Raw genomic sequence first — 113,840 nt, forward strand, 5'->3', positions numbered from 1 at the left:
GTTGTTGTTTTGTCTGTGACGGGCGTTCTGGCGTGTGCTCTCCCGCTGCGCGCTGTTCCCGGCGGCGCGGCCCGGCCGCGCGCGCCATCGGGGGGGGGCCGCCGCGGCCCCCACGGCGCTGGGTGTGCCCAAGCGCGACCGGTACGTGGTCGTCGTCATCGCCCAGGACTCCCAGGATCCCGCCTCACCCGCCGACCCGGGCCCCGCTCTGGAGGCGCTCGGTCTGTGGTCGTTCTGGCGGCCGCGCGCAGGCAGCGTCGCAGGGCTGGTGAGGTGCGGGACGGTCGATCCCGCCCTGATCGCCGGCGCGCTGGGCCGGCAGGAGGGATGCAGGGCCGGGGTCTCCCCGCGCTTCGAGGAGCTGGCTCTGGCCGATCAAGGGCTGCGCCTCGCACTCCGCGCGCTGGCCACGCTTCCGCCGGGCACCGGTCAGGTGGCCGATCTCGACGAGCGTCTGGTGCATGCCGCCCTCGGCGCGGAACCTGAGATCGCGGACCGTCTGGTGATGCGCTATCTGGAGGGTGTGCTGCACAGCGGGAACGAGCGTCCGGAGCTGCTGGACACGCTGCGCACGTGGCTCGACTCGGGCTGCTCGGCCTCGCTCACCGCCGCGCAGCTCTTCTGCCACCGCAACACGGTGCTCAATCGCATCGGCCGGGTCGCGGAACTGACCGGCTGGCCGCCGGAGTCGGGCGAGGCGCGGCTGGGATGGGCGTTGGCCTTGCGCGCGTTGGAGCTCGCCCGCTGACGCGGCCGCCGCCCAGCGGACGGACACCGATGCTGGGCCCTTGCACATGGTCCCCGGTGAGGTGAGGGCAGAAGCTGTTGCGGCCGGCCGTCCCCGTTCACCTGCGCAAGGGAACGGCCAGGCAGCGCCCGCGTGCCCGCCCGAGAAGTGGAGAACACCTCATGATGAAGCGCCTGCGCGCCGTACTGACCGCCACCGCCCTGTGCGGGGGAGCGCTCGGAGCACCGGCGATGACGCCGTCCGCCGCGGCCGCCGACGGCCGCCCGCTCACGTACGTGGCACTCGGCGACTCCTACGCGGCAGCTCCGCTCGTGCGCCCCACCGACGTATCGAACCTGCGGTGCATGCGGTCACTGGCGGACTATCCGCACGTCGCAGCCCGGGCGCTGGGCGCCGCCCTGACCGACGTCAGCTGCTCGGGCGCCACCGCCGACCACCTGAGCAGCTCTCAGTTCACGGGCACCGTGCCCCAGTACAACGCGCTCTCCAAAGACACCGACGTCGTCAGCATCACCATCGGCGGCAACGACACCACCATGTTCCAACTGGCGCTCAGCTGCGTGAACGTACTCCCTGAGCCCCTCGGCGCGAGCTGCGCGCGCACCAACACTGACGGCGGCACGGACAAGGTCGCGGCGGCCATCGACGCCTGGGCGCCCACGTTCGGCACTGTCCTGGACGCCATCCACGCGAAGGCGCCCCATGCCGAGGTGTACGTCGTCGGATACGGGAACTACCTTCGCTCCGGCGGGTGTTACCCCGCCCAGCCGTTCTGGGGCGAGGACGCGGACTACGTCCAGGGCAAGGTCGACCACCTGGGTGGCGTCCTCGAGCAGGCGGCAGCGCGGCACGGCGCCACGTTCGTGGACACCAAGGCCTTGGGCGTCGGCCACGACGCGTGTGCAGCACCGGCGGACCGCTATATGGAGGGTGCGGTCTCCACCCGCGACGCGTTCCCGCTGCACCCCAACGCCGATGGCTCCCAGGTCATCGGCAGGGCCCTGGCCGCATCCGTACAGGAGCATTCCGGGGCGGATCTCCGCTGAGCGGCGGTTACTTGGTCACGATCTGCTCCGAGTCCATGGCGGGGTCGATGAGGACCTTGCCGTGCGACTCGGGGTCGGCGAGCGCCGAGAAGGCGTGCGCGGCGCCCGCGAGCCCCACGCTCCCGGTGACGAGGTGGGAGGCGTCGAGCGTGCCGTCGGCGAGTGCGTGAAGGGTGTCGCGGAATTCCAGCGGGGTGTAGCCCACGACGAACCTCAGGTCGAGTTCCTTGTTGACGGCGAGCGAGGGCCGGATGCTGTCGGAGCCCATACAGACCCCGACGACGACCACACGCGCGTGCATCGGTGCTGCTGCCAGGATGCCGTCGAGCATGCCGGGGGTGCCGACGCACTCGAAGACCACCGGGCGCTTCGGGCGGGTCGCACCCACCTTGTCCAAGGCGCGCCAGGTGGTCCACCAGGGCACCGGGAGACGGCTCATGCTTTCGATGGCGTCGATTCCGGCGTTGTACATGTCGGGCATCGTGGCCGTGAAATTCTGGTCGGTGCCCCCGGGCGCCCAGGGTGAATCGGTGTCGGGATCGACCACGATGTCGGCCCCACAGCTCTTCGCGAGCGCCCGCCGGCCCGCCGAGTAGTCGCTCGCGATCACGGTGGTCACGCCGCGCGCCTTGAGTACGGCGATGACGGCGAGCCCCACGGGGCCGCAGCCCAGGACGATCGCGGTGTCCTTGCGCGTCACCTCGCCGCGGCCGACGGTACGGCGTGCCAGGCCACCGCCATGGGCTCGGTGAGCACGGCGAGATCGGGGCCGAGGCCGTTGGGGACGGGAAGGGTGAGCGACTCCTGGACGACGACCTGTTCCGCGTACCCGCCGGGAGCATCGGCTGACAGACCGATGCCGTCGACCTGGCGGCCGCGGCGGAGCAGGGGGATGCTGACCACCGGTGTGCCGGGCTTGAGCCTGCCCGAGGTCCAGGGTCCGTGTTCGACGACCTCGCCGTAGATCTCGTGCCCCATGACCACGCGCTGTCCGGAGCGCATGTAGCGCGGGTAGCCGCAGAGTTCGAGCGTGTCGGCGAGCTCGTCGCCGTGCAGGCGGGTGTGGAGGTCCGAGCCGCAGATCCCGCACCGCTTTACATCGAGCAGCAGTTGACCTGCCTTGGGGCACGGTGCCGCCAGTTCGACCAGTTCCAGGCGGCCTTGGAAGAGGCTCGCGGCCTTCATGAGGCGTCCACCGTCGTGGCCGGCCGCTGCCGCTCGGATCCGGGGGAGGGTCTCGGGGTCAGGTGATAGGCCGCCGGCTTCCAGCGGACGGCCCGGCGGCGGAAGATGAAGGTCCAGTCGGGATAGATGGTGGCGTTGCGGCCGTTCGCGTCACGGTAGAACGACTGGCAGCCGCCCGTCTCCCACACCGTCGTGGCCAGTCTGCGGTCCAGTTCGTCGTTGTACGTGTCGTGGATCCGCTGGTCGACCTCGATGGTGCCCGCGCCGGCGAGGTCGAGGGCCCGGACGGCGTTCTTCACGTGTTCGGCCTGGGCCTCGATCATGTAGACCATGGAGCTGTGTCCCAGACCGGAGTTGGGGCCGAGGAACATGAAGAAGTTCGGAAAGCGTGGAACGGACACGCCGAGGTAGGCCCGCGGCGAACCTGCCCACGCGTCGCTCATCAGCACCCCGTCGCGCCCTCGCACTTTGTCCGCGAAGGGAATGTCGGTGACGCGGAATCCGGTGCCGAAGATGATGGTGTCGACGTCGTGTTCGCCACCGGCCGAGTCGATCACGCTGTGCTCGCGTATCTCGCGCAGTGCCTGGGGGACGAGCTCCACCTGAGGTTTCTGCAGCGCGGGATACCAGGTGTTGGAGGGCACGATCCGCTTGCATCCCAGGGTGAAGTCCGGGGTGAGGGCCCGGCGGAGTGCTGGGTCCTTCACTTGGCGTTCCAGATGCTTGCGGGCGACGTTCTGGAGCACGCGCATCAGCTTCGGGCGCTTGGCGAAGCCGAGGACCAGCAGCTCTTTGGAGACGTACACCTTGCCCCGCTCGATTCTCTGGCGCAGCGGGCGCGACCGGAACCGGGCGCGTTCGGCATCGGTGATGGGCCTCTTGTCGTGGGGCATGACCCAGGGGGCGCTGCGCTGGAAGACGTACAGCTTTCCGGTGCGGTCGGCGATTTCGGGTACGTACTGGATCGCGGATGCGCCGGTGCCGATCGAGGCGACCCGCTCTCCGGTCAGGTCGTGGTCGTGGTCCCACTGCGACGAGTGCATGATCTTGCCCTGGAAGCGGTCGATTCCGGGGACGTCGGGGAGCTTGGGCTCGGTGAGCGGGCCCATAGCGCTGACGAGGACCTGCGCCGTCCAGGGCCCGTTGTCCGTCGTGACGTGCCAGAGCTGGTCGTCCTCGTCCCAGCGGGCCTCTTCGACCTCGACCCCGGTGTGCAGGTGGGGGCGCAGCCCGAAGCGGTCCAGGCAGCGCCGCAGATACGCCTGGATCTCGGGCTGCGGCGAATAGGTGGAGGTCCACTCGGGGTTGGGGGCGAAAGAGAAGGAGTAGAGGTGGGAGGGGACGTCGCAGCGGCATCCGGGATAGGTGTTGGAGCGCCACACCCCGCCGACGTCGGATCCGCGTTCCAGGATGCGGAAGTCGGTGAACCGCGATTGGCGCAGGGCGCGGCCGAGGGCGATTCCGGAGAAGCCGCTGCCGATGATGAGGACTTGAGTGTGCTGTGCCACCAGGAGTTCTCTTTCCGTGTGCGGGGTGCGGGGCGGCGCGTCAGACCGGCTGGGTGAGCCGGCTCATCTCCAGGTCCACGGCCCGCTGGTGTGCTTCGGCGTCCTCACGCGCCCGGCGCGGACTCCACCGGCCCTGCATGGCGAAGACGAACGGCAGGAACAGGATCTGCCCGCCCATGCAGACCAGCCACCAGTTGCGCCATTGTTCGGGCCCCTCGTCGGAGGCCTTCTTGACCTCCGCGCCGTGCTCCTGGAGCACCTTGAGCTGAGGTTGCGCCTTCTGGACGAGGCCCAGATCGGCCGGTCCCACTTCCTTCAACACTCTGGCCCCCAGCTCGGGAGGGGTCTTGCCCGCCGGGTACTTGGCGAGTTCGGCGAACAGCTCGGGGTGGGCATTGACCACGGCGAGGGCCGGGCCGGCCTGTGCCTGCGCGACCTGGACCTCATGGCCGTGCTCGACGATCGGAGTCACAGAGGTCACCGCGACAGGTACGAACGCGGCGGACACGGCGACGACCACGCGCAGGATCCAGCCCCACACGGCCAGCCCCGTCGCAGTGGCCGCGGGGTTGTGCCGCTCGACGGTCTCGGTGTACGCCGCCATCCAGGGTGCGTAGGTGAGTCCGCTGAAGAGGCCGAGGGCGACGAAGAGCCAGGCGAACGTGTAGTACCCCGTCTCCGGTCGGGTGGCAAGCGAGGCGAACACAGCGGTGCAGGCCACGGATCCGACGCCGCCCACGATCATGAGGGGCTTGCGTACGCGCAACCGGTCGGAGAGGACTCCGGCCCCGATCAGGGCGAAGGCACTCGCCGCCCAGTACCAGTTGCCGAGGGCGTTGGCGCGCTGCTCGCTGTAGCCGTAGAGAGCCGAGTAGTAGATCACGAGGTTGCCGACCGCGGCGTAGTAGAAGAGCAGGTAGACGCTGATGGCGAAGGCCGGGCCCAGAATGCGGGGGCGCAGCATCTGCCGCCAGTGGCCGGTGGTCTGCGACTCGGGGGCGATACCCCGGGCGCGGGCTTCGATCAGAGCGCGGTCGTGCATGCTGACCATGATCTGGTCGCGCAGTCGCGGAGAGAGTTCCCGCAGCCCGAAGAGGGCGACGACGAAAGCGATGAGCGCTGCCACGCCGGCGTAGCGCAGTTCGTCCTGCCAGCCGGAGGTGTCCAGCGTCGCGCTGGTCACGGTGGTGACGACGAGGCTGCCGAGGATGGGCCCCATGGTCCAGGAGCCCATGGCGGTGGCCCGGCCGAGCTGGGGCGAGAAGTCACGGATGAGCGCCGGCGTCGCGACGAGGACGATGCCCTCGATGAAGTACAGGGCGCAGAAGAGCACCAGGTACGCCGTCTTGTTCGGCGCACTGGGGAGGAACAGGACCAGGACGGCGGCCAGAAGCACGCCGTAGACGACCATGTTGGCGCGACCCCACCGGTCCGCGAGGCCCGCGATCAGGGAGGCGAAGGCGCCGACGGCGTTCCCCGCGACCGACAGCATGATGAAGTATCCGAAGGTCATGCCGTAGTGGGCCATGATCGATGTGGCGACGGCGTACTGGATGTAGAGCAGGTAGTAGAGCACCACAGTGGTGAGGACGACGATCCCCAAGTACGTGTAGCGGCGCGCGGGTTCGGGGTACGTGCGCAGGTCGCGGTTCCAGAGCCGGGAGAGCACCCCTGGTGAGGGGTCGTCCAGGACGGGGGAGGTGACGGACATGCGGCGGCTCCTGTGGGTTGAGGTGTGCCCGGCCGGCGAGGGGGATCTCGGGGTCCGCAGGGCAGGGAGAAGCACATCGATCGCCGTTCCCTGAGTGGGTCCGTCTGGCGCCGCGGTGCACCGGGGGACCGCAGGGAGAGCGGTGTGGCAAGCAGTATGTGAGCGGGTCCGGCGGGTGCACAAGATTCAGGAACGCACGAGTTCCAGATTCTTTTCCGGCCGTTCGCCGCTCCAGTGACTAGGGTCTGAGCGGTGGACCCGGGAGCAGTGCGCGAGCGGGTTCGCGTCCGGGAAGGGGAACGGGTTGACTGAGCATGCGGCGGCCGAGCGCGTACGGGGCGAGACGTACGGCGGGCAATCCCGCGAGGCGCGCGCTGCCGAACGGCGTGAACGCCTGATCGGGGCCGGCCTGGAACTCTTCGCCGCGCGCGCCTTCGACGACGTCACCGTGGCCGATGTCTGTGCGCGCGCGAAGGTGTCGAAGCGCTACTTCTACGAACACTTCGCCGACCGCGAGAGCTTGCTGCTCGTGGTGCACCGCGAGCAGAACGAGTGGCTGCTGGCCGGTGTGGCCGCGGCGGCGCCGCAGGAGCCCGCCGATCTCGACGCGCTGATGCGGCCGATGATGACGGCGCTGGTGCACCTGCTCGCCGATCACCCGGACTCGGCGAGGGTCATCTACATCAACGCACCCCGCATGGAGCTCAGGCGCCGTGGACTGCTGCGCCAGGATGCCGAGGTGTTCGGCCGGCTCATCCACCGGACCGTGCCCGCCCCCGCCGATCGGATGCGCCACGACCGGATGCTGCTGGGGCTGGTGGCCGGAGTGACCGAGGTGCTGATCGACTGGCTGGAGCAGGGCATGACGGGCGATCCCGATGTCCTGGCCGACCACCTCACCGGATTCGCGCTCGCGCTCCTGGCCGGCACCGGGTGAGACCGCGCCGCCTGGCCGGATACGGTCCGGCCAGGCGGCGACGGGTCAGCCCAGGCTCCACTGCTGGTTGGCGCCTGCGTTGCAGTTCCACAGCTCCAGAGCGACTCCGTTGACGTTCCCTGCGGGTTTGTCGCCTCCCGTGACGTCGAGGCACAGCCCCGATTGGGTGCCGGTGACCGTTCCGTTGGGGTTGAGCCGCCACTGCTGGTTGGCACCGCCGTTGCAGGTCCACAGTTGGATCGCGGTGCCTGGGGCGGTCCGGTTGTCGTTGGCGTCGAGGCACTGCGAGCCGTTGTACAGGCGCAGTTCGCCGGCGGCGGTCAGTGTCACGGCCTGGTTGGCTCCGCCGTGGCAGTCCCAGATCTCGATCTTGGTGCCGGGCGTCGTCGCACCGCCGGCCGCGTCGAGGCAGCGCTGCGAGGATGCGCTGATCAGCGGGTGGGTCGTACCCGTGCTGCTGCCGGTGCCTGCCGAGACGCGGTACATCACCGTGCCGTGCGCGGGTACCGATGCGCTGATCGCGCCGGTGGTCGAAGAGACCGCCTTGGACCACAGGTTGGCGAGCCGGTACGACGATGCTGCCGGGAGTCCGGCCGCGGCTGCCGTGGTGCTGACGGTGGCGGGGGAGCCGTTCTCATTGGTGAGGGTGATCGAGCGGTCGCCGTTGGACAGCTGCCTGGACATCACGACCAGGCCGCCGGAGGACGAGACGACGGTGCCCTGCTTGCCCAGGGAGTCCTGGTCGACGGCGATGACATCGGTGTTCCTCAGGATGGTCAGCGTCGCCGGGCTCGCGGAGCGGATGTCGCTGCCGATGAGCAGGGGGGATGCCATCTGCGCCCAGAGGCTGAAGTGCGTGCGGTATTCGGTGTCGGTCATGCCGCCGTTGCCGACCTCCAGCATGTCCGGGTCGTTCCAGGCGCCGGGTTTGGCGTACGGGGCGAGTGGCTGGTTCTCGTGCGCCTTGCCGATCATGCTGGACCAGTTGTCGCTGATATCACCGGTGGTGCGCCAGGAATTGCCGATGGGCGGGGCCCAGTTCCAGGGCTGGTTCGAGCCCCACTCACAGATGCTGTAGAGGATCGGGCGGCCGGTGGCCTTGAGTGCGTCGCCCATCGTCTTGTACCGGGTCTGCGCATCGGCCCCGGTGTTGTTGCAGTTGTCGTACTTCAGGTAGTCCACGCCCCAGGAGGCCCAGAGGGTGGCGTCCTGCTTCTCGTGCCCGAGGCCGCCGGGGAAGCCGTTGCTCGCGCAGGTCTTGGTGCCCGCGCTGGAGTACAGGCCGAACTTCAGGCCTTTGGAGTGGACGTAGTCCGCGACCGCCTTGATGCCGTTCGGGAAGCGCACCGGGTCGGGGACCAGGTTGCCCGAGGCGTCCCGCGAGGGCAGCGCCCAGCAGTCGTCGAGGTTGACGTAGGTGTAACCGGCGGCTTTGAGGCCCTTGGAGACGAAGATGTCGGCGATGCCCTTGACCATCGCCTCGTTGAACTGCGAGCCGCAGCCCGTGGTGTTCCAGTTGTTGAAGCCCATCTGCGGGGTCCGGGCCAGCCCGTTCTCCAGAGCGGCGGCCTGCGGCGCGGAGGCCACGGAGGCCAATGCGGCCGTGCCGGTCAGACCGCCGACAGTGAGTGCGAGTGAAGCGGCCGAAACCGCGAAGCGCTGTCTGAAACTGTGCCGATCGTTAGGCATGTGCGGCTCCTTGGGGGGTGGTTGGCGCACAATTCAACAAGGCCGAACGAAAACAACCGCATCAGACTCTCGCCGCACTCAAGTGTCAAGGGGGTGCGCTAGAGATCGCGTGACGTGGCCTGGATCTGCTGGAGTTGGGCCGCTTCCACATCGATCGCGTTCTGGATGCGGTTGAGCGCGCGGGAGCTGTACGCACCGGATGCGCGGGCCTTGAGCACATGTGCCGTCTCCGCATCCAGCAGCCGCAGGCTCAGCTGCAGGTACTGGTGGTCACGCACGTCGGTGTCGGGCGTCCGCTCACGGCTGGGCCGGCTCTTGTCATGGGCGAGGAGACGGTTGTTCGCACGGATGTGGGCGACGACCCTGGGGTCGTACGGGGTGCCGTCGGCAGTGGTCGTGCCCGGGTCGTCGAGGACGGCGACGACCGTCTCCCGGAGCTCGGTGAGCAGATGCGTGAAGTCGTCGCGCAGGCGCTCGGGATCGTCGGCGGGGATCTTCACCCTGCGGATGACCCAGGGCAGGCTCAGCCCCTGGAGCAACAGTGTCGTGGCGGCGACGACGAAGGCGATCAGGATCAACTGCGGCCTGAGCGGGGTGTCCTGGGGCAATGTCTGGGCGGCGGCGAGGGTGATCGCACCGCGCATCCCGGACCAGGCCAGGACCACACCGCCGCGCCAGCCGAGGGTCTCGTTGAGGGAGAAATCCAGATTGGCCGACACTCGCGTGATCCGGCGCTCGACCCGCTCCATCCACTTCTCGCTCCGAGGCCCTTGGGGGCTGCGGGCCGTCAGTTCTCCGGATTGGAGATCGTCCCGCATCTGCTCGACCCGCGGCTTGGCATCGGCGGCGCGGCGCTGTTCGCGGCGGCTGGAGGCGATGAGGGGGACGACGTACACCATCCGCAGGACCACGGCAGTCGCGGCAGCAAGCAGGCCGATGCCCAGCGTGCGCGCAAAGCTGGGGCCGGTATCGCCCACCTCGTCCACCAGGGTCTTCACGCTCAGACCCATCAGCAGGAACATTCCGTTCTCGAGGAGGAAGGACAGGGTGCGCCAGTTCGTCGCCTCGGCAAGGCGGTCCTGGGCCCGGAGGCGCCGTGGACTCTCATGGCCGGTGACGATTCCGGCCACGACGACCGCCAGCACCCCGGAGGCGTCGAACTCCTCGGCCGGCAGGTAGGCGATGAAGGGGACGACGAAGGAGATGGCCGTGTTCAGCACCGGATCCTTGAACAGGGCCCGCACCCGCACATTGAGCAGCCCCACCACCAGGCCGACGGCGATGGCCACGACCACGGCGTAGACGAACTTCCCGGCGACCGACCACACCGACACGGTGCCGGCGAACGCGGCGACAGCGGACCGCAGGAGCACCAGGGCGGAAGCGTCATTGACCAGCCCCTCTCCCTCCAGGAGGGTCAACAAGCGGTGGGGGAGGCCGAGTTTGCGGCCGACCGCGGTGGCGGCGACCGCATCGGTGGGGCTGATGACGGCACCGAGCGCGAAGGCCGCGGGCCAGCCGATGCTCGGGAGCAGCCAGTGGAACAACCAGCCGGTGCCGAGCGTGGTCACCACGACCAGCACCACGGCCAGGGACGTGATTGGTCTGATGTTGCGGCGGAAGTCCACCACCGGCATGGTGACGGCGGCGGAGTAGAGCAGTGGCGGCAGCACTCCGGCGAGAATCCACTCGGGTTCCACGTCCGGATGCGGCACACCGGGCACAAAACTCAGGCCGATCCCGACGATGACCAGGCTCAACGGCGCTGCCAGACCGAGGCGTTCGGAGAACGCGGCGACAGCGACGAGGCTGATGACGCCGACGACTGCGATGAGGGTCAGTTCCATTCCGAGGGGACAGCCTTCCGGTGAGCGGCAGAGGGCTCCGCCGGTCATCTTGGGGCCCCACGGCCTTGGTGACCATGGATTCGCAGCGTAGTGGAAGGAGCGGCCGTCCAAAGGGGGGCACGGACTGGTGCCGGCGACCAAGGCGGGGAGCGTCGGGCCCCCCGTACCCACGAGCACCTCGATGGCGGAGTGTTACGTTCGCGCCATCGGACGACTGGGGACGCGTGTGGTGACGGAAGCAGGGGAGCCGCGGCCGGCATCGCGGGCGCGGGTGCGCAGGCAGCCGCAGCAGGCGCGCAGCCGGGCCCGGGTCGAGGCCATTCTCGCCGCGGCCGACCGGATCATGTCCCAGGAGGGATACGAGTCGCTGACGATGCGGCGGATCGCCGAGGAGGCGGGCACGCCGGTCGGCAGCATCTACCAGTTCTACCCGGACAAGAGCGCCGTCGTGGACGCGCTGGGCCAGCGGTATCTGGAGGGCTTCAAGACCGCCATCGACGAGCTGGTGGAGCGCGCCGTCGCGAGCGAACTGACTGATCTGGTCGGCACGATGGTCGATGTCTACGCCGAGCTCATCCGCTCCCAGCCGGGCGGTATCGCGCTGTGGGCCGGGCGGCATCTCAGCCCCGAGCTCGCTCGGGCCGACGAGGCGACCAACACGCTCGTCGCCGAGGGCATGCAGCGCATCGTGGAGCACCTGACCGGCGGGCCCGGCGGTGCGCGGGCGCAACGGGCGACGCGGATGGTGGTGTGGGCCGCCAACGCCGTCCTGCACGAGGTGTTCAAGAGCGACGGCGAGCCGGACCTGGAGACGGTGGACGAGCTCAAGCGGATGCTCAACGCCTACTGGGCGGACCTGCGCAGCCGGCTGACGGCCGCCCAGGGGTAACGTCGAGCCATAGAACATGAACGAGGGTTCATGTTATGTTGCGGCCCCCTCGGACGATGCGCCGCGCCCGCCAACAGCCGCTTCCAGGGCTGCCGTTGGCGTGGTGCGCGCATCAGTGAATGAAGGCAGGCAACAGTGACCACGAGCTCCACCGATGCCACCTGGCCTCCGCGGCTCCCGGCCGACTTCACCTGGGGCGTCTCGACCGCCGCGTACCAGATCGAGGGCGCGGCCGACGAGGACGGCAAGGGCGCGTCGATCTGGGACACCTTCGTACGGCGCCCCGGAGCCGTACGCGACGGCCACACCGGCGACGTGGCCTGCGACCACTACCACCGGTTCGACGAGGACATCGCGCTGATGGGCCGGCTCGGGCTCGACGCCTATCGCTTCTCCCTCTCCTGGCCGCGCATCGTGCCGACGGGCGCGGGCAAGGTCGAGCCGCGCGGACTGGACTTCTACGACCGGCTGGTCGACGCGCTGCTCGACGCGGGGATCGAGCCCACACCCACCCTCTTCCACTGGGACCTGCCGCAATCCCTGGAGGACCAGGGCGGATGGCTGAACCGCGATACCGCAGAGCACTTCGCCCAGTACGCGGCCGTGGTCGCGGAGCGGCTCGGTGACCGCGTCAAGCGGTGGATCACCTTGAACGAGCCCTTCGTGCACATGTCGTTCGGCTACGGCTTCGGTGTCCACGCGCCGGGCCGCGCCCTGTTGCTGGACGCCCTGCCCGCCGCGCACCACCAGCTCCTCGGCCACGGCCTCGCGACCGCCGCCCTGCGGAACACCGTTCCCGGTGCTCAGATACTGATCTCCAACAACTGCACGCCCGTCCGTCTGCGTTCCGACGCCCGGTCGGACGAGGACTCGGCGGCGGCCTCCGCCTACGACGCCCTGCACAACCGCCTCTTCAACGACCCGTTGCTGCTCGGCAGTTACCCCGACCTGTCGGCCTACGGCATGCCTGACCCGAGCTGGGCAGGCGTGGTGCGCGACGGCGACCTCGCCACCATCGCCGCACCGCTGGACGGCCTCGGCGTCAACTACTACAACCCCACCTGGATCACCGCACCGGCCGATCCGGCCGCCGGACTTCCCTTCGACCTGGCCGAGCCCGAAGAGCCGTACGAGCGGACCGCGTTCGGCTGGCCGGTGGTCCCCGACGGGCTCACGGCGGTCCTCACCGGCCTCAAGGCCCGCTACGGCGACGCCCTGCCACCGGTGTGGATCACCGAGAACGGTTGCTCCCAGCCGGCCGGGCTGCAGGACCAGGCACGTATCGACTACCTCTCCGGCCACATCACGGCGCTCGCGCGCGCCATGGCCCAAGGGGTGGACGTACGCGGATACTTCACCTGGTCGCTGCTCGACAACTTCGAATGGGCCGAGGGCTATCACCAGCGTTTCGGACTGGTCGAGGTCGACTTCGCCACTCAACAGCGCACGCCCCGGGCGAGCTTCGCGTGGTATCGCGACCTGATCGCCGCCCAGCGGTCCTGAGCGACGGAGTCATCATGGCCCACGCCCCTGCGGAGGATGCCGAGGACGCTGCCGCCTTCACGTCCGCCTTCGCCGAGCCCACGGTCCCGGTCGAGGCCGGCTGGACACTGCACCTCTCGCTGGCCACGCTCGCCGTCTTCATGGCGTTCATGACACCCATCCAGATCCTGCTGCCACTCCAGTTGGAGCACATCGACCCGCACGGCAAGAACGATGCGCTCTCGCTCGTCACCGGCCTCGGCGCGCTCGTGGCGGTGCTCGCCAACCCGCTTGCCGGCGCTTGGTCGGACCGGACCACGAGCAGGTTCGGCCGCCGCCGCCCCTGGATTCTCGGCGGCGCTCTCGCCGGGGCCGCAGGCCTGATGGTCACCGCCTCCCAGCACACCGTCACGGGGGTCGCCGTCGGCTGGTGCCTCGCGCAGGCGGGACTGAACGCGATGCTGGCCGGGGTCACCACCCCGATCGCCGACCGGGTGCCGCTCGCCCAGCGCGCTCAAGTCTCCGGCTGGACCGGCCTCATGCAGGCCTTCGGCCTGGTCGTGGGTGCGCTGATCACCACACTGCTGATCACCGGCGTCGGCTCCGGCTACGGCACCCTCGCCGCGCTCACCGTCGCACTCGCCCTCCCCTTCGTACTGCGTCACACCGAACCGCCCCTGCCCCGGGCGCTGCGCCCAGCCTTCGACGCCCGCACCTTCGCGCGCTCGCTGTGGGTGAGCCCCCGCCGGAATCCCGACTTCGGCTGGGCATGGCTCACGCGGTTCCTGATCAACTTGGGGAACGCGCTCGGCACGCTCTACCTGTTCTACTTCCTCGCGGACGCCGTCGACTACGACGACCCCGGCACCGGCGTACTGATCCTCACGGTCGTCTACACCTTCTGCGCCGCACTGACGGCCGTCCCCGCCGGTGTACTGTCCGACCGCCTCGGACGCCGCAAGGTCTTCGTGGTCCTCTGTGCGCTGGTCATGACCGCTGCCGCACTGCTGCTCGCGATGGTCCACACCTGGCCGTCCGCCCTCGTCGCCGCGGCCGTACTGGGCGCGGGCTACGGCATCTACCTCGCCGTCGACCAGGCCCTGGTGACCCAAGTCCTGCCCGAGGCGGCCGACCGGGCCAAAGACCTCGGTGTCATCAACATCGCCAACTCCGGCCCCCAGGTGCTCGCCCCCGCGCTCGCCTCGCCGATCATCACCCACCTCGGCGGCTACACCGGCCTGTACGCCACTGCGGCCCTGGTGATCCTCATCGGCGGCGTCCTCGTCAACCGCATCCGCGGTGTGGCCTGACGGTGACGGGACCTCAACCGGCGGCAGCAGGGCGCAAGTCCGCCAAACCTGAGAAATATTCATCTTTGCCGTCCCGGACTGTTGACTCCGCCGGTCGTGGTCGCAATTCTGAATACCCGTCAGTAACTGGCATGTCCACGCCAACCAAGGTGAGTGATGACCATGGTTCACCCCCCACGCCGCAGGCTCAGATCCTTCACGGTGGCATCCCTGCTTCTCGCCGTGATGGCCCTGGTGCTCGGCCCGATGCCCAGCTCGGCGGCGGACACCAACTGGTGGACCCCGACCGCGCGGCCCACGCCCGACGCACAGGTCGACGTCACGGGTGAGCCCTTCAAGGGCACCGACGCCCAGGGCCGCGTCAGGGGCTTCGTCGACGCCCACGACCACATCATGGCCAACGAGGGATTCGGCGGCCGGCTGATCTGCGGCAAGCCGTTCTCGGAGCAGGGCGTGGCCGACGCGCTCAAGGACTGTCCCGAGCACTACCCCGACGGCTCGCTCGCCGTCTTCGACATGATCACCAAGGGGGGTGACGGCAGGCACGACCCCGTCGGGTGGCCCACCTTCAAGGACTGGCCCGCCCACGACTCGCTGACCCACCAGCAGAACTACTACGCCGGCATCGAGCGGGCCTGGCGCAGCGGCCAGCGGATCCTGGTCAACGACCTCGTCACCAACGGCGTGATCTGCTCGGTCTACCCCTTCAAGGACCGCAGCTGCGACGAGATGACCGCCATCCGGCTCGAGGCGAAGAAGTCGTACGACATGCAGGCCTTCATCGACAAGATGTACGGCGGCCCGGGCAAGGGCTGGTTCCGGATCGTCACCAGCAGTACCCAGGCCCGCGAGGTCATCGGACAGGGCAAGCTGGCCGTCGTCCTGGGCGTCGAGACCTCCGAGCCGTTCGGCTGCAAGCAGATCCTGGACATCGCGCAGTGCGACAAGGGCGACATCGACCGCGGCCTGGACGAACTGCACCGACTGGGCGTGAGCAGCATGTTCCTGTGCCACAAGTTCGACAACGCCCTGTGCGGCGTGCGCTACGACTCCGGCACCCTCGGGACAGCGATCAACGTGGGCCAGTTCCTGTCGACCGGCACCTTCTGGAAGACGGAGACCTGCCGCGGCCCGCAGCATGACAACCCCATCGGGAACGCGGCGGCGGCGCAGGCCGAGAAGCTGCTGCCGGCAGGGGTGTCCGTACCCCGGTACGCCTCGGACGCGCAGTGCAACACCCGGGGGCTGACCGACCTGGGCGCGTACGCGGTGCGAGGGATGATGAAACGCAACATGATGCTCGAGGTCGACCACATGAGCGTCAAGGCCGCGGACCAGGCCTTCGACGTCCTTGAATCCGAGTCGTACCCGGGTGTCATCTCCTCGCACAGCTGGATGGACCTGGGCTGGACCGAACGGCTGTACCAGCTCGGCGGGTTCAGTGCCCAGTACATGAGCGGCTCCGAGGCGTTCAGCGCCGAAGCCGAGCGGACGGACGCGCTGCGCGAGAAGTACAAGGTCGGCTACGGCTTCGGCACCGACATGAACGGCGTCGGCGGCTGGCCGGCCCCGCGGGGCAAGGACGCCGCCAACCCGGTCACGTACCCCTTCCGCAGCGCCGACGGCGGCTCGTTGATCGGCAAACAGACCACGGGCGAGCGCACCTGGGACTTCAACACCGACGGCGGCGCGCACTACGGAATGGTCCCCGACTGGATCGAGGACATCCGCAACGTCGGCGGCCAGGGCGTCGTGGACGACCTCTTCGCCGGCGCCGAGTCCTACCTCCGCACCTGGGGCAACGCCGAGAAGCACACCCCCGGGCAGAACCTGGCCGCGGGCGCCACTGCCTCGGCGTCCTCGTCGGAATGGTGGAACCCGGCCGTCAGCTTCGCCCCCGGAAAGGCCGTCGACGGCGACTACGGCACCCGCTGGGCCAGCGAGTGGAGCACCGGCCAGTGGCTGAAGATCGACCTCGGATCCACACATCAGGTCAAGCGCGTCACCCTCGACTGGGAGGAGGCGTTCGCGAAGTCGTACCGCGTCGAGCTGTCGGAGGACGGGGCGAACTGGAAGACGGCCTGGTCCACGGCCGCCGGTGACGGAGGCCTGGACACGGCGCGGTTCGCCGCGATTCCAGCGCGCTACGTACGGATCCAGGGCCTGGAGCGCGGCACCAAGTGGGGCTACTCCCTGCAGGAAGCAGGCGTCTACTCCGACTGACGACACCATCACCGGCCCCGCCTCGTGCCGCGCGACCCCCTCAGGGGGCCGAGCGTCCAAGGCGCGCCGCGGTGGTCCCTCGGCGGACCTGGACCGGCACGGATTCACGCTCTCCGCGCGGAGCGGGACCGTGCCAGTCCAGGATGAGGACGGTGGCGTCGTCCTTGAGATCGCCCCGGCAGGCGTTCAGAACCGATGTCGTCAGGGCGCGAACGGCTTCCCTGGGGTGCGAAGTCCGGGTGTCGTGTACGAGCGCGGGCAGATCGAGGGCCGCGGCCGCGCGTTCCTGCATGCCGTCGGTGAGCAGGACCAGGCGGTCACCGGGATGCAGTTGAAGTTCCTGGAGTTGATACGAGGTGGGTGCCGCCACACCGAACGGCAGGTTGACGGCGAGTTTGACCTCCTCCGTCTCGGCAGCGCCTTCCCTGTGGCGCAGAGGCCAGGGGTGTCCCGCGTTGACCAGTTCACACGTGCCCGTATCGAGTCTGACGCAGAGCAGCTGTCCGGTGGCGAGCCCGCGGCTGTGGGTCAACAAGGCCTCGTGCGCGCTCAGGGCCTGATGGACAGGGTCGCAACCAGTGCGCCGGGCGCCGCGCAGCGCACTCGTGACCAACGTAGCCAGCAGGGCGGAGTCGGTGTCGTGGCCCATAGCATCGGTGATCGACAGGTGCAGCGTGTCCCGGTCGAGCGTGTAGTCGTAGGTGTCACCACCGATGTCGTCGGCGGGGACCAGCCCTGCGGCGAGGGTGAATTGTGGGGCCTCGCAACAGGAGGCCGAGGGCAGCAGCTGGTGTTGGATCTCCGCGGCCAGGCTGGTCCGGGTGGTGCGCCTTCCTGCGTGGTACAGGTCGGTGAAACGGCGGTCCGTGACGATGATGTAGGCCAGCGCATGCGCTGCGGCGCTGATCTGTCCGAGCACGGCGTCGTCCGCGTACTGCAACGTCACCTCCAGCACACCGATGCAGTCACCGCGATTGGTCACCGGTGAGATCACGCACCGACCGCCCTGGCCGTCCGAAGTCACATGCTGGCGCTGGCTGCGCAGAACGGTGTCGTAGACGCTGTCCGGCAGGTCGATCTGTTCGGCGGGGCCCGCCCTCTCCTCCTCGGCGGGCGCGCTCAGGCGCAGCAGCCGTTGCCCCAGCAGATCGACGAAAAGGAACGACACACTTTCCGCTCCGAAGCGCTTGCGCAGATCGTGCGCGATCACGTCGACGGATTCCCCCGGCGGCGCGGCCTCGGCGGCAGCCAGAAGCTCGCCCAGTTCCAGATCTCTGACATCCATGGCAACCTCCCTTTGTCTGTCGCCACTTGTGCCCCGGATTTTGCCGGACTCACGGATGACCTTCATCACGCCAGGTCACAGCGGTCGCGGTAGCCCCGCTGACCGGGGCAGGGAGCGGCTACCCCGACCGGGCCGGGACATGTGTGCCCCCCTGGGCGGCGAAGCGGGGGCCATGGGGCCAGGGGCGACCGCAGCGGAGAACGATGCCAGGATGCGGGCATGAAAGCACCCGAGGTGCCGCCCGGCACACGACTGCTCGTCGTCGACGACGAGCCGGCCATCCTGGACGTCCTCGCCACCTCGCTGCAGTTCCTCGGATACGAGGTTTCGCAGGCGGCAACCGGCAGGGCCGCCCTGGCGGCGGTACGGGAGCATGCGCCGCGCCTCGTGCTGCTCGATGTGATGCTGCCCGATATCGACGGTTTCGAGGTGGTACGCCGGTTGCGGCAGGCCGGGGCGACCACCCCGGTGATCTTCCTGACCGCCCGCGAGAGCGGGCAGGACGTCGTCGGCGGACTGGACCTGGGCGCCGACGACTACATCACCAAGCCCTTCCGGCTGGCCGAGGTCGCCGCCCGGGTGCGTGCCGTACTGCGCAGGGGCGAGAGCCGCGCCGACTCCCATCTCCTCGTCTGCGGTGACGTGGAGTTGGACACCGAGACCTACGAGGTGCACCGCGGTGGCGTGCGCGTGGACCTCTCGCCCACCGAATACCGGCTGCTCCATCACCTGCTGCTGAACAGGAACCGTGTCCTGACGCACGAGCAACTCCTGCAGCACGTCTGGGACTTCGGCGAGGGCGACCACGGAGTACTGAAGACCTACATCTCCTACCTGCGGCGCAAACTCGATGGACCGGGCCCGGGCATGATCGAGACCCGACGCGGCGTCGGCTACATCATCCGCGAGCGGGGAACCCCGTGAAATCCGTCGGTTCCCTGCGCCGCTCCCTGCGACCTCGTTCGCTGCGCGGCCAGCTCCTGCTCGCGCTGCTGATCCTGGCCGCCACGGCCCTGTTGGCCCTGGACACCGTCGTCTACGGGGCGCTGAGCAACGACCTCACCCATCGGACCGACGTCACCCTGCGCGCGGTGCGCCAGCGTGTGGCGCAGCAACTGGAGCAGACGGGGCCGGGAGGAATACTCGGCACCGACGTGCGGCTTCTCGGAGCCTCGGAGTTCTATCTCCAACTGCGACGGCCGGACGGCAGCGTGCGGGACCTGGTGCCCGGACTGCGGGACCCGGGCAATGCCGCGCCGCAGCTTCCGGGATCGCTGGCCGGGGCCCATGGCACCGACCCGGTCACGGTGGGTCCGGCGGTGCCGGGCGGCCCCGACTACCGATTGCTGGTGCAGCGGATCCCCGGCCGCGGCACGCTGATCGCGGCCGTGCCCCTGGACCAGGTGCAGGGAACGTTGCGCAAGGTGCTGATCGTCGAGGCAGCGGCGACGGTCGGTGTGCTGGCACTCCTCGCGGGTTCGGGACTGTGGCTCCTGCGCCGCGGCCTGCGCCCGCTGGAGTCGATGGCCAGGGATGCGGACGCCATCGCTTTCGGAGACCGGGCCGGCCGTGTCGCGCCGGCCGACGACACCACGGAGGTCGGCCGCCTTGGCCTGGCGCTGAACACCATGCTGGCCGCGGAGCGCACCACGCAGGACCGGCTGCGCCGGTTCGTCGCGGATGCCTCGCACGAACTGCGCACGCCCGTCACCGCGGTGCTCGGGTACGCGGACCTGCACCACCAGGGTGCCCTCACCGTCCCCGAGCAGCGGGAGCGTGTGATGAGCGGCATCACCAGCGAGGCGCTGCGTATGAAGCGACTCGTCGACGACCTCCTGCTGCTCGCCCGCCTCGACAGTGCTCCGGTCCGTGGCCTGCATGCCGTGGATCTCGGCGTGACCGTACGCGACGCGGTGTCGGCCGGACGTGTCGTGGCCCCGCACCACCCTCTCAGCGTGCGGGTGGAGGGCAGCGCCATGGTGCACGGCGACGCCGAGCAACTGCGGCGGGTGGTCGACAACCTGCTGGCGAACGTACGCAACCACACGCCGTCCGGGACCGCCGCCCAGGTGACGGTGCGCGCCGCCGGCCCCGCCGAGCCGTACGCGGTCGTCATGGTCGCCGACGAGGGTCCGGGGATCCCCGACGAAGCCCTGCCGCGCGTTTTCGACCGCTTCTATCGCGGCGACCCGGCGCACAGCGGGGACGGCAGCGGCCTCGGGCTGGCCATAGTCGCCGCGGTCGCGCGGGCGCACACCGGTGATGTGCAGGTCGCCAGCACCCCCGGGGGAACCTGTGTGTCCGTCCGGCTCCCGATGATGTCCTGACGTCCGTCGGCCGTGGCCGGGATCAGTCCGCCAGGGCTGCGGCGGTGCACTCCTTCGAACCCTTGCAGTCCACCATTTTCTTCGCGAGCGCCGCGAGCTGCTTCTTCGTGTCCGAGGACAGCTGTGCGTAGGTGTTGTGCAGCATGTCCGGGTCCTTGCTGCGGTCGTAGTACTCGTGGGAGCCGTTCTTGTACTCGACATAGGTGTACCGGGCGGTGCGCAGCGCCTCGTAGCTGGGTGGATTGCCGCTGCCCTTGCCGGGCTTGTCGGGATCCTGCGCGGAGGTGTTGGGTCCGTGATGCTCCACCAGCGCGGTCCGCGGCCAGTCCTTCGGAGTCTCCCCCTTCAACAGGGGCACCAGGCTGCGGCCGTCGGCCGCAGCATCGGGCGTGCCGCCGCTCAACTCGGTGAAGGTGGGGGCGATGTCGATGTTCGAGGCGATCGCCGCGGTCTTCGAGCCCCGTGCGATGCCCGGTCCGGTGACGATCAGCGGCACGTTCACGTCCGTGTCGAAGGCCGTCTGCTTGCCCGGCATCAGGCGGTACTGGCCCATGTGGAAGCCGTTGTCGGAGGCGAACGCGAAGACGGTGTTGTCGTAGACGCCCTCCGTCTTCAGCTTCTCCTGGAGGTCACCGATCATCCGGTCCACGGCCTGCACGGTGCGCACGCGCTTGCGATACGTGACGGTGATCTTCTTGATCTGCTGAGGGGTGAAGGCCTTCTTGTCCTGGAGCCACTGAGGCGCGTCCGTGGGCGTCTTGTCGAAGGCCGGCGGCCGTGGCAGCTTCAAGTGCTGGAACTTGTCCTCGTCCTGAGGGGCAGGGGTGGCCGGACCATGCGGCGCGAAGGTGGAGATGTCGAGCACGAAGGGCTTCTTCTCCTTCACCGAGTTCTCGATGAAATCCTGGCCCCTTTTGTTCACGACGTCGGTCAAATAGTCCTTCGGGTCGTGCCCGTAGTCGACTGTCTTTCCATTCTGGTTGAGCGTGTAGTCGTACTCCTTGTAGCCGTTTCCGGCCACATCCCACTCGTCCCAGCCCGGGGGGACATAGTTCTTCTCCCCGTTCACGGTCATGTCCGGCTCATAGCCGTTCAGGTACTTGCCCATCATCGCCGTGCGATAGCCCTGCTGCTTGAGCGCGGTGGCGAAGGTCTTGTCCTCGTTTCCCTTCCCGTGGAAGGTCTCGAATCCGCCGTCCGGCGGCGTATTGGTGAACACCCCTGTGTTGTGCGGAAACTTCCCGGTGAAAATGGAAGAACGCGACGGGCAGCACAGTGAGTCCGTCACCGTGTAATGGGAGAAGGACATGCCGTTCTCCTGCATGGCCTTGACGTGCGGCATGTAGTTCACCAGGTCCGACGACAGGTCGTCGGTCAGCACCCACACGACGTTGGGATGCCCGGACGAGCCGGAGCTCTGTGCGGACCCGCTTTCCCCGGTCGCGTTCGCCGCCCCGTCATGGTCGCCGTTGCACGCGACCAGGCCGGCCGCGAGGGCGGCAGCGGCCGACCACAACAGAACTTGCCTGCGGACACCTGCGATGGTCAACGGTTCTCCTCCTGGCTGCGTGACGTACGACTCCGGACGTCCGACTGTGCAGCAACAGGGTGGGAGAACGGTGTGAACAAGGCGAGCAGCGCATGGGAATGACGGCTGGAGGCCGCACCGCTCCTGCGCGAGGCGCTATCGGGCGAGAACGGCGCGCACGTGTTTGCCACCATGGGCGGAGGGAAGGACGGCGACTTTACGGGAGAGGAATCGGACCAGGGGCCAACCGAAGCCGCCCCCGCATCCGTTGAGATCCGGCGAACGCTCGCGCGGCGGTGCGTGGCTGGGATCCCGTACGGTGATCTCCAGCGTGGTCCGGTCCGCGGCCAGGTACAGCGCGGTGATACCGCCTGCGTGCCGCAGTGCGTTCGTGACCAGCTCGGAGACCACGAGTACCGCGTTGTCGGCCGATTCCGGGGTCGGGGCGGGCGACAGCTCGGAGAAGAACTCCCGCATGTCCTCCCGTGCCTGGGCGGCCGAGGCGGGGCAGGTGGTTCGCTGAGCGCGCTCGGTACGCCGATCCACCATGACGTGTGACTCACCCATGTGCTGAACCCCATCCAGGAGAAACCTTGGTCCGATGAACCGTGCGCCTGCCCGCATCGGCCGGGGTCTAACTCCGCCACAAGAGGCACCGCGGCGCAGCGGGAGGCGCCCGACGGGTGGGTGGCAAGGTCAGGCGCCTTCTCCCGCAGCTCCAGAAGAAGCCCGGCGAGATGCCTTGACGCGCATGGCATTCCGCCTGAAACTCCAATCGCACGCGTCCTGAGAGCGCTCTCAGAATCTTGCGCATGTCATGCCCACATCCGCTGTTCCCCACCAGCGAAAGGCAGCATCCGCCCATGGTCACCTCCACACCGTCCTTCCCCCGCACCGGGAGCCCCGGCTCCGGTCCTCGCACCGGCCTGGGCCGTTGGCGCCGGCACGGGCCGCTGGCCGTGCTCAGCGCCCTGCTGCTCCTCATCACCGGCGTCACCGGCCTTGTACTGTCCGGAGGTTCGGCGTCGGCAGCCGTCCCCGGAGCGCCCGCCGGATGGACCACCATGTTCAGCGACGACTTCAACGGAGCCGCGGGTACGGGCCTGGACCGGTCGAACTGGCTGTACGACATCGGCACCAACTACCCCGGCGGCGCGGGCAATTGGGGCACCGGCGAGATCGAGTCGGCCACCGACTCGACACAGAACGTGTACCAGGACGGCTCCGGCCACATGGTGATCAAGGCGATCCGCGACGGCTCCGGCCACTGGACCTCGGGCCGGGTCGAGACCCAGCGCACGGACTTCGGAGCCCCGGCCGGCGGCCAGGTCCAGATCAGTGCCTCGATCCAGCAGCCCAACCCGGCCAGTGGACTTGGCTATTGGCCCGCCTTCTGGGCCATGGGTGCCGCCGCACGTCCGGTCGGCGCGACCAACTGGCCCAGCATCGGCGAGATCGACATCATGGAGGACGTCAACGCGCTGAGCAAGCACTCCACCACCTTCCACTGCGGTGCGTGGGCGGGGGAGTGCCACGACCCCGACGGCATCACCAGCGACCTCCAGCCGTGCTCAGGCTGCCAGACCGGTTTTCACACGTACTCCGCGGTCATCGACCGCACCAACACCGCAGCGGAGCAGCTCCGTTTCTACCTCGACGGCAATGTGACGTACACCGTCAATGAGAACCAGGTCTCCGTCGCCACCTGGCAGGCCGCCATCGACCACGGCTTCTTCGCCATCTTCGACCTCGCGATAGCCGGTTCCTACCCCGACAAGGTCTGCGCCTGCTCCTCGGCGGCGCAAGCGGGCAACATCACCTCGGGCGCCGCCATGAGTGTCGACTGGTTCGCCGTCTACCAGAAGGCCGCGGACGGCACGACGACAGGCGGCACCACCTCCGGCGGCACGACGACCGGCGGTACGACCTCCGGCGGGACGACGACGGGCGGCACGACGACGGGCGGCAGCACGGGCGGCTCCACCACCACGCCCGACTACAGCACGAGCGTGACCTCCACCAGCGCCACCCAGGCCCGTATCTCCTTCACCCCGACCACCCCCGCCGCCTACGTGGACGTCCACTACCTGGTCAACGGCGCGGGCCAGCAGAATTTCCGGATGACCAACAGCGGCGGCACCTGGACCCAGACCGTGGGCGGACTGTCGACCGGCACGGTCCTCACGTACTGGTTCACCTACGAGAAGAGCGGCCCCCAGTACGACTCCCCGCACTACACCTACACCAAGACCGGCTGACGCCGACCGACCTCCGGCAGGGGTCGTCCGGACACCGTGTCCGGACGACCCCTGCCGCGCTTCGGAACGTGGACGTCTAGAAGAAGCCCAGTTTCTTCGGCGAGTAGGAAACGAGAAGGTTCTTCGTCTGCTGGTAGTGGTCGAGCATCATCTTGTGGTTCTCGCGGCCGATCCCCGACTGCTTGTAGCCGCCGAACGCCGCGTGCGCGGGATATGCGTGATAGCAGTTTGTCCAGACCCGGCCGGCCTGGATCGCCCGGCCCGCGCGATACGCCGTGTTCATGTCCCGCGTCCACACGCCCGCGCCCAGCCCGTAGAGCGTGTCGTTGGCCGTCCTGATCGCGTCGTCGAAGTCCGTGAACGACGTCACCGCGACGACCGGGCCGAAGATCTCCTCCTGGAAGACCCGCATCTTGTTGTCGCCCTCGAAGATCGTGGGCTGGACGTAGTAGCCACCGGCCAACTCGCCGTCGTACGAGATCCGCTGACCGCCCGTCAGGATCTTCGCGCCCTCCTGCTGGCCGATGTCCAGGTACGAGAGGATCTTCTGGAGCTGGTCGTTGGAGGCCTGGGCGCCGATCATCGTGTCGGTGTCCAGGGGGTGGCCGGGCAGGATCGTCTCGGTGCGCGCGATGCCCGCTTCGAGGAATTCGCTGTAGTGGCCGCGCTGGATCAGGGCCCGCGAGGGACAGGTGCAGACCTCCCCCTGGTTGAGCGCGAACATCGTGAAGCCTTCAAGGGCCTTGTCGCGGAAGTCGTCGTCCGCCGACCAGACGTCGTCGAAGAAGATGTTCGGTGACTTGCCGCCGAGTTCGAGGGTGACCGGCTTGATGTTCTCCGAGGCGTACTGCATGATCAGCCGCCCCGTGGTGGTCTCGCCGGTGAAGGCGATCTTCGCGACCCGCGCGCTGGAGGCCAGCGGCTTGCCCGCCTCGACGCCGAAGCCGTTGACGATGTTCACGACGCCGGGCGGCAGCAGATCGGCGATCAGGCTCATCAGGACGTGGATCGAAGCCGGCGTCTGCTCCGCCGGTTTGAGGACCACCGCGTTGCCCGCCGCCAGCGCGGGGGCCAGCTTCCAGACCGCCATCAGGATCGGGAAGTTCCAGGGGATGATCTGGCCGACCACACCGAGCGGCTCGTGGAAGTGGTAAGCGACCGTGTCGTCGTCGACCTCGCTGAGCGTGCCCTCCTGGGAGCGCAGGGCGCCCGCGAAGTAGCGGAAGTGGTCGATGGCCAGGGGGATGTCGGCGGCCAGCGACTCGCGGATCGGCTTGCCGTTCTCCCAGCTCTCGGCGACCGCGAGCTCTTCGAGGTGTGCCTCCATCCGGTCGGCTATCCGGTTGAGGACGGTGGCGCGGTCGCCTGCTGCTGTACGGCCCCAGCCGGGCGCCGCCGCGTGCGCGGCGTCCAGGGCCGTCTCGATGTCCTCCGCGGTGCCTCGGGCGATCTCGGTGAAGGGGCGGCCGTTGACGGGGCTGGGGTTGTCGAAGTACTGACCGCGGGCCGGAGGGACGTACTCCCCGCCGATCCAGTGGTCGTAGCGGGACTGGTACGAGACGATCGCGCCGTCGGTGCCTGGCGCAGCGTAACGGGTCATCTCCGAGGCCTCCCTCAGGCGCCGCCCGCCGTTGGACGGCGCTTTGATGCCCCCATCGTTGTCGTCCGCGGCGTGCACGACAACCGTCGCGACACCCCCCATTGACGGCATCACGACCCTCTTGGATTCTCGAAACGAAAGGCACGACGCGACACAACGGGGGACTTCATGCAACGAACAGCGCTTAGTGCTGCGCATGGGACAAAAAGGGTCTGGGGAGGGGCGGTTGCCATACTGGTCGGCTGCGCGCTGACGCTCTGCGGCTGCAGCGACACCCACGCGAGCGGCGACGGCCGGGGGGCCCGTCCCACACCGTCCGCGACCACCTCGAAACCTGTCACCGCAGCCGAGTACGGGACGTCCGTGAGCGGGGCGCTCGCACCGGTCGACAAGGCGCTGGCCGACCTCGCCCGCGCGCGCTCGGGCGGCGCCGTACAGAAGGCGCTCGACACCGCGTGGCGTGCCACGCAGGGAGCGAGTGAGCAGTTGCAGGGTGTACGTGTGCCGGACGAGATCCGCAGTGAGCACGGAGCTCTCGTGGCCGCTCTGGGCGACCTTCATTCGGCTGTACTGAACACGAGCATCGGCCTGCGCAGGCCGGCATCCAGCGGCCTCTGCACTCCGGGTGCGGCCGCTCCGCACGTGGGCACCGGCAGGAGCTTCGCCGCCCTGCGGTCGGCGGGTGCGGCACTCACCGGGCGCGGCTACCGGATCGGGCTCGTGCTGCCCACGATGCCCAAGGAACAGCACCGCAGCATGGGCAACGGAACCTTCCTGCGGGACGGGAATCGCAGCGGCCGTGGCATTCTCACCGTGATCAACTCGGGCGGGACCGATACGGCACTGACGGTCGCCCGGGGGAAGCGCCCCGCGTTCACCGTGTACGTACGCAAGCACTCCGACGTCAAGGTCAGGCACATCAACGACGGCACGTACACGATCTATTACGCATCGGGCGAGGACTGGGACCGGGGAGCGAAGAAGTTCTCCCGGGAGTGCAGCTTCCAGAAGTTCGACCGGACGTCGAAATTCGAGACGGCCACCACGTCGACCCAGATCGTCTACAGCACCTGGACGCTGACCCTGAAGATGGGGATCGGCGGGAACGCCACGGTCTCCGACGTCCCGCCCGGGCAGTACCCCTCGTAGCGCGGGACCTATGGCCGGGGGCGAGGGCTGGTGTTCTCCTCCGGCTCGTCCAGGTGGATCCGGCCGGTCTCGGCCAGCCGTCCCGGATGCCTGCGTACGAGTACGGCAAGGACCAGGATGCCGATCACCATCCACACCCCGACCACCGGGCCCGCGTACGAGACCGGTGGCGTGAGTTCCGAGACGAAGTCGAAGGCCGGGATCCCGGCGGCCGTCAGCAGCGCGGGGACGAAGGCGGCGATGCCGAGCAGGGGGAAGAGGAGGTGCAGTACGGGGTTGAAGGAGTCGCGCCTGCGCCGCAGGAAGTACCCGACGCAGGCCAGGTTCACGACGATGTACACCCCGATGACCACCGTCACGATGACGGTCGCCAGCAGATAGAAGGCCGTCACCGGGTCGTAGCCGAAACCGAGACCGAGCACGGCCGCCAGGGCGACGACGAACTGCACGGCCACGCCCACGACGGGGGAGCGGTGGCGCGGATGGATGCGGGTGAAGGGGCGCGGGAAGACTCCGGCGCGGCCCAGTGCGAAGGCCGTGCGCGTGGAGACGTTCGAGCAGGCGTTGGCGTTGGCGATGGTGGAGTTGACGACGGCGAGGAAGACCAGCACCCAGAAGAGCCCGAAGGAGGCGCGCGCGACTCCCTCCCAGGAGGCGTCGCCCGACACCCCGAAGCCGGCGAACGTGTCGGGTCCGAAGTACACGGACATCGCATAGGTCGTCAGGACGTAGAAGAGCCCGATGGAGAGCGCCGCGCCCAGTACGGCCCTCCGCATGGTGCGCCGCGCGTCCTTGGCCTCCTCGGCGAGCGGGGCGGCGGCCTCGAATCCGGCGAACGCAAGGACGGTGTAGACGGATCCCGCGAAGACCCCGCTGAGGCCCGAGTGGCCCTCGGCGGTGTGTGAAGTCCCGAACACCGAAAGGGTGTTGGCGTCGCCCGCCTTCGCGATGAGCATGACCGCGAAGACCAGGAACACCGCCACCTCGAAGAGGCCGAGCACGGTGCCGAATCGGGCCGATGCGCGTACGCCGAAGAAACCCGCCAGCGCGATGATCACCGCTCCGGCGACGGCCCACGGCCACCACAGGTCCGCCGGGTACGACGACCACTGGCGGTGCAGGGTGGGCGCGGTGGTGAAGCCCAACTGGAGCAGCAGCAGGGCGGGCACCAGTGCCTCGACGAAGACGTAGCCCCAGCCGACGAGGAATCCGATGGCCGGATGGAGCCCTTGGGAGGAGTACGTGGCGACCGAGCCTGCGGCCGGCAGGTGCCTGGCCAGCTCGGCGATGCACGACGCGGTGAAGAGGCAGGCGACGAGCGCCACCAGTACGGAGAGGGGCAGACTGCCGCCCGCGAAGGCGGCGCCCGACGGTATGGAGGCGGCGACGGCGGCCGCGGGCGCCATCGCCGTGATGCTCTGGAAGAGGACCTCGCGCAGCCCGATGGCGTCGCGTCTCAGCCCTGGATTCGTTTCCCCCGACATCCTTCGACTCCTTGCGTCCGTTGACCGGCCAGAGTCTCGCGGGCCATACGGTACGGGTCGGGGTGGGAGGGGCGGAAGTGGTCGGGCGGGTGCGGTCAGGCCGCGTACGAGGCCGGGTCGTCGAGTACCGCCCGTACGACGGAGTGTGCCGCGCCGAGCAGCGGGCCCTCCGAGCCGAGGTGCGAGACGGTCAGTGCGGGGCGGGCGGGCTCGGCGATGCGGCGGGTCAACTCCCTTTCCAGGGACGGCAGGAGCCAGGGGGCGAGGCGCGAGAGTGCGCCGCCGAGGATCACGGCCTGGGGGTCGAGGAGGTTCACGGTCCCGGCGAGTGCGATGCCGAGCGCCGCACCGGCCGTGCTCAGGGCGCGGCGCACGGCGCGGTCGCCGTCGGCGGCGCGGTCGGCGAGCAGGTCGACGGTGCGGCCGGCCGCTGCGACGCCCGTGCCGGCGAGTCCGGCGGCGCGCAGCACCGCCTCCTCGCCCGCGTACTGCTCCAGACAGCCGCGGCCGCCGCAGGCACAGGGCGGGCCCTCGGGCCGTACCGGGACGTGACCCAGCTCGCCGGCGTAACCGTGGGTGCCGCGCAGCAGTCTGCCCTCGACGACCACCGCGGCGCCGATGCCGATCTCCGCGGAGACGTGTACGAAGTCCTGGGGCGCGGGGTCGCCGCCGAGCCAGAGTTCGGCGAGTGCACCGAGGTTGGCTTCGTTGTCGACGCTGAGCTGGGCGCCGTAGGGCAGGGAGGCGCCCAGGTCGATGTCTTCCCAGCCGAGGTTCGGGGCGCGTACGACGGTCTGGGTGTCGCGTGCCACCAGGCCGGGGACGGCGACCGCGATTCCCGCGGGGCGCAGTCCTTCGCCGCGGGTGGCCTCCGTGACCTGGTGGATCAGCTCGGCGAGTTCCTTCAGTACGGGTTCGGCGGGGCGGCCGCGGTGGTCGGCCCGCGCACTGGCCCGGGCGCGTACCTTCCCGTGCAGATCGATGGCGCAGACGGCGAGATGGTCGACGCCGATCTCGGCGCCGATGCCGACCGGGCCCCGGCCGCTGAGCGAGAGCGCGCTGCCGGGGCGGCCCACGGCGCCGGACTGTTCGCGGCCGAGCTCGACCACCAGGCCGGCCCGGATCAGTTCGTCGACCAGGGAGGAGACGGCCGCACGGGTGAGGCCGATGTGGGTGGCGACGGTGGCCCGGGAGAGCGGGCCGTGTCCGGCGACCGCGTGCATCACGAGGGAGAGATTGCGGCGGCGCATGCCCTGCTGGGTGTTGGGAAGGGGGGCGTTCATCCGTGGACCTCCTGGCGCAGCAGTGCATCGGCTCCGGTGAGCGTGGATCCGATCCTGAGCAGCGCGGATTCATCCACCGGGAGGGGAGCGTACAGCGGTCCCTGTGCCGTGCCCCAACGCCGGGCGACAGCGGCGGGGTCCTCGCCGGTGAGCAGGCCCGCCGCCTGGGCGGCCGCGCCGAGCGCCACCAGTTCCTTGGCGGCGGGTACCTGCACCGCGCGCCCCGACAGGCGGCGTACGGTCTCGCGCCATGCCGTGCCCTGGGCGCCGCCGCCGATCAGCAGGAGCGGAGCGGTCGGGTCGGCGTCCGCGTCGAGCACCTTGTCGAGGGCGGCGAGCAGGGCGAAGACCGCGCCGTCGTAGGCGCCCTGGAGGAGCTGGCCGCCGGTGGTGTCGTGCCGCACGCCGTAGAAGAGACCGGCGGCGTGCGGGAGTTGGGGTGTGCGCTCGCCGCCGAGGAAAGGCAGGACGGTGGCGCTGCCGCCCGGCTCCACGGCTTCGCGGTCGAGGCCGAGCAGGGTGGCGATCCGGTCGACGGCCAGGGTGCAGTTGAGGGTGCAGGCGAGCGGCAGCCAGTCGCCGCGGGCGTCGGCGAAGCCTGCCACGGTTCCCGTGGGGTCGACGGGGCGGTGACCGGACACCGCGTAGACGGTGCCCGAGGTGCCAAGGCTGAGCACCGGCTGGCCGGGGAGCAGTCCCAGGCCGAGGGCCGCGGCGGCGTTGTCGCCGGTGCCCGGTGCGACGAGGATGCCGGGCGTGAGGGGGAGTCGGGGCAGGTCGCGGACGGTGCCGGCGGCCTCGCCGGGCCCGAGGACCTGGGGGAGCATCGCGGGGGAGAGGCCGGCCAGGGCGAGGATCTCTTCGTCGTACGCACCCGTTGCCGACGACCACCAGCCGGTGCCGGAAGCGTCGCCCCGGTCGGTGACGGCGCGGCCGGTGAGACGCTCGGTGAGGTAGTCGTGCGGGAGGCGCACAGCGGCCGTGGCGCGTGCCGCCTCGGGTTCGTTCTCCTGCAGCCAGGCCCACTTGGTGACGGTGAACGCCGGTCCCGGCAGGCTTCCGGTGCGCTCGGCCCAGGCCTTGGGACCGCCGAGCTCCTCGGTCAGGCGCTCGGCCTGCGGCGCCGACCGCACGTCGTTCCAGAGCATCGCCGGCCGTACGGGCATTCCGTCGGCGTCCAGGGTGACCAGGCCGTGCTGCTGGCCGCCGATGGAGATCGCCGCGGCCCGTGTCGCGGGTTCACCGCAGGCGTGCAGGGCGGCGGAAAGGGCCTCCCACCACTGCTGGGGGTCGCTCTCGCGGGCGCCTGCCTCGCCGGAGACGGTGTGCGGCGCCTGGCCGCTCGCGACGACCTCGCCGGTCACCGTGTCGACGACCAGCGCCTTGGTGGACTGGGTCGAGCTGTCCACCCCGATGACAAGCGGGCTGATGGGGGCTGTCATCACTTGACTCCGTTCCGCGACTTCACAACGATGCCCTCGGATACTAGTTTGTTAACGGCCATGACGAAATAGCCCGGACCAGGCCGGGTCGGCAAAAGGGAGCGCGACATGAACTACCAGCCCACCCCCGAGGACAAGTTCTCCTTCGGCCTGTGGACCGTGGGATGGCAGGGCCGCGACCCGTTCGGTGATGCGACCCGGCCCGCCCTGGACCCGGTCGAATCCGTGCAGCGCCTGGCCGAGCTCGGTGCGTACGGCGTCACCTTCCACGACGACGACCTGATCCCCTTCGGGTCCTCCGACGCCGAGCGCGAGTCGCACATCAAGCGCTTCCGCCAGGCCCTGGACGCCACCGGCCTGATCGTTCCGATGGCCACCACCAACCTCTTCACGCACCCGGTCTTCAAGGACGGCGGCTTCACCGCCAACGACCGGGACGTACGCCGCTACGCGCTGCGCAAGACGATCCGCAACATCGACCTGGCCGCCGAGATCGGCGCCCAGACCTATGTGGCGTGGGGTGGCCGCGAGGGTGCGGAGTCCGGCGGCGCCAAGGACGTGCGCGACGCGCTCGACCGGATGAAGGAGGCCTTCGACCTCCTCGGCGAGTACGTCACCGAGCAGGGCTACGACCTCCGCTTCGCCATCGAGCCCAAGCCCAACGAGCCGCGCGGCGACATCCTGCTGCCCACCGTCGGCCACGCCCTCGCCTTCATCGAGCGCCTGGAGCGCCCCGAGCTGTACGGAGTGAACCCGGAGGTCGGCCACGAGCAGATGGCCGGACTGAACTTCACGCACTCCATCGCCCAGGCCATCTGGTCCGGCAAGCTCTTCCACATCGACCTCAACGGCCAGACCGGCATCAAGTACGACCAGGACCTGCGCTTCGGCGCGGGCGACCTGCGCTCCGCCTTCTGGCTCGTCGACCTGCTGGAGAGCGCCGGATACGAAGGTCCGCGCCACTTCGACTTCAAGCCGCCGCGCACCGAGGGCTTCGACGGTGTCTGGGCCTCGGCGTCCGGCTGCATGCGCAACTACCTGATCCTCAAGGAGCGGGCCGCCGCCTTCCGTGCCGACCCCGAGGTCCAGGACGCGCTGCGTGCCTCGCGCCTCGACCAGCTGGCGCAGCCCACCGCGGCGGACGGGCTCGCCGCCCTGCTCGCCGACCGGGGAGCCTACGAGGAGTTCGACACCACCGAGGCCGCCGAGCGTTCCATGGCCTTCGAGCACCTGGACCAGCTGGCGATGGACCACCTGCTCGCCGCACGCGGCTGATTGGCCTCAGAAGCGGTCAACTCGCCGATAACGATGGCGAGATGACCGCTTCGGGGGGACTCTGGAGGGTATGGCCACACCGCGGATGCCCTCTCAGCCACCCGGTTCCCCGCAGGGCCCGGGGTTCGGCCCGCCTCTGCCGCACGGCGGCGGAGGCGGAAGCCGCAGGTTCCTGGCGATCGCGGCCGCCGTCGCGGTGGTGATCGTCGTCGTGGTCGTGGTGCTGATGAGCCGAGGAGACGGCTCACCGGGGAAGAAGGGTCCCGGAGGTACGACACCGGCGAGCCCGACGCCCTCGCTGAGCATCCCCACGGAGATCCCCACCGAACTTCCCTCCGAGCTGCCGACGAAGCTGCCGACCTCTCTGCCGTCGGAGTTCCCGTCGGACCTGGAGACCCTGCTCCCCTCCTTCTAGCGCCCCTCGGGCAGCCGCAGGAAGGTCAGAACCGTCTTCACCCCGCTGTCCACGAGCCGCCCCTGCGCGTCGAACGCTCCGGCGCCGTCCGTCATCCCGAAGTCGTTGTCGTTGATGAGCGCAAGGGTGTTGTGCCCGGCCAGGGCGACGCCCTCGATCTTCCCCGGCACGCCGGGGACCGTCCCGAGGTCGACGACCAGACGCTTGCGCAGCACCGGTACGCCCGAGGCCGAGGGGTCGGCCAGCTGCTCGTACGAGGGCGAAGTCGCCACGGAGTCCCAGGCGCTGCCCAGAATCCCCTTGCCGTGCGGCAGGGTGACGCGCTGGAGCCGGGCGGCCTTGTCGGTGCGCTCCTCCACGAGGAGGCTGTCGCGGCCGACGGCCACCACCGAGGAGATCTTCAGCTCGGAGGTGTCGTCCTCGCCCGGGTCGACCACGTCCACGGCGTCGAAGCGGTAGGCGTACTCGGCCGTGACCGCCCGGTGCCGGGGCGAGAAGCGCAGCAGCCGGACGTTGCGCGATCCCTCGCCGGCCGCGGCGTCGGGGACCGAGAGCGGACTCTGCACCGCCAATACCAGGTCACCGCCCGGGAGTTGTGCCAGTCCCTCGAAGCCGCGGTTGGTCTTGCGCTGGAGCAGGATGGCGGGCAGCGACTCCACCACGGGGTAGTCGGCGCCGGTCAGGTGCAGGCCCTTGGGCACGTAACGGGTGAGGACCTGCCCGCGGGCCGACACGTGCACGAGCGAGGGGCCGTACTCGTCGACCAGCCAGAAGGTGCCGTCCTTCGCCCGCACGATGCCCTCGGTGTCGAGCCCGTTCGGGTTGTACGCGAGCGGGGACTTGGCGTCGTAGGAGTACGGGGCCTCGTCGCGGCCCTGCTGGTTCGAGAGCCCCGTCACCGCGGTGCCCGACCGGGTGGTCAGTGGAATCGCCTGCAGCACCTTCAGCGTGCCGTGCTCCGCGCGCACCCGGACGATCACCGGGTCGAAACCGGGGACCGGGAACGTGCGCCGCTTCGTTCCGTCGATCTTGATCTGCCCGTTGGGGCCGCGGTCGCTCACCGTCCAGAACTCGCCCTTGCGGCCCGCCGGGTAGATGTCGCTTCCGATGCCGCCGAGCTTGACCCCCCGGTCGTCGCCGACGGTTCCCGGCAGCAGGGAGTCGGAGAAGGAGCCCAGCGGGATGGTGCCGAGTACGGCGGTGCCGGTGACCCGTGCGGTCCGCCCGTCGTGCTCCGTGTCCCCGGCGGCGGCGCTGCCGGCCGCGGTGACGGCGGCGAGAAGTGCGAGCGGCAGCCCCACGGCGAGGGAACGCTTGAGAACACGCGGGGACATGAGGCCTCCTGGGGCACAAAGGTGCGGACAGCGGCCAGGCTGGACCCTCGTCCCCAACGGCGCACCACGACAGCATGAACACCGGGCGACGTACGGACGGCGCCTCCCGCGCGAGCGGAAAGCGCCGTCGTCAACTGCCGCGGACGTCAGCGGCGGTGGCGCACGCCGCCGTACGTCACTCCTCGCCCGTCACCACGGCCAGCGCCGCCGCCGGGTCCTGGTCCGCGGGCCCCGCCGGGGTCCACCGGCCGCGCTCCTTGCGGTACGGCCACCACCGCCCGTCCTGCCCGTACCGCAGCTGCGCGTCGGTGCCCGTCACCGTCCACCGGTTGCGCCCGGCCCGCAACGGCGGCCGCGCGTCGTCCTCCCAGGCCTGGTCCAGCTGAGTGCGGGCGCGCGCGAGGCCCTCGGCCTCCGGCGTCCACTCCTCCTCCAGTACGCGAAGCCCCGCCACGCCCCCGTATTCCCAGGCGCGTACGGCAAGAGCCAGCTCCCCCCGATCGCGCCCCGAACCGGCGGCCAGCCGCGCGGAGATCTGCTGGTCCGCACCGGACGCGGCCAGCCGTACCGCATCCTGTTCCGGCGTCAACCCGGCCTGCAGAGGCTGCTGTTCATGCCCGGGGGTCAGCGCGTCCAGGAGCATCAGCCGCGCCCGCAGCGCGGCGTCCGCCGCCAGGAATTCCAGCGCGGCCGTCTCCAGGCCGGGCGCGGGACCGGCGTCGGTGTCGAGCGAGAGCGGCTGACCCGGCTCGTCGGGCAGCGGCGGCAGCTCGGGCAGGGGCGGCAGGATCTCCCGTGCGGCGAAGGCCTCGTCCGCCCGTACGCCCTCTGCCGTCCCCGCCTCATCCCCTTCCCCGGCGGACTCCTGTGGCACCGCCTGCGCCACGCTGCGCGCCTGCAGCTCGTCCAGCAGCTGCCGCTCGCCCCGGCCGCGCATCAGCAGCAGCAGAAACGGGTCCTGGTCCAGGAGCCGCGCCAGCTGATAGCAGAGCGCCGCCGTGTGCGGGCAGTGATCCCACGCCTCGCACGAGCACTGGGGCTCCAAGTCGCCTATGCCGGGCAGCAGTTCCACCCCGGCAGCGGCCGCGTCCTCCATCAGGTGCGGCGGCATCTCCCGGTCGAGAAGCGCCGCGATGTGCCCGGCCCGCTCGACCGCCATGTCGAGAAAACGGTCCCACTCGTCCTCGCTCAGCTGCTGGAGCAGTACGTCGCTGCGCCGGCCTGTGCCGTCCCGATCGCGTACGACGGCCGTGATGCGCCCGGGCCGTACCGACACCGCACCGACCGCGCCCGCACGCGCGAACTTGCGCCCCTGCTTGAGCTGTTGGCCGTCCAGCGCCGTGTCCTCGAGCGCCTTGAGCCACGCCAGGCCCCACCAGGTCTGCGCGAAGCCCCGGCCCCCGACCGGCCCCAGCGCACCGAAGGTCCGCTCCATGCCGTCCGGCCCCTCTGTGGATCCACTCATCGCGCACTCCCTCGCAGCTCCACCAGATCCGCCAGCTCGGCGTCGGTCAGTTCGGTCAGCGCGGCCTCGCCGGAACCGAGCACGGAATCCGCCAACTCCCGCTTGCGCAGCAGCATCGCGGCGATCCTGTCCTCGATGGTCCCCTCGGCGATCAGCCGGTGCACCTGGACGGGCCTGGTCTGGCCGATGCGGTACGCCCGGTCGGTGGCCTGCGCCTCGACCGCCGGATTCCACCAGCGGTCGTAGTGGACGACGTGCTCGGCACGGGTGAGATTGAGGCCGGTGCCGGCCGCCTTCAGCGACAGCAGGAAGACCGGGACCTCCCCGTCCTGGAAGCGCTGCACCATCTCCTCACGTCGGGCGACGGGCGTGCCGCCGTGCAGGAACTGGGTGGGCACCCCGCGGGCCGCCAGATGCTCCTCGACGAGCCGCGCCATCTGCACGTACTGGGTGAAGATCAGTACGCTCGCGCCCTCGGCGAGGATCGTGTCCAGGAGTTCGTCCAGCAGCTCCAGCTTCCCCGAACGCCCGGTGATCCGCGGCTTGTTCTCCTTGAGGTACTGCGCGGGGTGATTGCAGATCTGCTTGAGCGCGGTGAGCAGTTTGACCACCAGGCCGCGGCGCGCGAAGCCGTCCGCACCCGAGATCTCCGCAAGGGTCTCGCGCACCACGGCCTCGTACAGACCGGTCTGCTCCTTGGTCAGCGAGACGGCCCGGTCGGTCTCCGTCTTCGGCGGCAGCTCCGGTGCGATGCCGGGATCGGACTTGCGCCGGCGCAGCAGGAACGGACGGACCAGCGCGCCCAGCCGCTCGGCAGCCGCCGGGTCCTTGCCGCCCTCGATGGCCGCGGCGTATCGGCTGCGGAAGGTGCCGAGCCTGCCGAGGAGCCCGGGCGTCGTCCAGTCGAGGATCGCCCACAGTTCGGACAGGTTGTTCTCGACCGGCGTGCCGGTGAGAGCCACCCGGGCGCGTGCCGGCAGCATGCGCAGTTGCCTGGCGGTCGAGGAGTGCGGATTCTTCACGTGCTGCGCCTCGTCGGCGACGACCAGACCCCACCCCGTCCCGGCCAGCTTCTCGGTGTCCAGGCGCATCGTCCCGTACGTGGTGAGCACGAACTCCGCGTCCGCCAGGCCCTCCAGGGACCGCGACGAGGCGTGGAAGCGGCGCACCGCGGTGCCGGGTGCGAACCTTTCGATCTCCCGCTGCCAGTTGCCCATCAGGGACGTCGGGCAGACGACCAGAGTCGGCCCGGCCGTCGACGGGTCGGTCTGCCGGTGCAGATGCAGAGCGATCAGGGTGATCGTCTTGCCGAGGCCCATGTCGTCGGCGAGGCAGCCGCCGAGCCCGAGCGAGGTCATGAGGTCCAGCCAGCCCAGACCGCGGAGCTGGTAGTCGCGCAGCGTCGCCGCCAGCGCCGCAGGCTGCCGCACGGGCGGCCGGTCCGCGCCCTCGGGGTCCGCGAGGCGGTCGCGCAGGCGGGCCAGCCAGCCGGTCGCCTCCACTTCCACGCGCCGCCCGTCGACCTCGGTGGACCCGGTCAGCACCGCACCCAGCGCATCGATGGGAGTGACCTTGCGGTCCTGTGTCGCGCGGGCCCGCCTTGCTTCCACCGGGTCGATCAGCACCCACTGGTCGCGCAGCCGCACCACCGGTCTGCTCGACTCGGCGAGTTGATCGAGCTCGGCCCTGCTGAGCTTCTGATCGCCCAGGGCGAAGGACCAGTTGAAGCCCAGGAGCGCGTCCGCGGACAGCGTCGACGGCATGCCCGAGAGGGCCCGGTTCGCCGGTGAACTGTCGGGCGCCTCGTCGGGAGGGCCGATGACCGCGCGTGCCGTGAACGTGCGCGCCAGCTCCTTGGGCCAGTGCACCTGCACGCCGGTGGCGGCCAGCGCCCGGGACGCCTCGCCGAGCAGTTCGGCGGCCTCCTCGTCGGCCAGGTCGATCCAGTCGGGCACGGCCGCCGACAGCAGGGGAGCGAGCGAAGCCCAGGCGCGGGCCGCACGGCGCAGCGCGAGCAGAGCGTCCATCTGCGGACGCGGGCCGAAACCGGCGGCCGCCCCCGACCACACCTCGGCGGCGTCGGCGACGAGCGTCGGATCGCTGACGCTGTGCATCTGCAGTACGGCACGGAAGACCGGCCCCGCGCCGTCCGTTGCGCCTTCGGCCGCCGTATCGAGCCCGTGCAGCTCGATGCGCAGCGAGATCCTTACCCCCGCGTCGTGGCCCGCGGCGACGTCGGCCGCCCAGGTGCGCTGTCCGGGAACGTGCTGCGGGGTGTCGCCCGCAAAGGCGGGGCCTCCGGCGGCGATTGCGGCGGCCGGGGTGCGCGGCAGGCCGTCGGCGACCGCGTCGAGGAAGGCGCGCAGCAGCGGCTCGGGCGCGGGCAGCAGGAGGGCGCCGTCAGTGGTGGCAAGGGGGACGGCGTGCGCGGTGGGCGGCATGGCCGCCGCCAGCTCCCGTACCCGCTCCAGGTCATCGGCGGTGAACGGGCCCGCCCGCCAGGCGTCGTGATCGGTCGCGGTGAGTCCGGGCAGCAGACGCCCACGGGCCGCGAGTTGGAGCGCGAACACCGCTGCGGTGCCCCAGAAGGCGGTCGCCGCGGAGGCGTGTGCGGATGCCCTGGCCCGGGTGAGGACGGGCAGTGCGTCGCGTACGGGGAGCAGCAACGCCCGTACGGCGCAAGGGATCACATCGTCCGCGACAACGGTCAGCTCCTCGACGGGACCCAGGCCCCCGGGAGGTTCGGTGCCGTCGGGGTGCCAGAAGGCGATCCGCCCGGTGCGGGAGGGGTCGGCGGGGAGGAAGACGGCTGAACAGCGGGAGAGTTCGGTGATCTGGGAGGGCGTTGCCAGGGGGAGTCGGTGCACAGCGATAGCGCATTCCTCAAACTTGACTACTGCAGGCCGGAGCGGCCGAGGCTACCCCACGAGGGCGCTCGGCGGGCAGCACATCACCATGATTCAGTTCACATCGACCCGGGGTGGTGTAGCCAGCACCACCATGGCTCCGGGGGTCACCCCCGCGCCGCCCGGGTGGTGGCGCCATGGTCGCCGCAGGCCCCTGATCCGTACGTTTTATGAGGTCAGCGCATGGGCCAACAGACCGGAGACCGTCATGCCACAGGCCGCCTCAACGCTCACGAAACCAGAGCGAGAGACCCGGACGGGCAGCGATTTCACGCCGCTCCTCAAGACAGTGAAGTCGCAGGGTCTCCTGGAGCGCCGCACCGGCTGGTACGCCTTCGGCATCACCTGCAATCTGCTGGCACTGGCCGCGGTGCTCAGCGGTGTCGCGCTCCTCGGCAGCTCCTGGTGGGTGCTCCTGCTCGCCCTCCCGCTGTCGGTGCTTTCGGCGCGTACGGCTTTCTACGGACATGACGCGGGCCATGCGCAGATCAGCGGCGACCGCCGTGCGGCCAGGGCCGTCGGCCTGTTCCACAGCAATCTGCTGCTGGGCATGAGCTACGCCTGGTGGAACGACAAGCACAACCGCCACCACGCCAACCCCAACCATGTCGACAAGGACCCCGATGTCGGAGTCGGCGCCCTGGTGTGGACCCAGAAGCAGGCCGCCCAGCGCGAGGGATTCGCACGCTGGCTGACCCGCAACCAGGCGCGGCTCTTCTTCCCCATGCTGCTGCTCGAAGGCATCGCGCTGAAGATCTACGGATTCCAGGACCTCAAGCGCCAGCCCACCCGGGAACGCCTCGTCGAAGGCGCACTGCTGCTGCTCCACCTCGGTGGCTACCTGACCCTGCTCCTGATGACCATGTCCCTTCCCACCGCGATCGTCTTCGCCCTGCTCCACCACGCCCTGTTCGGCCTGCACCTGGGCATGACCTTCGCCCCGAACCACAAGGGGATGGAGATGCCCGACCCGGAGAGCGAGGAGCGCTGGGGTCACCTCAAGCGTCAGGTGCTGACCTCGCGCAATGTACGGGGCGGGCTGCTCACCGACTGGTTCCTCGGCGGGCTCAACTACCAGATCGAGCACCACCTGTTCCCGAGCATGCCCCGGCCCCATCTGCGCCTGGCCCAGCCGCTGGTGCGTGCGCACTGCCGTGAGCTGGGGATTCCGTACACCGAGACCGGGCTCGTCGACTCCTACCGCCAGGCGCTGACGCACATGCACGAGGTCGGCGAACCACTTCGTGCCGGATAGTGGAACCGCTGGGCGCGCACACGCGTTCAACAGTCACAGAGCGGCAGTCGCCGCGAAGGAGGCGTCGCAGATGTCAAGGACCGCAAAGATCGCTGCCGGGGGTGTCGTCGCCGGCCTCATCCTGATTCCCATCATCGGTTTCCTCCCGGCACTGCTGGTGCTCATCGGGGTGCCGGTGGTCGCCTACCTCCTGCTCGACCCCAGCCAGCGCCGCAGGCTCCGCCGGGTCACGCGCAAGGAGATAGGTCGCTGACCAGGCCATTTTCCGAGGTGCCGGGATAGAATCGCGGCGGATCACCGGCACACGCGAGGGGAGTTCCGCGCAATGGGCGGGACAGTCATACAGGTCAGCAGCAACGGCGAGTACTCCTTCACCAAGCCGAACCGGGACAGCATCACCCTGCTGCCCGGCCTCGGCGTGGAGGGCGACGTGCACGCGGGGGTCACGGTCAAGCACCGCTCGCGCGTCGCACAGGATCCCACCCAGCCGAACCTGCGCCAGGTCCACTTCATCCACCAGGAGCTCTTCGCCGAGGTCCTCGCCGAAGGCTTCGAGGTCGCGCCCGGCCAGCTCGGCGAGAACATCACCACCGGCGGAATCGATCTGCTCTCGCTACCCACCGGCACCCTGCTGCACGTCGGCGACGCGGCGGTCGTCGAGGTGACCGGACTGCGCAACCCCTGTCTGCAGATCGACAACTTCCAGGACGGGCTGCTGAAGCGGGTGATCGGCCGTGACGAGGCGGGCAACATCGTCCGCAAGGCCGGAATCATGAGCATCGTGAAAGCGGGCGGCACGGTACGGCCCGGCGACCCGATCAGGGTCGAGCTTCCGGCCGAGCCGCACCGCCCCCTGGAGAAGGTGTGACGGCCGAGCCCGGCTCAGCCTGCGGGAGTTGACCAGTAGCCCCGCATCAGCTCCACCGACCACTCGGGCTGCGCGGTCTCACCGCGCGGTCCGAACTCGGCCATGTACGGCTTGATGTCCAGCACCGGTGTGCCGTCCACGGCGTCCAGGCCGGCCACCTGAATGTCGAGCCCGTCCACCTTGAGCAGCCGGCAGCGTGAGACACCCAGCCGGTTCGGCCTGTTCTTTCCGCGCTGCGCGAAGATCCCGACCAGCGGCCAGTCGGTGTTGCCGCGCGGGTGCCTGGCACCGGTCTGGATCTTCTCCGGGGTGACCCGGTCGAAGTGGTACACCACTTCGAGATGGGAGAAGTCCTCGAGCCCGGCCAGCGCCTGCGGTCCGAAGCGGGCGGCGTCGAGCCGGATCACCGCGGTCTCCCGGTCCCAGTCGTCGTCCGTGGCCTGCGCCCGTCCGCCGACGACTCGGCCCACCGGAAGGCAGACCACCGCGTCGCCGTCCGTGTCGGGCGTGCTGTCCGTCATCTCTGTCTCCTCCGTTGCCGCTTTGCGTGCGGATGCTCAGGCAGGCCGTACGGCCAGGGCCTCCAGGGCCTGGAGCAGCGCGGGCAGTTCCGTGCCTCGTCCGAGGGGCACCACCTCGCCCGGCGCCTCGTCCAACAGGAGGAAGGCGATGTCGTCGGTGCGCGCGACCATGGACCAGCCGGGGCCATCGGCCCGGACGGTCCGGGCGCCGTCCGGTGCGTACGTCGAACGGATCCGCCCGGCGGGCGGCGGCGAGGCCACATAGCCGTGCAGTTCCTCGATCACCTGTGCCGCGGGTCCCGTGGGCTTCTCCTGCGGACCGTCGGCCGGGGGGAACGCCTCGTCGCCGCCGAGCTGTTCGCGCCAGGTGCCCCACTGCTGGGCGATCTCGTCCGCGCCGAGCCGCCGCTGCGGCGGACCCCACTGCCCGGCGTCGGGCGGGGTGAGCGGTGCCGACTCCGCTTCGGGATCGTGCGGCTCGGGGATTCCGGGCGCGGCGACCGCGACGGCGAGCGGCCAGCCGGGGAGCGAGACGACGATGCTGCGCTCATCGGGCGAGAGGTCGTACTCGATTCCGCAGTCCCAGGAGGCGATCGCGACCGCGACCAGTGATACGTCGTCGACCACCACGGTCCAGCGCGCGCCCTCCCCGTCCTGGCCCAGCACCAGTCCGTATCCCTGAGGGTGCGGATCGATGCCGAGCGCGGCGCAGGCGGCGGGGAAGTCGTCCCCGAGCACGCTCGGGAACTGCGCAGGGGTCAGCAGCAAGGCGGTGAGCACGTACAGCGCCTCGTCGGTGACTTCTTCCGTCCCGGCCACGCCGGCCTCCTCAAGTGATCAGTCGTCGGCGCACCTTAACCACTGAGTAACCCGGCCGTCGAGGCCTCCGGGGATCAGGCCACGGGCAGACCGAGCAGGGAGCGTGCCACCGTCTGTGGACTCTCGTCCCGCTCACGGGCCAGCGCGATCACCGCCCGGCACGCCAGCTCGCTGATTCCGAAGGACAGCGCTTCGGGCGAAACCCACCCGGCGGCCTCGTCGCTGCGGTCCTCGTCCTCGTCCGCGCAGGCCGACACATAGGTCGCGGCCGCCTCGAAAATATTGTGCTGTCCGGTGTCGCGCCGTGCCACGGGCGGTGCCGCGTTCGCGCTCGGTGCGAAGAACTTCCTCAATCTGCTCAACATCCGGCCCACCGTCCCCGTGCGTGGAGCGATCCACCGATCTTCCAAGTCGGCCCCTCCAACGTAGGGTTGGACCCCCTCCGACTGGTAGGGGACGGAGCTGTGAAGACTCAGGTCTCCCCGTCGAGGCTGCGGAGCGTGGCGTGCAGCCAGGTGATCTCCGCCCGGCTGGTGGCCCGGGCGATCGTGAGGATGCCGCGCCGGAAGGGGTCGTCCAACTCCTCGGCGCGCAGCGGCCGGTCGCCCTCGTAGAAGAAGCTGGCCGGTTCCTCCAGGAAGGCGAGACGCCGGCGCAGCACCTCCGCCTGTGCCGTGGGGCGGGGGAGGTGGCGCAGGAACGCGAGGAGGGTGAACCACCGGTTCTCGTCGGTGATTTCACCGCGTGCCGGCTCGGCGAGGCGCCGCTGGAGCTCGCGGCGTCCTTCGGGTGTGAGCTGCAGGACGTGCCGGGGTGCGGCAGCGGCTCCGGGCTGGGTCTCCCGGGCCAGCCAGCCGGACTTCTCCAGCCGTTTGATCGCCGGGTAGAGGGTGCTCTCGGCGACGGGCCTGATGTGTCCGGTGAGTGCGGTGATGCGCTTGCGCAGCTCGTAGCCGTGCAGCGGGGCTTCGTAGAGGAATCCGAGGATGGCGAGTTCGAGCATGTCTGCATTCTGCCGCATCTCCGCTGTACCTCGGTAGCGCTATACATCGGCACCGAGGTATGGTCTGGTCGGTCGGCAGGACGCCGGAGGAGAGACGGGGAGAGCGACATGCGCAAGGCACACTTCGACGCACAGGGCAGCTGCATCAGATGGACCGAGGCTCCGGGCGAGGGTCCTGCGCGGGTGTACGTCCACGGGCTCGGCTCGGCCTCGACCGTCTACCACGCGCACATCGCTGCCCACCCTGACCTGGCAGGCCGCAGAACCCTCTTCGTCGACCTGCCGGGCCACGGCATCAGTGACCGGCCCGCCACCTTCGGCTACACCCTCGAGGAGATGGCGCAGGCACTCGCTGCCGCGCTCGACGCGGCCGGTGCGGAAGGGGCGGAGCTGGTGGCGCACAGCATGGGCGGGGCGGTCGCCGTCGTCCTGGCCCACGAGCGCCCCGACCTGGTCTCGCGGCTGGTGCTCACGGAGGCCAATCTCGACCCCAACCCGCCGGCGGGGGCTGGCAGCAGCGGCATCGCCTCGTACACCGAGGAGGAATTCGTGCACGGCGGAGGATTCGCGCGGGTTCTGCAGCGCGTGGGGCAGGAGTGGGCGGCGACCATGCGGCTCGCCGACCCGCTGGCCCTGCACCGTACGGCGCTCGGTCTCATACGCGGGACACGGCCCACCATGCGCAGCATGCTCATGGACCTCACGACGGACCGCACCTACCTGCAGGGCGAACTCAGCGGCCCGCTCGCGGGACATGACGAACTGGTCGCCGCCGGTGTGCGGGTGGAGACCGTCCCCGAGGCCGGCCACAACGTCATGTTCGACAATCCGGCGGCCTTCACCCGTGCGGTGGCCGCTCAGTCCTGACGGACGGCCACGGCCAGGAAACGACTGTCCTCGTCGGCGTACGAGACCAACTGCCAGCCCGACGAGGCGAGCAGCGGACGCAGCACCGGCTCGGCGCGCAGATCGGCAGGGGTGATCTGCCGCCCCTGCCGGGCGGCCAGCGCCGCACGCCCGATGGGGTGGAAGAGCGCGAGCAGCCCTCCCGGGCGCACGGCGCGCGCCAACTCGCCCAGATTCTGCCGTGGTTCAGGCAGATGCGAGATCAGGCCGCCGCCGAACACCGCGTCCAGCGATCCGGTCCGCACCGGAAGCCGTGCGACATCACCGAGCAGCAGCCGCCCGCTGCGGTCGCGGCCCGCGCGCACCGCCGCGGCGAGCATCTCGGGCGTCAGATCGATTCCCAGCACGCGGCCCCCCGCGCCCACGGCCTCGCGCAGCGCCGGCAGGGCGCGCCCCGTGCCGCAGCCCGCGTCGAGGACGGTGTCGCCCGGCCGCAGCCCGAGCTCGTCCACGGCGGCACCGTACGCGGGCCCGTCGTCGGGGAACCGGGTGTCCCAGTTCGCCGCACGGGTACCGAAGAACTCCTGAACGTGCGTGTGGTCATCGGCCATACGGACATGATCCCCTACCCCGATCGGGCGTCGAACTGTGCGCACGTTCGAGCATGGGGCGATCGTCCTGGAACACCTCTTCGCCATAATCCGGCCGCTTTCGAAATGCGCCCCCACTGCACGCCCCCAACGGGTCTAGCGTCCCGGATCCATGGGACACCTGGACCACGCGGCCTTCGGCTGGCTGACCCCCGTGCTGTCGTACCTCATGGCGGCCATCGGCTCCGCCCTCGGCCTGCGCTGCACCGTGCGTGCACTGGAGACAAGCGGCCGTTCGCGCCGCAACTGGCTGATCACCGCGGCGACAGCGCTCGGCACCGGCATCTGGACCATGCACTTCGTGGCGATGCTCGGCTTCGGCGTCAGCGGCACCGACATCCACTACAACGTGCCGCTGACGCTGCTCAGCCTTCTCGTGGCCGTCCTCGTCGTGGGCGTCGGGGTCTTCGCCGTCGGCTACGGCCACGATCGCGTCAGATCGCTGCTGATCGGCGGACTGACGACCGGGATCGGGGTGGCGAGCATGCACTACCTCGGCATGGCGGCACTGCGTCTGCACGGCACGGTGCACTACGACCCGATGCTCGTGGGCCTCTCGATCGTCATCGCGGTCATCGCCGCGACCGCCGCACTCTGGGCGGCCCTCAACATCCAGGCTCCGATCGCGGTCGCCGGCGCCTCCCTCGTGATGGGCCTCGCCGTGAGCAGCATGCACTACACGGGGATGTTCGCCGTGAGTGTGCAGGTCGCTCCGTCCCGCGTCGAGCTCCAGGGGGCCACGACGATGCAGTTCATCTTCCCCCTCGCCGTGGGCCTCGGCTCGTTCCTCTTCGTCACCTCCGCGTTCGTCGCGCTCTCGCCGACCGCACGCGAGCGCGCTGCCTACGCGGCGGCGGAACGTCTCACCGAAACCGCAGCTCCCTAGCTGCCTCCATGGGCCCTGGGCCGCCAGTCCCGTATCCGCAAGCGAGGAGAGCCGGTGCGAACACCCCGCAAGAACCAGGGCGGCACTGCCCTGGAGCCACCCGAGCCCCAGATGCGCGGGCGGCGCGCGCACGCGGGCCCGCCGGCCCAGGAACACCTGGCCGGTGACGTGCCGGAGACGGCGCCCGCTGCCCCTGCCCCTGTCCCCGCCGTCGCGGGCGGTCTGACGCTGCGCCCGAGGACCGTACGGGCCAAGATCGTGTCGCTGCTGATGGTGCCCGTGGTCTCCCTGCTGGCCCTCTGGGGCTTCGCGACCGTCACCACGGCCCAGGACGTGTTCCGGCTGCGCCAACTGCAGCGCGTCGACGAACAGATCCGTACCCCCCTCTCCACGGCCGTCTCCCAGCTCCAGGCGGAGCGGCGCGCGGCGCTCCGCTACGCGGCGGCCCCCGGCGCCGATGCGGGCGCCGAACTCCGGCGTCAGGCAGGGCGCACCGACACCGCCGTGGCCGCGCTGGAACTCGGCGGCGGCCACACCGTCGCCGACGCGGGCGGTATGCCGGCCGAGGCCGCCGACCGGCTCGCCACCTTCGTACGGGGCGCCCATCAGCTGGAGGCGCTGCGCACCGGAATCCTCAACCGCCGTACGGGCGGCGACAAGGCATACGCGCAGTACAACGCCACCGTGGCCACCGCACTCGACGTCAACGGAGCCCTCACCGGCGCCCAAGGCGGCGGCGACAGCTCCGGCGCACGCGTCAGGCACGAACTCTTCCGGGCCGCGGAAACGCTTTCCCAGGAGGACGCACTGCTCTCCTCCGCCCAGCTCAGCCACTCCCTGTCCGGCGACAGGCTGCGCGCGTTCACCGGCGCCGTACTGACCCGACGTGCCCTGACCTCCTCCGCCGCCGACCTTCCCGCGGCCTCCCGGAGTACCTGGCAGAACCTCGCCTCCTCCGCCGACTACGCCCGCCTGAGCGCCGTGGAGGACAAGGTCCTGGCCGCTTCGCCCGGCCGCTCCGCCGCCGATGCCGCCCCGGCCGCCGTGTGGGAACCGTCCTCAACCGCCGTACAGAGCAAGGTGCGCGCCCTCGCGGCAGACCCGGGCAACCGCTCCAACCCGGTGGTCAGCGGTGTGCTCACCGCCTCGGGGGCAGCCGTCCTGCTCGGTCTGGCGGCCGTGGCCGCATCCCTCGTCATCTCCGTACGCATCGGACGCGGCCTCGTCGTCGAGCTCCTCACCCTGCGCAACAGCGCCCTGCGGATCGCCCGCAGCAAACTGCCCCACGCGATGCGGCGCCTGCGCTCCGGTGAAGAGATCGACATCCAGGCCGAAGCGCCCCAGGGGCCGCCCGCCCAGGACGAGATCGCCCAGGTCGGCGAGGCGCTCGACACCGTGCACCGCGCCGCACTCGGCGCCGCCGTCGAACGTGCCGAACTCGCCGGCGGGATCTCCAGGATCTTCGTCAACCTGGCCCGCCGCAGCCAGGTCCTCGTCCACCGCCAACTCGCCCTGCTGGACAGCATGGAACGCCGTGCGGAAGACCCGGGCGAGCTCGGCGACCTCTTCCGCCTGGACCACCTGACCACCCGTATGCGCCGTCACGCGGAGAGCCTCATCATCCTCTCCGGCGCCGCACCGGGCCGCGCCTGGCGCAAGCCCGTACCCCTCACCAACGTCGTACGGGCGGCGGTCTCCGAGGTCGAGGACTACGCCCGCATCGAGGTCCGCCAGCTCTCCGAGGCCGCGGTCACCGGTACGACCGTCGCCGACCTCACCCACCTGCTGGCCGAACTCGTCGAGAACGCGGCCCAGTTCTCCCCGCCCCACACCAAGGTGCGGGTCAGCGGCGAGCCCGTCGGCAACGGCTACGTCCTGGAGATCGAGGACCGCGGACTCGGCATGGGCGCCGAAGCGCTCGCCGACGCCAACCGAAGGATCGAACAGTCCCAGTCCCTCGACCTGTTCGACAGCGAACGCCTGGGCCTCTTCGTCATCAGCCGCCTCTCCGCACGGCACGACATCAAGGTCCACCTGCGGGCATCACCCTACGGAGGGACCACCGCTGTCGTACTCCTGCCGACCGCCATCCTCCCCGGCGCGCTCACCGCGCGTACGGCCGACCAGCACGACCCGGACCGTGCCTCCGAGCCCACCGAGGAGGCAGCCCCGCACCCGGCCCCCCGGCCGCGGCCGGTCCGCGTCGACACCACGGCATTCGCCACCCGCGAACCACGCCCCGCGCTCGCCGCGCCGGCCGACGACACCCCGCCCCCCGGCGTCGCCACCCTGCGGCCGCGCACCCGCCTGGCGGAGGCGGTGGCCGAAACCGGCACCGATACGGACAGCGACCCGGGTTCCGATGCCGCATCCGAGGACGCCGAACTCCCGCGCAGGGTCAGGCAGGCGAACCTCGTGGCGCAGCTGAGGAAGGCGCCGCCACCGGCCCAGTCCGCCGCTGCCACCCCGTTTGATGACGAAGACACCGCACACCGCACCCCGGAACAGGTCAGAGACCGTATGACGGCCTACATGGGCGGTTGGGCCCGCGGCACCTCCACGGGCCACACCGATACGGCAGGCGAAGGAGACCGAACATGATCGAGTACCAGAGGGCCGACACCCAGCCACGCGCAGGCGACCTGGACTGGCTGCTGGACGACCTGGTGGAGCGCGTGGGCGAACTCCACCACGCGGTCGTCCTGTCCAACGACGGTCTGGCTGTGGGCGCATCGAGCGCCCTGACGCGCGAGGACGCCGAACACCTGGCCGCCGTGGCCTCCGGATTCCACAGCCTCGCCAAGGGTGCGGGCCGGCACTTCCACGCCGGTGCGGTACGCCAGACCCTGGTGGAGATGGACGACGGATTCCTCTTCGTCGCGGCCGCCGGAGACGGCTCCTGCCTGGCCGTGCTCAGCTCCGTCACCGCCGACATCGGGCTCATCGCGTACGAGATGGCCCGCCTGGTCAAGCGTGTCGGCGAACACCTCCGCACCCCGCCGCGTCTGACATGACCCAGGACACGGCCGGCGGCGCACCGGACCCGGAGCAGGGGCAGCCCGGCAGCCGCTGGTACGACGCCGATGCAGGCCCGCTGGTACGCCCGTACGCCATGACCGGCGGTCGCACCACATCGGGTCCCAGCGGGGTGCGCCTGGACCTGATCGCGCTCGTCACCCTCGACGCCAACGCGCCCCCCGCCTCCGAGGACTCGCTCTTCGGCCCCGAACACCGGACTCTGCTGGCTCTGTGCCGTACCGAGACCCAGTCCGTGGCCGAACTCGGGGCCGGAGCCGACCTGCCCGTCGGCGTCGTCCGCGTCCTCGTCGGTGACCTGCTCGAAGCGGGCCAGGTCACCGTCGCCCACCCCGTACCGCCCGCACAGCTACCCGACGAGAAGATCCTGAGAGAGGTCATCGATGGGCTTCGAGCGCTCTGACACCACCGGAGGGCAGGACACCGCCCTCGCCCTGAAGATCCTTGTCGCGGGCGGCTTCGGCGTCGGCAAGACCACCCTGGTCGGAGCCGTCAGCGAGATCCGCCCCCTGCGGACCGAAGAGCTCCTCAGCGAGGCCGGGCAGACCATCGACGACACCGACGGTCTCGATCACAAGACCACCACGACCGTCGCCATGGACTTCGGCCGCATCACGATCCGTGCCGGCCTTTCCCTGTATCTGTTCGGCACTCCCGGGCAGGATCGTTTCTGGTTCCTGTGGGACGAACTCTCACAGGGAGCCCTGGGCGCCGTGGTCCTCGCCGACACGCGCCGCCTGGAGGACTGCTTTCCCGCGGTCGACTACTTCGAGCACCGGCACATCCCGTTCGTCGTCGCCGTCAACTGCTTCACGGGGGCCCGCACGTACGGCGCGCACGAGGTGTCGCGTGCCCTCGACCTGGACCGCGGAACACCCGTCGTCCTGTGCGACGCACGGGACCGGGACTCGGGCAAGGAGGTCCTGGTGCGCCTGGTCGAGTACGCCGGGCGGATGCACACCGCCCGGCTGCTCGACTCGGTGGGCTGAACAGGCTGAACAGGCCGATCAGTCGGACACCGCGGACTGCGCGAGCACCTTCTCGACCTTTACGCGTACGAGGAGTTCACCGGGAACGCCGTTGCGCGCCCCGAACTCCTCGGCCCGTTCCTCGCCCATGTAGCGAGCCCCGATCCGCGATGCCCAGTGACGGACCTCGCTCAACTCCTCGATGAGCTCGGCCTGTCCGCGGATGACGACGAACGCGAAAGGGGGACGGTCGTCGTCCACGCACAGCGCCACCCGCGCGTCGCGCGCCAGATTGCGCCCCTTGACGGACTCCTTCGCGGTGTTGAAGACGAGATCGTCGCCGTCCAGGACGAACCAGACGGGGGCGATGTGCGGACTGCCGTCGGCTCGTACCGTCGAGAGTTTTGCCGTACGCGTGGACTCCGAGACGAACGCACGCCACTGGTCCTCGGTCATTTTCTGTGCCATGCGCACATCATCAACCAGTGCGGGGCTGCTTGCCCGCGGAGCCGGTGTGGTGAAGGCTGGCAGCCGAACGAGGGACACGGGGAACGAATGAACGGGGAGGGCCGGCACATGGCGCTGGACAAAGGACTCGACTGGCTACTCGACGACCTGACCAAGCGGGTCGACAACGTACGGCACGCTCTGGTGCTGTCCAACGACGGTCTGGTGACCGGGGCGAGCACCGGTCTGGCGCGCGAGGACGCGGAACACCTGGCTGCTGTCTCGTCGGGTCTGCACAGTCTCGCGAAGGGTTCGGGGCGCCACTTCAGTGCGGGCAAGGTGCGGCAGACGATGGTCGAGTTCGACGAAGGGGTCCTCTTCGTCACCGCGGCCGGCGACGGAAGCTGCCTGTGCGTGCTGAGCACCGCGGAGGCCGACATCGGCCAGATCGCGTACGAGATGACCCGCCTGGTCAACCGGGTGGGCGAGCACCTCGGAGTGTCCGCCAGGCAGTAGCCGACCAGAGTTATCCACAGGCCCGGCGGGATGTGTCCCGCCGGGCTACGGTCGTCACTGAGAGTATTCATTGCTCGCGGGGGAGGACCGCATGACCGTAAAGGAACAACGGCGCACGAAGACCGGGACGGACAGGAAACCGCTGACCGCCGCCCGGGCCGCACAGGAACTCACGCTGAAGCGGGGCGAGTTCGATCTCGCCGTGCAGCTCGGGCATGTACGGACGGTGACGGAACCGGGAGAGATGCGCCGTCGTGTCGCCCTCGACGAGATCGAGCGTCTTCAGGCGCAGCCCGGCTTTCCCGACACCCTCAGGGAGCGGGTGCGCACCGTCGGCACGGCGGACGGTGCGGAGCTGCTCGGCATCAGCGCCACGCGCTTCACCACGCTGGCCCGGACGGGCCATGTCACACCGGTCCGCTTCTACTTCAACCGGTATCGGGCCGTCGTCTGGCTGTACGTCGCCGAAGAACTGAAGGCCTTCGCGTCGAGGGAACCGGAACTGCTCAAGGGCACCATGCCCAAGAGCTCCCGGGCGCTGATCGACGCAGGAGAGGACTGGCGCCCGCGCAACTGGCGCGGCCGGCGTCTCGGCATGCTTCTGCGCCAGACGGATGACGCGTGGGAACGAGCGGCCGTCATGGCGTGTGTGCTCGACCCGGTGCAATTGGCCGAAGTCGTCGACGACCCCTATGAGCGCGCGTACCTGCGCAAGCTCCAACCGGAGCTCGCACCGGGCCGCCCGCCTTCGCCCGCGGCGTGGGAGGCGACACAGCATCTGCTGGCCGCCGACAACCCCGACGAGTTGCTGTGGCACCGGATGAGTCTGGTTCTCGCCCTGGACGAGGCCCGGGAGACGGGCAGTGCACCTCACCCGGACGGCAGGGGAACCGCACCGCCACCCCAACTGCCGCAGAAGGAACCGGCGGAAGCACCCCACAGGTCCTGGCGGAGCGTGCTGCGCCGCAGGGCGAGGAAAGGATGCGGGGAAGACCTAAGCTAACGGGCATGTGGAGAGCACAAAAGGGGCAGCAGTCCAGCACCGGCGAGCCGGACGGAGCCGGGCGTTGACAGACTTCGATGCCGTCGACGCGCTGCTGGCATCCGTCCGGCCCGAGGCCGCGCTCCCGCCGGCCGCCGAGCGACGCCTCCTGCGCGAGGGACTGGGACTCTCGCAGGCCCAGATCGCTCAGGCGCTCGGCGTGAGTCCCAGCACGGTGCGCGGCTGGGAGGCCGGCCGTGAACCGGCCGGGGAGATCCGTACGAAGTACGCGTACCTCCTCGATGGTCTGCACGCGAAACTCCACCCGCAGAACGACGGGCCGGCCGAGGACTCCGACGGCAAGGCGGACAGCGCCGGCGCAACGGCTGACGCAGACGACGCCGAAGACGATGCCCAAGACGAGCAGGGAGAGGAGACGGACCTGGCCGTCGCCGCGCCGTGTGTGCTGTGCGGCCAACCGGCGGTGCAGCAGGTCGAGGGTTTCCCGCAACACCTCACTCCTGAAGAGTGTGCCGCTGCCGTCGCCCCGCAGAGCCCCCCGACGCCTCCGCCATCGGCGCCGCGTGCGCCGACGCCGTCCCCGGCACGCCGTGCCTTCCAGGAGTCGTCGGACATGCCCGATCTGATCGGGCAGGCGGTACAGGAAGCGATGGAGAAGGCTCAGGGGGACATGGAGGCGGCGAGCGCGGCGCTGCTGAAACGCGCGATCCCCGACGCGATGAAATTGCTGGACGTCTGCCGCAAAGGCGCCCGTTACGACATCATCGCCCACCCCTGGATCCCGGATGTGCTGAAGAAGAAGACAGCGCGCGGGGCGGACGAGATCTGGGAGGCCCGCCCGAAGTGGACCCGTGCCACGCTGCCTTCCGGAGCGCACGAGATCACCGCGCTGGACATCAACGGCGCCTACCTTTCAGCGCTCAAGACCCACCTGCCGCTGGGCTCGCTCGAGCACTCCGCGGGTAACACCCACGACCGGCGCCGCGCCGGAATCCACCTCATCACCCCGTCCCCCTGGGACCACGAGGACGTACTGCCGAACCCGATCGGCAACCGCGACGAGCCCGGCCCCCTGTGGGTGACCGAACCGACGCTGCGACTCCTGCTGCGCCTTTCGGGTACGAAATACGGGCTGTGCGAACCGCCCGTCATCCATGAGTCGTTCACGTCCGGTGCCACGGAGAACCTCCTGGAGAAGTTCCGCGGCACGCTGCGCGACGCCCGCGAGAATGCCATCGCTGACGACGACGACGTCACCTTGGAGTACGTGAAGGCGATGTACTCCAAGTTCGTCTCCACGATGGGGGAGTCGAACTACAACCGTGAGCTCTACCGCCCGGACTGGATGCACATCATCCGCTCCCAGGCCTTCGCGAACCTCTGGACCAAAGCATTCAAGGCGCACAACGAAAACCTGACCGTGGTGCGCGCCATGGGCACCGACGAGCTCCATGTGATCGGGGACTGGCGGAGCGTCTTCCCCGAAGGCCGCGGCGTCACCGAGGTCAAGGTGAAGGACGTCTATTCGGTCGAGGGCGGCAACGCGCAGAACTGAACTCACCACAAAGAGGCGGAGCGGCGACCAATCCTCCGGCGCTCCCGCTCCGAATCACCACCGTAGAGACGAGTGCCGGGAGGATCAGCGGGTGAAAGAAGTGGTGTACATCAGCGGACCCCAGTCCGCGGGGCCCGATTTGCCCGGATTGCTGGGCCAGGTGGCCCGGGGCGATCAGGAGGCGTTCGGCTCGCTGTACGAAGTGGTCTGCGGCCCGGTGTTCGGGCTGGTCAAGAGCGTGCTGCGCGATCCGGCGCAGTCCGAGGAGGTCGCCCAGGAGGTGCTGACGGAGGTGTGGCGCACGGCCGCCCGCTATCAGCCGGACCGGGGCGGCGTCATGAACTGGGTGCTGACCCTGGCCCACCGCAGGGCGGTGGACCGGGTCCGATCCGCGCAGGCGTCCGCCGACCGGGAGCACAAAGCGGCCCTGCTCGACCGGACCCCGGCGTTCGACGAGGTGACCGAGCAGGTCGAGGCACGTCTGGAGCGCGAGCAGGTGCGGCGCTGTCTGCGGACCCTCACCGAACTGCAGCGTCAGTCGGTCACCCTGGCCTACTACCAGGGGCTGACGTACCGCGAAGTGGCCGAGCTGCTGACCGTACCGCTGGGCACGGTCAAGACCCGGCTGCGTGATGGGCTGATCCGGTTGCGCGACTGCCTGGGGGTGAGCACATGAATGCCGAACTCCACACACTCACCGGCGCCTATGCGCTGCACGCACTGTCGGACGACGAACGCGAGGAGTTCGAGCGGCATCTCGGCGACTGCGAGGCGTGCAGCCAGGAGGTACGGGAACTGAGCGCCACCGCGGCACGCCTCGGCCTCGCGGTCTCGGTCATCCCGCCACCCGAGATGAAGGCCGCGGTGCTGCGGCGCATCGCCGCCGTACGCCAGGAACCGCCGCTTGCCCCGACTCCGGCCAGGCCGGTCGCCGCCAGGCTCCGCGGTCGCCGCGCGGCCCGGTTCGCACTCGCCGCGTGCGTGGCGATCGCCGTCGCAAGCGGGGGCATCGCGGTCTGGCAGCACCGGAGTGCCGACGAGGCCCGCCAGGAGGCGCGTACCGCACAGGAGCAGTCCGAGCAGTTGGCAAGCGTCCTTGCCGCGCCCGACGCCAAGGCCACCACAGGGCGGCTCGCCGGCGGCGCCAGCGGCACCCTGGTGGTCGCGCACAGCAGGAACCAGGCCGTGTTCGTAGCGTCCGGCATGCCGAAACCCCCGTCCGGCAAGGTCTACCAACTGTGGTTCAACGATGCGGGCACGATGCGCTCGGCCGGGCTCATGGACCCGTCGCAGACCACCGAGGCAGTACTCCTCGCGGGCGCCGTCGACCAGGCGTCGGGCATGGGGATCACCGTCGAACCCTCCGGCGGCTCCACCGCACCGACCTCCGCACCACTCGCACTGATGAACTTCGCCACAGCATGAGGAGCCCCGCCAAGTGACGGTCTCGGTAGTCCTGTTCACCTCGGATCTGCGCCTGCACGACAACCCGGTGCTCGCCGCCGCGCTACGCGACGCGGAGCAGATCGTCCCGCTGTTCGTGTACGACACCGGGGTGCACAGGACCGGCTTCGACGCACCCAACCGACGGGCGTTCCTGGCCGACTGCCTGGCGGATCTCGACTCCGGGCTGCGGACGCGAGGCGGCCGTCTGGTGGTCCGCAGCGGCGACGTGGTGGACCAGGTCTGCGCGGTGGTGCGATCCGTGGGCGCCAGCCGAGTGCACGTCGCGGGTGGAGTGAGCCGTTACGCCACCGCTCGCGAGGTACGCCTCAGGTCGGCCCTCGCCGGCTCGGGTTGCACGCTCGCCGTGCACGACGCCGTCGTGACGGCGGTGGCACCGGGCGCGATCACCCCCGCCGGCAGCGACCACTACGCCGTCTTCACCCCCTACTTCCGGCGCTGGACAGAGGAGGGTGCCCGGGACGTGGCACCGACTCCGAGGAAGGTCCAGGTCGCCGACGTCGCTTCGGAGCCACTGATCGGCCGCACCGAAATCGCCGGGGTCTCGGCCGGACTTGCCGAGGGAGGCGAGACGGCGGGACGCCGACAGCTCCACGCCTGGCTGAAGAGCGGCATCGCCGGATACGAGGACGGCCACGACGACCTGGCGGGAGATGCCACGTCCCGGCTCTCGCCCTTTCTCCATTTCGGCGCCCTGTCCGCGGCCGAACTCGTCCACCTGGCCCGCGGCGAGGGCTCGTCAGGCGCCGAGGCGTTCGTACGACAGCTGGCCTGGCGGGACTTCCACCACCAGGTCCTCGCGGCCCGGCCGGACGCGGCCGGGGAGGACTACCGGCCCCGGGGTGACGCCTGGCGCAGTGACAAGCAGGAGATCGCCGCCTGGCAGGAAGGCCGTACCGGATATCCGCTCGTGGACGCGGCGATGCGGCAGCTGGCCCACGAAGGCTGGATGCACAACAGAGGCCGCATGCTGGTGGCGAGCTTCCTCACCAAGACCCTGTACGTCGACTGGCGCGTCGGTGCCCGGCATTTCCTGGACCTGCTGGCCGACGGAGACGTGGCGAACAACCAGCTCAACTGGCAGTGGGCGGCGGGCACCGGCACCGACACCCGCCCCAACCGGGTCCTCAACCCGGTGGTGCAGGGCAAGCGCTTCGACCTGAAGGGCGCGTACGTACGCCGCTGGGTCCCCGAACTCGCGGACGTCGCGGACCGTTACGTACACGAGCCCTGGAAGCTGGAGGGTCTCGACAGGGCCGGCCTCGACTACCCCGATCCGATCGTCGAACTCGCCGAGGGGCGTGCCCGCTTCGAGCGTGCGCGCGGCGTCTGAACGTCAGCCCCGGCGGCGTGGCGGCAAGGGGACGAATCCGCTGGTGCGCGCCACGTACGCGCTATACCCGGGCCGGTCCGCCATGTGCCGCTCCAGCAGCGCCTTTCCGCTGCCCCGGGTCAGCAGGAAGGACATCAGCAGGGGCGAGACGACGGTCGCCGCCGCTGCCGCGGGCGCATCGCAGACCATCAGGAACAACCCCCACCAGACAGAGAAGTCCCCGAAATAGTTGGGGTGGCGCGTCCAGCTCCACAGGCCCTGGTCCATGACGGCACCCTTGTTGGCCGGGTCGGCCTTGAACCGGGCCAACTGCCAGTCGCCGACCGTCTCGAAGAGGAACCCCACACACCACAGGACCACCCCGGCCCACACCAAAGGACCCGGGCCGTCCTGGACGTACATCGCCGCCTGGACCGGCAGGGACACCACCCAGACCAGCCCGGCCTGCAGCAGGTAGACCATGCGCAGTGCGTAGAGACTGCGGTTGCCGGGGGCTTTGGCGAGCATTGCCTCGTAGCGGGGATCCTCGCCGTGCCCCCGCCCCCGGCGGACGATATGGGCGGCGAGCCGCAGCCCCCATACACAGGTGAGCGCGGTGACGAGAAGGCGCCGCCCCGGGTCCCCCTCGCCGGTGGCCATGCCGTACGAGACGAGCGCGACCGCCGAGAAGGCGAGGCCCCAGGCGGCGTCGACGATCCGGTGCATGCCCTTGCGTACCGCAAGGGCAAAAGTGGCGAGCAGTACGACCATGGAGGCCGCAGCGGTCACGGGCAGGCCGAGCGCGAACTGTTCCCACGGATATCCGCTCACGGTGTCTCCCTCAGCGGCCAGGCTTCCGGGACGGGTGGCATTCCGCTGGAGCCGTCGTTGTCCGGCCTGACGGCGAGGATCTGATCGACGCCCATCCGCCGCTCCTCGAAGGCGAGGGATCCGCCCACCAGGTACAGCCGCCACACCCGCGCGGTCTCCTCGCCGACCAGCGCCACGAAGTCGCCCCACCGGTCTTCCAGCGTGCGGTGCCAGGCCGCCACGGTCCGCACATAGTGCTCACGCAGCGACTGGACCGACCGTACTTCGAGCCCCGAGCCTTCCAGGAGGGTGACGGTCTCCCCGAGCGGCCGCATGTGCATGTCGGGTGCGATGTACGCCTCGATGAACGCCCCGCCGCCCGGTGCGACCGATCCCCGCGACATCTGCTGCACGAGCACCCGCCCCCGGGGGCGGACCATCCGGTGCAGAGTGGAGGCGAAGGCCGGGTACTCGGCGTCACCGACGTGTTCGCCCATCTCCACAGTGGCGACCGCGTCGAACTGACCGTCCGCGATGTCCCGGTAGTCCCGGCACTGGACTTCGACGAGGTCCCCCAGGCCTCGCGCATCGACCTGTTCTCTTACGTACGCGGCCTGTTCGGCGGCGAGTGTCACAGCCGTGACCCGCACCTTGTGATGCTCGGCCGCATACAGAGTCAGTGATCCCCAGCCGCATCCGATGTCCAGCAGCTGGGCGCCGGGGCCGAGCGCCAGCTTGCGGCAGATCAGTTCGAGTTTGTCGCGCTGCGCGTCACGGGGACCGTAATCGGGCCCTTCGCCGGTCCAGAACCCGCAGGAGTACGCCATGGTCTCGTCGAGCAGCATCGCGTAGAAGGCGTTGGACAGGTCGTAGTGGTGACTGATCGCCGCCTGGTCGCGGGTGCGGCTGTGCAGCCGACCCCGCAGCCGGGCCTGCGAGGCGGGCGGAGCGGGGCGCGGGCCGACGGCGCCGAGCCTCAGTGCGGTGGCGGCGGCGCGCCCCCGGTCACGGGCGCCGAGGCGCGGCGCGTGCAGTCGCCCCTCGCGGACGGTGCGCCACAGGATGCGCAGCCCTTCGGGGAGGTCTCCTTCGAAGTCGAGCTCTCCGGTCACATATGCCTGGGCGAGGCCGAGTTCACCGGGCTGCCACAACAGCCGGCGCAGGGCTCGCCGGGACCGCAGGACCACGGTCGGGGCGTGCCCGGGCCCGGCTTCGCTGCCGTCCCAGGCCCGGACCCGCAGCGGCAGGGGCCCGCCGATGGCGGCTTCGATGTGCGGAGCGAGCCGTTGGGCAGCCCCGTGCCGTGCGTTCGCGGTCACAGCTTCCCGTCCCTGGTCAGCAGGAGCTGCTGGACATCCAGGTAACCGGAGCGGAATCCGGCCTCGGAGTAGGCGAGATACAACGTCCACATACGGCGGAAGACCTCGTCGAAGCCGAGCGCCGCGACCGCATCGGCCTGTTCGGCGAACCTCTCCCGCCACAGCCTCAGCGTCTCGGCGTAGTGCGTGCCGAAGCTGTCGCGCCGTACTACGCGCAGCGAAGTGTGTGCGCCGGTGACCTGTTCGATGGCTTCTGTGGAGGGGAGCAGTCCGCCCGGGAAGATGTACTTCTGGATCCAGGTGTACGTGTTCCGGCTCGCCACCATGCGCTCGTGCGGCATCGTGATGGCCTGCACCACCGCACGACCCCCGGGGGCCAGCCGGTCGTCCAGTGCCTTGAAGTACACCGGCCAGAACTCCTCACCCACCGCCTCGACCATCTCCACGCTGACCACGGCGTCGTAACGGCCGCGCGCCTCGCGGTAGTCGCACAGTTCCACGGAGATCCGGTCGGCGAGTCCTGCGGCCGCGATCCGGTCGTTCGCCAGGTCGCGCTGCTCCGCTGAGAGCGTGAGTGAGGTGACGCGGGCACCTCGTTGCGCCGCCTGGATGGCCAACTCTCCCCATCCGGTGCCGATTTCGAGGAGCCGGGTGCCGTCGCCGACCGCGGCGAGATCGAGCAGACGGTCGATCTTGCGCCGCTGCGCCGATGCCAGCAGAGGCCATTCGGCGGGGAACCCCCGGAAGACGGCTGACGAGTAGGTCATGGTCTCGTCGAGAAACAGGGCGAAGAGGTCGTTCGACAGGTCGTAGTGGCGCTGGATGTTGGCCCTCGACCCCTCGGGCGTGTTGCGCAGTCCGGCAGGCTGCCTGAGCGCCCACAGCCCGCGCAGCCGCTGGAGCGAGGGCGCCACCAGAACGGCGGCGTTCTGCGCGAGAACCGTCAGTACGGCCACCAGGTCGGGGGCGTCCCACTCGCCGGCCTGGTGCGACTCGCCGAATCCGATCAGCCCGCCCGAGGCGATCCGCCGGAAGAACGCGTCGGGGTCGTGGACCACGAGCAGGGGGCCGCCGCGGCCGATCGCCTCGTCGCTGCCGAAGCGGACGTAGAGCGGCAGCTTCACGAGTGCCCGTCGCACGAGGCGCTCGGCCACCGCTGTACGGAGCCGGGACACCTGGGGCGGGCGGACGACATCGGGCCACAGCTCAGGGTCGTCCGCGACGGGCGGTCTCAGGGACGTACTCACTCCACACCCTCCTGGGGGCGATGACGGGGACGGGGTCGCACGGGCAGACCGCGCAGATACAGACGGATGCCGTGCATCCGGATGGCGAGGGATCCGGCCGCCGTCGACCAGGGACGGCGCAGCGCAAGGGACAGCAGCACGGACGGAGTCGCGGGACGCCGCTCGCCGCGTACCGTCGCCGTGAACACCTGCTCTCCCGAGCGGATGAGACGGACCGTCAGGTTCAGGGTGTGGTCCGGCTCGGGCAGGCGCATGCGGTAGTCGCCGTCGACGGGGAAGAAGGGCGAGACGTAGAACTCCTTCTCCACCGAGGCGAGTTGCTCGCGATCGGGCCGCAGAAGGTAGCAGTGCCGCTCGCCGTAGGTGTTGTGCACCTCGGCGACCACGCATACGAGCGCGCCGGTCGGGTCATGGCACCAGTAGAGGGTCAGCGGGTTGAAGACGTACCCGAACACCCGGGCCTGCGTCAGCATCGTCACGGACCCTCCCGCCAGATCGACACCCTGGGCGGCGAGAAAGCCGTCCAGGCCTGTCCGGAGCGTGGGGGAGTGCCCGCCGAAGTGGTCCCGGGGATCGAACCGGGCGAGGGGACGCAGGAGGAAGGGCAGGCGCGGGAGCCGGTCGGGGTCGACCATCCACAGATAGGTGCGGTGCCGCAGCGCGTACGAGCGCGGTGCGCTGCGCCGGTGGAGGACCGTGCAGGGATACAGGGCGGGAATCACCACGTCACCCCCAGCGCGGCGGCCGCCCGGACGCCCGAGCTGCAGCCGTCCTCATGGAAGCCCCACCCGTGATAGGCGCCGGCGAAGGCGGTGACCGTACCGCTGAGGCCGGGCAGTTCACGCTGGGCGGCCACCGACTCCGGCGTGAACACGGGATGTTCGTACGTCATACGCGCCACCGCCTTGTCCCCGGCGACCCGCTCCTCGGCGTTGAGGGTGACGAGGAACGTCTCGGGCGAGGTGAGCCCCTGGAGCCGGTTCATGTCGTAGCTCACCCGCACCCGGTCGGCCGCCGCGTCGCAGCTGGGCATCAGGTAGTTCCAGGAGGCGCGCGCCCTGTGGCTGCGCGGCAGCACCCCGGTGTCGGTGTGCAGGACCGTCGGATTGCGGGAGTACCGGAAGGAGCCGAGCACCCTGCGCTCGGCCTCGGTCGGGTCGGCGAGCAGCCGCAGCGCCTGATCCGCGTGGACCGCGATCACGACGGCGTCGTACGGATCCGCCGTCCCTTCCTGTGTGCCGAGTTCGACACCGCCGCCAGGAAGCCTGCGCACGGCACGGACGGGGGCGCCCGTGCGGACGCGCGGCAGCTGCTTGCCGATGCGTTCGACGTACGCGCGCGAGCCGCCGGTCACGGTCCGCCACACCGGGGATCCGGAGACGGCGAGCATCCCGTGGTGTTCCAGGAACCGGAAGAGGTACCTGGCCGGATAGCGCAGGGCGTCGGATGAGTCGCAGGACCAGACAGCGGAGACCAGGGGTGTCATGAAGTGGGTGATGAAGTACGAGGAGTAGCGGCCGGCTGTCAGGAACTCGCCCAGTGTCGGATCGTCCGGGGACTCCGCCGCAAGGACCCGTCGCGCGGCCCGGTGGAAGACCGGAACCTCCGCCAGCATCCGCAGATACGCCGGGCGCAGCGCATTGCGCGGCTGGGCGAACAGCCCTGACGGGCCGCGAGCTCCCGCGTACTCCAGACCGCATCCCTCGCACCGTACGGACATGCTCATCTCGGACTCCTGGGTGGAGACGCCGAGTTCGCGGAAGAGCCGCAGCAGACAGGGATACGTGCGGCGGTTGTGCACGATGAATCCGGAATCGACGCGGTGGACGCGGCCGTCGCGGGAGAGCACGTCATGGGTGTGCGCGTGCCCCCCGAGCCGGTCGTCACTCTCGTAGAGCGTGACGTCGTGCGCGTCCCTCAGTACGTACGCCGCCGTCAGCCCGGCCACTCCGGCGCCCACGACCGCGATGCGCCGCCTTTCCCCTGCCATGCCGCTCCCTCCACCGTCCCCGTGACAGTGATTCGGAGCCGGGGGCGGGACGGATTGGTGTGACGGCCAGGGCGTTCTCGAAAGAGTGAATGGCCAATCCGGGACCCGTCGCGCGACGAATGCCCGCTGAGCGAGGACCACAGGCAACCGGGGGCAAGGCGCACGGCTGGTGTGCCGCGTCCCTGGTGCGCGGAGTGGTCGCCGAGGCCTCCGTCCGGCGGCGCGTGGTCTTCGCGCCGGTCGGGGCGGTGTCAGGGGGTGACCGGAGGACTCGGCGGGTCACCCACCGCCCGCGGCCGCAGGCGGTCTCTGCCCGATCGGGCAGAGACCGCCGTCTCCTCTCCCACGGCCTGCCTGCCGCGCAATTCCGCACGAATCAACGCCCTCAAACTAGGACATTGTCCTCAATTGGTTGATAGCGTCCGGCTGATCGCATGCAGTGGGGTATCGCGAGCCCGCGATCTCACGCCGGCCGCGCTCGGCGGAGCACACACCGTCTCGCGCATCGCCTCCTGACGCTGCATCACCGGCCTCACTGAGGACAGAGGGAGTCAGACGATGACACAGGACGGCACCGCCCAGGCGGGTGCGGGCTCCGGGGCCCGGACGGCGAAACTCACCCTGCCGACGCTGACCATGATGGTGGTCGGCTCGATGGTCGGCGCCGGAGTGTTCTCGCTGCCCCGCCGCTTCGCGCAGGAGACGGGAGTGGCCGGCGCGCTCATCGCGTGGGTCATCGCCGGCACCGGCATGCTCATGCTCGCCTTCGTCTTTCAGCGGCTGGCCATCCGCAAGCCTGATCTGGATGCCGGGGTGTACGCGTACGCGAAGGCCGGGTTCGGCGAGTACCTGGGTTTCTTCGCCGCCTTCGGCTACTGGGCCAGCGCGTGCGTGGGCAATGTGACGTACTGGGTCCTGATCATGTCGACGATCGGGGCGATCGCCCCGGCGCTCGGCGAGGGCGACACGCTGATCGCGGTGGTGCTGTCCTCGTTCGGCCTGTGGGGCTTCTTCCTGCTGATCCGGCGCGGCGTCAAGGAAGCCGCGGCGATCAACCGGATCGTCACCATCGCCAAGGTCGTGCCGATCCTGTTCTTCGTCGTCCTCGCGCTCTTCTACCTGAAGCCGCAGGTCTTCGCTGACAACTTCGGCGGCGCCGACTACGCGGGTTCGCTGTTCAGCCAGGTCCGGGGCACGATGCTCGCCACGGTCTTCGTGTTCCTCGGAGTCGAGGGTGCGAGCGTCTACTCCCGTCACGCCGAGCGCCGCGAGGACGTCGGGCGGGCCACGATCCTCGGCTTCCTGAGCGTCTTCGCCGTCTTCGCCTCGGTCACGATCGTCTCGTACGGCCTGATGCCCATGGGCGAGATCGCCGAGCTGCGCCAGCCGTCGATGGCCGGGGTGCTCGAATCCGCCGTGGGCACCTGGGGGAAGGTGTTCGTCAGTGTCGGTCTGATCGTCTCGGTGCTTGGCGCCTATCTCGCCTGGACGCTGATGGCGGCCGAGGTGCTGTTCGTCGCGGCGAAGGACGACGACATGCCGCGCTTCCTGCGCAAGGCCACCGACGCGGATGTCCCGGTCCCCGCACTGGCCTTGACCACGATGCTGTCGCAGGTCGTCCTGGTCGTCACCATGTTCTCCGACGACGCGTTCAACTTCGCCCTGGACCTCACCAGCGCACTGAGCCTGATCCCGTTCCTGCTGGCGGCCGGCTATGCGGTGAAACTGGCGCTCGGACGTGACAGCGCCCCAGGTCCCACGTCCGCCGCGCTGACGCCACGGAAGGGCAGCGACCTCACGTTCGCCGCACTGGCCACGCTCTACACGGCCTTCCTGCTGTACGCGGCGGGACTGAAATTCGTCCTGGTCTCCTTCATCGTCTACGCCCCGGCGACCGTCCTGTTCGTGATGGCCCGCCGTGAGCAGGGCCGCAAGCTCTTCAGCCCCGCCGAACTGGTCATCCTCGCCGTCTCGATCGTCGGCGCCCTGCTGGGCGTGATCGCCCTGGCCGTCGGCTGGATCAGCCTCTGACCTCCGGATCCCTCACTCTTCCCGCCGAGCAACGGAAGGCACCACCATGACAAGTCAGCCCGCCCCCGCACAGTCGGCCCACGGTGTTCACTCCGAGGTCGGCCGACTGCGCAAGGTCCTCGTCTGCCGGCCCGGCCTGGCGCACCGCAGGCTCACCCCGACCAACTCCGACGACCTTCTCTTCGACGACGTCATGTGGGTGGAGAACGCCCAGCGCGACCACGCCGACTTCGTCAACAAGCTCACCCAGCGCGGCGTCGAGGTCGTCGAGCTGCATGAACTGCTCGCGGAGACGATGGCCATCCCGCAGGCGAGGACCTGGCTCCTCGAGCGCAAGATCGTCCCGAACGAGGTCGGGCTCGGGCTCGTGGACGGCACGCTCGCCTATCTGGAGTCCCTGGCGCCGCGCGAGCTGGCCGAGTTCCTGATCGGCGGTCTGGCCACCACCGACCTGCCCGATGAGCACCGTTCCGGCTATCTCGCGCTGGCCCGCGATTCCACGGGCGTACGCGAATATCTGATGCCGCCGCTCCCCAACACCCTCTACACCCGCGACACCACGTGCTGGCTGTACGGGGGCCTGACCCTCAACCCGCTGTACTGGCCGGCGCGGCACGACGAGACGCTGCTGATGAAGGCGATCTACACCTTCCACCCCGACTACGCGGCCTCCACCGTCTGGTGGGGGGACCCCGAGCAGAACTGGGGCCAGGCCACCTTCGAGGGCGGCGACATCATGCCGGTCGGCAACGGCGTCGTCCTGATGGGCATGAGCGAGCGCACCTCCCGGCAGGCCATCACCCAGGTCGCCGCCTCGCTGTTCCGCCAGGGGGCGGCCGAGCACGTCATCGTCGCGGGCATGCCCAAACTCCGAGCCGCGATGCACCTGGACACGGTCTTCACCTTCGCCGACCGCGACATCGTCACCCTCTACCCGACGATCATGGACTCCGTCCACACCTTCTCGCTGCGCCCCAGCGACAAGGCCCCCGGCGTCGAGATCATCGACGAGGAGTCCAAGCCGTTCACGGACGTCGTCGCCAAGGCGCTCGGCCTTCCGGAACTGCGCGTCATCGCCACCGGCGGCGACGCGTACGCCTCGGAGCGCCAGCAGTGGGACAGCGGCAACAACGCCGTCGCCCTCGAGCCCGGCGTGGTCTTCACCTACGACCGCAACACCCAGACGAACACGCTGCTGCGCAAAGCGGGGGTCGAGGTCATCACCATCGTCGGGGCGGAACTGGGCCGGGGCAGGGGAGGCGGTCACTGCATGACCTGTCCCATCATCCGCGAGCCGGTTGATTTCTGACGCTTCGTCACATCGGCGGGAGGGTCCAGGCGTGGCGGCTTGTCCTCGACGTACCGAATATTCCTAATATGTGACGCATCGTCCGTCCCTGGCTGTGAGGAGCCCGTCTCATGCGTCACTCTCTGACCCGAACCGCGGTACTGTCCGCGACCGCCCTGCTGCTCGCGGTGGCACCTGCCGTACAGGCGTCCGCCGCTCCCACGAGCTCGGTGACGGCCGCGCCGCGACCGACGCTGACGGCCAAGGCGACCGTGAAGAGCATCAGGGCGTGGCAGCAGTTCCACGTCTTCGGGGCGAGCAAGCACCTGCGGTCCGGAACACGCGTCACGCTCCAGCAGATGCAGCGCAACCACTGGGTCTCGCTCCCGATCCACATGAACACCACGCGGAGCGGCTCGTACGACCTGCGCGTCAAGCTCGGCCTCAAGGGCGCCAACAAGCTCCGGATCGTGGGCGGCGGCGCTGTCTCTCCGACGGTCGCGGTGACCATTCGCTGATCGGCTGCACGCGGCAGCTCCGGCGTGCCGAAGGCCGGTTCCGACAACCGACTGCGGTTGCCGGAACCGGCCTTCTTCATGCGTTCAGGGTGGTCAGCAGGCGCCGAGGTCCTGCCAGACGCCCCACTCGCCGGTGGTGCCCGGCGCCTCGTTCTGGGTCCACCACTTGGCCTTCCAGGTGTGGCCGCCGTACGAGACGGTGTTGCCCTGCGTGTAGACCGCCGAGCTGCTCCATGCGACGGCCGAGCAGCTGCCGGTCGGCGGCTGCGAGGTGGGAGGGGCGGTCGTCGGCGGGGGCGAGGTCGGCGGGGTGGCGCCGGCGAACTTCACCGAGTACTTCGCGAAGTCCCAGGACGACTGGGCCACGCTGCTGCACGTGCCGGAGGTCTGGCCGTTGTTGTCGACCGGGGTGCACTGCCGGTCCCGGTTCAGGGACCAGAAGGTGAAGCGGTCCATGTGGTGGCCGGTGGCGAAGTCCAGCACGGTCTGGAAGTCCGCCTGGCTGAAGTACTCCCCGGTGTCGCTCCGGCCGTTCATGCCGGAGAAGCCCTCGTGCGCGTACGCCGTCGCCGCGTCCCAGCCGAAGGTGGACTGGAGGACCGAGTTGAAGTTCGTCAGTGCGCTCGTCTGCGCGGACGCTCCGTTGAATCCGCCGTCGAACGGCATGATGGAGAAGTTGTTCGGGGTGAATCCCTGTGACTTGGCCTCCAGGAGCATCTGCTTGCCGAACCAGCCGGTGCCGTCGGCGGTGCCCGCCGTGGTGACCGAGACGTAGAGGCCCGGGTTGTTCTGCTGGAGGATCTTGGCCGCGCCGATCTCGCGGGCGATGGCCGCGGTGTTCTCGTACTCCGGCTCCTCCAGGTCGAAGTCGATGGCCTTCAACTGGTACTTGGTGATGACCTGTTGGTAGGCGGCCGCGGTGGACGCGGCGTCCGAACAGGTCTGGCCGAGCTTGGTGCCCCCGTACCCGCCGATCGAGACCGACACGTCGCCGCCCTTGGCGCGGATCGCGCTGATGACGGAACCGACGGCGGTGTCCGACGACACAGGTGATGTGCCGTCCCAGGTGGGGCTGCAGCCGCCGCCGTTGGGGGCGAGGATGAACGCGAGCTGGAAGGCCTTGAGCCCGGTGGCGTCCATGATGGCGCCCGGGTCCGGCGGGTTGTTGTCGTGCGGCATCAGATAGGGCGCGGCGGCGTACCACCGGTTGCTGAGCGCGGAGGCATCGGCCGTGGCGCCGGCGGCCTGGCTCGTGGCGAATGCGGTGAGGCCGGCGGCGGCCAGTGCGGCGGCGGCGGCACCGCACAGCACAGCGCGTAGACGCTTCATGGGGGGTCTCCTGTCGGGGGACGGTGCCGCAAGAATCGGGCAGTGACGGAGACACGTCAATGAGTTGGCCTAGACCATTATTGATTCTTGAATCGCCGGGTCAGCCACGGGCCCGTGCCGTCAGCAACCGGTGGGCGTGCACGGCCAGTTCCGTCTGCAAACGGCTCATCGGATCGCGGTCGAATCCGCCGGTCAGCCGCTCGATCTGCTTCAGGCGGTAGCGCAGGGTGTTGTAGTGGATGTGGAGGTGCTCGGCGGCCTCCACACCGTTGCGGTCGCGCGCCAGATAGACGCCCAGGCTGTGCACCAGGCTGCCTTCGTGCAGGCTGTCGTACGTGAGCAGCGTGCCCAGCGCCTCGTCGACCAGGCGCGCCAGCTCACGCCGAGGGAGCTGGTCGAGGAGCCGGTAGACACCCAGGTCCCGGTGTTCGCAGACGAAATCGGTGCCGTGCAGCTCCCGGCCCAGGGTCATCGCCGTGACGGCCTCCCGGTAGCTGAGATGCAGATCCGCGAAGTCCGCCTGCACACCGCCCGCCGCCACCCGTACCCGCGTTTTCGGCAGCGCTGTGGCCACCGCGTCGTACACGGCCCGTACGACGGCGTGCAGCGATTCGCCGGGCTCGACCAGCAGGGCAAGCCCCGAAGGCACCCCCCACCCGATGGCCCGGGGACCGACGACCGCCCGCACGAAGGGCAGCAGCCGCTCCTCCGGGGTGCGTTCCGCCGCCTCCTGGCTCTCGCGTACCTCACCCAGTTCCACCAGTACGGCCGCGCGCGGCACCTGCAGCTCCCAGCCCATGGCGGCGGCCCTGCGCGCCGTCTCCGCGCGGTCCTGCGGGGCGGCCGAGACCAGCTCGGTCAGGAGCAGGGCGCGGGAGCGGCGCTCGCGGCCGGCCACCGCGCGTTCCTGTACGGCGACCATCGCCGCGAGTGTCGCGGCGTGTTCGAGCGCCGCCAACTGGTCCTCGGTCGGCGGCTGAGCGCACCACAGGGCGACACTGCCGTGGGAGGTCGAGGGGCGAGCGTGCGCGCCGATGGCCCGCCGTGTGGAGGCTTCCGTATCGCAGGGCGGGTCGCCGGCGGAGGCGAGCGGCGTTCCGTCGGGCCCCAGCACGGCGGCGGGACATCGGGCGAGGTCGGCCAGGACGGTGGTGAGTTCCTGGTACGACCCGTCGCGCAGCACGGCCGTGGTGAGCCGCTCGTGCACCTCCTGGGAACGCTCCAGGGACAGCGCCCGGCGATTGAGTACGGTCCCGATGACCTCGGCGAGTATGTCGTTGAACATCACCTCGCCCGGCAACTCCAGGACAGGAAAGCCGAGTTCGTCCGCGGCCTGAAGCATCGCGCGCGGCAGACGCGGAAGATACGGACCGACCTTGACGCCCAGCCCCGCCAGGCCGCGCGCGGCGAGGGAGGGGACGAGGGCGCTCAGGGCGTCCTCGTCACCGCGCAGCGCGTACGCAGTGGTGAGCAGGAGTTCGCCGCCGCGCATCCAGCGGACGATGTCCGGCACCTCCATGATGTTGACGACACGCACGCGCCGCTCTGCGCCCTGCCCTCCCGCGACCAGGCGCGCCCCCGCGAGGCAGGGCAGCTCCAGGGCCTCGGCGATCGTGATCCCGGCGCCGGGAAGCGGGGCGGCCTCGGCCGGCCCGGCCGGGTGCGGGAGTGGTGGGGGAGGCGCCGACGGCGCCGCTGACGAGAGGTGCGCTGTAGCTGCCACGCCCCTCACTATGAGCAGGTCAGGGGGGCGTGTAAACGGAGTACGGGCTGGTAATGGGACGTTAACCAGGGGGAAACAGCGCCGAGTTGTGACCCGCCGTCCACGGCTGTCATCCGGCGTCAACGGACTGCCTCCGCCGCTGGCAACCGCTGCTCATGACCGCGATCCGGCTGGTTCCTAAGGTTGCGGCCATGCCCCCAAATCCCGAGATCCGGACCGCTCCCGCCGGTGTGACCGTCGTGGCCATCGGTGGGAACGCACTGCTGCGCGGCGGCCCCACCGCCACCATCGCCGAGCAGTTCGAGGCGGCCCGCACCCTCGCGGAACCGCTGGGCGAGCTGGTCGCCGCCGGGCACCGTCTGGTCGTCACGCACGGGAACGGCCCGCAGGTCGGTTTCATCAAACGGCGCTCCGACCTGATGGCAGACCTCGCACCCGAACTGCCCAGCCTCGACCTGGACATGTGCGTCGCCGACTCGCAGGGCAGCATCGGCTACATCCTCGCCTCCACGCTCGCCGGACATCTCAAGGCCGTCGGACACGGCGACCGGGTCGCCGCACTGGTCACCCACACCGTCGTCGACCCCACGGATCCGGCCTTCGGCCGCCCCACCAAACCGATCGGCTCGTTCTACGACGAGGTGACCGCCCGCGAACTCGCCGCCCTGCACGGCTGGTGCGTGGCCGAGGACTCCGGACGCGGCTGGCGGCGCCTCGTCCCCTCGCCTTCGCCGGTCCGCGTCATCGAGCAGGGCGCCGTCGCCGGCCTGCTCGGCCAGGGATACGTGGTGATCGCGGGCGGCGGCGGGGGCATCCCCGTCGTCGAGGAACCCGACGGCACCTACCGGGGAGTCGAGGCCGTCATCGACAAGGACGCCACGTCCGCGCAACTGGCCACCGCGCTGGGCGCCGAGCTGCTGGCCATCACCACGGGCGTCGAGCAGGCAGCCGTCGACTACGGCCGCCCCACACAGCGCCCGCTGGGCCGCGTCACCGCGGCCGAGGCCCGACGGCACCTCGCCGACGGCCAGTTCCCGGCGGGCAGCATGGGCCCCAAGGTCGAGGCGGCCCTCGCCTACCTGGGCGCGGCCGCCGCCCCGGACGCCCGCGTCCTGGTCACCTCCCCGGCAGCGCTGGCGGGCGCGATGCGGGGGAGTGGCGGCACCTGGTTCGTACGGGACGACGCCCCGGCGCGGTGACGTACATCCGCCATCGCCACCCACCCCTCCCACGGAGTTCCGATGCCCCCTCGTATTCCTGCGCCCGAAGGCCACTTCCACCTGCCCACCACCGCCAAGACCGCCCGGTGGGGCACGCTCCCCGGTCCTTCCGCCGGCCCTGTGCTGATCGTCGGCGACCAGGAGACGGTCACCGTGGACACCGTCTCGCACGAGGGCATCCTGGAGGACCAGGGCCGGGACCCGGTCCGCTTCTTCGGCGCGCACGGAGTCGCCGAGCGCGACGTGCTCACCGACGCCCGCGACATCGCCGCCTCCGCGCTCGAACGCGACCCGGGCACCGACGGACCGCACGTGGTCACCGGACCGATCGCCGTCACCGGGGCGTACCCCGGGGACCTCCTCAAGGTGGAGACCCTCTCCCTCTACCGCCGCGCGGACTACGGCATCGTCTCCAGCCGGCACGGCAGGGGAGCACTGCCCGACTCCTTCCCCGGCCCCGAGCGGGAGACCGCAGGACCGGCCGCCACGCGGCGGCTGCCCTCTGGGACCGTGTCGACGTTCTGCGAGGTCCAGGTCGACGGCAAAGGGCGGTCGCTCGGCGTCATCCCGTACGGAACGGCCGGCCGCGCCGCCCGCTTTCCGCTGCGCCCCTTCATGGGAATCATGGGCGTCACGCCGGCGGCCGAACAGCCGCTGAGCACGGTGCCGCCCGGTCGGCACGGCGGCAATCTGGACGTCAAGGTCCTGGCCACCGGCACCGCCCTCTACCTCCCCGTCCAGGTCGAAGGTGCCGGCTTCTACACGGGCGACCCGCACTACGCCCAGGGCAACGGCGAAGTCGCGCTCACCGCCCTGGAGGCGCCGCTGCGCGCCACGTTCCGCCTCACCGTCCTCAAGGGCGCCGCCGCCCGGCGGGCGGTCGGGCTGATCGACACCCCGTTCGGCGAGAGCGATACGCACTGGGTCGCCATCGGCCTGCACGAGGACCTCGACGAGGCGATGCGGGAGGCCGTCCGGGCCGCACTCATGTTCCTGACCACGCGAGTCGGCATGGACGCCGCGAGCGCGTACGCGTACCTGAGCGCGGCGGCCGACCTCGAGGTCTCGCAGGTCGTGGACCGGGTGCAGGGCGTGCACTGCCTGATCCGCAAATCCGACATCGGTGAACTGCCCAGCGAAATCCCCCTCCAGAAAGGCGAGTTCATGAACCCTGCCGCCACCACTCCCGCCTGTCACGACACGGCAGGCGCCCCATGAGCGACCTCATCCTGCGGAACGCCCGCGTCGAGGACGCCGCGACCACCTCGGACATCGTCGTCGAGGCGGGCCGCATCGCCGCGGTCCGCCCGTCGGGGACACCCGGAACCGTGGCGCCGGACAGGGCGTACGAGAGTATCGACTGCGCGGGCCGCGTCGTCCTGCCCGGATTCGTCGAGGCCCACATCCACCCCGACAAGGCGCTCCTGGACGGTCTGCGCGACTCCCGCGGTGCCACCCTGGCCGACGCCATCGCCGTCACGCTCGACCTCAAGCGCGACTTCACCCACGACGACGTGCGGGAGCGTTCGCGACGCGTCATCGAGTCGGCGATCCTCAGCGGAACCACCACCCTGCGCGCCCACCCCGACGTGGACCCGGTGGAAGGCATCCTCGGAGTCGAGGTGCTGGTCGAACTCCGCGAAACGTACGGGGACTTCATCGACATCCAGATCGTCGCCTTCCCCCAGGAGGGCATCCTGCGCTCTCCCGGCACCGAGAAGCTGCTGCGCGCCGCACTCGCCGCCGGGGCCGATGTCGTCGGCGGCTGCGCCTATCAAGAGGACTCCGTCGAGAACTGCCGGCGCCATGTCGACCTCGTCCTGGATCTCGCCGTCGAGCACGGCCTCCCCGCCGACCTGCACGCCGACTTCGCCGACGAGGCGGGCGATCCCCGCTACACCATGGCGGAGTACGTGGCCGAAGGCACCCGCCGCCGAGATCTCGGCGGGCGGGTCACCCTCAGCCACATGACATCCCTCGCAGGCCGCCCCAGAGCCGAACGAGCCGCGACCATCGCGGAGTTGGCATCGTCCGGCGTCGGCGTCGTACCGCTCCCCGCAACCGACCTGCACCTGGGCGGACGCTCCGACACCCGCGCCGTGCGCCGCGGGATCGCCCCGGTCCGCGAGCTGTGGGAGGCGGGCGTCCTCACCGCCACCGCCACGAACAACATCCGCAACGCCTTCACCCCGTACGGCACCGGCGACCTGCTGGACATCGCCCTGCTCCTCGCCCAGACGGGTCACCTCTCCGGCCCCGCCGACCTGCGCCGCGTCCTGCACATGGTGACGTACGACGCCGCGCGGATCGTCGGTATCGCCGAGGACTACGGAGTACGCGAAGGCGCCGCGGCCGACCTCGTCGTCCTCGACACCACCCGCTACGACGACATCGTCCTGGACCGCCCCGACCGGGCGTACGTCATCAAGGCGGGCCGCGTCGTGGCCCGCACCACCCGCACCCGGCAGCTGGTGAACGCCCCCGGAGCCTGAGGGCTCCCACGCCATCTGACCGCCACCGTTCTTCGGCACCCGCACCGCACGTCTCGGCTCGTTCGCCCGATGCGCCCGCACCACGGGCCGTACGCATCCCCAGACCCTCCGGGTCCTCCTCCACCCTGAACAGGAGTCCGTCATGCGCGAACGCATACCGCACGAGATCGTTGCATCCCTGCTCGCCGGCGCCACCGCCTTCATCGGCGGCAACGCCCTGCACCTCCCGCCCTGGGCCATCTTCATCTCCTGGGCCGGTACGTTCCTGCTCGGCGGCCCGAGCCTGGCCAACGCCAAGCGGCTGTGGCTCGCCATGCCTGCCGGGTCCGCGTTCGCCCTCGCCATCGTGCTCATCGAGGATCACTACGGAACCGCCCTCGGCGAGGGCCAGTTCGCCCGCAACCTCATGCAGGCGCTCGTCATCCTCGTCCTCAACTCGGCCCTCATGTACGCGGGCCGGCTCAAGCTCCTGGCGCTCATCCCCGGCATGTTCTTCGGCTTCGCCAGCTTCTTCGCCACGTTCTTCGGCGGCTTCGGCTACGACCCCGGAAACGCGTGGGCCGCCTGGGTGAGTGTCGTCGCCATGAACGCGCTCGGCCCGGTCTTCGCGTACCTCTCGATGCGGCTCACCTTCCCCGTACGGGAGGAGGAGGCGCAGCCGGAGGCGTCCGTGCCACAGGCGCGGACCGGCGAGAAGGTGAGCCCCGAACCTTCGTGACCTACGGCAGCGTCCGCAGTCCCAGCGCGATGCCCCGGGCGAGGTCGCTGCCCGAATGATGGCCCACGGCAAGCAGCCCCCGCAGCGCGGGGGCTGCGCCGTGTCCGGCGGCCAGCGCGCGCAGGAGTGCGGCGGCCTGCGGTACGCATTCGCCGCGCACGGCGTGGAGTACAAGCGCCGCCGAAACCAGGGGAGTTCGTTGCTCGGCGTGCGCGACCGTGTCGAGCAGTGCCGCCGGAATCGGCCGCCCCAGCGCGTGGCACGCAAGCAGCACTCCGCACAGCACGTCGTCACCGGACGGGGTGAGGCCGGGCCCGGCGCCGAGCAGTGCGAGTGCCGCCGCCTTCAGGCGGGGCGTGTCACCAGCGGGCAGCGTGCGACCGAACTCGTCTGCCAGGGGCGCCACGTCGGGCGTGAGGGGAAGCGCCGTCGCATCGACCAGCTCCGTGAACCGGTCGCTTCGTACGGCACCATGCAGGAGGCCCTGGACACGGGGCGGTGTCCAGGCCCCCCCAGCCGTGACGCACAGCGCCCCGGCCGCCATGCGGCCCGCACCGAAGCGCACGGCCGTACCCGCCCGTACGTCGCCCAGCGGTCCGGCGCCGGCCGCCTCCGCCGTCACCAGGGCGCACGGCACCGCGACCGCGTCGCGGGTGACCACGGCGAGCGCGGGCAGGACGGGGTCGCCGGTCGCCACGTACACGGCGTGCCGGGTGACGGCGACGACCCGCCCGGTGCGGGGCGGCCCGCAGACGAGCGGCGCGACGGCGGTGCTGACGAGGGCGGTGCTCACCGGGCAGGGGGCTCCGCCGCCGGCGGTTCCGGAAACGCCCTCAGTGCTCGGGTGAAGCACTCCATGGGTGCCCGGGTGAGGCCGGCCCCGATCTGTCCGATGCCCGGCTCGCGATGGGCGATCCCCGTCGTCACGACCGGCTCCACTCCGGTGTCCGCCACAGCCCGCAGATCGATGCCGACCGGGCTGCCCTCGAAGTCCAGGCCGGGCAGGCGCAGTTCGCGGTGGCGGCCGACGCAGATCTGTCCCATCCGGCGGCTCGTGGCCCTGGCCGTCTCCGGTGTGCCTCCGACGAAGCCGACGATCGCGGGCGCCGCCGCGAGGGCGAAGCCGCCGAGCCCGTACACCTCGGTGATGGCGCTGTCGCCGATGTCGGGGTTGGCGTCCTGCGGTCCGTATCCCGGAAAGTACAGACCCTCCACGGTGGCCGCGGGTGCCCGGTGCCAGGTGCTGCCGCCGCCGCTGACACGGATGCCGACGTCGACGCCGTTACGGGCGAATGTCGTCACGACCGTCGAGTGCGCCACCCCGTGGCCGGCGGACGTGGCCAGTTTGGCCGCCGCCATCGAGAAGTTGAGGAACCAGTACGTGTTGTCCTGGAGGAAGTCCAGCGCCTCGTGTCCGCCGAGCGCCTCCTGGCGGGCGAGCGCCGGGGCCAGCGCGCGCAGCATCAGCGCGCTGGCCGCGGTGTTGCGGCTGTGGCACTCGTCGCCCATCAGCAGCGCCTGCGCGGTCACCGCGCGCAGGTCCACCGGCTCGGGAAGCGAGCGCAGAGCCGCCCGCAGGCTGGGCGCGAGGCGCTCTCCCATCCAGCGCAGCCGGTCCATCACGTCCTCGCCGAGCGCTCCGTAGCGCAGGCAGCGGCCGCCGCCCTCGTTGAGATTGCTGTACGCGCGCCGCCCGCTCGCCGCGTCCTCGACCACGAGCAGCGGCATGGACGGCGAGATGATCCCCGCCATGGGGCCCACGGCGTCATGGTCGTGGCACGGCGCGAAAGCGATGCCCCCCGATGCCGCGAGCCGCTCGGCCGCGTCCCGGTCCTTCGCCCACTCCTCGAGGAGTACGGCTCCCACGACCGCTGCCCGCATCGGCCCGCACATCTCCTCCCAGGCGAGCGGGGGTCCGGCGTGCAGCAGCACCTTGTCGGGGCCCGCGAGGACGGGCAGTGCATCGCGGGCCGTGACGACGTCCGTCCACAGCGGTGTGACGTCCAGGATGCGGCGCAGCGCCTCGGCATTGGCGGCTTCCACCAGGGGGTGCGCGGTCAACCTGGCCAGCTTCAGGGCCAGTTCGGCGTCTCCTTCGGCGGGCGGCCGCCAGTCGACGGAGGTGACCTGGGCCCCCGCAGTGCGCGGAGGGCCTGCGAAGGAGGCGAGTCCGACGTTGACGAGATGAGGGTCGCCTCCCAGGAGCAGTCCACCGGTCCGGCTCACAGAGCACCTCCGTCGATCTTGGTGAGGATGTCGGCGGCGGTCTCGGCGACCGTCGTACTGCTGTCGAGGACCACGACGCCCGCTTCCCGCAACGCCCGCTCCTGCCCGTGGAGACCCTGGGGATCGTCGGGCGTGCCGACGACAAAGCCCAGTACCAGCGGAAGGGCTGCTCCTGCGGCGCGCAGCGCGCCCAGTTCGGCGGCGACCGTCTCCGCGACCGGGCCCGCTGGGTCGTCCGAGCCCCCGTGGCCGAGGACGATGTCCACGACGACGACGGCCGTGGCGGGATCGCGAAGTGCTGCCGCCAGCCAGGGTGTGCGTACGGCCGGATCGATCATCGGGTGGGGGCGGCCGGCCGTGAAGATGTCGTCTCCCAGGTCCAGAACGCAGTGCCCGGTGGGGAGTCGCGGCGGCGAACCGGGTACGGGAGGTTCTGCGGTTGTGGCCATGCGGTGCCCGCCGAGCAGCTGCTTCGCCTCGTACGCGAACGTCCCTCCGGCGTACAGCGCCCGCAGCCGCGTCCGCCCCGGGCCGAAGCCGTCGACCTGCGAGGCGGTGTCGGGCCCGGGGGAGACCTCCCCCGTGACCTGTGCCGCGGCCCGCGCGGCCTCCCGCAGGGTGCCCGCCATCCGTACGCCCGGCGCCTCCTCCACGTCCGCTCCCAGGAATGCCGCCACCACCGGCTTCCCCGCCCCGGCCGCCCGCGCGAGCACGACGCGCGCCACCTCGGGCGCGGGCGGCTTCGACAGCAGCACGATGGTGTCGGTGTCCGGGTCGGCGGCCAGCAGGTCGAGTGCGTCCAGCATGGAGACGCCTCCCACCTCCGCCGACAGATCGCGGCCGCCGACGCCGATGATCTGGCTGACCCCGGTGCCGTAGGCGTGCAGGAGCGTGGAGACCTGCTGAAGTCCCGTACCGGAAGCGCCGATCAGGCCGATCGGCCCACGGCGCACCGCGTTGGCGAAGCCGAGCGGGATGCCGTCGAGGACCGCGGTGCCGCAGTCGGGTCCCATGACGAGCAGGCCACGCGCGTGGGCTTCCGCCTTGAGGAGCACCTCGTCGGTCACCGGCACGTTGTCGCTGAAGACGAAGGCATGCATGCCGCGCCGCAGGGCCTTGAGCGCCTCGGCCGCGGCGTACGGACCCGGCGTGGAGACAAGGGCGAGCCGGGCGCCTTCGGGGACGGTGGCCAGGGAGCGCGGGGGCTCGCCCCCCGCCGGGGCGGACTTCGGCGCGTCGTCGCTCCAGCCCTGCAGGAGGAGGCGATCCGCCTCCGCGATGGCATCCCGTACGGCATCCGGCGAGCAACGCAGCGCGATCAGAAGGTCGTTGGGGCGTGCCCGGTCGCCTTCGCCGGCGAGCAGCCCCGCATCGGCGAGTATCCGGCGGTTGGCCGGGGTGCCCATGACGAGGCTGGCCGCCTCGACGTGGGGGAGCGCTGCCAGCGAGCCGGCGACCCGCATGAGGGCGACGGAGTCCACGTAGGTGTTGGGCCGGACGGCATTGACGGTTTCGGGGGCCGGATCTTTCAGCGCGGGTTCCACCATGCGGCGAGCCTACGAGTCGGCCCCCCACCCGCGTCTTGGTCCTCAACTGCCAGTATCCGCCACCTATTCGCCGGTACCGGCTGACAGTGACGCCGGGCCGCCCACCGGCAAGCCTGCCCTGACACGCACCACCGGGCCGGACGCCGCACCACATCCCCAGCACGACGCGGCGCCCCCTGTTACGCGGCACGCACACCGGCGTAACACGTGCCGCCTAGCGTCCCGGCATCGCCTTTGGTATACCACTGCCTCCGGGAGTCCCTCATGACCACCAATCGCACCGAAAGCCGGCTCACGGCGGCCGCGGGCGCCGTCGCCGACCTGGGGGAGGAGTACGAGCACGAGCCTGTGCCGCCGCACGCCCGCAAGAGCCTGCTGTCAGTCTGCTCCGTCTGGTTCGGCTTCCCGATGAACCTCGGCAACGCCGTCTTCGGCGGCGTCATCGTCTACAACCTGGGGTTCCTCACCGGCGCCGCCGCGATCGTCCTCGGCAATCTCGTCCTGTTCGGCTACGTCGGTGCGCTCAGCTGGCTCGCCGGGCGCACCGGAGAGAACTTCACCCAGCAGACGGCGCGCACCTTCGGCACGCTCGGCGCCCGCCTGCCGGCCGCGTTCCTCTCCACGGTCGTCATCGGCTGGTACTCCTTCCAGATCGGCCTCTCCGGCACCAGCCTTCAACAGGCCCTCGGCTGGGCCACGTTGTGGGGCGCGCTCGCCGGCGGCGTCTTCTTCGTCGCACTCACCGTCGTCGGCATCCGCGCCCTGTCCCTCCTCGGCCTGATCGCGACTCCGCTGTTCGTCGTACTCGCCGCCGTCGCTGTCGGCTACGGCATCGGCGACGCGTCCCTGGGCTCGGCCCTGTCCTACGAGGGGCCCGGCACCGCCATGTCGTTCGGCGCCGCCATGAGCATCGTCATCGCGGGGTTCTCCGACTCGGGGACGATGACCGCGGACTTCACACGCTGGGCGAAGAGCGGCCGGGCCGCCGTCACGGCAGCCGCCTGCGCGTTCCCGTTCGCCAACTGTGTCTCCTTCCTCGTCGGCGGACTCGTCGTCGCCGTCGGCGGGGCCACGGACCCGGGCAGCAACGGCGGCGGTTTCCTCGGCCTGCTGATGGGGCACGGCCCGCTGCTCACCACGCTCGCGGTCGTCTTCGTCTTCGCCAACCTCGGCTCGGTCGCCGCCCACTGCCTCTACAACGGTGCCGTGGGCTGGTCCGCCCTCACCCCCGCCCGGATGCGTCCGCTGGCCGTGGTACTCGGTGCCGTGGGACTCGTCGCCGCGCTCACCGGTGTGTGGGCGCACTTCGTGGACTGGCTGAACCTGCTCGGCATCTTCGTCCCGCCGATCGGCGCCGTCCTCATCACCGACCAGCTCCTGCTGCGCCGCCGCGCCGCGAACCGCCCCGCCGTCACCTACCGGCTGCCCGCCCTGATGTCCTGGGTGCTCGGTGCGGGCGCGGCGACTCTCGCGCACTACCTGCTGCCCGGCACGGTCGACGCGCTGGTCGGCATCGTCGTGGCGGTGTGCGCGTACGCCGCCCTGGAACGTGCCCTGCGCCCGGCGCTTCCAGGTGCGGAGCCGGCCAGGGCCGCTGTCCGCGCCTGAGCATCACGTACACCGACGAACAAGGAGCCGCCCGATGGACCGAGCCGCCCGCGACGCGATCTGCCGTCTGCCCGCCACCGAACTGGCCGCCAGGATCCGCGCATCGGAGATCTCCGCTGTCGAGGCCACCGACGCCGTACTGGACCGGATGGAAGAGGTGGACGGCGTCCTCGGCGCCTACTGCACCCCCGTCCCCGACCATGCCCGCGCGCAAGCCCACGCCATCGCCGGGCGCCTGGCGCGCGGTGAGGAAGTCGGCCCTCTGGCGGGTGTGCCGATCGGCGTCAAGGACCTCATCACCACCAGGGGCATCCGCACGACGTCCGGCTCTCCGGCTTACAAGGACTTCGTGCCCGACGAGGACGACATCGTGGTCGAACGGGCCGTCGCCGCCGGCGCGGTGGTCGTCGGCAAGACGAACGCCTCGGAGTTCGGCTACAGCGCCACCGGCCACAACCCCCTCTTCCCGGCCACCCGCAACCCCTGGAACACCGCACTCACTCCCGGCGGTTCCAGCGCCGGTTCGGCTGCCGCGGTGGCCGTCGGTCTGGGTCCTGTCGCGCTCGGCTCCGACGGCGGCGGCTCGATCCGGGTGCCCGCCGCGCACTGCGGGCTCGTCGGCTTCAAGGCCTCCATGGGGCGGGTGCCGGTATGGCCGGGCTGCCGTGACGAGCGCTACCCGGGCGTCTCGGGCTGGGAATCCCTGGAACACCTCGGCCCGCTCACCCGCACCGTCGCCGACACCGCGCTGATGCTGTCGGTGCTCGCCGGACCCGACCCGCGCGACCGGCACTCGATCCCCTGCGACGACGTCGACTGGTCGTCGGCGGCGTGGCCCGCGGACTTGGCGGGCCTGCGCGTCGCCTACAGCGCGGACCTCGGCTATCTCGCCGTCCACCCCGAGGTGCGTCGCGTCGTCGCGGATGCCGTGGAGCTCTTCGCCTCCGGTCTGGGCTGCCGGGTCGAGGCCGCGGACCCCGGCTGGAAGGACCCGGGCGAGGCGTTCGCCGCGATCATCGCGGCGGAGACCGACCTGCGGGGCATGCGCCGCCTCATCGACGTACACGGGGAGCGCATGTCCCCGCACCTCGTCGACATGATGCAACTCCCGTGGACCGCCGAGCAGTTCACGGACGCGAACATGGTCCGCAAGGCGGTCGTGAACCGCATGGCCCGCTTCATGGCGGACTACGACATCCTCATCACCCCGACCACCGCCGTGCCGGCGTTTCCCGTCGGCATCCAGGGGCCGACCGTGATCGACGGGCGCACGGTCCCCGACACCGCCTGGACCGGGTTCACCTTCCCGCAGAATCTCACCGGGCAGCCCGCGATCTCCGTTCCCGCAGGGTTCACCGGCGACGGCCTGCCGGTCGGGCTGCAGATCACCGGCCGCCACCTCGCCGACGCGCAGGTCCTGCGGGTCGCCGCCGCGTTCGAGCGGGTGGCGCCGTGGGCGGGGAACTGGCCGGCCGAACCGGCGTAATCCATTCTGGTATACCAACAACTCGAAGTGGTAACGATCCCTCCGGTTTCCCGGGCGTTCAACGCTGCCATTTCTGCTGGAAATCAGGGCAAAGGATCGCAGGGTGGCAGCGCTGTCCAACTGGTGAAACTTCCATTCGGTATACCGTCCGGGACGTGCGACCCGACCGGGCGCACGTCCCGCCGTACCCGAAGGAGGTGTGGTCCCGTGCGTCACCTACCCGCCGTGCTCGCGGCGGCCGCATTGCTGACGTTCGCCACCGGATGCGGCTCACTGTCGCCGCCCGGCGAGGAGACCGCCGCTGCGCCCCGGCTCGTCGACGCGAGGCCCGTCCGCGACGGCGGCACTGCCGTGATCGGGCTCAAGTCGGACCCCGACATGCTCGACCCCAGCCTGACCGGCACCCTGGTCGCGCGCACTGTCTTCACCTCCATGTGCGAGCAGCTCTACGACGTCGACCAGAACAACCGCTTCGTGCCCCAACTGGCCGCCGCACTGCCGAAGATCACCAACGGCGGCCGGACGTTCACCTTCGACGTACGGCGCGACGCGCGGTTCAGCGACGGCGCGAAACTCGACGCGAAGGCCGTGAAGACCTCCCTCGACCGCCACCTCCACCTGACCGGCTCCGGCCGCGCCTCGGAGATCAACTCGATCGAGAAGGTCGACGCCGTCGGGCCGTACACCGTGCGGCTCACGCTCAAGCACGCGGACACCCCGCTCCTTGGCCGGCTCGCCAACACCGCAGGCCTGATCATGTCGCCCAAGGCGATCGCCACGTACGGGAAGGGCTTCGCCGCGCACCCGTCGTGCGTCGGCCCCTTCAAGTACGAAAAGCGCGTCATCGGCGACCGGATCGAGCTGAGGAAGGACCCGCTGTACTACGACGCGGACAAGGTCCACCTCGATGGCGTCGTCTACAAGACCATCACCGACGGCAACATCCGCCTGGCCAATCTGCGCTCGGGCGATGTCCAGATCGGCGACCAGATGGGTCCGGTCGAGGTTCGCAGCAGCATGGGCGACAAGGACCTGCAGCTGCTCAACACCCCCTCGCTCGGCTACATGGCCATCACCCTGAACGTCGGCAACACCGACGGCATCGACCACAAGCCCGGACGCGTCGACACGCCGATCGGGCGCGATGTGCGCGTCCGTGAGGCCTTCGACCTGTCCCTGGACCGCGACCTCATCAACAAGGTGGTCTTCCAGGACATGTACGCGCCGGCCTGCAGCCCGGTCCCGCCGGGCACCCCGCTCAGCACGCCGATCACCTGCCCAGGGCGCGATGTGGCCAAGGCCGAGCGGCTGTTGAAGGAGGCCGGGGTCAAGACGCCGGTGTCCCTGGAGCTGATGATCAACACGACGCCGGAGGACAACCGCCTCGGCCAGGTCATCCAGGCGATGGCCAAGGAGGCGGGCTTCGACGTACACCTGCGGCCCACCGAGTTCGCCACAGGGCTGACCCGCACGCTCGCGGGCGACTTCCAGGCCCGCACCGGCGGCTGGGGCGGCCAGCCCGACCCGGCGGGCAACATCGACAGCCTGGTCGGCACCGAAGGCAGCAACAACCAGGGGAAGCTCTCCGACCCCGAGATCGACCGGCTCATCGCCGCCGGACGCAGCACCGCGGACGTGGCGAAACGGCGCGAGATCTACCGCGAGCTCACCGCCGCGATCAACCGCCAGCACTCGGTGATCTACCTCTACCGGAACATCAACTACGCCGTCGCATCACAGGACATCAGCGGGATCAAGCTGTCCGGCGACGGCCTCATCAGGGTCAAGGAAGCCGGATACGTGAAGGGAGACCAGGGGTGACGACCGTACGCACACTGCTCTCCTCCTACCCCGGGCGCCGGATCGGCCAGGCCCTGCTCACCATGGTGCTGGTCAGCATCACGGTGTTCGCAGGCGTCCGCGCCATGCCCGGCGACACCGCGCAGGCGCTGGCCGGCGAACAGACCTCGCCCGAGGTGCTGGCCGCCATCCGCGAGGAGTACGGGCTCAACGACAACATCGTCGTCCAGTACTGGGACTACGTACGGCACGCCGTGACCGGCGACTTCGGCACCTCGGCCCGCAGCGGGCTGCCCGTCCTGGACTCGATCCTCGACGCACTGCCCATCACCCTCGAACTGGCCGCCCTCGCACTGCTGTTGGCCGTCGTGGTCGGCATCGGCGCAGGCATCGTGGCGGCCGTACGGCGCGGGAAGCCCGAGGAATGGCTCGCCAACGCCATCGCCCTCCTCGGCATGTCGGTGCCGACGTTCTGGCTGGGCATGCTCCTGGTCCTCGGATTCGCCATCGCCATGCCCCTCTTCGCCGCATCCGGCTTCGTACCCTTCGGCCAGGACCCGGTGGAGAACCTGCGCCGCCTGGTGCTGCCCGCGATCGTCCTGGGCTCGGGGCTCGCCGCCGTCGTCATGCGCCAGACCCGCGCGGCCATGCTCGACGCGATGTCCTCGGACTACGTGCGCACCGCACGCGCCAAGGGCCTGTCCCAGCGCGCCGTCATCGGCACCCACGCGCTGCGCAACTCACTGGTCACCGTCATCACGGTGCTCGGACTCCAGCTCGGCCAGCTCATCTCGGGCGCCGTCGTCACCGAACAGGTCTTCGTCCTGCCCGGCTTCGGCAAGCTCACCATCGACGCGGTCTTCACCCGTGACTACGCGATGGTGCAGGGCGTCGTGCTGTTCACCTCGGCCGCGTACATCCTCATCAACCTGCTGGTCGACCTCCTCTACTCGGTCGTCGACCCGCGCATCCGGCTGGGAGGCTCCCGATGACGGCCCTCGACTCCACCGCACCAACCGCGCCCGGCGCCGCGATACCCGCCGCCGGTGAGTCGGCCGCCGTACCCGGCCGACTCGGCTCCGCCTGGCGCGCACTGCGGCGCAACCGGCTGGCGCTCACCGGCGCCGTGCTCGCGGCGGTCTTCGTCCTCGTCGCGCTCTTCTCCTCGCTGCTGACGCCCTACGACCCGGCCCAGCCGGACTTCAACAACGTCCTGGCGGCGCCAGGCTGGTCGCACTGGCTGGGCACCGACGACCTGGGGCGCGACCAGCTGTCCCGGGTACTCGTCGGGGTCAGCGCGTCCATGCAGGTCGGCGTCCTCGCGGTGGTGCTCGCCTTCGTGGTCGCGGTCCCGCTGGGTCTGCTCGCCGGCTACTTCGGACGCTTCACCGACACCGTCGTCTCCCGGCTCACCGACACCATGCTCGCCTTCCCGTTCCTGGTCCTGGCGGTCGGCCTCGCCGCCGTGCTCGGCCCGTCGCTGAAGAACGCCACCATCGCCATCGGCATCTCGCAGATTCCGGCGATCGTACGCATCACACGCGCCGAGACCCTGCGCCTCAAGCACCTCGACTACGTGGCCGCGGCCGTCGCCAACGGCGCCGGAAACGGCACCATCCTCTTCCGGCACGTACTGCCCAACGCCACATCGGCGCTCATCGTGCAGGCCACCGTCGGCGTCCCCTCGGCGATCATCGGCGAGGCGGTGCTCAGCTTCCTGGGCCTCGGCGTCCAGCCGCCCTCCCCGTCGCTCGGCGTCATGCTCTCCAGCGCCCAGCCCTTCATCGCCACCGCCCCCTGGATGGCGGTCTTCCCCGGCCTCGTCATCGTGCTGGCCACGCTGGCGTTCAACCTGCTGGGCGACGGCGTACGCGACATACTCGACCCCCGTGGAGGCTCCCGATGACCCCCACCGTTCCGGCCCCCGCCCCGACGCCGGCCGCCGCTCGCGGCGGTGAACCGGTGCTCAGCGTCCGCGACCTGACCGTCTCCTTCCAGGGACCGGACTCCACGATCCACGCCGTCGACGGCGTCTCCTACGACCTGACGCCCGGCGAAGTCCTCGCCGTGGTCGGCGAGTCCGGCTGCGGCAAGTCCGTCACCTCCATGGCGGTCATGGGCCTGCTCCCCGAGACCGCCCGAATCGGCGGTTCCATCACCCTGGACGGCCGGGAACTGGTGGGCGCGAGCGAACGCACCCTGCGCTCGCTCCGCGGCCGCCGACTGTCGATGATCTTCCAGGAGCCGATGACCTCACTGAACCCCGTCCTCACCATCGGGCGCCAGATCGGCGAAGTCCTCGTACGCCACCAGAAGTTGAGCAGGAAGCAGGCGCGTGCTCGCGCCGTCGAACTCCTCGACGTGGTCGGCATTCCGGCGCCCGAACGGCGCGTCGACGAGTACCCGCACCAGCTGTCGGGCGGAATGCGCCAGCGTGTGATGATCGCCATCGCGGTGGCCTGCGACCCCGCGGTGCTCATCGCCGACGAGCCCACCACCGCGCTCGACGTCACCGTGCAGGCGGGCATCCTCGACGTACTGAAGTCGCTGCGCGACCGGCTCGGCACCGCGATCGTGCTCATCACGCACGACCTCGGGGTCGTCGCCGAGACCGCCGACCGGGTCCTGGTGATGTACGCGGGCCGGCCCGTCGAACAGGCCTCGGTCCAGGAGCTGTTCGCAGTCCCGCGCCACCCGTACACGCGCGGCCTGCTCGGCGCCGTACTGCGGCCCGGAAGCCGTACACCTGAAGGACGGGAACGGCTCAACGAGATCCCCGGGCTCGTCCCCGACCTGCGCGTACAGCCCGATGCGTGCACCTTCGCGCCGCGCTGCACGTTCGCGCAGGACGACTGCCGCACCGGGCGCCCGCAGCTGCGCACCGCTGCGGGCACCCACCGAATCGCCTGCCACCACCCGGCGTCCCCCGTCCCGTCCCCCGCCTCAGAGGAGGTCGCCCGATGACCGGCACCGACGCCGCAGCACCGCTCACCCCGGTCCTCGATGTATGTGACCTGCAACGGCACTTCGCCTCGCCGAGCGGCGTGGTCCGTGCCGTGGACGGTGTCTCGCTCACGATCGGCCCCGGCGAGGTCGTCGGGCTCGTCGGCGAGTCCGGCAGCGGCAAATCCACGGTGGGCCGCTGTGTGGTGAGGCTCGACCGGCCGACCGGTGGGGAGGTCGTCATCGACGGTACGGACGTCACGACGCTGTCCGCCCGTGCGATGCGCCCGTTGCGCAAAAAGGTCCACCTGGTCTTCCAGGACCCGTCGTCCTCGCTCAACCCGCGCATGACGATCCGCCAGATCATCGCCGAACCCCTGCGGCTGCACGGACTGGCGAGCAGGGCCGAGGCCTCGCGGCGCGTCGACGAGCTGCTCGCCCAAGTCGGGCTGCGCCCCGAGCTGGCCGACCGCAATCCGCACCAGCTCTCCGGCGGCCAGCGCCAGCGGGTCTCCATCGCGCGCGCCCTGTCCGTCGAGCCCGCCCTGCTCGTCGCGGACGAACCGACCTCGGCACTGGACGTCTCCGTCCAGGCCTCCGTCCTCAACCTGCTCGCCGACCTGCAGCGCGAGCGCGGCTTCGGCTGCCTGTTCATCACGCACGACCTGGCCGCCGTGGAATACCTCGCCGACCGCATCGCCGTGATGTATCTGGGCCGGATCGTCGAACAGGCCCCGGCCCTGGAGCTGTTCGCCGACCCGAAGCACCCGTACACCCAGGCGCTGCTCTCCGCGGCACCGGTACCCGACCCCGCCGCGCAGCACAGCCGCGGCAGGATCGTGCTCAGCGGTGAACTGCCGAGCCCGCTCGACCCGCCGCCCGGGTGCCACTTCCACACCAGGTGCCCCCTGGCGACGGACCGCTGCCGCACCGAGACGCCCGCACTGCGCACCCTGCCGTCGGCCGAAGCCGACGGCCCCGCACGCCAGGTCGCCTGCCATCTCGTCGCGGAGGACGGCACGGCACCCGACGCACACGGTGCCGCGCTCGCCACCGCCTGATCGCACGGCAAGGGCCCCGGTCCGCGAACTTCGGTTCGCGGACCGGGGCCCTCTGCGTGATGGGACGTATCAGACGATCAGCTGGAGCTGGTCCGCGACGACACGGCCCGCGTGGATGACCGTACGGTCGACCCCGCGGTCCATCACGGCCGAGGCGACGGTGTCGCCGTCGACCAGGATGAGGTCGGCGGCGTCGCCGACGTCCACGCCTGGCCGGTCGGCGGTCGACGTCAGACGCTGCAGCGACGGGTCGAGGATCGCGGCGCCGCCACGGCTCGCGACCGCCCAGCAGTGCTCGATCAGCTCGTCGGGGCGGTAGCGGCTGGTGAACGCCAGCTGCCAGGTGCGATCGAGCATGTCGCCGTTGCCGTACGGCGACCAGTAGTCGCGCTGCCCGTCCTCGCCGAGGCCCACGCGCACCCCGGCGCGGGTCAGTTCGGCCAGGGGCAGCGCGGTGGACTGCTGGGCCGGGGCGATGGTGGCCATGGACACATCCAGCTCGGCGAACTCCTCGATGAGCCGGCGCCGGGTCGCCTCCTCGACGGTCCCCAGCTCGTAGGCGTGCGACATCGTCACCTTGCCCTGCATGCCGAGCGCGCGGGTGCGCTCCAGGACGAGGTCGGTGCTGAACACGCCGAGGTGTCCCGGCTCGTGCAGGTGGATGTCGACCGGCGCCTGGTGGCGTTCGGCGAGCCCGAAGACGATGTCGAGGTGGCGCACCGGGTCACGGTCCAGGGTGCAGGGGTCGATCCCGCCGACGACCGCGGCGCCGGAGGACAGCGCCTGGTCCATCAGCTCGGGGACGCCCTTCTCCAGCAGTAGACCGGCCTGCGGGAACGCGATGATCTCGACGTCCGCGCGGTCCTTGTGGGCCTCCTTGGCGGCCAGCACGCCCTCGAAGCGTTCCAGACCGGAGTCGGCGTCGATCTGCGCGTAGCTGCGCACCCGGGTGGTGCCGCGCTCGATCATGCGGCCCAGCAGAGAGGTGGTGCGCTCCGCCACCGGCGGGTCCTCCCTCCAGTGCGCGCGGTCGTTCATCGTCAGTCCCCATACGCCCGGCTTGCCGGTGTGCGGGCGGAACGGCAGACCGACGCGGTTGGAGTCCAGATGGCAGTGGACGTCCGAGAAGGACGGCATGGCGAGGCGGCCGCGGCCGTCGATGCCGGTGCCGTCGTCCAGCCCCGAAGCGTCGTGCGGCTGGACCGAGGCGATACGGCCGTCCTGGATGTCGATGTCCGACGCCGGTCCTCCCCAGGGGCGGACGTTCCTGATGAGCATGAGTGGTGACTCCTTGCGGTGGGTGTCGGTGCCACGGCCGCTACTGCGGCGGCGGCATCTCTTCGAAATCAGGGAAGGTGGGCGGGAAGAGTTCGTCGGCGCTGCGCCCGTGAACATCCCTCTCCCCGTACGCCGCGCGCATCTTCCCGAACAGCGACTGCGCCCGGCGGCGCAGCTCGTCCGTGTCGACGCCGGGCAGCCGCCCGTCGACGAGCACGGGCCGGCCGTCGACCACCGAATGGGTGGCCTGGCGGGCGCTGCCGTTCAGGAGAAGGGTGCGGACGGGGTCGTCGAGCACGCCGTCGCGGATGTCGTCCAGGCGGAACGCGACCAGGTCGGCGCGAGCGCCCGGGACGAGCCGCCCGAGGTCCTCGCGGCCCAGCGCGCGGGCGCCGCCCAGGGTGGCGGCCTCGACGTACGCCTCGGCGGGGGCGGCGTCGGCCCGGCCGTCGACGACCTTGGCGAGGTGGACTCCGGTGTCCATGCCGCGCACGAGGTCGGGCGGGAAGGAGTCGGTGCCCAGACAGAGATTGACACCGGCACGGCGGTACGACCCGAAGGAGTGCAGCACATCGCCGTACCGCAGCGAGGTCTGCGGGCAGTGCACGACGGACACCCCGGCATCGGCCAGGACGGCCAGGTCGCCGCGGTCCTCGCCGTACACGGAAGGGTGGCGGTCGATGACCAGACCGTGCGGCACCAGGAGCCGGGTGCCCAACAGCCCGCTGCGCGAGAGGAGTTCGAGTGGTGTGCAGTCGTGATTGCGGCGTACGAGGTCGCGCTCCGTCGTGCCCTGGAGGCAGTGGAGGCGGACCGGCACGTCGCGGCGCAGGGCGAGGTCGGCGGTGGCGCGCAGCAGTTCGGGGGTGAGGGTCTCGATGCGGCACGGCAGGAGAGCCCCGCGCACAAGGGGGTCACCGAGCTCCACGACGTGGTCGAGGAAGCGTTCGGCGTCGCGCAGCCCGGCGCGCCCCCTTTCTTCGTCGAAGGTGACATCCCGGCGGCCGTCGGGGTGGACGACGTTCACACCGGAGCGGTAGCTCGGTCCGAGATAGCCGCGCAACCCGATCCGCCGGGAGGTCTCCGCCATGTCGGCCAGTTCGTCGAACGTCTCGGCCCAGGAGCTGTGGACCTCGGAGGCGATCGGCATGTAGGTGGTGATGCCGTGGAGGGCCAGCTGGACCAGTGCGTAGGTGCGGATCGTCGACCGGTCGGCCGCGGAGAACACGTCGCGGCTGCGGTCGGCGTACGCCCGCGACCACTGGAGGCCGGGGCCGCGGTCGGACGAGGCCCAGGAGTCGAGGACGAGGTGGTCGATGTCGGCCAGAGCGTCGAGGTCGACGAGGCCCGGCATGACGAGGCGGTCGCCGAGGTCCACGTCCTGGTCGAGGTGTCCTTTCCAGCCGCGGCCCACATGGATGAGGGTGTCGTCCTCCCAGACCGCCTCGCCGTCGCGCAGCAGTGCATGGTGCCCGTCCTGGTGGGCCAGGACGTGGGCGGCACGCCAACGGGTGCGCACGGAGGATCTCCTCGTGGTCGGTTGCCGGGCGCGGGCCGCGCACCATCGAGACCCTAGCATTTGGGATACCAATCACAGATCTATAGGTAGTTCCATCGGCGAGAACCCGCGTCCAGCCGGTACGAATCGGTATACCAATAGTCGCCTTGTCGCTGCCGGAGTGGCGGCCGCGGGCGCCGAAGTCGTGCGGGCGATGTGAGAATGGCGGCATGACAGGTTCTGAGGACTTCACACCCGAGTCGGATCGGGTCACGCGCACCTTGCGCGATCAGATCATCGAGGGGACGCGGGCGCCCGGCAGCAAGCTCGTGGAGCGTGAACTCGCCGCCGAGCTGGGCGTGAGCAGGCTGCCCGTACGCGATGCTCTGCGGGACCTGGTCAACGAAGGCCTTGTGACACCCCGGCCGCGTACCTGGGCCGTGGTCCGTGAGTTCACCGCCTCCGACATCTCCGATCTCATCGAGGTCCGTTCGGCGCTGGAGATCCTCTCCTTCCGGCTCGCCGCGCAGCGACGTACGAGGGCAGGACTGGCAGACCTCCGCGCCGATCTCGACGCGGAGCTGGAGGCCGCGGCGGCAGGGGACGGCACGGCGGCGCGGCGGGCCGCGGCCGACTTCCACGAGACCGTCACCGCGCTTGCCGACAATGCGCTGCTCAGCGAGCTCGAAGCGACGCTGCGCAGCCGGATGCGCTGGCTGCTGGGACAGCACGACGCCTTCGATGTCGTCGCGGGCGAGCACGAGGAGCTGTACCGGGGGATCGAGGCGCGGGATGTGGACGGTGTCGAGCAGCTCGCCCTGCAGCACCTGGTGACCAGCCGCAGCGTGGTCACGGCCCACCGCGGGCAGGCGGCGCAGAAATAGCGCCCCGCTGTCGTACATCTCGGAGACTTCTTTTGCCCGCGTGGGAGTTACCTGGCGGTAATTCCCGGTGATTTGATGTTCGGCGACACTCAACCCCCTTCACCCCACAGGGAGATCCGGTGCCGCCTTCCGTACTGCGCCGCGCCCAGGGCGCGGCCACCCTTGTTCTCGCACTGACGGCCGCGAGCCTGGTCGGGGCCGCACCGGCCCGGGCCGAGTCCGCGCCGGCGATGAAGGTTCTGACCTACAACGTCTTCCTCATGAGCAAGAACCTCTACCCCAACTGGGGGCAGGACCATCGCGCGGTGGAGATCCCCAAGGCCACCTTCTTCCGGGGCAACGACGTGGTCGTCCTCCAGGAGGCCTTCGACAACGGCGCCTCGGACGCCCTGAAAAGCGCCGCGTCGAGCGAGTATCCGTATCAGACGCCGGTCGTCGGACGGAGCACGAGCGGATGGGACGTCACCGGCGGCGCCTACGCGGCGACCACGCCCGAGGACGGCGGCGTGACCGTGCTGAGCAAGTGGCCGATCCTGCACAAGGAGCAGTACGTCTACAAGGACGCGTGCGGCTCGGACTGGTGGTCCAACAAGGGCTTCGCCTACGCGGTGCTCGATATGAACGGCCACAAGGTGCATGTCGTGGGAACCCATACGCAGTCCACGGACCCGGGCTGTGACGCGGGGGAAGCCGCCTCGGTACGCAGCCGGCAGTTCCGGGCCGTCGACGCGTTCCTCGACGCCAAGAACATCCCGGCCGATGAGCAGGTCCTGCTCGCCGGTGACCTGAATGTCGACTCGCGCGGTCCCGAGTACGCCTCGATGCTCGCCGACGCGGACCTGGTCGGCGCCGACAGCCGGACCGGGCATCCGTACTCCTTCGACACCCAGGAGAACTCCATCGCGCACGACCGCTACCCGACGGATCCCCGCGAGGACCTCGACTATGTGCTCCACCGCGCCGGTCATGCGCGTCCGGCGGGCTGGCGGAACGAGGTCGTCAAGGAGCAGTCGGGCCCCTGGACGGTGAGCAGTTGGGGCACCGACTACACGTACACGAATCTGTCGGACCACTATCCGCTGAGCGCCCACAGCGGCTGAGCACGGAGCACGGAGCACGATGACTGAGCACGGCATGGACCAGGGGTATCTGCTCGACAACCAGCAGTCGGAGGCGGGGATCCGATTCGGCGCGCTCGCCGAGCTGTTCGACCCGGTGACCTTCCGGCACGTCGACCGGATCGGCATCACCGAGGGCATGCGGTGCTGGGAGGTCGGCGCGGGCGGCCCCTCCGTTCCCGCGGGACTTGCCGAGCGCATCGGTCCCACGGGGCAGGTCGTCTGCACGGACATCGACGTGTCGTGGGCGCAGGACGCCGCCTCCGATGTCGTCGAGGTACTGCGCCACGACGTCGCGGCCGATCCGCCGCCGGCGGGCGGCTTCGACCTGGTCCATGCCCGGCTGGTCCTCGTGCATGTCGTGGATCGCGCCGAAGCGATGCGCCGCATGATCCAGGCGCTGCGGCCCGGTGGCGTACTGCTCCTGGAAGATGCCGATCCAGGGCTGCAGCCTCTGCTGTGCCCGGACGAGTCGGGGCCCGAGCAGCGGCTGGCCAACCGCCTCAGGGCCGGATTCCGTGAACTCATGGCGACACGCGGCGCGGATCTCGCGTACGGAAGGACGCTGCCCCGGCTGCTTCGCGAAGCGGGCCTCGGTGACGTCCAGGCGGATGCCTACTTCCCGATCACCTCGCCGGCCTGCACCGTTCTCGAGGCGGCGACCGTACGGCAGATCCGCGGCCGACTGGTGGCAGCGGGCATCGCGACCGAGGAGGACATCGACCGCCATCTGTCGAATGTCGCCACGGGGCAACTCGACCTGGCGACAGCCCCGTTGGTCTCCGCCTGGGGGCGCCGCGCGTGACGCCGGGCGCGCGGCCCGTGCCACGCGCCCCGGTGCTTCCGCTCAGCCGGCGGCGAGGAGATCGAGCGTGTCGATCACACGGTTGGAGAAACCCCACTCGTTGTCATACCAGGCGACCACCTTGATGTGGCGGCCGTCGACGCGGGTGAGGGCCGAGTCGAAGATCGCCGAAGCCGGATTGCCTGTGATGTCGGACGACACGAGCGGGTCGTCCGAGTACTCCAGTACGCCGGCGAGCGGTCCCTGAGCCGCGGCGAGGTATGCCGCCAGTACGTCCTCGCGCGTCACGTCACGCGCGACGGTCGTGTTGAGCTCGACGAGGGAGCCCACCGGCACCGGCACCCGGATCGAGTCGCCGGACAGCTTGCCCTCGAGATTCGGCAGCACCAGACCGATCGCCTTGGCCGCGCCTGTCGTGGTCGGCGCGATGTTGAGGGCGGCCGCACGGGCGCGGCGGGCGTCGCGGTGCGGGCCGTCCTGCAGGTTCTGCTCCTGCGTGTAGGCGTGCACCGTCGTCATGAAGCCGTGCTCGATTCCGGCGAGTTCGTCGAGCACCGAGGCCAGCGGGGCCAGCGCGTTCGTCGTGCAGGATGCGTTCGAGACGATCGTGTGCGCGGCCGGGTCGTAGGCGTCGGTGTTGACCCCGTACGCGAGCGTGACATCGGCGCCGTCGGCCGGAGCGCTGATCAGCACCCGCTTCGCGCCCGCTTCGATGTGTGCGCGGGCGGCCGTGGCCGAGGTGAAGCGGCCGGTGGACTCCAGCACGATGTCCACGCCGAGTTCGGCCCACGGCAGTTGGGCCGGCTCGCGCTCGGCGAGCACCGTGATGCGGCGCCCGTCGACGACGAGGGTGTTCCCTTCGACCGTCACCGGGCGGCCGAGGCGGCCCGCCGTCGAATCGTAGGAGAGCAGTCGTGCCAGGGCGGCGGGCTCGGTGAGGTCGTTGACGGCGACGATCTCGAGCTTGCTCTCGCGCTCCAGCAGAGCACGCAGCACATTGCGTCCGATGCGGCCGAATCCGTTGATGGCGATACGAGTCATGAGTGGTGTCCCTTCCGGTTCACCCCCAGGCTCTCGCACGGCTCCGGCCCGTGACAGCGGCGCGATCGCCAGGGTCCGAAAGGATCGCGCCATGTGGTGGCGTACTACTCGCCCTGGGAGAAGGTGCGCCGGTATTCGCTGGGCGTGGTGTCGAGGATGCGCTGGAAGTGCAGGCGCAGATTTGCACCCGTACCGAGACCGACGTCGGCGGCGATCTGCTCGATGCCACGCTGCGAACGCTCCAGCAGTTCGCGGGCCACATCGATACGGGCGCGCATGACCCACTGCATCGGCGTGTATCCCGTGTCCTCGGCGAAGCGCCGCGAGAACGTGCGCGGCGACACCGCGGCATGCCGTGCGAGCACTTCGAGGGTGAGGGGCTCGCCGAGCCGGTGCAGCGCCCACTCCCGGGTGGCGGCGAACCGTGCGCCGAGCGGTTCGGGCACGCTCCTGGGTACGTACTGGGCCTGACCACCGCTGCGGTACGGGGCCGCGACCAGGCGCCGCGCCGCGTGGTTCGCCGCGGACACCCCCAGATCGCCGCGCAGGATGTGCAGGCACAGATCGATGCCGGAGGCGGCGCCTGCCGAGGTCAGGACGCTGCCCTCGTCGACGAACAGAACGTTCTCGTCGACCTGGACGAGCGGTCGCTTCGCCGCGAGCGCACGTGTGTAGTGCCAGTGCGTCGTGGCGCGCTTGCCGTCGAGCAGACCCGTGGCAGCCAGCGCGAAGGCACCCGTCGAGATGGCCGCGAGCCGCGCTCCCCGGTCGTGGGCTGCGATCAGCGCATCGACGACGGCCTGCGGCGGGCCGTCGCGGTCGGGGTGCCGGTAGCCGGGGACGAAGACGATGTCGGCCCACGCCACCGCGTCCAGGCCGTGGGTGACGGCGTACGACAGGCCGTCGCCGCCGGTGACGAGACCGGCCGCCGCACCGCACACCCGCACCTCGTACGGCATGCTCGCGCGGGTGGTGAACACCTGCGCAGGGATGCCGACATCGAGCGGCTTGGCTCCTTCGAGCACGAGGACGGCGACGCGGTGCAAGGGGGAGGCGGACACGGGCAAGAGCGTACGCGGGGCCGTGGGGCACGAAACGTCTTGATCGTCAGTTGGGTGGCGCATAGGCTCCCATGCCCATGGATACGGGGGTGTCGGATCGCGGCCGCGCGCCGCGGCGCGAACGGTCGGTCGGCCATCGCAGGGTCGCAGGCGTGCTGGCAGGGACGGCGGTGCTGGCGGGCATGGGCGCGATGCTCGTCCTCGTGCCGGGCCTCGTGGTCGACCACGATCTTGCCGGGGCGAGCGTCGCCGCACAGGACCGGCTGAAAGCCGTGAACGACGTCCGGACGACCCTTCTGCAGGCCGTGGGCGGCATGGTCGTGCTCTTCGGCGCGTATGCCACCTGGCGCCAACTGCGTGTCAGCCAGGACGGTTTGCGCGCCACCCAGGAGGGATACATCACCGACCGGTTCAGTTCGGCCGTCGACCAGCTCGGCAGTGACAAGCTCGAAACACGCATCGGCGGGCTGCACGCGCTGTGGCGGATCGCGGAACACTCCGCCCGCGACCGCGAGGCCATCATCTCCATCCTGGCCGCCTATCTGCGGACGCACCTGCCGTGGCCGCCCGCAGGACCAGGAGCTCCGCCGGCGGACGCGCCCATCAACGACATCACGCCTCTGGAAGCCCGGATCGCCGACGCGCAGGTGGCGCTGACGGGGCTCGGCGTGTTGCTGGAGCAGCCCCGGGAGCAGGCCTGGGTCAACCTCGGGGTCACGGATCTGCGCAGGGCCGACTGCGACGGGCTGTGGCTGCCCGAGGTCAATCTCGACTGGTCCTGCATGGAGGGCGCGAGCCTGTATCGCGTCAACCTGAGTCAGGCGTCGCTCGTGGAGGTCAATCTGCGGCACGCCGACCTCAAGACGGCGATTCTGCGCCGGGCCCGCTGCGTTCTGGCCGACCTTCGGGGTGCCCGGCTGGTCCAAAGCGATCTGCGCGAGGCGGACTTCACGGATTCCGACCTGCGCGAGGCGAACCTGCGCAAGGCCGATGCGGGCGGTGCTGTCTTCCACCGTGCCGACCTGCGCCTGGCCGACTTGCGCGGCGCCGACCTGAGCACGGCCGACCTTTTCCAGGCGCGCCTGACCGGAGCGATGGCCAGCGGCCACACGCGCTGGCCGGCCGGTTTCGACCATGAGGCCGCCGGCGTCGTCGTCGCCGAGGATCCCGGTCCGGAGCCTCCACCCCTGCTCCAGCCGTCCGGGATCACGACGCGGCACCCGTCCCTGCGGTCGCTTTCGTGAGCGACCACTGCGCAGGGCCGGTGACTTGTCAGCGCCCATCGATGTCGAGCGGCAGGGCCCGGTGAAAGACGGCCATCGCCCGGCCGGGGCCGTTGTAGTCGTCGACAGTCTGCGCGTCGAATCCGAGGCTGCGGTGGAAAGCGATGGAGCCGGTGTTCTGGATCGACGTGATCGCCTTCAGCCGCCGGGCACCCTGACGCTCCGCCGCATCGGCGAACGCCGCGTACAGGCGACGCCCGAGGCCAGTTCCCCGGGCGTCGTCCCGAGTCGCGATGAGGTGTACGTACCCGGTCCCGCCCGGGGTGACGAACCCGAAGACGTACCCACGGATTCCGTCTTCGGCCCGGGCGACGAGGCAGGTGGAGGCGAATTCCTGCACCAGCGCCAGCAGATGCAGCGACCGGAGGTCGCGTTCGCCCCAGTAGCGAGGGTGATCGGTCAGGACCTGGTGGAAGTCGGCCACCTCGGCTGGTGCGATGTCTATGCCCATGAGGTCGATCATGGCAGGACACCTGGACTGATTCCCGTGCCGGTCGTCCCACTGACCGTGGCGTCGGCCCAGAGCCTCAGGCGGACGGTGTGCGGAAGTAGTGCCCCTTGTCGAGATCGGTGATGAGCCCCGGTTGCGTCGGGTGCCATCCCGTCGATGCGCGGGTGTGTGCACTGGAGGCCGGCTGGTCGCGGGAGAGCACCATGGTCAGCCAGCCGAAGTGCTCGTTCGCCTCCTGGGGCGGGACGGAGGCCATCGGCACGTTCAGGTGGCGGCCGATGACGTCGGCGATCTCACGCAGGGACACGCCTTCGTCGGCAACAGCGTGCAGGGTCGATCCGGCGGGGGCCTCCTCCAGGGCGACACGGAACAGGTGTGCGGAGTCCAGGCGGTGGACGGCGGGCCAGCGGTTGGTCCCGTCGCCGTAGTAGCCGGCCACGCCCCGCCGGCGGGCGGTCTGGACGAGGCTCGCGATGAAGCCCTGGTCCCCCTCGCCGTGGTTGGTCCGCGGCAGGCGTACGACGGACGTACGCACCCCGCGGTCGGCGAGCGCGAGCACCCACTCGCCGGTGGCCATCCGGGTCACGGGGCCGGCTGCCTCGGCGGGGACGGCGTCGGCCGGCGGAACCTCGTGTCCGTCGTGCTCTGTTGCCGCCCGTCCGGGCTCGGCGGGTGTGCCCGACGTGTGGACGAACGGCTTGTCGCTGCCCGCCAGCGCTTCTCCGATCGCCTCCACGGCGCGACGGTCCGCATCGGCGGCGGCCTTGAAGTCTCCCTGGGCGAAGGCGAGTTCATGATTGAACGCCAGGTGGATCACGCCGTCAGCGGCGGCTGACGCGTCGCGCAGAGTGTCGAGATCGTCGAGAGATCCGCGGACCACCTCGACCCCGGCGGCGGCGAGCGCCTCGGCGGAGGAGTCCGAACGGGCGAGCCCGATGACCTGATGCCCGGCCCCGATGAGCTCGGGTACGACGGCGGAGCCGATCCAGCCGGATGCCCCGGTGACGAAAACACGCATGTGAAAGCTCTCCTTGATATCCGCTGTCCTTGCCGCAGTGGGGTGCGACGGAAATGGTGATGACAGTGCCTGACATCAAAACTAACACGCGACGTCAGTCGCTGTCATCACGTAGGATCAGGGCATGGGGCGATGGGAACCGAACGCGCGCGGACGTCTGGAGCAGGCGGCGCTCGAGCTGTACAGCGAGCAGGGATTCGAAGAGACGACGGTGAAGGAGATCGCCCAGCGGGCGGGACTCACCGAGCGCACCTTCTTCCGCCACTTCACGGACAAGCGCGAGGTGCTGTTCCCCCACTCGAACCCACTCCAGGAGTTCATCGTCACCGGCCTCGTCGGGGCCCCGGAGAGTGCGGCACCGATCGACGCGATGGCCATGGCTCTCGAGGCCGCCTCGGGCCTGTTCCAGGAGCGTCAGGAAGTCGTTCGCCGGCGCCAGGCGGTTGTCTCCGCCAACCCCGAGCTCCAGGAACGTGAGCTGATCAAGCTCGCTTCACTCGCCTCGGCGGTGACAGACGCACTGCGTGGGCGCGGCGTGGAGGAGCCGGCGGCAAGTCTTGTCGCCGAAGCGGGCATCGCCGTCTTCAAAATCGCGTTCGTACGCTGGATCGGCGAGACGGACCAGGGGGACTTCGCCCGTCTCGTGCGGGACACGTTCGACGAGCTGAAAACCGTGACCGCCGGCGGGTGACCGGCGCGGACCTCGATCGTGTGTCGAGGTCCGCTGGGTCCAGCTGCGTACGGTGCGAGGGTCAGTCGACGTCGGCCCGGGACGTCCCCATCTTGAGGCCCGCCACCCAGTTGATGGATGCGGTGCTGGTGTCGGTGCCGAAATAGGTGCCCCAGCGCGGCTTGTTGCCCAGGTCGTCCCAGGTGCGGGCCCCGGTGCGCGAGGCGAACTGGGTGCCGTCCTTGTACACGGACAGGGTGCCCTGCCCTGCCGAGTCGGTGGTGATGCCCAGCTGCACGGAGTGCCACTCGCCCGCTGTCCAGGGCGTGCTGCCGATGGAGATCCACGTTTCGCCGGCGGCGACGTACCAGACCTTGAGCTGTTCGCCCTCCACCTTCATGAGGACGGGGTAGTTCTGGCTGTTCTGGTCGTTGGTGCCGTTGGACTTCCACTGGAACACGGTCTGCGCATTGCCGGTCTTGGTCATGGAGTCCCAGCCGAACCAGTACGTGTTGTCGTTCTTGAAGGCGTACTCGCCGGCCGAGGTGCTGACGCTGTGCCCCTCGCAACGCGCTGTGCCGATGGGCTTGTTGAACTTGAAGAAGGTGCCGTGTCCGTCGTTCCAGTTCCCCGTCGTCACGCTGCCGGGGCTGTCGCACAGCGTGGTCACGAAGACGCCGGTGCCCTGGGACGCGTCGGCATCCCAGATGACCGATGCCTGGGCGGGGGAGGCGCAGAATGCGACGGCGCAGCCGGCGGCGGCTGCGGCGGTGGTCCATGCGCGCGGGGAGGTGCGGAGCATGTGGTCACCCTTCGGTGTGGGGGAGGAGTGGTGCGGGCTCGATGTCGTTGTACTCACTTCGCCGGACACGATCAATATGCGCGCCAAAATTGATCGATTCGATCGTTACTGCGTGCGGCGTCGGTGCACGGCACAGTGCGGCGCCGCCTCCCGGTTCTACGGGGAGACGGCGCCGCCGTGTCTGTTTCTCTCCTCAGGCTCCGCTCACTTGACGTTCAGCGCGTCGGTGAGCACCTGGGTCACCGCACCGCCCTGGTTGTCACGTACGGATGCACGCAGCGAGACGGTCTGTGCCCCGCGCGGGACCGAGAGGCTGCCCGTCCACGAGGTCCCCTTCTTGGCGAGGTCCACCGGGATCCAGGTCTTCCCCTGGTCGTACGAGACGGCCAGGGCACCGGTGTTGATCGTCCCCGTACCCGAAGCACCCTTGATGTACTGGGCGTTGATGCCGATCGGGAGACGCTTGCCGGCGCGGACCGAGCCGTCGAGCGCGGTGTCCACGTCGAATCCGAGGTTGATCATCGGCAGATACGTGAGGCGGTCGTCCGGCGTCTCGGCCGACCTGACTTCCCAGGCGGAGTGGCCCTTGACGCCCGTGCCCCACACCTTCGGGTCCGTGGTCGTATCGGTCACGATCTTGTAGGTGTGCTCGCTGGGGTCCAGATCCCACAGATTGACGCCGGAACTCGTCTTCTTCCCGGTGCTGACACCGTCGATGAGAACTTCGGTGGTCTGGGTCAGCGACTCGTCGCTCCATACGTCGCCGAAGCCCGTGTGGTCGGGCCCGGAGTCGCCCCAACCCGGCGTGTTGAACGCCAGGCTGTTGCCCGACCGGGTCTGTCCCCAGCCCAGACCGGTGCCCAGCCACGGGTGCAGCACGGGCTTGAACCAGTCGAGCTTCGTGTGCCTGCCGCCCTGATAGGTGACCAGCCCGCCTCGCTCCTCCAGCGTGTACTGAGGCCCGGCGGTCAGCGACTCGTGCCAGGTCTGCCCCGTAGAGGTGCTCACGTAGTCGGTCCGCTTGCCCGGGTACGAGACCCGCTCGGCGAAGCCGAGACCGATCGGGAAGGTGTCGGTGATCGAGTAGCGGAACTCGCCGCCGGGCTGCGGCTTCGGCGCGTAGAACGTCGTGTCGACGATCGCGAGGTCCTTGGCGCGCGGGGCGATGGTCAGGTCCTTCGCCGGGATGGCTCCGGGGTGCCCTGCCGACAGGTCGTACACGTAGGGCGTGTACGGCGTGCCGGTGAGTTCGACCTTCGTGCCCTTCGCGGCGGCCTTCGTGAGCTTGGCGCCGTCCGATGCGTTCACCGTCGCGACGGGGATCTCGCGGGACTCATAGTCGGCAGAGCCGAAGTAGTCCATGAGCCGGCCCGGGGCGTCGTCGGTCACCAGGAGCGCGGCGGCTCCCGCATCGACGGCGTGCTGCGCGAGCTCGGTTCCTTCGAAGGTGCCGTCGGCGTGCACGAGGACGGCCTTGCCCTTGACGTTCTTGCCCTCGTACGAGGACGGAGCGCCGTTGCCCGCGTCGAACAGCCCGGCGCTGAGCTTGCCGTCGAGCGTTCCCGAGCCGCCCTGCAGGGTGGCCTCGTCGATGGCGGTGCTTCCGGCCTCGGCGGCCAGCATCGGCTTCCCGAGACGCCACACCGTGCGGTACTCGAAGCTGCCGGCCGTGGTCTTGTGGGTGGGCGCGGCGAAGATGCTGTCGTACGTCAACGGGACCTGGACGGCGGTGAAGTAGTCCGAACCGTTCGCCGTGCGGTCGGCCTCCATCAGGAGCTGCCGCGTCTCGGAGCGCTTGTCGACCCGGGCGCTGATCTCGCGCAGGGTGCGGCCGTCGAGGGTGATCTCCCGGTCGCGGTCGAGCTTGATCTCGGGGTCGGTGAGGTAGCCGAGGCCCAGCGAGTCCTTGCCGTGGCTTCCGTGGACGTCGAGGAAGGTGCTGACGGCGTAGGAACCGGGCTTGAGGCGCAGTGCGAGCGTTCCGGACTCACCGACCGATGCGGGAACGGTGTCGGCGCCCTGTGCGAGCGACTGCAGGGCGAGCGAGGCGGGGGCCGGAGCGCCGTCACGGTCCTTGACGTGCACCGTGAGGGTGTAGCGCTCCTCCTCCTTGACCAGGCCGAATGCGGTGTGTGCGACGGTCTTCCCGCCGGCTTCCGCGCGGATCTGACCGGAGGTGTTGCCGATGGGGGCCTTCGATCCGTCCCCGGTGACGGTGGTCTGCGCGGAGCCGTGCGCAGGGACGGTGAGCGTGGAGTCGGCGAGCGTCACTACGCCATCGGCGGCTCCGGTCGCGGAGAGATTCAGAGTGATCGGCGCGTCGGAGGAGTTGGTGTACGTGACCGTCCTGGTGACCGGCTGGTGGCCCTCGTACGGCCAGCTGTAGAAGCCGAGATCGGCGCTCCCGGTCGCGGTGACCTTCGCGTCGATCGCGTCGGGCACGCTCACCCGGCCGGAGCCGAGGGTGTACGCGGAGGCGCCCAGCTCCTTGGAGGTCGACATGAGCGCGTCCTTCAGCTCCCGCCAGCCCCAGTCCGGGTGCTGCTGGGCGAGGAGGGCCGCGACGCCCGCGACGTGCGGGGTGGCCATCGATGTACCGCTCATGGTCGTGTACGCGCCATCGCCCGAGACGAGCGAGGAGCGGGCGGCCAGGATGTCCACCCCGGGCGCCGACACATCGGGCTTGAGGGCGTTGTCGCCGAGGCGGGGCCCTGCGCTCGTGAAGTAGGCGGCCTCGTCGGCGGAGTCGACGGCACCCACGGTCAGCGCGTCGTCGGCGGCGCCGGGCGAACCGATGGAGGTGGGGGCACCGACGTTGCCCGCGGCGATGACGAAGAGGGCGCCGGTCTCCTGGGAGAGCGTGTTCACGGCCTGTGCCATCGGGTCGGTGCCGTCGCTCGCCTCCTGCGAACCGAGGCTCATCGAGATGACCTTGGCGTCGATGTCCCGCGACGCCCACTCCATCCCGGCGATGATCTGCGATTCGGAGCCCGAGCCCTCGTTGCTGAGCACCTTGCCCACGGCGAGATCGGCGTCCGGGGCGACACCCTTCTCCTTGCCGTCCGAGGCCGCACCGCTTCCGCCCACGGTGGAAGCGGTGTGCGTGCCGTGGCCGTTGCGGTCGGCGACGTCCTCGCCCTCGATGAAGCTCTTGGAGTCGGAGACCCTGCCCTTGAGGTCGGGGTGATCGGCGTCGATCCCGGTGTCCAGCACCGCCACCTTCACACCCTTGCCGGTGAGCCCCGCCTCCCACGCCTTGGGCGTGCCTATCTGCGCATTGGACTCCGCCATGTCCGCGGTCACCTTGCCGTCCAGCCAGACCTTGGCGATCCCGTCGGCGAACGCGGCCTTCCGCGGCAGCGCCGAGCGGGAGCGTGCGGAGCCGTGCGCGACGGAGGACCAGAACCCGGCGGGCTGCGCGGTACGTACGGCCAGACCGCCCACGCTGGGCAGCGAGCGGACCTTGGCGGTACCGGGCGGGGTGGCGACCGCGCTCCTGGCCTTGCCGCCGTAAGTCACGATGAGCGGTGTGCCGTTGGTGCCCCGCTGGTCGGCCAGCCCTTGCGCGAGGAGCTCGGTGACGTCGAAGAGCCTGGGGTCGAGGACCTTGGCGTCCAGATAGGGCTGCGCCTCGGCCGGCACGACGTTGATGTGCCCGTTGACCACATCGGTGCGCACCACTCCGGTCGCACCCTTGGCCCGGTCGACGGAGACAGTCTTCTTGCCCGATCCGACGGAGGTGACGGTCACCTTGTCACCGGTCACGAGTGTGACGGTCTGCGCGGCGGAGACGGTCGCGGAGCCGGCAGCGGACGTACGGGGGTGCCCGGTGGCGTCGGCGGCGAGGGCGAACGGTCCGCCCGGGAGCAAGGTGAGTGCGAGCCCGGTGGACAGCAGACTGGCTCTTCGCCAAAGGGTTGCTCTGGTCATGGAAGCCCTTTCTTCGTCGGCCGGTCGGGGGTACCGGCGCGCTGTGAAGAGTCTGGGGCGCGTGTGTTGCGAGGGAGCGGGATGGGGCTGGCGGGAAGCCGTCATGTCCGCTTCCCGCCAAGGCGTGCTCAGAGCAGGGCAGTTGAGATCCGGCCGATGCGGGTCAGCCGCCCTGACCGGCGCTCCCCATCGGGCCGACCTTCACCGCGGAGCCCGTGCCGTCCGTGACGGGCAGCGTGCCGGCGCCCGGCCAGTCGAGGGTGACCGTCTTGGTCTCGTTCGGCGGGGTCACCAGAAGTCCCGTGATGCGAACGCCGGAGCCGCCCGACGTGTTGAGCGGGTAGTCGATGCCGAAGTAGATCGACTTCCCGTTCTTCAAGATGGTCGAACCGGCCTCCTGACCGGTGCGCTTGGCGGACACCGACCCCGCGCTGGTCTTCAGGTCGACACCCGCGTACCCGGAAATCGCGCAGTCGCGGCCGCCGCTGTTCTTGAACTCCACCGCGACGGTTCCGTCCGTGTCGCCGGTGATCGTGCTGTCCGCCGCCGTGATCTCCAGCTCGTCGGTACGGCACTTGCCGGTCTTGCCGCTCGTACCGGTGCCGGTCCCGGCGGTCGTGCCCTGCCCGCCGGAGCTCTTCTCGGTGGAGTCCTTGCCGCTGCCCTGATCCGAGCCGTCCGAGCCTGATCCGTCGCTCGCGGAAGACGCGGTGGGTGCGGACGGCGTATCGCTCTGCGCCTTGGCATCGTTGTCGTTCTGGCAGGCCGTGAGCGAGAGGCCCGCGGCGACGGCCAGGGCAGCGAAGGTGAGCTTGTGAACGCGCATCGTGTGTTCCCCAGGATCAGTTGGAATGCCGGTCGCCCGTCAGGAGTCGGTACGGGCGAGCGTTTCTGATCACCAAGAGCCACCCCGCCCGGTGAACCGTTCCGCCCGACCGCCCCCTAATACATTCCTGTTACACACACGGCTCTTCGGCACGGCCCGGTCGGCCATCGGGCACACTGGCGGACGTGCCTGTCGCGCTGCATCACATCGTCATCGACGCCCACGACCTGCCCGCCCTGGCCCGGTTCTGGTCCCGGGTGCTGGGCTGGCGGATCCTTTCCGAGCGGGAGCGGGAGGTCGTGATCGGCCCGGACGAGACCGCGGCGGTGGGGATCTGTTTCATGCCGGTGACGGACCGTAAAGCAGTCAAGAACCGCCTGCACTTCGATCTGACGTCCGCAGCCGAGGACCGGGAGTCCGAGATCGAGCGCATCCTCGCCCTGGGCGCCCGACGGGCGGACGTCGGCCAGAGCGGAGGCGAGTCGTGGACGGTGCTCGCCGACCCGGAGGGGAACGAGTTCTGCGTGGTACGTCCGAAGCAGACGCTCATCAGCTAGGGCAGGAGGCTTCCGGGCGCGCACGGCACAGCCGGCCGCATCCGCCCCTGGCGCCACGGAGCGGTGTCAGTGGCGATGGCTAGGGTCGGGCTTCATGGACGTCTACATGCAGGGCAAGGATGCCCTGGAGGGCTCGCCCGCCAACAGGCTCTACCTGTGGATCGAGTCCCTGCACGAAATCATGGCCAGGTTCCTCGACCAGTTCATGCACGGCGACTGGGAACACCTCTACAGTGCGCGCGAGTTACCGGACCTGGAAGAGCAACTGCTCTCCTTCTGCAAGAGTGACGACGGCAGTGACACGAACGCCCTCTTCGTCGAGTCCGCCGCGGCCTACCTCGGCGAGACGCTGGTCGAGGAGGCGGGCGGACGCTGGGAGTGGGACGCGCGTGCGGGGGTCGGAGGACTGCCGGTGATCTGCCCGGACCCGGTCCTGGGCCTCGACCCGATCGTTCCGCATCTCGTGGTGGGCCAGGCCGTCACGGACGGATCGGGCAGGACATTTGCCACGCTCGCCCGTCTGTTGCGCACAGCGGTCAGGGACCGCCAGGAGGAGCACCGGGAGTGGTGGCCAAAGCGCGTGCCCACGCCGTGGATCTCCTACGGGTGCCTGATGTCGGCACTCCACGAGGCGGACCGCTGGCGGAACAACCGCATGCTCGACTACCTCGACTGGTGGGCCGCGGAAGCCGGAGGCCGCGAGCGCTGGAACTTCACCACGACGTCCCTGGACACGCTGCAGGCACTGTTGCGCAAGACCTTCCCCACGGTCGAGGACTACTACGAAGCCTGTGACGAGCCTTTCTGGGTCATGGCCGCCTGGTACGTGGGGGAGTGCATAGTCCAGAACAAGGATGCCCAGTGGCAGTTCCGCGGCATCAACCCCGATGCGCCCCTCGGCACTTGGCACGCCGAGGACAGCTACTGGACCAATGCTGTCTTCGTCAATCAACGACTCCGCTACGACGGCCACGCCGAACTGCTCCCCGTCATGCTGCACGACGTCGTCGCGGGCCAGAGCCTTCGCGAGGTCGTGGACCGATTTCCGGATCCTCTGCCGTCGGCCGAGTACATCTGGGGAGAACCGGCCTGGCCCACCGCGCTGTGGCCGCTGGCCCGCCCGGAACACCTTCAGACGCCGGCCGTGCCCTCCCTCACAGGTGAGGAGCTGAAGAGGCTGGAGAAGGCGGACGACCTGCAAGGGCCGGACTGGGCGGACAACCACCGCCTGAACTCGTGGCTGGATCAACGCCGGGAAGCCTTCCCCGCATGGGCTGAGGAAGCGGGCGGCGGGACCATCGTGTGGGACTTCTCCCCGGAGTCCCTGGACCGCCTCGAGGGCCTGGTGCGCACGCGGTTCGCCACGTACGAGGAGATGGTGGCCGCGGGAAGCGCCCCGTTCCTGGTCGGCGCCGCCTGGTACTTCGGAGAAGTCCAGGTCAAGCGGTGCGGCGCAGCCTGGAGGTGGTGCCCGAAGCCCGGCGACGAACCCACCGCCCACGACTCGCCGATGGTGGCGAGAGCTCGGCCTGACGCCGAGGACGAAGACCAGGGCGACGAGGACGTGTACGGCGACGACGGCGACGCTTACGACCACGTCTGCGAACCGGCGGGTTGCCTTCGCGCTCTGCTGCTGCGCGAGTCGGAGGCGAACCTGCGGGACGCTCTGGAGCTGTACGGCTGACGATAGGCGGGCTTGCCCAGCAGGGAGACGGGGGAGATGTGACCGACCGCGGCAAGTCCCAGCAGCCAGGCAGGGAGTTGTGCAAGATGTGAAGGTTTCTTTGCCCGAAGCCCCGGGTGGTGCACTTGTTGCAGCAGGGGGCGTGCGGGCTTCGATAAGCTCCGCCATGTAGGCAGTGGTTAAAGGCAACTCGGGGGAAGACCGTGACGGACCATCAGTCGGATGCGGTGCGCGCCGGCAGAGCAGACTCTTCGGCAACGGATCCGGAGGTGTTCCAGCCACTGGCCGACGACGATCCGCGTACCGTCGCCGGATACCTGCTCAGCGCCCGGCTCGGGGCAGGCGGCATGGGCAAGGTGTACCTCTCCTACACGCCCGGCGGCCGACCCGTCGCCATCAAGGTCATCCGCCCCGAGTTCGCCGAGGACCCGGAATTCCGCCGCCGCTTCCAGCAGGAGGTGCGGGCCGCGCAGCGCGTGCAGGGCCTCTACACCGCGCCGGTGATCGACAGCGACACCGACGGCCCTCACCCCTGGCTCGCCACCGCGTACGTACAAGGCCCCTCCCTGCACGCGGCGGTCGCGACACACGGTGCGATGCCGGTGGCGACGGTTCTGCTGCTCGTCGCCGGGATCGCCGAGGCGTTGCAGGTCATCCATCGGGCAGGCATCGTCCACCGCGACCTCAAGCCGTCCAACGTTCTGCTCGCGGTCGACGGTCCGCGCGTCATCGACTTCGGGATCGCCCGGGCGGCCGACAGCACCGCGCTCACCGGCACCGGCGTCAGTGTCGGCACCCCGTCCTTCATGTCGCCCGAGCAGGCGGCCGGGACGAGCTGCACCGAATCGACCGACATCTTCGCGCTCGGCCAGATCGCGGCGTTCGCCGCGACCGGTGCCGCAGCCTTCGGCAACGGACCCTCGCACGCAGTCCTCTACCGGATCGTGCACGAGGAGCCGGACCTGTCCCAACTGCCCGACGAGCTGCGGGAGATCGTCACCGGCTGTCTGAGCAAGGATCCCGCGCAGCGTCCGTCCGCTGCCCGGATCATCGAAATGTGCGGCCAGGCCTCCCAGGACCCGGCGCTGCGCCGCCCGGACGGCTGGCTGCCGTCGTCGTACGCCGCCGACCTCACCCACGCGGCCGCCCCGACCCCGCCGCCGCAGCCCGCGCATCCGCCGACACAGGCGGCTCCCCATACGCCGCCGCCGCTTCATCCGCCCACCCAGCCGGTGGCACCGCAGCCCCTCGGTCCTGCCACCCCGGCGGCACACAACTATGCCCCGACCGCCGGTTATCCGTCCCGCCCGGCCTCCGGACTCCCTGCCCACTACCCCAGCCGCCCCAGCCCCGGCATGCCCGGGACGCTCCCGACCCAGCCGCCCCGCAAGCGCAATCGTGCCGGGCTGGTCGTTGTGGGAGTGGTCGTCGCCGGGTTCATCGGCATCGGCGCGTACGCGGCCGGCCACAAGGACAAGGGCACGGACGAGAACGCCAAGGGCGGCGGGACGAGCGGTGCGCAGCAGTCCGGCGGAGCGGCTACAGGTACGGGCTCCACCGGCAAGGGCAAAGCCCCGGCGGCACCGAAGGGTGTGGTCTACAAGAACATCAGTATCCCCGTCGGTTACTCCGTGAAGTTCTCCGACGACCCGCCACGCCCGGAGGACATCGACGTCTTCTACGAAGGCGACTTCGGCTACGCGGCGGACATGGTCAACGGAGACGCCGTCGCCACCAACCAGAGCAAGAACACGCTGGCGCTGCTGCAGTCCGGCGAACCGGGTACGCTGGCGGGCTGCCGCGCCAACACCCGCTACAGCACGAGCATCCTGCAGGAGAAGCTCGGCAAGGGATCCCGTATCTGCGTGAAAACCGGCGCCGGGCACTTCGGCTTGGTCAACGTGCTCGGCTTCTCGGCGAAGGACTCGCCCAGCCAGTTCGTCAGCGTGGACCTCACCGTGTGGCGCAACGTCACCTCCTGAGCGGGCGCCTGCCCGGTCCGGCCGGGCACTCAGTCCAGGCAGGCGTAGTACGCGGTGCTGTAGGCGACGCCGTTCTCCGAGCCGAGCAGTCCGGGCTGCATCTTGTTCATGACGTACGTGAAGGTGCTCCGCGCATCGAGGTCGTTGAGCACCATGGAGCCGCCCCACCCGCCCCAGTAACAGATCCGGTGGTCGGGCAGGTGCGGCCTGGTGCGTTGGTCGCCGATCCCGAACCCGATGCCGAAGCGGATTGGCGCGCCTATCACCAGGTCCGGCCCGGAGGACTGCTCGTCGAAGACCAGCTCGATGGTGGGCCGGCTGAGGAGTTTGACGCCGCGGGCCATGCCGTCGTGCGAGAGCGCGGACTGGATCCAGGCGAGGGAGCGGGCGTTGCCGTGTCCGTTCGCCCCGCCGATGTCGGCGCCACGCCAGCCGTCGCTCCAGCTCGCCGTCGCGTCCATCGGCGGTCCGCCGAAGGTCTTCACCGTGAGGTGGTCGGGCCCGAGCGCGTCGAAGTCGATCGCTGCCGGCGGCGGCGGGATCACGTTGGAGACGCGGTGGTACTGGCCCGCCGGGATGCCGATGGTGAAGTCCGCGCCGAGCGGTCCGGCGATCTCCTCGGCGACGAACTCCCGAGGTGCCTTGCCGGTGATCCGGCGGATGACCTCGCCGACCAGGTGCCCGAAGTTCAGCGCGTGGTAGCCGGAGGCCGTGCCGGGCTCCCACCAGGGTGCCTGCGCGGCGAACCGTGCCGTCGCGCCCTCCCAGTCGTACAGGTCCTCCATGGCCGCCGGCTGATCCAGGCCGGAGACACCGGAGGTGTGCGAGAGGAGATGGCGCACCTCGATGTCCTGCTTGCCCGCGGCCGCGAACTCGGGCCAGTAGGTCGCCACCTTCTCGTACACGTCGAGCTGCCCGCGGTCGACCAGCATCAGTGCGGCGAGCGCGACCACCGTCTTCGTCGAGGACCAGACGTTGGTGACGGTGTCCTCGGCCCACTCGGTCGTACGTGTCTCGTCCGTCCAGCCGCCCCACACGTCGAGGACCATCTCGCCTTCGTGTACCGCGGCGAGTGACGCACCGACCTCCTCACCCGCGTCGATGCGACGGCTGAACTCGTCTATCAGGGGTTGGAATCGGGGGTGATAGGTGCCGTGTATTCGGGTCATGGTGGGTCCTCCGCCGATGCCGATGTGATCAAGAGTGAAGAGGCCGCCACAGGCTAGGCCACCGCGAGGCCCGTAACAATCCCCCTGCCGTCCCGTTGAACGTCATACGGACCGTCGGTGCGTCAGCCGAGGACGAGCGGCAGTTTCGAGGCCAGTGCTCCGAGCGCGCGGCTCTCAGCGGTGCTCGCCTGTCGACGGCCCGTGCCGACCAGGAGTACGTCTGTGTCGGTGAACGACGCGGGGAAGGCGGCGCCGGCGAGCTGTTCCAGCGTCGCGCGGGAGAAGGCCAGCCCCTCCGCGGGCGGTGCCGCAGCGCTCGGCAGGTGCGCGATCAGGTCGAGGTGGTGCAGCGTCCACTCCAGTACGTACGCAGAGAGGTAATCGCCCACGGTCAGGACCTCACCGCGCGTGCTCACCCAGGTGTCAGGGACGGCGAGTTCGGCGGCACGCCCGGCGGCGGAGCCGACGTCGTCGAGGTGGAAGGTGAGCAGGTGCGGTTCCTGGTACGCGGCGGCGAGCCGGACGGTCAGCGCGTCGAGCGGGTCATCGCCGGTCGGCGGTCTGTCCTGGATGGTCCAGTACGTCACCGCGTCGACGGTGGGCGCGGTCGCGGCCGGGGTGACGAGGGTGATCAGGACGTCCTGTGCGTCGATGACCAGGTGGCACACAAGGTCCCGTACGAGCCAGCCCGTGCACCCCGAGGGCTGCTCGAAGTCCTTGTCGGGAAGCTCGGCGATCACCGTGCGCAAGGCGGTCCATGAGCGTGAGAAGAGATCCACCGCGCCACGCTAGTGCGGCGCCGGGCGCCGTACAAGGACCGGACGCCGGGCTCGAGGAGGTCCGTCGACGGCGGGCATCACGGTGTGGCGTACCGGCTCAGCCGAGAGCTTTGGCGAACCAGTGGTCCGCCTTGCCGTGACCGTCGTACGGCTCGGTCTCCTCGTAGCCGTGCTTCGCGTACAGGCCCCGGGCTTCGGTGAGTTGGGTGTTGGTCTCACAGACAACACGCGTGGCGCCGAGTGCCCGGGCGGCCTCCTCGGCGGCGAGCAGCAGCCCGCGGCCCAGACCCGCTCCCCGCCCTGCGGGACGTACGAACATGCGCTTGAGCTCCGCCGTGTCGGCGACGCCCGCCATCAGGCGCACCCCGGCGCAGCCGAGGAACTCGCCGTCTTCACCGCGCGCGACGAGGAACGCTCCACCAGGCGGACCGAGATCGTCATGCGGGTCCTTCGCGAGCACGGCACGCATCTCGGCCTCGGTCGCTGCCCGACCCAGCACCCGGAGTCCCATCTCGGTCAAGTACTGCCGTACCGCGTCCTCGACACCGGCGCCGCTGACGGGTTCCGCCTCAATTGTCCACGTTGACATGCAGGCCATGGTCGGGAATCTCTTGCCCGTTGTCCATCGGTTGAGGCGGCCGGGGGCGCGAACAGGCCGTGATCGAGCACGTTCAGCGGGCGACGGCGGAGGCGGAGAGCAGCGTCGCGGCGGCGAGGCTGCCCCAGAGAGCGGTTGGGCCGTGGGGCGCGAGAGCGGTGATGACCGCTGGGGAGGCGGCGAGGCCGAAGCCCGTGGAGAGCTGGAAGCGGGCGAGGGTGCGCCCCAGGACATGTGCCGGGGCGAGGGCGGTGACAAGAGCGGTGGCGCTGCCCGCATAGATGATCTCGCCGAGGGTGCAGACCACGGACACTGCGGCGACGGCCGGGGCGGCCCAGCCGTGTCCCAGGGAGGTGGCCGCGAGGAAGCCGAGGTAGGACGCGGCGAGTACCAGGCCGGCGACAGCCAGCACCGACCGGCGGGGGAAGCGGGACATGAGGACGGTGACCGGAACCTGCAGGGTGACCACCAGCACCGTGTTGGTCACAAAGATGGCCGCCGACCACATCGGGGAGGCGTGCATCTGCGTCACCAGGACAAGAGGGAGCGCGATTTCGGGGACGTTGAGGCAGAAGACATAGATCACGTTGGCGGCCAGCAGCGCGCGCAAGCGGGGTGCGGCGGCGACGCCCCCGTCCCCGTCTTCGACCGCGGTCGCGGTGGGATCAGCGTGCACATGGACCGACCATGCCAAGGCCGCCGCGGCGAGATAGGCGAGCCCGGTGACGCCTGCCAGCGCCTGCAGAGCAGCGGTGCCGCCCGCCAGGCATGCGGTGGCGAGGAGTGCGCCGACGCCCAGGCCGGCGTTGCGCAGGGCGCGGGCACCGGCGAGGGCGGTGTCCCGTTCCCGGCCGTGGGAGACCGTGGCCACGAGGGCGGCGTGGGCGGCGGGCCAAGCCTGGTTGCCGATGCCGAGGAAGAGCGCCGCTGTCGCGAACAGCCAGACGTTCCCCGTCGGGGTGGCCACCAGCAGCGCCACGCCCAGCACCCGCACCAGCATCGACACCGCCACCACCGTGCTGCGCGGGCCCCGGTCCAGCCATCGGCCCACAGCGGGCATGCACCCGAGACCCGCGACGACGCCGGCGGTCATGGCGGTGCCGGTGACCGGCGCGGACAGCCCGAGCACCGTCACCCCGTACAGCAGAAGAAAGGGCCGCAGCATGCCGGTGCCGAGCGCGTCCACGGCGAGGGCGACGGCGTAGCGGGGGCCGCCGGAGGCGCGGAGCAGGGCGCGGGGTCGGACTTTGGTGGTGGTTGGCATGGCGCCAACGGTTGTGTCGGGCGCCGGAAGGGGCACGTCGGTTGACGGACATCGTCAACTCACGCCGTATCCGGCCGTCCGACCCTCGATGATGAGGAAATGACGCTGCGCATCGACATCACCGGAGTACCGCCCGAGCGGCTGCGGTTCAGCGCATCCCCGCTGGCCGAACTGACCGCGATGTTGCATGTCCTGGCCGAACCCGCGCATCATCCGCGGCTGGCCGGCTGGGCCGCCGACGTCTGGGCCGCGATGCCGCCGGAGCTGGCCGAGCGGTTGCGGGAGGCGGAATTCCTCTGGCGATCCTCACGAGCGGACTTCCTGGTCCCCGCCCGCCCCCGGCAGACCCTCGCCGAGGAGCTGGACGATGTGGACCAGATCGACGACGAGACCTACGTGACCTCCGCGCTCACCACCACCTGCGGCAGCAATCGTGTCCTCTTCGCCGCACCGTCGCCGCTGGCCGACCGGGTCGCGCGCGATCGGGCCCTGGAGCTGGCCCAGGCCCGCGGCGAACTCCAAGAGGCCTTCGCGGAGCGGCTGTTGGCGGATCCGGCCGCGGTGCGGGCGCGGGTACGCCACACCCTCGAACAGTGCACCGAGGCGTTCTTCGACGCCGCCTGGACGGGCATCGCCGTACGACTGGCCAACGACCTGCGTCTGAAGAACGACCTGGTGAAGCGCCAGGGCATCGGGGCCGCACTCGCCTCGGTCTCCGCCGCGGTCGCTCTGGCACCGGACGGCGACTGCATCGTCGTGGACAAACTGCAGGACAACGCGACCGCCGCGCACGGCACCGGCGTCACCTTCATCCCCAGCGACTTCGGCAGCCCGCACCTGGTGGCGGTCCATGCGCCCGGATGGAAGCCGGTGGTCCAGTACCCCGTCGCCGAGCCGGGCCCGGCGGAGCCGGTGCCGCTGGAAACGGTCACCCGCCGGCTGGAGGCACTCGCACATCCGGTACGACTTCGGCTGCTGCGCACGCTGGCCCGCGGCCCGCACACCACGGGCGAGCTGGCCCAAGCGTGGGAACTCTCGCCTCCGGAGGTCTCCCGCCACCTCGCCGTCCTGCGCCGCGCGGGCCTGCTCACCACCCGGCGGCACGGGCGCTACGTCCACTACACCCTCAATCTGCCCGAGATGACGACGCTGGGCACGGACCTGCTGGCGGCCGTCCTGCGCTGAGCAGCCTGCGCCGGCGCTCAAGTGAAGGACTCGGGGCCGAAGCGCCCCCACACCACGAAACCTGCGAGCACCAGATAGACCAGGTCCACCGCCATCAACGTGGTCTCGTGACGCCGGATTCGGGTGACCGCCGCACCCGCCATGATCAGCACCAGGCCGAGGGCTGCCAGCGGCACGAGCACGGGAGCGATATCGAGCAGTGCGGGCAGGATGAGGCCCAGCGCAGCCAGGACTTCGAGGGCTCCGATGGCCGTCACGCCGGCGCCGCTGAAGTCTTCGACCCAGTGCGCGCTCTGCCCGGTGGCGGCGATCTGCTCCTTCGTCCTGACCATCTTGAAGCCGCCGCTGAGCAGGTAGACAACGGCGAGCAGCCCGGTGACGATCCATAGCGCGAGGTTCATGTGCTTCTTCCTTGCATGGTTTTCGGGCGCGCATTCGTCCTGGCGAAGTGCGCAGGGATCGGAAGGAATCGGGTCACGCGTACTGACCGGGCCGGTAGGCGCCGGCGGGCTGCTGGATCATGACGTTCCCGCGGTTGAAGGCGTTGATGATCGCGATTTGGGCGACCAGGTCGGCGAGCTGGTCCTCGTCGTAGTACTTGGCGGCATTCGCCCACACCTCGTCCGGGACCCCGCCGGCCGCATCGGCGATGCGCGTGCCCTGCTCGGCCAGTTCAAGGGCGGCCCGTTCGGCATCGGTGAACACCGTGGCCTCCCGCCAGGCGACGACCAGGTTGAGGCGTACGGCGCTCTCTCCGGCGTGTGCCGCGTCCTTGGTGTGCATGTCGATGCACCCGGCGCAGCCGTTGATCTGGCTGGCGCGGAGCATCACCAGTTCACGTGTCGCGGCCGGCACGGTCGACTCCGCGAGTGCCTTGGCGGCCGCGATGATGTGCTTCATGGCCTTGGCGGCGACCGGGCTGTTCATCATGTTCAGACGTGCATTCATCGTGCGCTCCTCGGGTGTTGTCCGCTGTTGCCTCTCTAAGACAGAGCACCCCGGCACGCTGTGACAGCCACAGATGTGACCTGCGTCTCCCTGTCGCCGGGCGCGTCCGGCACCTCGGATACGCTGCTTTACGTCCTGTGGATCTTGGGGCGAACAGGCGAGGCGGCGGCCTCGACCGAACGCCGCCGTACGCGAGTCGGGGGAGGGATCCCGTGCCGGGATCGACAGATGTGATGGACGAGGCCGGTTACCGGCCGCTGTTGTTCTCCATTGCCTACGGGATGACCGGGTCCGTGGGCGACGCCGAGGACATCGTGCAGGACGCATTCCTCGGCCTGACCCGAGCGCATCAGGCGGGAACCGTGATCGCCGCGCCGAAGGCCTATCTGACCACCGCGGTTACGCGGCTGGGGATCAACCACCTGGGGTCGGCGCGGATGCGCCGCGAGACGTACGTGGGGGAGTGGCTGCCCGAGCCGGTCGTCGTGTCCGACGGCCGACCGGGGCCTGCCGAACACGCCGAGCTCGCCGACTCCCTGTCGATGGCGTTCCTCGTGCTGCTGGAGGCCCTCTCCCCGGTGGAGCGCGCGGTGTTCATGCTGCGTGAGGTGTTCGGGTACGGCTACCCGGAGGTGGCCGCGAGCACCGGAAAGTCCGAGGCGAACTGCCGGCAGATCTTCGCCCGCGCCAGAAAGCGCATCGCCGCTGCAGGACAGGAAGCCGACAGCACGCCGCCCCCTGCGCGCCGGCCGGAGGGTGATGAGCTCGCCCGAACGTTCTTCGAAGCCGCGGCCGGCGGCGCATTGGACGCACTGCTCGGCATGCTCGCGCCCGACGTGGTGTTCCACGGAGACGGCGGCGGAAAGGCGCGGGCGATCGGAAAGTCGGTGACCGAGCCGCGCCGCGTCGGACAGCTGCTCGTCGGCGGGTTCCGCCGCCTGCGCGCACTCGGCGCCACGCTACGGCCCGCCTGGATCAACGGCCGCCCGGGCGCCATGATCGTCGATGCCGAAGGCCGCGTGGCCAGTGTGGTCGAACTCGACATCGCCGACGGGGTGGTCCGGGCGATTCACTCCGTGTCCAACCCCGACAAGCTCGGCCACGTGGGCCCTGTCTCCGATATCGCACGCCTGCCGGAGAGGTGATCCACCCTCACCATCCACGGTCCGTCACGCCCAGACCCTGAGAGGGCTGGACATGACGGACCGGGGTGACTGTCAGTGCTGTGCGGCAGCCGGGGAGGGCGAGGGCGCGGGCTTGGGGAACTGCAGCACGGCCGAGACGATGTTCTGGGCCAGATCCAGTCCGAAGCCCGCGAAAGTCTGGGCCGTCAGCAGAGACATCTGCGTCGTCAGCGCGGTCCCGGAGCCCAGAAGCGTCGCATAGTCTCCCCGCGCCCGGGCATCGGCCATCTTGCGTGTCTCTTGCTTGATGGACTCCACAGTGGCCTTGAGTAGAGGGTTGGGTCCGCGCTGTGCGGGCGATCCGCCGGGAATGATGGCCAGCAGATTGTCCAGCGACTTGTCGACCTGGGCCTGGGCCGCCGCGACCTGCTCGGGTGTCTGTCCGCCCTGGAGGACGTCGCCGGCGAAGTTGGAGACGGAACTGTTCGCCTGCCCGGACCGGCCGAAGGTGTGGAAGGTCTGCGCCTGGTTCTTCAGTTGCTGCTCGGTCGCCGGGTCCGGCGGCGGCTCCGCCGCATCGCGGATCGCTGTCGTGGGCGGCACTGCTGTCGCGGCGGTCGCCGCGGAGAGCGGCCCCAGCACGAGGGCACCGCAAGCGATTGCTGCCGCACACCCGAGGAATTTCTTACGCACGCCTGGCTCCGTCTGTGTCGTTGACCACTGGTTAGTGGTCAGACTCGGCGCCGTGAGGGTCGGGCGCCATCGGGGAAGCCCGGGTGGGTGAACCGGCCTGATGGAACGTCATCTCAGCTGTCGAAGGCGGATTCCCCGCCGCGCATTGCGACCGCGAGGGCGCCGAGGCTCACGGCGGGACGGCCGAGCATTCTCGTCAGCGCGTGCTGCTGGCGGTCCGTCAGCGTCGACACGAAGACCACCGCGTCGGCTGCTTCCTGCTCGCAGACCGCCGCCACTTCGCGCACCTTGCCGTAACTCAGCAGAGTCCGCGAGGAGTACGGCAGACCCATCTTCTTGGCCCCTCCGCCGGAGACGCCAC

101 protein-coding genes (1 of these 101 running past the window's edge) are annotated in these 113,840 nt (G+C 70.2%); 52 read left to right on the forward strand and 49 right to left on the reverse strand.

Annotation, left to right across the window (positions count from 1 at the left end; translation table 11 throughout):
• The first annotated feature begins 124 nt into the window (after nt 1-124).
• Nucleotides 125-748 (forward strand): helix-turn-helix domain-containing protein, encoded by a 624-nt coding sequence (locus AB0H78_RS25630; RefSeq protein WP_363236926.1) that lies wholly within the window; start codon nt 125-127, stop codon nt 746-748.
• Nucleotides 749-909: 161 nt separating this feature from the next.
• Nucleotides 910-1,794, forward strand: a complete 885-nt coding sequence (locus AB0H78_RS25635) for an SGNH/GDSL hydrolase family protein (RefSeq protein WP_363236927.1) — start codon at nt 910-912, stop codon at nt 1,792-1,794.
• Between the two features lie 7 nt (nt 1,795-1,801).
• On the opposite strand, the gene AB0H78_RS25640 is transcribed toward AB0H78_RS25635, so the two are convergent.
• Genes AB0H78_RS25640 through AB0H78_RS25655 form a run of 4 tightly spaced genes read right to left on the reverse strand, consistent with a single transcriptional unit; the run spans nt 1,802 to nt 6,198 of the window.
• Nucleotides 1,802-2,494, reverse strand: coding sequence for a zinc-binding dehydrogenase (locus AB0H78_RS25640; RefSeq protein ID WP_363236928.1), 693 nt, complete (start codon nt 2,492-2,494; stop codon nt 1,802-1,804).
• On the reverse strand, nt 2,491-2,979 hold the full coding sequence (locus AB0H78_RS25645) for an alcohol dehydrogenase catalytic domain-containing protein (RefSeq protein WP_363236929.1): 489 nt from the start codon (nt 2,977-2,979) through the stop codon (nt 2,491-2,493). Before AB0H78_RS25645 ends, AB0H78_RS25640 begins: the two co-directional genes overlap by 4 nt.
• Nucleotides 2,976-4,487: an NAD(P)/FAD-dependent oxidoreductase gene (locus tag AB0H78_RS25650; RefSeq protein WP_363236931.1), complete on the reverse strand. Its 1,512-nt coding sequence runs from the start codon at nt 4,485-4,487 to the stop codon at nt 2,976-2,978. Before AB0H78_RS25650 ends, AB0H78_RS25645 begins: the two co-directional genes overlap by 4 nt.
• Nucleotides 4,488-4,527: 40 nt before the next feature.
• Complete coding sequence (locus AB0H78_RS25655; protein ID WP_363236932.1) at nt 4,528-6,198, reverse strand: MFS transporter; 1,671 nt, start codon at nt 6,196-6,198, stop codon at nt 4,528-4,530.
• Nucleotides 6,199-6,502: 304 nt separating this feature from the next.
• On the opposite strand from AB0H78_RS25655, the gene AB0H78_RS25660 reads away from it, so the two are divergent.
• Nucleotides 6,503-7,135, forward strand: coding sequence for a TetR/AcrR family transcriptional regulator (locus tag AB0H78_RS25660; RefSeq protein ID WP_363236933.1), 633 nt, complete (start codon nt 6,503-6,505; stop codon nt 7,133-7,135).
• 45 nt (nt 7,136-7,180) lie between these two features.
• Here AB0H78_RS25660 and AB0H78_RS25665 read toward each other — a convergent pair whose 3' ends face one another.
• Together AB0H78_RS25665 and AB0H78_RS25670 are read right to left on the reverse strand one after the other, a co-directional pair.
• Nucleotides 7,181-8,824 (reverse strand): ricin-type beta-trefoil lectin domain protein, encoded by a 1,644-nt coding sequence (locus AB0H78_RS25665; RefSeq protein WP_363236934.1) that lies wholly within the window; start codon nt 8,822-8,824, stop codon nt 7,181-7,183.
• Between the two features lie 98 nt (nt 8,825-8,922).
• Nucleotides 8,923-10,671: a sodium:proton antiporter gene (locus AB0H78_RS25670; RefSeq protein ID WP_363236935.1), complete on the reverse strand. Its 1,749-nt coding sequence runs from the start codon at nt 10,669-10,671 to the stop codon at nt 8,923-8,925.
• A gap of 229 nt (nt 10,672-10,900) precedes the next feature.
• Between AB0H78_RS25670 and AB0H78_RS25675 the strand changes: the two genes are divergently transcribed.
• From AB0H78_RS25675 to AB0H78_RS25690, 4 genes are all read left to right on the forward strand, one after another.
• Entirely contained in the window at nt 10,901-11,560 is a 660-nt protein-coding gene (locus AB0H78_RS25675) for a TetR/AcrR family transcriptional regulator (protein ID WP_363236936.1), read from the forward strand.
• A 135-nt stretch (nt 11,561-11,695) separates the two neighbouring features.
• Nucleotides 11,696-13,063 carry a GH1 family beta-glucosidase gene (locus tag AB0H78_RS25680; RefSeq protein WP_363236937.1) on the forward strand — a complete coding sequence of 456 codons (1,368 nt, stop codon included), beginning with the start codon at nt 11,696-11,698 and terminating at the stop codon, nt 13,061-13,063.
• A 14-nt stretch (nt 13,064-13,077) separates the two neighbouring features.
• Nucleotides 13,078-14,352, forward strand: coding sequence for an MFS transporter (locus AB0H78_RS25685; protein WP_363236939.1), 1,275 nt, complete (start codon nt 13,078-13,080; stop codon nt 14,350-14,352).
• A 156-nt stretch (nt 14,353-14,508) separates the two neighbouring features.
• The gene (locus tag AB0H78_RS25690; protein ID WP_363236940.1) at nt 14,509-16,575 is read left to right on the forward strand and encodes a discoidin domain-containing protein; all 2,067 of its coding nucleotides are present in this window, start codon (nt 14,509-14,511) and stop codon (nt 16,573-16,575) included.
• 40 nt (nt 16,576-16,615) lie between these two features.
• On the opposite strand, the gene AB0H78_RS25695 is transcribed toward AB0H78_RS25690, so the two are convergent.
• Nucleotides 16,616-17,860 carry a PP2C family protein-serine/threonine phosphatase gene (locus AB0H78_RS25695; RefSeq protein ID WP_363236941.1) on the reverse strand — a complete coding sequence of 415 codons (1,245 nt, stop codon included), beginning with the start codon at nt 17,858-17,860 and terminating at the stop codon, nt 16,616-16,618.
• A gap of 219 nt (nt 17,861-18,079) precedes the next feature.
• Here AB0H78_RS25695 and AB0H78_RS25700 point away from each other — a divergent pair, with 219 nt between their 5' ends.
• A complete protein-coding gene (locus AB0H78_RS25700; protein WP_363236942.1) occupies nt 18,080-18,784 on the forward strand; it encodes a response regulator transcription factor in 705 nt (234 codons plus the stop codon).
• Nucleotides 18,781-20,187 (forward strand): HAMP domain-containing sensor histidine kinase, encoded by a 1,407-nt coding sequence (locus AB0H78_RS25705; RefSeq protein ID WP_363236943.1) that lies wholly within the window; start codon nt 18,781-18,783, stop codon nt 20,185-20,187. The genes AB0H78_RS25700 and AB0H78_RS25705 overlap by 4 nt, the downstream gene beginning before the upstream one ends.
• A gap of 22 nt (nt 20,188-20,209) precedes the next feature.
• Here the strand turns inward: AB0H78_RS25705 and AB0H78_RS25710 are convergent, their stop codons facing one another.
• Together AB0H78_RS25710 and AB0H78_RS25715 are read right to left on the reverse strand one after the other, a co-directional pair.
• The gene (locus AB0H78_RS25710; RefSeq protein WP_363236944.1) at nt 20,210-21,736 is read right to left on the reverse strand and encodes a sulfatase-like hydrolase/transferase; all 1,527 of its coding nucleotides are present in this window, start codon (nt 21,734-21,736) and stop codon (nt 20,210-20,212) included.
• Between the two features lie 135 nt (nt 21,737-21,871).
• Nucleotides 21,872-22,282: an ATP-binding protein gene (locus AB0H78_RS25715; protein ID WP_363236945.1), complete on the reverse strand. Its 411-nt coding sequence runs from the start codon at nt 22,280-22,282 to the stop codon at nt 21,872-21,874.
• A gap of 296 nt (nt 22,283-22,578) precedes the next feature.
• Between AB0H78_RS25715 and AB0H78_RS25720 the strand changes: the two genes are divergently transcribed.
• A complete protein-coding gene (locus AB0H78_RS25720) occupies nt 22,579-23,973 on the forward strand; it encodes a glycoside hydrolase family 16 protein (protein ID WP_363236946.1) in 1,395 nt (464 codons plus the stop codon).
• Nucleotides 23,974-24,049: 76 nt separating this feature from the next.
• Here the strand turns inward: AB0H78_RS25720 and AB0H78_RS25725 are convergent, their stop codons facing one another.
• Nucleotides 24,050-25,573, reverse strand: a complete 1,524-nt coding sequence (locus AB0H78_RS25725) for an aldehyde dehydrogenase family protein (protein ID WP_363236947.1) — start codon at nt 25,571-25,573, stop codon at nt 24,050-24,052.
• Nucleotides 25,574-25,936: 363 nt separating this feature from the next.
• Here AB0H78_RS25725 and AB0H78_RS25730 point away from each other — a divergent pair, with 363 nt between their 5' ends.
• Entirely contained in the window at nt 25,937-26,722 is a 786-nt protein-coding gene (locus AB0H78_RS25730; protein WP_363236948.1) for a hypothetical protein, read from the forward strand.
• 8 nt (nt 26,723-26,730) lie between these two features.
• Here the strand turns inward: AB0H78_RS25730 and AB0H78_RS25735 are convergent, their stop codons facing one another.
• The 3 genes from AB0H78_RS25735 to xylB all read right to left on the reverse strand — a co-directional run bounded on the left by AB0H78_RS25735 (nt 26,731) and on the right by xylB (nt 30,931).
• Nucleotides 26,731-28,206 carry an APC family permease gene (locus AB0H78_RS25735; RefSeq protein WP_363236949.1) on the reverse strand — a complete coding sequence of 492 codons (1,476 nt, stop codon included), beginning with the start codon at nt 28,204-28,206 and terminating at the stop codon, nt 26,731-26,733.
• A 95-nt stretch (nt 28,207-28,301) separates the two neighbouring features.
• Nucleotides 28,302-29,489, reverse strand: a complete 1,188-nt coding sequence (locus tag AB0H78_RS25740; RefSeq protein WP_363236950.1) for an ROK family transcriptional regulator — start codon at nt 29,487-29,489, stop codon at nt 28,302-28,304.
• Nucleotides 29,486-30,931 carry a xylulokinase gene (xylB, locus tag AB0H78_RS25745; protein WP_363236951.1) on the reverse strand — a complete coding sequence of 482 codons (1,446 nt, stop codon included), beginning with the start codon at nt 30,929-30,931 and terminating at the stop codon, nt 29,486-29,488. Before xylB ends, AB0H78_RS25740 begins: the two co-directional genes overlap by 4 nt.
• A 108-nt stretch (nt 30,932-31,039) precedes the next feature.
• Here xylB and xylA point away from each other — a divergent pair, with 108 nt between their 5' ends.
• Nucleotides 31,040-32,206, forward strand: a complete 1,167-nt coding sequence (gene xylA / locus AB0H78_RS25750) for a xylose isomerase (RefSeq protein ID WP_363236952.1) — start codon at nt 31,040-31,042, stop codon at nt 32,204-32,206.
• Between the two features lie 70 nt (nt 32,207-32,276).
• A complete protein-coding gene (locus AB0H78_RS25755) occupies nt 32,277-32,621 on the forward strand; it encodes a hypothetical protein (RefSeq protein ID WP_363236953.1) in 345 nt (114 codons plus the stop codon).
• On the opposite strand, the gene AB0H78_RS25760 is transcribed toward AB0H78_RS25755, so the two are convergent.
• The 3 genes from AB0H78_RS25760 to AB0H78_RS25770 all read right to left on the reverse strand — a co-directional run bounded on the left by AB0H78_RS25760 (nt 32,618) and on the right by AB0H78_RS25770 (nt 38,287).
• A complete protein-coding gene (locus tag AB0H78_RS25760; protein ID WP_363236954.1) occupies nt 32,618-33,955 on the reverse strand; it encodes an esterase-like activity of phytase family protein in 1,338 nt (445 codons plus the stop codon). The genes AB0H78_RS25755 and AB0H78_RS25760 overlap by 4 nt on opposite strands.
• A gap of 175 nt (nt 33,956-34,130) precedes the next feature.
• Nucleotides 34,131-35,420 (reverse strand): SWF or SNF family helicase, encoded by a 1,290-nt coding sequence (locus AB0H78_RS25765; RefSeq protein ID WP_363236956.1) that lies wholly within the window; start codon nt 35,418-35,420, stop codon nt 34,131-34,133.
• Entirely contained in the window at nt 35,417-38,287 is a 2,871-nt protein-coding gene (locus tag AB0H78_RS25770) for a DEAD/DEAH box helicase (protein WP_363236957.1), read from the reverse strand. Before AB0H78_RS25770 ends, AB0H78_RS25765 begins: the two co-directional genes overlap by 4 nt.
• A 247-nt stretch (nt 38,288-38,534) precedes the next feature.
• Between AB0H78_RS25770 and AB0H78_RS25775 the strand changes: the two genes are divergently transcribed.
• The 3 genes from AB0H78_RS25775 to AB0H78_RS25785 all read left to right on the forward strand — a co-directional run bounded on the left by AB0H78_RS25775 (nt 38,535) and on the right by AB0H78_RS25785 (nt 40,449).
• Nucleotides 38,535-39,581 (forward strand): acyl-CoA desaturase, encoded by a 1,047-nt coding sequence (locus AB0H78_RS25775; protein WP_363236958.1) that lies wholly within the window; start codon nt 38,535-38,537, stop codon nt 39,579-39,581.
• A gap of 70 nt (nt 39,582-39,651) precedes the next feature.
• Nucleotides 39,652-39,834 (forward strand): hypothetical protein, encoded by a 183-nt coding sequence (locus AB0H78_RS25780; RefSeq protein WP_363236959.1) that lies wholly within the window; start codon nt 39,652-39,654, stop codon nt 39,832-39,834.
• A 72-nt stretch (nt 39,835-39,906) separates the two neighbouring features.
• On the forward strand, nt 39,907-40,449 hold the full coding sequence (locus AB0H78_RS25785; protein ID WP_363236960.1) for an MOSC domain-containing protein: 543 nt from the start codon (nt 39,907-39,909) through the stop codon (nt 40,447-40,449).
• Between the two features lie 14 nt (nt 40,450-40,463).
• On the opposite strand, the gene AB0H78_RS25790 is transcribed toward AB0H78_RS25785, so the two are convergent.
• The 4 genes from AB0H78_RS25790 to AB0H78_RS25805 all read right to left on the reverse strand — a co-directional run bounded on the left by AB0H78_RS25790 (nt 40,464) and on the right by AB0H78_RS25805 (nt 42,792).
• The gene (locus AB0H78_RS25790; RefSeq protein ID WP_363236961.1) at nt 40,464-40,970 is read right to left on the reverse strand and encodes an SAM-dependent methyltransferase; all 507 of its coding nucleotides are present in this window, start codon (nt 40,968-40,970) and stop codon (nt 40,464-40,466) included.
• A gap of 36 nt (nt 40,971-41,006) precedes the next feature.
• Complete coding sequence (locus AB0H78_RS25795; RefSeq protein WP_363236962.1) at nt 41,007-41,789, reverse strand: hypothetical protein; 783 nt, start codon at nt 41,787-41,789, stop codon at nt 41,007-41,009.
• A gap of 74 nt (nt 41,790-41,863) precedes the next feature.
• A complete protein-coding gene (locus AB0H78_RS25800) occupies nt 41,864-42,154 on the reverse strand; it encodes a hypothetical protein (protein ID WP_363236963.1) in 291 nt (96 codons plus the stop codon).
• 107 nt (nt 42,155-42,261) lie between these two features.
• The gene (locus tag AB0H78_RS25805) at nt 42,262-42,792 is read right to left on the reverse strand and encodes a PadR family transcriptional regulator (protein ID WP_363237159.1); all 531 of its coding nucleotides are present in this window, start codon (nt 42,790-42,792) and stop codon (nt 42,262-42,264) included.
• 108 nt (nt 42,793-42,900) lie between these two features.
• Here AB0H78_RS25805 and AB0H78_RS25810 point away from each other — a divergent pair, with 108 nt between their 5' ends.
• Complete coding sequence (locus AB0H78_RS25810) at nt 42,901-43,659, forward strand: alpha/beta hydrolase (RefSeq protein ID WP_363236964.1); 759 nt, start codon at nt 42,901-42,903, stop codon at nt 43,657-43,659.
• On the opposite strand, the gene AB0H78_RS25815 is transcribed toward AB0H78_RS25810, so the two are convergent.
• The gene (locus tag AB0H78_RS25815; protein WP_363236965.1) at nt 43,650-44,249 is read right to left on the reverse strand and encodes a methyltransferase domain-containing protein; all 600 of its coding nucleotides are present in this window, start codon (nt 44,247-44,249) and stop codon (nt 43,650-43,652) included. The two genes, AB0H78_RS25810 and AB0H78_RS25815, sit on opposite strands and share 10 nt — an antisense overlap.
• Nucleotides 44,250-44,400: 151 nt before the next feature.
• Between AB0H78_RS25815 and AB0H78_RS25820 the strand changes: the two genes are divergently transcribed.
• From AB0H78_RS25820 to AB0H78_RS25840, 5 genes are all read left to right on the forward strand, one after another.
• Nucleotides 44,401-45,174, forward strand: a complete 774-nt coding sequence (locus tag AB0H78_RS25820; protein ID WP_363236966.1) for an MHYT domain-containing protein — start codon at nt 44,401-44,403, stop codon at nt 45,172-45,174.
• A 111-nt stretch (nt 45,175-45,285) separates the two neighbouring features.
• The gene (locus AB0H78_RS25825; protein WP_363237160.1) at nt 45,286-47,775 is read left to right on the forward strand and encodes a nitrate- and nitrite sensing domain-containing protein; all 2,490 of its coding nucleotides are present in this window, start codon (nt 45,286-45,288) and stop codon (nt 47,773-47,775) included.
• Nucleotides 47,772-48,188, forward strand: coding sequence for a roadblock/LC7 domain-containing protein (locus AB0H78_RS25830; RefSeq protein ID WP_363236967.1), 417 nt, complete (start codon nt 47,772-47,774; stop codon nt 48,186-48,188). Before AB0H78_RS25825 ends, AB0H78_RS25830 begins: the two co-directional genes overlap by 4 nt.
• Nucleotides 48,185-48,613, forward strand: a complete 429-nt coding sequence (locus AB0H78_RS25835) for a DUF742 domain-containing protein (RefSeq protein ID WP_363236968.1) — start codon at nt 48,185-48,187, stop codon at nt 48,611-48,613. Before AB0H78_RS25830 ends, AB0H78_RS25835 begins: the two co-directional genes overlap by 4 nt.
• Nucleotides 48,594-49,199 (forward strand): ATP/GTP-binding protein, encoded by a 606-nt coding sequence (locus tag AB0H78_RS25840; protein ID WP_363236969.1) that lies wholly within the window; start codon nt 48,594-48,596, stop codon nt 49,197-49,199. Before AB0H78_RS25835 ends, AB0H78_RS25840 begins: the two co-directional genes overlap by 20 nt.
• 18 nt (nt 49,200-49,217) lie before the next feature.
• On the opposite strand, the gene AB0H78_RS25845 is transcribed toward AB0H78_RS25840, so the two are convergent.
• Complete coding sequence (locus AB0H78_RS25845; protein ID WP_363236970.1) at nt 49,218-49,646, reverse strand: PPOX class F420-dependent oxidoreductase; 429 nt, start codon at nt 49,644-49,646, stop codon at nt 49,218-49,220.
• 108 nt (nt 49,647-49,754) lie between these two features.
• Here AB0H78_RS25845 and AB0H78_RS25850 point away from each other — a divergent pair, with 108 nt between their 5' ends.
• The 6 genes from AB0H78_RS25850 to AB0H78_RS25875 all read left to right on the forward strand — a co-directional run bounded on the left by AB0H78_RS25850 (nt 49,755) and on the right by AB0H78_RS25875 (nt 55,496).
• Complete coding sequence (locus tag AB0H78_RS25850) at nt 49,755-50,141, forward strand: roadblock/LC7 domain-containing protein (RefSeq protein WP_363236971.1); 387 nt, start codon at nt 49,755-49,757, stop codon at nt 50,139-50,141.
• 91 nt (nt 50,142-50,232) lie between these two features.
• Nucleotides 50,233-51,144: a DUF6397 family protein gene (locus AB0H78_RS25855; protein ID WP_363236972.1), complete on the forward strand. Its 912-nt coding sequence runs from the start codon at nt 50,233-50,235 to the stop codon at nt 51,142-51,144.
• A gap of 64 nt (nt 51,145-51,208) precedes the next feature.
• A complete protein-coding gene (locus AB0H78_RS25860; RefSeq protein WP_363236973.1) occupies nt 51,209-52,699 on the forward strand; it encodes a helix-turn-helix domain-containing protein in 1,491 nt (496 codons plus the stop codon).
• A 91-nt stretch (nt 52,700-52,790) separates the two neighbouring features.
• On the forward strand, nt 52,791-53,375 hold the full coding sequence (locus tag AB0H78_RS25865; RefSeq protein ID WP_363236974.1) for a sigma-70 family RNA polymerase sigma factor: 585 nt from the start codon (nt 52,791-52,793) through the stop codon (nt 53,373-53,375).
• On the forward strand, nt 53,372-54,124 hold the full coding sequence (locus AB0H78_RS25870; protein ID WP_363236975.1) for an anti-sigma factor: 753 nt from the start codon (nt 53,372-53,374) through the stop codon (nt 54,122-54,124). Before AB0H78_RS25865 ends, AB0H78_RS25870 begins: the two co-directional genes overlap by 4 nt.
• 13 nt (nt 54,125-54,137) lie before the next feature.
• Nucleotides 54,138-55,496: a deoxyribodipyrimidine photo-lyase gene (locus AB0H78_RS25875; RefSeq protein ID WP_363236977.1), complete on the forward strand. Its 1,359-nt coding sequence runs from the start codon at nt 54,138-54,140 to the stop codon at nt 55,494-55,496.
• Nucleotides 55,497-55,499: 3 nt separating this feature from the next.
• Here the strand turns inward: AB0H78_RS25875 and AB0H78_RS25880 are convergent, their stop codons facing one another.
• From AB0H78_RS25880 to AB0H78_RS25900, 5 genes are read right to left on the reverse strand one after another with little or no spacing between them, the layout of a single operon-like run.
• Nucleotides 55,500-56,306: a DUF1295 domain-containing protein gene (locus AB0H78_RS25880; protein ID WP_363236978.1), complete on the reverse strand. Its 807-nt coding sequence runs from the start codon at nt 56,304-56,306 to the stop codon at nt 55,500-55,502.
• Complete coding sequence (locus AB0H78_RS25885; RefSeq protein WP_363236979.1) at nt 56,303-57,604, reverse strand: cyclopropane-fatty-acyl-phospholipid synthase family protein; 1,302 nt, start codon at nt 57,602-57,604, stop codon at nt 56,303-56,305. Before AB0H78_RS25885 ends, AB0H78_RS25880 begins: the two co-directional genes overlap by 4 nt.
• The gene (locus tag AB0H78_RS25890; protein WP_363237161.1) at nt 57,601-58,809 is read right to left on the reverse strand and encodes a cyclopropane-fatty-acyl-phospholipid synthase family protein; all 1,209 of its coding nucleotides are present in this window, start codon (nt 58,807-58,809) and stop codon (nt 57,601-57,603) included. The genes AB0H78_RS25885 and AB0H78_RS25890 overlap by 4 nt, the downstream gene beginning before the upstream one ends.
• Before the next feature lie 38 nt (nt 58,810-58,847).
• Entirely contained in the window at nt 58,848-59,573 is a 726-nt protein-coding gene (locus AB0H78_RS25895; protein ID WP_363237162.1) for a DUF1365 domain-containing protein, read from the reverse strand.
• Entirely contained in the window at nt 59,570-60,841 is a 1,272-nt protein-coding gene (locus AB0H78_RS25900) for an FAD-dependent oxidoreductase (RefSeq protein WP_363236981.1), read from the reverse strand. The genes AB0H78_RS25895 and AB0H78_RS25900 overlap by 4 nt, the downstream gene beginning before the upstream one ends.
• A 558-nt stretch (nt 60,842-61,399) precedes the next feature.
• Here AB0H78_RS25900 and AB0H78_RS25905 point away from each other — a divergent pair.
• The 3 genes from AB0H78_RS25905 (at nt 61,400) to AB0H78_RS25915 (ending at nt 64,678) form a co-directional block, all read left to right on the forward strand.
• Nucleotides 61,400-62,872, forward strand: a complete 1,473-nt coding sequence (locus tag AB0H78_RS25905; RefSeq protein ID WP_363236982.1) for a basic amino acid/polyamine antiporter — start codon at nt 61,400-61,402, stop codon at nt 62,870-62,872.
• A gap of 46 nt (nt 62,873-62,918) precedes the next feature.
• Entirely contained in the window at nt 62,919-64,181 is a 1,263-nt protein-coding gene (locus AB0H78_RS25910; RefSeq protein ID WP_363236983.1) for an arginine deiminase, read from the forward strand.
• A gap of 110 nt (nt 64,182-64,291) precedes the next feature.
• On the forward strand, nt 64,292-64,678 hold the full coding sequence (locus AB0H78_RS25915) for a hypothetical protein (RefSeq protein ID WP_363236984.1): 387 nt from the start codon (nt 64,292-64,294) through the stop codon (nt 64,676-64,678).
• A 93-nt stretch (nt 64,679-64,771) separates the two neighbouring features.
• Here the strand turns inward: AB0H78_RS25915 and AB0H78_RS25920 are convergent, their stop codons facing one another.
• Both AB0H78_RS25920 and AB0H78_RS25925 read right to left on the reverse strand, forming a co-directional pair.
• Nucleotides 64,772-66,007 carry a chitinase gene (locus AB0H78_RS25920; RefSeq protein WP_363236985.1) on the reverse strand — a complete coding sequence of 412 codons (1,236 nt, stop codon included), beginning with the start codon at nt 66,005-66,007 and terminating at the stop codon, nt 64,772-64,774.
• Between the two features lie 100 nt (nt 66,008-66,107).
• Complete coding sequence (locus AB0H78_RS25925) at nt 66,108-67,730, reverse strand: PucR family transcriptional regulator ligand-binding domain-containing protein (protein ID WP_363236986.1); 1,623 nt, start codon at nt 67,728-67,730, stop codon at nt 66,108-66,110.
• Between the two features lie 191 nt (nt 67,731-67,921).
• Between AB0H78_RS25925 and AB0H78_RS25930 the strand changes: the two genes are divergently transcribed.
• The 4 genes from AB0H78_RS25930 to AB0H78_RS25945 all read left to right on the forward strand — a co-directional run bounded on the left by AB0H78_RS25930 (nt 67,922) and on the right by AB0H78_RS25945 (nt 72,160).
• Nucleotides 67,922-68,929, forward strand: a complete 1,008-nt coding sequence (locus AB0H78_RS25930) for a carbamate kinase (protein ID WP_363236987.1) — start codon at nt 67,922-67,924, stop codon at nt 68,927-68,929.
• A gap of 42 nt (nt 68,930-68,971) precedes the next feature.
• On the forward strand, nt 68,972-70,168 hold the full coding sequence (locus AB0H78_RS25935; protein ID WP_363236988.1) for an acetamidase/formamidase family protein: 1,197 nt from the start codon (nt 68,972-68,974) through the stop codon (nt 70,166-70,168).
• The gene (locus AB0H78_RS25940) at nt 70,165-71,442 is read left to right on the forward strand and encodes an amidohydrolase family protein (RefSeq protein WP_363236989.1); all 1,278 of its coding nucleotides are present in this window, start codon (nt 70,165-70,167) and stop codon (nt 71,440-71,442) included. The genes AB0H78_RS25935 and AB0H78_RS25940 overlap by 4 nt, the downstream gene beginning before the upstream one ends.
• Nucleotides 71,443-71,584: 142 nt before the next feature.
• A complete protein-coding gene (locus tag AB0H78_RS25945; RefSeq protein WP_363236990.1) occupies nt 71,585-72,160 on the forward strand; it encodes a DUF1097 domain-containing protein in 576 nt (191 codons plus the stop codon).
• Nucleotide 72,161: 1 nt separating this feature from the next.
• On the opposite strand, the gene AB0H78_RS25950 is transcribed toward AB0H78_RS25945, so the two are convergent.
• Genes AB0H78_RS25950 through fdrA form a run of 3 tightly spaced genes read right to left on the reverse strand, consistent with a single transcriptional unit; the run spans nt 72,162 to nt 75,933 of the window.
• Entirely contained in the window at nt 72,162-72,953 is a 792-nt protein-coding gene (locus AB0H78_RS25950) for a DUF2877 domain-containing protein (protein WP_363236991.1), read from the reverse strand.
• Nucleotides 72,950-74,386, reverse strand: a complete 1,437-nt coding sequence (locus AB0H78_RS25955; RefSeq protein WP_363236992.1) for a DUF1116 domain-containing protein — start codon at nt 74,384-74,386, stop codon at nt 72,950-72,952. Before AB0H78_RS25955 ends, AB0H78_RS25950 begins: the two co-directional genes overlap by 4 nt.
• Nucleotides 74,383-75,933, reverse strand: coding sequence for an acyl-CoA synthetase FdrA (gene fdrA / locus AB0H78_RS25960; protein WP_363236993.1), 1,551 nt, complete (start codon nt 75,931-75,933; stop codon nt 74,383-74,385). The genes AB0H78_RS25955 and fdrA overlap by 4 nt, the downstream gene beginning before the upstream one ends.
• Nucleotides 75,934-76,197: 264 nt before the next feature.
• Here fdrA and AB0H78_RS25965 point away from each other — a divergent pair, with 264 nt between their 5' ends.
• The 7 genes from AB0H78_RS25965 (at nt 76,198) to AB0H78_RS25995 (ending at nt 84,831) form a co-directional block, all read left to right on the forward strand.
• Entirely contained in the window at nt 76,198-77,541 is a 1,344-nt protein-coding gene (locus AB0H78_RS25965) for a cytosine permease (protein WP_363236994.1), read from the forward strand.
• Between the two features lie 34 nt (nt 77,542-77,575).
• Nucleotides 77,576-79,027 carry an amidase family protein gene (locus AB0H78_RS25970; protein WP_363236995.1) on the forward strand — a complete coding sequence of 484 codons (1,452 nt, stop codon included), beginning with the start codon at nt 77,576-77,578 and terminating at the stop codon, nt 79,025-79,027.
• 207 nt (nt 79,028-79,234) lie between these two features.
• Nucleotides 79,235-80,848, forward strand: coding sequence for an ABC transporter substrate-binding protein (locus tag AB0H78_RS25975; protein ID WP_363236996.1), 1,614 nt, complete (start codon nt 79,235-79,237; stop codon nt 80,846-80,848).
• Nucleotides 80,845-81,819 carry an ABC transporter permease gene (locus tag AB0H78_RS25980; RefSeq protein WP_363236997.1) on the forward strand — a complete coding sequence of 325 codons (975 nt, stop codon included), beginning with the start codon at nt 80,845-80,847 and terminating at the stop codon, nt 81,817-81,819. The genes AB0H78_RS25975 and AB0H78_RS25980 overlap by 4 nt, the downstream gene beginning before the upstream one ends.
• The gene (locus AB0H78_RS25985) at nt 81,816-82,733 is read left to right on the forward strand and encodes an ABC transporter permease (protein WP_363236998.1); all 918 of its coding nucleotides are present in this window, start codon (nt 81,816-81,818) and stop codon (nt 82,731-82,733) included. Before AB0H78_RS25980 ends, AB0H78_RS25985 begins: the two co-directional genes overlap by 4 nt.
• The gene (locus AB0H78_RS25990; protein ID WP_363236999.1) at nt 82,730-83,791 is read left to right on the forward strand and encodes an ABC transporter ATP-binding protein; all 1,062 of its coding nucleotides are present in this window, start codon (nt 82,730-82,732) and stop codon (nt 83,789-83,791) included. Before AB0H78_RS25985 ends, AB0H78_RS25990 begins: the two co-directional genes overlap by 4 nt.
• Nucleotides 83,788-84,831, forward strand: coding sequence for an oligopeptide/dipeptide ABC transporter ATP-binding protein (locus tag AB0H78_RS25995; protein ID WP_363237000.1), 1,044 nt, complete (start codon nt 83,788-83,790; stop codon nt 84,829-84,831). Before AB0H78_RS25990 ends, AB0H78_RS25995 begins: the two co-directional genes overlap by 4 nt.
• A gap of 69 nt (nt 84,832-84,900) precedes the next feature.
• Here AB0H78_RS25995 and AB0H78_RS26000 read toward each other — a convergent pair whose 3' ends face one another.
• Both AB0H78_RS26000 and AB0H78_RS26005 read right to left on the reverse strand, forming a co-directional pair.
• Complete coding sequence (locus AB0H78_RS26000) at nt 84,901-86,109, reverse strand: amidohydrolase family protein (RefSeq protein WP_363237001.1); 1,209 nt, start codon at nt 86,107-86,109, stop codon at nt 84,901-84,903.
• Between the two features lie 40 nt (nt 86,110-86,149).
• Nucleotides 86,150-87,628 carry a chlorohydrolase family protein gene (locus AB0H78_RS26005; RefSeq protein ID WP_363237002.1) on the reverse strand — a complete coding sequence of 493 codons (1,479 nt, stop codon included), beginning with the start codon at nt 87,626-87,628 and terminating at the stop codon, nt 86,150-86,152.
• 209 nt (nt 87,629-87,837) lie between these two features.
• Between AB0H78_RS26005 and AB0H78_RS26010 the strand changes: the two genes are divergently transcribed.
• The 3 genes from AB0H78_RS26010 to AB0H78_RS26020 all read left to right on the forward strand — a co-directional run bounded on the left by AB0H78_RS26010 (nt 87,838) and on the right by AB0H78_RS26020 (nt 90,414).
• A complete protein-coding gene (locus AB0H78_RS26010; RefSeq protein WP_363237003.1) occupies nt 87,838-88,491 on the forward strand; it encodes a GntR family transcriptional regulator in 654 nt (217 codons plus the stop codon).
• Nucleotides 88,492-88,610: 119 nt separating this feature from the next.
• Nucleotides 88,611-89,591 (forward strand): sphingomyelin phosphodiesterase, encoded by a 981-nt coding sequence (gene sph / locus AB0H78_RS26015; protein ID WP_363237004.1) that lies wholly within the window; start codon nt 88,611-88,613, stop codon nt 89,589-89,591.
• 19 nt (nt 89,592-89,610) lie between these two features.
• Nucleotides 89,611-90,414, forward strand: a complete 804-nt coding sequence (locus AB0H78_RS26020) for a methyltransferase domain-containing protein (protein WP_363237005.1) — start codon at nt 89,611-89,613, stop codon at nt 90,412-90,414.
• A gap of 42 nt (nt 90,415-90,456) precedes the next feature.
• On the opposite strand, the gene gap is transcribed toward AB0H78_RS26020, so the two are convergent.
• Nucleotides 90,457-91,455 (reverse strand): type I glyceraldehyde-3-phosphate dehydrogenase, encoded by a 999-nt coding sequence (gene gap, locus AB0H78_RS26025; RefSeq protein ID WP_363237006.1) that lies wholly within the window; start codon nt 91,453-91,455, stop codon nt 90,457-90,459.
• Nucleotides 91,456-91,559: 104 nt separating this feature from the next.
• Nucleotides 91,560-92,516 carry a DJ-1/PfpI family protein gene (locus tag AB0H78_RS26030; RefSeq protein ID WP_363237007.1) on the reverse strand — a complete coding sequence of 319 codons (957 nt, stop codon included), beginning with the start codon at nt 92,514-92,516 and terminating at the stop codon, nt 91,560-91,562.
• A 182-nt stretch (nt 92,517-92,698) separates the two neighbouring features.
• Here AB0H78_RS26030 and AB0H78_RS26035 point away from each other — a divergent pair, with 182 nt between their 5' ends.
• Nucleotides 92,699-93,760, forward strand: a complete 1,062-nt coding sequence (locus tag AB0H78_RS26035; RefSeq protein WP_363237163.1) for a pentapeptide repeat-containing protein — start codon at nt 92,699-92,701, stop codon at nt 93,758-93,760.
• A 28-nt stretch (nt 93,761-93,788) separates the two neighbouring features.
• Here the strand turns inward: AB0H78_RS26035 and AB0H78_RS26040 are convergent, their stop codons facing one another.
• A complete protein-coding gene (locus AB0H78_RS26040) occupies nt 93,789-94,262 on the reverse strand; it encodes a GNAT family N-acetyltransferase (protein WP_363237009.1) in 474 nt (157 codons plus the stop codon).
• A gap of 64 nt (nt 94,263-94,326) precedes the next feature.
• Nucleotides 94,327-95,268, reverse strand: a complete 942-nt coding sequence (locus tag AB0H78_RS26045; protein ID WP_363237010.1) for an SDR family oxidoreductase — start codon at nt 95,266-95,268, stop codon at nt 94,327-94,329.
• Between the two features lie 124 nt (nt 95,269-95,392).
• Here AB0H78_RS26045 and AB0H78_RS26050 point away from each other — a divergent pair, with 124 nt between their 5' ends.
• Entirely contained in the window at nt 95,393-95,959 is a 567-nt protein-coding gene (locus AB0H78_RS26050) for a TetR family transcriptional regulator (protein WP_363237011.1), read from the forward strand.
• Nucleotides 95,960-96,020: 61 nt separating this feature from the next.
• On the opposite strand, the gene AB0H78_RS26055 is transcribed toward AB0H78_RS26050, so the two are convergent.
• From AB0H78_RS26055 to AB0H78_RS26065, 3 genes are all read right to left on the reverse strand, one after another.
• Nucleotides 96,021-96,740 (reverse strand): heparin lyase I family protein, encoded by a 720-nt coding sequence (locus tag AB0H78_RS26055; protein WP_363237012.1) that lies wholly within the window; start codon nt 96,738-96,740, stop codon nt 96,021-96,023.
• Nucleotides 96,741-96,944: 204 nt separating this feature from the next.
• On the reverse strand, nt 96,945-100,670 hold the full coding sequence (locus AB0H78_RS26060) for a S8 family serine peptidase (protein ID WP_363237013.1): 3,726 nt from the start codon (nt 100,668-100,670) through the stop codon (nt 96,945-96,947).
• A gap of 163 nt (nt 100,671-100,833) precedes the next feature.
• On the reverse strand, nt 100,834-101,496 hold the full coding sequence (locus AB0H78_RS26065) for a DUF4232 domain-containing protein (RefSeq protein WP_363237014.1): 663 nt from the start codon (nt 101,494-101,496) through the stop codon (nt 100,834-100,836).
• 185 nt (nt 101,497-101,681) lie between these two features.
• Here AB0H78_RS26065 and AB0H78_RS26070 point away from each other — a divergent pair, with 185 nt between their 5' ends.
• From AB0H78_RS26070 to AB0H78_RS26080, 3 genes are all read left to right on the forward strand, one after another.
• Nucleotides 101,682-102,053 (forward strand): VOC family protein, encoded by a 372-nt coding sequence (locus AB0H78_RS26070; RefSeq protein WP_363237015.1) that lies wholly within the window; start codon nt 101,682-101,684, stop codon nt 102,051-102,053.
• Between the two features lie 94 nt (nt 102,054-102,147).
• The gene (locus AB0H78_RS26075) at nt 102,148-103,737 is read left to right on the forward strand and encodes a hypothetical protein (RefSeq protein WP_363237016.1); all 1,590 of its coding nucleotides are present in this window, start codon (nt 102,148-102,150) and stop codon (nt 103,735-103,737) included.
• Nucleotides 103,738-104,006: 269 nt separating this feature from the next.
• Complete coding sequence (locus tag AB0H78_RS26080; RefSeq protein WP_363237017.1) at nt 104,007-105,719, forward strand: serine/threonine-protein kinase; 1,713 nt, start codon at nt 104,007-104,009, stop codon at nt 105,717-105,719.
• A 29-nt stretch (nt 105,720-105,748) separates the two neighbouring features.
• Here AB0H78_RS26080 and AB0H78_RS26085 read toward each other — a convergent pair whose 3' ends face one another.
• The 4 genes from AB0H78_RS26085 to AB0H78_RS26100 all read right to left on the reverse strand — a co-directional run bounded on the left by AB0H78_RS26085 (nt 105,749) and on the right by AB0H78_RS26100 (nt 109,529).
• Complete coding sequence (locus AB0H78_RS26085; RefSeq protein ID WP_363237018.1) at nt 105,749-106,888, reverse strand: serine hydrolase domain-containing protein; 1,140 nt, start codon at nt 106,886-106,888, stop codon at nt 105,749-105,751.
• A gap of 122 nt (nt 106,889-107,010) precedes the next feature.
• The gene (locus AB0H78_RS26090; RefSeq protein WP_363237019.1) at nt 107,011-107,667 is read right to left on the reverse strand and encodes a maleylpyruvate isomerase N-terminal domain-containing protein; all 657 of its coding nucleotides are present in this window, start codon (nt 107,665-107,667) and stop codon (nt 107,011-107,013) included.
• 97 nt (nt 107,668-107,764) lie between these two features.
• Nucleotides 107,765-108,256, reverse strand: coding sequence for a GNAT family N-acetyltransferase (locus AB0H78_RS26095; protein ID WP_363237020.1), 492 nt, complete (start codon nt 108,254-108,256; stop codon nt 107,765-107,767).
• An 82-nt stretch (nt 108,257-108,338) separates the two neighbouring features.
• The gene (locus AB0H78_RS26100; protein ID WP_363237021.1) at nt 108,339-109,529 is read right to left on the reverse strand and encodes an MFS transporter; all 1,191 of its coding nucleotides are present in this window, start codon (nt 109,527-109,529) and stop codon (nt 108,339-108,341) included.
• 99 nt (nt 109,530-109,628) lie between these two features.
• On the opposite strand from AB0H78_RS26100, the gene AB0H78_RS26105 reads away from it, so the two are divergent.
• Nucleotides 109,629-110,714 carry a DUF5937 family protein gene (locus AB0H78_RS26105; RefSeq protein ID WP_363237022.1) on the forward strand — a complete coding sequence of 362 codons (1,086 nt, stop codon included), beginning with the start codon at nt 109,629-109,631 and terminating at the stop codon, nt 110,712-110,714.
• Between the two features lie 17 nt (nt 110,715-110,731).
• Here the strand turns inward: AB0H78_RS26105 and AB0H78_RS26110 are convergent, their stop codons facing one another.
• On the reverse strand, nt 110,732-111,115 hold the full coding sequence (locus AB0H78_RS26110; protein ID WP_363237023.1) for a DoxX family protein: 384 nt from the start codon (nt 111,113-111,115) through the stop codon (nt 110,732-110,734).
• Nucleotides 111,116-111,188: 73 nt separating this feature from the next.
• The gene (locus AB0H78_RS26115) at nt 111,189-111,662 is read right to left on the reverse strand and encodes a carboxymuconolactone decarboxylase family protein (RefSeq protein WP_363237024.1); all 474 of its coding nucleotides are present in this window, start codon (nt 111,660-111,662) and stop codon (nt 111,189-111,191) included.
• 233 nt (nt 111,663-111,895) lie between these two features.
• On the opposite strand from AB0H78_RS26115, the gene sigJ reads away from it, so the two are divergent.
• Nucleotides 111,896-112,807 carry an RNA polymerase sigma factor SigJ gene (gene sigJ / locus AB0H78_RS26120; protein WP_363237164.1) on the forward strand — a complete coding sequence of 304 codons (912 nt, stop codon included), beginning with the start codon at nt 111,896-111,898 and terminating at the stop codon, nt 112,805-112,807.
• A gap of 72 nt (nt 112,808-112,879) precedes the next feature.
• Here the strand turns inward: sigJ and AB0H78_RS26125 are convergent, their stop codons facing one another.
• Nucleotides 112,880-113,479 carry a hypothetical protein gene (locus AB0H78_RS26125; protein WP_363237025.1) on the reverse strand — a complete coding sequence of 200 codons (600 nt, stop codon included), beginning with the start codon at nt 113,477-113,479 and terminating at the stop codon, nt 112,880-112,882.
• Between the two features lie 113 nt (nt 113,480-113,592).
• Nucleotides 113,593-113,840 carry the 3' portion of a hypothetical protein gene (locus tag AB0H78_RS26130; protein WP_363237026.1) on the reverse strand. 115 nt of this gene lie beyond the right edge of the window, so only the last 248 of its 363 coding nucleotides appear in the window; the start codon falls outside the window, past its right edge; the stop codon is at nt 113,593-113,595.

It is taken from the genome of Streptomyces sp. NPDC050738 (assembly GCF_040654175.1).
GTDB lineage: Bacteria > Actinomycetota > Actinomycetes > Streptomycetales > Streptomycetaceae > Streptomyces.

Excerpts from the sequence above, each read along its gene's own strand:
- AB0H78_RS25645 (WP_363236929.1), bottom strand. The coding sequence starts at position 2,979 with ATGAAGGCCGCGAGCCTCTTCCAAGGCCGCCTGGAACTGGTCGAACTG.
- AB0H78_RS25970 (WP_363236995.1), top strand. The coding sequence starts at position 77,576 with ATGGACCGAGCCGCCCGCGACGCGATCTGCCGTCTGCCCGCCACCGAA.
- AB0H78_RS25665 (WP_363236934.1), bottom strand. The coding sequence starts at position 8,824 with ATGCCTAACGATCGGCACAGTTTCAGACAGCGCTTCGCGGTTTCGGCC.
- AB0H78_RS25920 (WP_363236985.1), bottom strand. The coding sequence starts at position 66,007 with ATGAAGCGTCTACGCGCTGTGCTGTGCGGTGCCGCCGCCGCCGCACTG.
- AB0H78_RS25935 (WP_363236988.1), top strand. The coding sequence starts at position 68,972 with ATGCCCCCTCGTATTCCTGCGCCCGAAGGCCACTTCCACCTGCCCACC.
- AB0H78_RS25780 (WP_363236959.1), top strand. The coding sequence starts at position 39,652 with ATGTCAAGGACCGCAAAGATCGCTGCCGGGGGTGTCGTCGCCGGCCTC.
- AB0H78_RS25825 (WP_363237160.1), top strand. The coding sequence starts at position 45,286 with ATGCGCGGGCGGCGCGCGCACGCGGGCCCGCCGGCCCAGGAACACCTG.
- AB0H78_RS25845 (WP_363236970.1), bottom strand. The coding sequence starts at position 49,646 with ATGGCACAGAAAATGACCGAGGACCAGTGGCGTGCGTTCGTCTCGGAG.
- AB0H78_RS26060 (WP_363237013.1), bottom strand. The coding sequence starts at position 100,670 with ATGACCAGAGCAACCCTTTGGCGAAGAGCCAGTCTGCTGTCCACCGGG.
- AB0H78_RS25805 (WP_363237159.1), bottom strand. The coding sequence starts at position 42,792 with ATGCTCGAACTCGCCATCCTCGGATTCCTCTACGAAGCCCCGCTGCAC.
- AB0H78_RS25855 (WP_363236972.1), top strand. The coding sequence starts at position 50,233 with ATGACCGTAAAGGAACAACGGCGCACGAAGACCGGGACGGACAGGAAA.
- AB0H78_RS25910 (WP_363236983.1), top strand. The coding sequence starts at position 62,919 with ATGACAAGTCAGCCCGCCCCCGCACAGTCGGCCCACGGTGTTCACTCC.
- AB0H78_RS25740 (WP_363236950.1), bottom strand. The coding sequence starts at position 29,489 with ATGAACGCCCCCCTTCCCAACACCCAGCAGGGCATGCGCCGCCGCAAT.
- AB0H78_RS25835 (WP_363236968.1), top strand. The coding sequence starts at position 48,185 with ATGACCCAGGACACGGCCGGCGGCGCACCGGACCCGGAGCAGGGGCAG.
- AB0H78_RS25775 (WP_363236958.1), top strand. The coding sequence starts at position 38,535 with ATGCCACAGGCCGCCTCAACGCTCACGAAACCAGAGCGAGAGACCCGG.
- fdrA (WP_363236993.1), bottom strand. The coding sequence starts at position 75,933 with ATGGTGGAACCCGCGCTGAAAGATCCGGCCCCCGAAACCGTCAATGCC.
- AB0H78_RS25840 (WP_363236969.1), top strand. The coding sequence starts at position 48,594 with ATGGGCTTCGAGCGCTCTGACACCACCGGAGGGCAGGACACCGCCCTC.
- AB0H78_RS25715 (WP_363236945.1), bottom strand. The coding sequence starts at position 22,282 with ATGGGTGAGTCACACGTCATGGTGGATCGGCGTACCGAGCGCGCTCAG.
- AB0H78_RS25990 (WP_363236999.1), top strand. The coding sequence starts at position 82,730 with ATGACCCCCACCGTTCCGGCCCCCGCCCCGACGCCGGCCGCCGCTCGC.
- AB0H78_RS25735 (WP_363236949.1), bottom strand. The coding sequence starts at position 28,206 with ATGTCGGGGGAAACGAATCCAGGGCTGAGACGCGACGCCATCGGGCTG.
- AB0H78_RS25785 (WP_363236960.1), top strand. The coding sequence starts at position 39,907 with ATGGGCGGGACAGTCATACAGGTCAGCAGCAACGGCGAGTACTCCTTC.
- AB0H78_RS25830 (WP_363236967.1), top strand. The coding sequence starts at position 47,772 with ATGATCGAGTACCAGAGGGCCGACACCCAGCCACGCGCAGGCGACCTG.
- xylA (WP_363236952.1), top strand. The coding sequence starts at position 31,040 with ATGAACTACCAGCCCACCCCCGAGGACAAGTTCTCCTTCGGCCTGTGG.
- AB0H78_RS25820 (WP_363236966.1), top strand. The coding sequence starts at position 44,401 with ATGGGACACCTGGACCACGCGGCCTTCGGCTGGCTGACCCCCGTGCTG.
- AB0H78_RS26020 (WP_363237005.1), top strand. The coding sequence starts at position 89,611 with ATGACTGAGCACGGCATGGACCAGGGGTATCTGCTCGACAACCAGCAG.
- AB0H78_RS26055 (WP_363237012.1), bottom strand. The coding sequence starts at position 96,740 with ATGCTCCGCACCTCCCCGCGCGCATGGACCACCGCCGCAGCCGCCGCC.
- AB0H78_RS26115 (WP_363237024.1), bottom strand. The coding sequence starts at position 111,662 with ATGAATGCACGTCTGAACATGATGAACAGCCCGGTCGCCGCCAAGGCC.
- AB0H78_RS26045 (WP_363237010.1), bottom strand. The coding sequence starts at position 95,268 with ATGCGTGTTTTCGTCACCGGGGCATCCGGCTGGATCGGCTCCGCCGTC.
- AB0H78_RS25685 (WP_363236939.1), top strand. The coding sequence starts at position 13,078 with ATGGCCCACGCCCCTGCGGAGGATGCCGAGGACGCTGCCGCCTTCACG.
- AB0H78_RS25985 (WP_363236998.1), top strand. The coding sequence starts at position 81,816 with ATGACGGCCCTCGACTCCACCGCACCAACCGCGCCCGGCGCCGCGATA.
- AB0H78_RS26000 (WP_363237001.1), bottom strand. The coding sequence starts at position 86,109 with ATGCTCATCAGGAACGTCCGCCCCTGGGGAGGACCGGCGTCGGACATC.
- AB0H78_RS25765 (WP_363236956.1), bottom strand. The coding sequence starts at position 35,420 with ATGAGTGGATCCACAGAGGGGCCGGACGGCATGGAGCGGACCTTCGGT.
- AB0H78_RS25945 (WP_363236990.1), top strand. The coding sequence starts at position 71,585 with ATGCGCGAACGCATACCGCACGAGATCGTTGCATCCCTGCTCGCCGGC.
- AB0H78_RS25815 (WP_363236965.1), bottom strand. The coding sequence starts at position 44,249 with ATGGCCGATGACCACACGCACGTTCAGGAGTTCTTCGGTACCCGTGCG.
- AB0H78_RS25915 (WP_363236984.1), top strand. The coding sequence starts at position 64,292 with ATGCGTCACTCTCTGACCCGAACCGCGGTACTGTCCGCGACCGCCCTG.
- AB0H78_RS25900 (WP_363236981.1), bottom strand. The coding sequence starts at position 60,841 with ATGGCAGGGGAAAGGCGGCGCATCGCGGTCGTGGGCGCCGGAGTGGCC.
- sigJ (WP_363237164.1), top strand. The coding sequence starts at position 111,896 with ATGGACGAGGCCGGTTACCGGCCGCTGTTGTTCTCCATTGCCTACGGG.
- AB0H78_RS25940 (WP_363236989.1), top strand. The coding sequence starts at position 70,165 with ATGAGCGACCTCATCCTGCGGAACGCCCGCGTCGAGGACGCCGCGACC.
- AB0H78_RS26035 (WP_363237163.1), top strand. The coding sequence starts at position 92,699 with ATGGGCGCGATGCTCGTCCTCGTGCCGGGCCTCGTGGTCGACCACGAT.
- AB0H78_RS25800 (WP_363236963.1), bottom strand. The coding sequence starts at position 42,154 with ATGTTGAGCAGATTGAGGAAGTTCTTCGCACCGAGCGCGAACGCGGCA.
- AB0H78_RS26095 (WP_363237020.1), bottom strand. The coding sequence starts at position 108,256 with ATGTCAACGTGGACAATTGAGGCGGAACCCGTCAGCGGCGCCGGTGTC.
- AB0H78_RS25655 (WP_363236932.1), bottom strand. The coding sequence starts at position 6,198 with ATGTCCGTCACCTCCCCCGTCCTGGACGACCCCTCACCAGGGGTGCTC.
- AB0H78_RS25755 (WP_363236953.1), top strand. The coding sequence starts at position 32,277 with ATGGCCACACCGCGGATGCCCTCTCAGCCACCCGGTTCCCCGCAGGGC.
- AB0H78_RS25725 (WP_363236947.1), bottom strand. The coding sequence starts at position 25,573 with ATGACCCGTTACGCTGCGCCAGGCACCGACGGCGCGATCGTCTCGTAC.
- AB0H78_RS25810 (WP_363236964.1), top strand. The coding sequence starts at position 42,901 with ATGCGCAAGGCACACTTCGACGCACAGGGCAGCTGCATCAGATGGACC.
- xylB (WP_363236951.1), bottom strand. The coding sequence starts at position 30,931 with ATGACAGCCCCCATCAGCCCGCTTGTCATCGGGGTGGACAGCTCGACC.
- AB0H78_RS25965 (WP_363236994.1), top strand. The coding sequence starts at position 76,198 with ATGACCACCAATCGCACCGAAAGCCGGCTCACGGCGGCCGCGGGCGCC.
- AB0H78_RS26110 (WP_363237023.1), bottom strand. The coding sequence starts at position 111,115 with ATGAACCTCGCGCTATGGATCGTCACCGGGCTGCTCGCCGTTGTCTAC.
- AB0H78_RS25695 (WP_363236941.1), bottom strand. The coding sequence starts at position 17,860 with ATGGATGTCAGAGATCTGGAACTGGGCGAGCTTCTGGCTGCCGCCGAG.
- AB0H78_RS25760 (WP_363236954.1), bottom strand. The coding sequence starts at position 33,955 with ATGTCCCCGCGTGTTCTCAAGCGTTCCCTCGCCGTGGGGCTGCCGCTC.
- AB0H78_RS26065 (WP_363237014.1), bottom strand. The coding sequence starts at position 101,496 with ATGCGCGTTCACAAGCTCACCTTCGCTGCCCTGGCCGTCGCCGCGGGC.
- AB0H78_RS26040 (WP_363237009.1), bottom strand. The coding sequence starts at position 94,262 with ATGATCGACCTCATGGGCATAGACATCGCACCAGCCGAGGTGGCCGAC.
- AB0H78_RS26105 (WP_363237022.1), top strand. The coding sequence starts at position 109,629 with ATGACGCTGCGCATCGACATCACCGGAGTACCGCCCGAGCGGCTGCGG.
- AB0H78_RS25905 (WP_363236982.1), top strand. The coding sequence starts at position 61,400 with ATGACACAGGACGGCACCGCCCAGGCGGGTGCGGGCTCCGGGGCCCGG.
- AB0H78_RS25670 (WP_363236935.1), bottom strand. The coding sequence starts at position 10,671 with ATGGAACTGACCCTCATCGCAGTCGTCGGCGTCATCAGCCTCGTCGCT.
- AB0H78_RS26085 (WP_363237018.1), bottom strand. The coding sequence starts at position 106,888 with ATGACCCGAATACACGGCACCTATCACCCCCGATTCCAACCCCTGATA.
- AB0H78_RS26010 (WP_363237003.1), top strand. The coding sequence starts at position 87,838 with ATGACAGGTTCTGAGGACTTCACACCCGAGTCGGATCGGGTCACGCGC.
- gap (WP_363237006.1), bottom strand. The coding sequence starts at position 91,455 with ATGACTCGTATCGCCATCAACGGATTCGGCCGCATCGGACGCAATGTG.
- AB0H78_RS25995 (WP_363237000.1), top strand. The coding sequence starts at position 83,788 with ATGACCGGCACCGACGCCGCAGCACCGCTCACCCCGGTCCTCGATGTA.
- AB0H78_RS25930 (WP_363236987.1), top strand. The coding sequence starts at position 67,922 with ATGCCCCCAAATCCCGAGATCCGGACCGCTCCCGCCGGTGTGACCGTC.
- AB0H78_RS25790 (WP_363236961.1), bottom strand. The coding sequence starts at position 40,970 with ATGACGGACAGCACGCCCGACACGGACGGCGACGCGGTGGTCTGCCTT.
- AB0H78_RS25720 (WP_363236946.1), top strand. The coding sequence starts at position 22,579 with ATGGTCACCTCCACACCGTCCTTCCCCCGCACCGGGAGCCCCGGCTCC.
- AB0H78_RS25870 (WP_363236975.1), top strand. The coding sequence starts at position 53,372 with ATGAATGCCGAACTCCACACACTCACCGGCGCCTATGCGCTGCACGCA.
- AB0H78_RS26100 (WP_363237021.1), bottom strand. The coding sequence starts at position 109,529 with ATGCCAACCACCACCAAAGTCCGACCCCGCGCCCTGCTCCGCGCCTCC.
- AB0H78_RS25690 (WP_363236940.1), top strand. The coding sequence starts at position 14,509 with ATGACCATGGTTCACCCCCCACGCCGCAGGCTCAGATCCTTCACGGTG.
- AB0H78_RS25635 (WP_363236927.1), top strand. The coding sequence starts at position 910 with ATGATGAAGCGCCTGCGCGCCGTACTGACCGCCACCGCCCTGTGCGGG.
- AB0H78_RS26075 (WP_363237016.1), top strand. The coding sequence starts at position 102,148 with ATGGACGTCTACATGCAGGGCAAGGATGCCCTGGAGGGCTCGCCCGCC.
- AB0H78_RS26050 (WP_363237011.1), top strand. The coding sequence starts at position 95,393 with ATGGGGCGATGGGAACCGAACGCGCGCGGACGTCTGGAGCAGGCGGCG.
- AB0H78_RS25700 (WP_363236942.1), top strand. The coding sequence starts at position 18,080 with ATGAAAGCACCCGAGGTGCCGCCCGGCACACGACTGCTCGTCGTCGAC.
- AB0H78_RS25850 (WP_363236971.1), top strand. The coding sequence starts at position 49,755 with ATGGCGCTGGACAAAGGACTCGACTGGCTACTCGACGACCTGACCAAG.